Raw genomic sequence first — 112,409 nt, forward strand, 5'->3', positions numbered from 1 at the left:
CGATTGACAGGTGATATTCCTATGGCATACCGTCTGAATGCCATGGGGAAATGACCTATAGGGGATGCGAATGAAACTGAATCTCAAGCGTGCGTTTGTGCCGCTCTTGACCGTTGCAATGCTGGGCGCCACCAGCCTCTCGTCCATGGCGCAGGAGCTGCAAAAGATCAGCGTCCGCCTCGCCTGGATCGCCGGTGGCGTTGACGTGCCGATGTTCGTCGCAGCCTCCAAGGGCTACTTTAGGGACGCTGGCCTCGACGTCGAGATCGTCGACGGGAATGGCTCGACCGGCACCATCCAGGCCATCGGCTCGGGCGATTTCCAGATCGGGATTGCCGGTCTTGGGGCCCTTGCCCAGGCCCAGCAAGCCGCCGGCGCCGACACCATTATCGCGGTTGCCGGGCTCCTGCAGAAAGATCCGACCTCGATCATCGCGCTCGAGACCTCCGGCATCAAGGAGCCCAAAGATATCGAAGGCAAGCGCCTCGGCATTGACGCGGGCGGCTTTGAAGATTCCATGATGACCGCCTTTGCCGAAGCGGCTGGCGTGGATCTTGACAAGGTCGAGATCATCATGATCGGCGGCGGCGGCGATCGCGTCGCTTTGCTCAAGGGCGACGTCGACTTCGTCAGTGGTTGGGCCAATCCTGACGGGGACAAAATTGCCCTGCAGGCGCCGATCAACCCGCCGATCGTGTTTGCCGACTACGGCGTGAACGTTTTGGGTTCGAGCGTTATCGTGCGCAAGGACTGGCTAGCCGAGCATGGCGACGCAGTAAAGGGGTTCCTTGCTGCACTGCAGAAGGGCAAGGAAGAAACTGTTGCCCATCCCGACGAAGCCTTGGCGATCTTCATGGAAGCCCGCCCGGATTCGAGCGAAGAAGGCATCAAGTCGGAAATGACGGTGATGCCCAAGTACGAGCACACCGCCAATTCTGAGGGCAAGGCCTATGGCTGGGTCGCCGAGGAAGACGTCGCGACCACCATCTCGCTGCTCGAAAAGTACAGCGCCATGAAGCCCGGCCTGACGCCTGTCTCCATCTATGACGGCTCCTACCTGCCCCCGACCGAATAATCGTCTTCGGGCGACGCAGCCGACTGCGTCGCCCACTCTCTGTTCTCTGCGCCTTCAGGAATGCCTTATGGATCTCGGAACACACGACAAGCATGCTCTCGTGCTCGGCGCCAGCCAAGGGCTCGGCCTTGCCACCGCCCAGGCTCTGCTCACCGAGGGCGCGCGCGTCACCTTGAGCGGCCGCTCGCCGGAACGGCTTGAAGCAGTCCGCGCCGCCCTGCCTGCTGTTCAGCGGGCCAGCTGCTTCATCGCCCTAGCCGACCTGGCAGAAGCCGATGCCGCCGCAGTCATCTCAGCACGCGCGCAGGAACGGGGCGGCCCGGTAGATATCCTCGTCAACAATACCTGTGGTCTCCCGCCCGGCAAGCCGAGCGCCATCACCAGCGAGGCGATGGCCAGCTATTTTTCGTCCATGGTCACGCCCGTCATCGCGCTCACGCTCAATCTTATCGCCGGCATGCGTATGCGCGGCTGGGGGCGCGTGCTGACCATCGCCTCTTCGGGCGTTGTCCAGCTTATTACGCACCTGCCCATGTCCAATGCCCTGCGCTCCACCCTGGTCGGCTTCATGAAAAGCCTGTCCGGTGAAGTCGCCGCCGCTGGCGTGACAATCAATCTGGTGCTGCCCGGGCGGATCGCGACGGGTCGCACCCGCTCCATCGACGCCGCTCAGGCGCTAACGAGCGGCAAGAGCGCCGATGAGATCGCCAAGGCCCCGACGGCGATCATCCCGGCCGGCCGTTATGGCACGCCCGAAGAATTCGCCGCCGCCGTTACTTTCCTCGCCAGCAGTCAGGCCAGCTACATGGCCGGTGGCTTGGTCCGCATCGATGGTGGCGCCATCCGTTCGGTCTGATGGCGCGACACGCGCGGACGCGTTCTGCCTCCGGGCACCAAGGGAGACGGGCTGAAAAGCCGTCAGCAGCACAATGAATGTCATGCCAGCACCACAGACCATGCAGAGCGCGGCTCCGCCCCACATCGCCATTTCCCGTGTGTCGAAGAGCTTTGCTAGCCGCAATGGCACGGTCAATGCCCTCACCGATATCAACCTGAGCATCGAAAAGGGCGAATTCATCTCGATCCTAGGGCCAAGCGGTTGCGGCAAGAGCACGCTGCTAATGCTGCTCTCGGGCCTCCTGCCAGTCACGAAGGGCCGCATCGACGTCGACAAGAAGCATATCGGTGGTCCCAATGCCGACGCTGGCATCGTCTTCCAGCAGGACGTGCTGCTGGAGTGGCGCACGGCGCTGCAGAACATCCTGATCCAGGCCGAAATCCGCGGCTCGGACATGACCGAGGCGCGCGAGCGCGCCCACACCCTGCTCAAGATGGTGTCGCTGGAAGATTTCGAAGGCTCTTTCCCCAAGGAACTCTCCGGCGGCATGCGCCAGCGCGTCTCGATCTGCCGGGCCTTGCTGCACAAACCGCCGCTGCTGCTGATGGATGAGCCCTTCGGCGCGCTCGACGCGATGACGCGCGACCAGCTGCAGATCGACCTGCTGCGGCTCTGCACCGAGAGCGACATGACGGTGTTCTTCATCACCCATTCGATCACCGAGGCCATCTTCCTCAGTGACCGCGTGGTGGTGATGTCGCCGCGCCCCGGCCGCATCGAACGCATCATCGACATCGACCTGCCCCGCCCGCGCCGGCTGGCCATGCGCGAAGACCCCAAATTCCTCCAATACACACGCGAACTGACGGCCATATTCAAGGGCCTTGGCGTCTTCCGTGAGGAGTACTGAGCCATGACAACCGTGATCGCTGACGACACCGATAGCCCCGTCATCCGCAAACCCAACATGGCCTGGCGCGTTGTGAGCGCCGTGCCGCCGGCGCTGTGGACCCTGATCGTCCTAGTCGGCGTATGGGAGCTCTGCGTCCAGCTCGCCCAGGTGCCGGCCTATATCCTGCCGGCTCCGTCGGCCATTGGCGCCGAATTTGCCAGCTACTGGCACCGGCTGCTGCCCAATGCCTTTGTCACCCTGAGCGAAGTCCTTATCGGCTTCCTCTGCGCCGTCGCCGTCGGCGTGCCGCTGGCGGTGATGATCGTTTATTCCCGCGCCATGGAAAAGGCGGTCTACCCGTTGATCGTCGCCAGCCAGACCGTGCCCAAGGTGGCCATCGCGCCGCTGCTGCTGACCTGGTTCGGCTATGGCATGACGCCCAAGATCGTCATCGTCGTGCTGCTCAGCTTCTTCCCCATCGTCATCAACTCGGTAATGGGCCTGAAGTCCTCGTCGCGCGAAATGCTGTATCTGGCGCGCTCGATGGGCGCCTCGGGCTGGCAGACCTTCTGGAAATTCCGCCTGCCGCAGGCCCTGCCGTCGATTTTTGCCGGCCTGAAGCTGGCCACCGTTCTATCGGTGATTGGCGCCATCGTGGCCGAATTCATCGGCGCCGATAAGGGACTGGGCTATCTGATCCTGGTGGCTGGCGCGAACTTCGACATTACACGCCAGTTTGCCGCCATCATCCTGATCACGCTGATCGGTGTCATTTTCTTTGTCACGCTTGAGCAACTGGAGCGCGTATTTATTCCTTGGAAATCCCGCAGCACTGTCGCCGGCGAGGGTTAGGGCCTGAGGCATTTTCTATCGACCAGGCGTCGAGCGGCGTTTCTTCGGGAGCGCCGCTTTTGCTTGGGTCGTGGCCACAAAAAGGCCTGGTGCAGAGGTCCAGGCCAGCAGGCTGCCAGGACACTAGCAGATCAGATATCGAGCACCAGGCGGTCGGACTTGGCGCCGGAGCAGCACAGCATGATCAGCTTGTTGCTGTCCTTCTCGCGCGTCGACAAAACATTGTCCTTGTGGTCGCATTTGCCTTCCAGCACCACTGTCTCGCACGTGCCGCAGACGCCTTCGCCGCAGGAATGGGCGACGTGGACCCCGTTGGCCATCAGCACCTGCATGATGCTTTGGCCGGCGGGAATGAAGAATTCCCGGCCCTGGCGCTTGAGTTCGACGGTGAAGGATTGGGTGGGCTTGGCATTGGTGCCGGCAAAGTGCTCGACATGCACGTTGTCATCGGGCCGCCAGCCGGCCGAGGCCTTGAAGGTCTCGATCATGCGGCGGGGTCCGCAGCAATAGACATGGGCAGCCCTGGGAATGGTCATGGCTAGCTTGAGCAGCGGCATGACCTTGCCCATCTCATCGTCAAAATGGAAATGGACCCGGCCGGGTGACGCAGCTTCGAGCGCTTCGAGCTCGGCCAGAAAGGCGGCGCTGGGGCGGTTCCGGGCAGCGTAAAATAGCTTCCACGGCCTGCCAAGCGACTCGAGGCGCCGGATCATGGCAAGCATGGGGGTGATGCCGATGCCACCGGCGAACAGCGCGCTCAGCTCGGCATCATCTACCAGCGGGAAGGTGTTGTGCGGTGCGTCGGCGGCAAGCACGTCGCCGACCTTGAGGATGTCAGCGATATAGACCGAGCCGCCGCGGCCGGCCGCGTCGCGATTGACTGCAATAGTATAGCGATCGGTGGTTTCCGGGCCATTGGTCAGCGAATAGGAGCGCGACAGGTCGCCCGGCAATTTCAGGTTGATATGCGCGCCGGCAGTGAAGCCCGGCAGCGGTGATCCATCAGCGGAAACAAGCTCAACGGCGCGAATGGTTTGTGCGGCCATGCTGATGGCGGCGACCTTCAGGCTGAGGGTCGGCGAGTCTGCCGGAGTATGGTGCTGTAAAGATGACATCGCCCCCCGCCCCCGTCTGTTCGATTTCGGAAACGGATCCGGCGCACAAGCGCCGGATCCCAGGTTGAGAGTTAGCTCATTCTGCCGCGTCGAGCTTGACCTTGCGCCCCTTGATCTCGGCCATCTTTTCTTCGTAGCCCTCGAGCCAGTCGGTGCCATAGGGAACGACGATGTCGCCGCCGCGGGCATTCTTGGCCAGGTCGCCATTGTAGGCGACGTCGGGCAGCTTGCCGGTTTCGGCATATTCCTTGGCTGCATCGAGCATGACGCGACGGGTCAGGATGACCATGCGATCGGAGGCAGCCAGGTGCTCCATTTCGCGGTCCACGATGCGGCCCATGGATTCCTGGATCATCTGGTCCTGCAGCGGTACGCCGACGACGCCGGTGTAGGAGTCGCCATTGCGCTGCCATTCACGGTCGATGCCGTAGTCGTTCGAGCGATCCTTGACCGGTCGCCAGCGACCTTTCCAGTCGGTGGTGTTAGGCAGGTATTCAAGCGCACGGGCCAACCCGCCGACGGGCGTGCCGTCCTTGTACTTGAGGCCCTTCTTGCCGCCGCCGGTGGCGCGGCGCAGGTCGATATTGAAGATCATGGTCGAGTCGTCGTCGATCGGCACCCAGGCATTGGCTGTGACATTGCCTTCGATATCGCCCGACGGGTAGGTGACCCAGAACGGGAAGATGTAGGAGGCGAACCGGTGATGCTCGGTGCCTTCATAGGCATTGCGCTGCGCCGAATACATGGTGCCGAAGGGCATGACCGACACGTTGATCTTGGGCGCCTTTTCGGTGACCGTGAACACTTCTGGATCGGACATGTCGAGCTTTTCGCCATCGACGCCGCCCACATGCAGGAAGCCGAGATGGGAGGTATCGATATCGCCTTCCAGCGCCTGCATGTAGTTGCAGTCGCGATGGGTCAGGGCGATGTTGCGGTCGTCGGGCTCGCCGTGGATGGCTTCCAGGCTCGGCAATTGTGGCGGGTTTGCCTGCTGCTCGCCCATATAGGCGAAGACGATGCCGCCCGATTCCTGGACGCGATAGGCAATGGCCGGGGTACCGGCAGGGTACTTGGACTTGTCTTCCAGGTTTGGTTGGTCGAGGCACTTGCCGGTAACGTCAAACTTCCAGCCGTGATAGGCGCAGCGGATGCCGCCCAGCTCGTTTCGACCGAAGAACAGCGACGCGCACCGATGCGGGCAACGGTGGTCGAAGACGCCGACGCGGCCTTCGGTGTCGCGGAAGGCGACCAGCTTCTCGCCCAGGATCATCAGGCGGACGGGGTCGTCGTCGGCCTTGACCTCGGAGGACAGGCACACCGGCAGCCAGAACTGGCGGAAGAAGTTGCCCATCAAAGTGCCCTTGCCAACGCGGCTGAGCTGTTGGTTTTCTTCGGCAGTGATCATCTTGCTCTCCTAGTGGGCAGTCGGGGCCACGGGCTCGGAAGCGCCGGGCGGCAAAGGGGTGAGGATTTTGGCGCGTTCCATATTGGCTCGGGCGGTGGCAATCGCGGCCCTGGTCTGACTGGTACTGACCATGGGCGCGTCGAGAAAGGCGTCGGGTGGGTAGAATTTGGCTTCAGTGTAATAGGGCACGTACATTTCGTAACGCGCCCGCAACAGCGGATTGGACAGACCCGTATCGGTGCGACGGTCGCGGCGCAGCGCCTCGACGTCGATCATCGCGGTGACCCCGACGCTTTCGCCATCATCGTCCTGATAGGCCAGCGTATTGCCGTGATGGTCAATGATGTGCGAGCGGCCGCCGGCGATGGAATTGTCCGGCGAAAAACCGATCGGGCCAGCGACATTGGCGCTGACCAGATAGATCATGTTTTCGGCGACGCGGGCCAGCTTGGCGGCTTCCTGCGCGGCGGTGAACTTGGAATTAGTTGGGTGCAGGATGACTTCGGCACCCTGCATCATCATCACCCGCGCGACTTCGGGCACGCTGATTTCGCCGCAGGGGATCAGCGCCAGCTTGCCCAGTTCGGTATCGACCACCGGAAAGACGTCGGCCTGGTGGGTCTGGGCCAGATAGTCGGACATGAAATCATGCACCGATGGGAAGGCAGCGGTGTTGACGCGGCGGTAGTTGAGGATAATCTCGCCGTTGCGGTCGATTAGGAACGAGCTGTTGAAATAGCGGCCTGGCCATTCGGAGGGCGCCTCGAACATATTGCCGGCAATGTAGATGCCTTGTCGCTTGGCCAGTTCCTGGAGCAGCGCGGTAAGCGGGCCGGGAATGCTTGAGCAGGCGCGGGCAATCCAGGACGCCACATCCATGTGCAGTGGCGGACCCTGCATAGCAAATTCGGGAAACACCACGAGATCCGGCTTCTGCTTGGAGGCGCAGGCCTCCTCGATCAGCCGTGCCAACGTCGCCACATTGCGTTGAATCAGTACGGCCGCAGCCACGTCGCTTTCGGCCTGGGAGGCTCGTTCGCTGCGCATTTGAATGCTGGTTGCACGCCATGGTCTAATGGGCATAAAAGCTCTCCACTGGGTAGGCGCACTAACTGCACGCCAATGGTATACCATCGATTTAGCGTGTTGGAACCGAGTTGCCAAGCCCAATCGCGTGGGCTGTTGACACGATTTGCGACAACTCTCTGGCCTGCCCGAATTTACAGCAGCCCGCAGATTGAAAACGAGTGGTGGGCTGGCATACCAAAGTCGACTTGAGCGCTTCCACCGCGCGCTTCGGCACGATATGAGTGCAGGACGACGAGGGAACGTTATGTCCGAAATCATCGAGCCGATGCTGAACACTAGGCTGCTGCAGGCAGACAGGCCTAACCTGACAGAACAGGTTTATGATCAACTCATCGAAATCCTGATCCGCGGCGAATTGCAGCCGGGCGACGTCATTGTCGAACGCCGCATGGCCGAACAACTCAATGCCTCCCGTACCCCGGTGCGCGAAGCCCTGGGCCGGCTCGAGGCCGAGGGCCTGGTCTATAAACAACCCAGCCGCGGCGTTACCGTCAGCCCCTTCTCCACAGAAGCTTTTGTCGAACTGCTCAATGTGCGCCAATTGCTGGAATCGGAGGCGGCGCGGCTCGCCGCCGGTCGCATTCCTCAGGACAAGCTGGATTCGATCCGCGAAGCGCTACTGGAGCTCGGCAAGCATGCCAAACCGAGCCTGAGCGACATCTGGGAGGTCGACGACCTACTGCATGGCGCAGTGGCCGACGCCGCCGGCAATGCCCTGCTTGCCAACATCATCCGCGACCTGCGCCGACGCACCCATGTGTTCAACGCCTATCGCAATCCGGTGACGCCAAAATTCGGCGTCGAGGAGAATACCGAACTGCTAGACGTTATCGCCAGCGGCGATCAGGAAAAGGCCCGCGCGGCCATGGCCGATCATATCGAAAGCGTCAAGGTGGCGATCATCGACCGTCTGTCCGGTTCGCTGCGCTAGGCGTTCAAGCCGTCCGCGGCACATAGTGACCGGATACGGTCGCCACTGACTTACCGTCCCAGGCCTGCTGGCCGCGCACGAAGGTCGCGGCAGGCGTCACGCTGAAGCTCTGGCCGTCATAGGCGCTCCAGCCCGGCCCGCGCGGGTTGCGCTTGGCATCATAGGTCATGGCCTGGGGCGCCAGCACAACGACATCGGCGTCATAGCCGGCTTCTAGCCGACCCTTGGTCGAGAGGCTAAAAAACCGCGCTGGCCTGTCGCTCAGGTAATCTGCGCTGATGCGCGCGGCGCCTTCAACGCCATAGCGCTTGGCAGCAGCTGTGAAGAAGGCCGGGACCATGGCTTCCAGCCCGGGCATGCCGGCGGCGACGTCGAAAATGGAGGCCGTCTGCTTGCGCTCGAGCGGCCAGGCGCTGTGATCAGAAGAGATGAAGGTGGCGTCACCACGCTCCAACACCTCCCACAGTTTTTCCATTTCGCCGGAACGGATCGGTGGATTGACCTTGAGCATACCACCTAGCCTTGCCATGTCTGCATCGGCGTCGAACAGCAGGTAATGCACGCACATTTCGGCCGTGGCATGTACGCCGCGCGCACGATAGGCGGCGACTATGCCAAAACCGTCGACGATGGAAATATGCACGATATGGGCATGCGCCGAGGTGGCAGCGGCCAGTTGCAGAAAGTTGGCGGTGGCGGTCAGTTCGGCGACCGGCGGGCGACTGGCGCTGTGGTCGAGCGGCGTCGTGCGACCCTCGGCGATGAAGCGCTTGGTGGTGCTGGCCACCAGTTCCTGGTCTTCATTGTGCAGGCCCAACGGCAAGCCGGTGCCTTCCAGCGCTTACAGCAACAGCAGGGTGGCGGCATTGCCGATGCGCGGGAACCGATCGGGATGCGCTTCGAAGGACGAGATCTTGAAGGCGCAGACGCCGCCCTCGATCAGCTCCTGCACATGCGCCAGGTCGGGCGTGGTCGGCACGGTGCCATAGAGCGCCACGTCGCAGACCGACAGCGTGTTGATGGCGGCAACCTTTTCGGCCAATACGGCACCCGTCGTGACGGGGACCGGGTGATCATAGGGCATGTCGACGATGGTCGTGACGCCGCCCATCACAGCGGCATGGCTGGTCATGGTCATGCCGGCAAAACCGATTTGGCTGCCGGCATGAGTCTGCCCGTCCACCGCCCCCGGCAGCAACAGGGCTTCACCGTAATTCTTGGTCTCGTATGCCTGGGGCGAAGAACCGGTGCCAACGGCCTCGATGCGACCGGCGGTGATGGCAATCCAGCCGTTTTCCACAATGGAGGTTGGCGTTACGACCCGCCCAATCAGCACCACATCATACATTGTTGGCCCCAAATTTCGTTCGAACTTGTACGCGGCCTTTTTGGCGTGCACGTGGCATTCTTTTGGTGTACCAAAACGATGCGAGTTTGGAAAGCCACGAGAAATCAGGACCAGAAATGCTTTATGACCTAACGTTCCTGGCGCTGCTGCCCAATACTTTGGGTGCGGTGATGCCGCTGCTGCCGGAGACCTACAAGAACTTTTCCAAGACCGGCACGACGCTGGGCGCCTTCACCTGCGAGTTCGGCGTGCTGAACCGTTTCGCATTCCTCACATCCTATGACAGTGCCGAAGCCCTGGCGAAGGAGCGGGCGCGTCTGATGCAGACCGAGGACGCCTATGGCATCGGCAAGTATATTGGCGGCATCAGCAGCACGGCGTTTTCGCCGCTGTCCTTTGCCAAGCCGATCGTGCCGGGCACTTATGGCCCGTTCTACGAGTTCCGCACCTATACGATCGCGCCAGGCGGCCTGCCGGAAACCGAAGAGGCTTGGGGCAAGATCATCGGTCGTCGCAACGCCATCTCGCCGCTGTTGACCAATATGGTCTCGATCGAGGGCGCGCCGACCAAGATGGTGCATATCTGGCCCTACAACAGCCTTGAAGACCGCGTGAAGGCCCGCAGCCAAGCGAGCAAGGAAGGCATCTGGCCACCCCCCGGCGGTTCGGGCTACCTGACGAGTCTCCAGTCCGAACTGTTCGTCGCCACATCCTTCTCGGGCGTGAAGTAACAGATATGTCGAAAACCGGTGCCCGCCTGGCCGCTCTCGGCATCGTCCTGCCCCCGGCCCCCCAGCCAATCGGCCTGTTCATTCCGGCCGTTCGCACGGGCAACCTGCTGTTTCTGTCGGGCCTCGCCCCCGTGGCAGAGGGCAGTGCACCGACCGTGGGCAAGGTCGGCGCGGATTTTTCGGCTGAAGAGGCTCAAGGCTATGCCCGCATGGTCGGGCTCAACCTGCTCGCCGTGATGCTGGCCGAGCTGGGCGATCTTGACCGGGTCAAGCGCGTGGTCAAGGTGCTTGGCCTGGTCAATGCCACGCCCGACTTCACCCGCCACCCCTTTGTCATTGACGGCTGTTCCATCCTGTTCGCGGAGGTGTTCCCGGATCTCGGGCCGCATGCCCGCACGTCGATGGGTGCAGGCTCGCTGCCTAACAATATTCCGGTCGAAATCGAAGCGGTTATTGAATTGCGCGACGTTTGATCGTTATGCTCCGGAAGCCGGCTTTGCATATAAGGGCTATCGCTCGGTGAGACTTGCAAGGGCACAAACGTCGTATCGATCTACTTCAAAGTAATGTCTGAGCCGAAAGCCGAGCAATTCGAGTTTGTCCATCGAAGGTCCCCTATTGATGCACTGCCCTTACCGAGAGCTTGTCGGCAAGAGGCGAAGATCAATTGGGATCAGCTTGGAACTCAATTTCGCGGTGCAAAAAACACCAGACCGGCGCGACCGCTTTATCTAGTGGTGAATCGCGCAGGAGTGCCTCAGTCTTGCAGCGCATCCAAGCCTCTCGCCCCAAGTGGCTGGTCTGAGGCATCGAACAGCAAAGCAGCAGTCGGTTGCTACCCATGCGCTACTTGGCTGGGTAAACGCGGCAATCGCCGATTCACCAATAACGAATTAACGTTCTGATTTTATTATAAAATTTGTGGTGCCCGGGACCGGAATCGAACCAGTGACACGCGGATTTTCAATCCGCTGCTCTACCAACTGAGCTACCCGGGCGCAGGGTGGAAAAGACCAGCCTTGCGAAATGCTTGCGCCTTATAGGAGATCGGTTTTGCCGGTGCAAGGGTGAAAGCGGGTTGTGGAACAGGACTTTGCGGGGGTCAGATATTGTCATCTTCGGGGTCATGGGACGGGATGGCGGACGGGTCATCCGCACTATCGTCCTGGTTGATGTCCCCGGGGATAACATAGCTGCCGGTCAGCCAGCGATTGAGGTCGACATCGGCACAGCGGGCCGAGCAGAAGGGGCGGAACTTGTCCTGCGCCGGCTTGCCGCAGATCGGACAGGGCTTGATGATGACGGGCGCGGCCATCAAACGCCCGACAGTGCGGATTGATTGAGCCAGTTGAAATGCACGGGATAGCCCTCGCCTACAAGCAGGGCCGCGGTTTCGGTCAGGGGGAGGCCGACGACGGCCGAATAGGAGCCGGACAGCTTGACCACGAAGGCACCGGCAATGCCCTGGATGGCATAGCCACCGGCCTTGTCGCGCCATTCGGCGCTGGCCAGATAGGCTTCCATTTCGCGGGTGGCAAGGCGCTTGAAGCGGATGCGGGTTTCGACCAGGCGCTGGCGCTTGGCGCCGGACGGGGTCAATAGCGTCATGGCGGTGAAGACACGGTGGGAGCGCCCCGACAGGAGGCGCAGGCAGGCGGAGGCCTCTTCCATGGTTTCCGCCTTGGGCAGGATGCGGCGGCCGACAGCCACCACGGTATCGGCGGCCAAGACCAGGGCGGTGGCGCCATAGCCGGCCGAGCGCGCCTTGTGCTGGGCGGTCATCGCCTTGAGATCGGCCAGGCGCTGGGCCAGCTTGCGCGGCAGTTCGGCCTTTTCGGGAGTTTCATCGACATGGGCGGGCACCAGGTGTTCGGGCTCGATGCCGATCTGGTTGAGCAGCGCCAAGCGGCGCGGCGAGGCCGAGGCGAGGATGAGGTCGGGACGGCTGGCCATCAATGATGCCTTGGGTGCGGCGCGAAAGCTGGAGCGCCTTGGCTAGACCAATTCATGGGGTTTGTGAACCACCCGAGACCAGGGCGTCCAGCCGGGTGCGCACGCGCTGGCGCAAGGTGTCGCGCAGGTCGCGATAGGCGCCCAGGACGATGTCGCGCGGCCCCTCGACCAGCGACGGATCGGGAACCTGCCAATGCTCGACCGCGCCGGTTTCGAGGCCCTTGCGGGCCAGGGCGCCCGGGGCATCGGGGGACAGGGTCACGACCAGATCGAAGTGGGAGGCGGCCAGTTCATCCATGGTATGGGGGGTGTGGACCGACATGTCGATGCCGGTTTCCTCCATGACTTCATGCACGAAGCTATCGGCCTTGCCGCCATTGACGCCGACGGAACGGGCGATCAGGCGGCCGGGAAATTGCTGGCGCGCCAGTGCCGCGGCGATAGGCGAGCGCACCGAATTCATCGAGCAGACGAACAGCACCGTGGGCAGTTGGCTTTTGCTTTCATCGATGCGGCTGGCATAGGGCTGCACCGCGCAGACCAGGGTGAACAGGCGGCGGGCAGTGTTGAGATCGATCTCCAATTTGTTGACGAGCCGGGTGCGCAGCAGTTCGGCGGCGTCATTGTGCAGGCCGCGCCGGGCCATGTCGACGGTTTCGATCTGGAATGGCTGGGCGGAGCGGATGGCTTCATAATAGGCGTCGCGAATGCGGAAATAGTCGCGGATCAGACGACGAAACGGGGTGAGCGACAGGTAGTGGGCGGCGATCGGCTGGAAGGTTTCGGGGTGGCGCACGTCGAGCACGATGGAGTTACCGACGATGGAGACGTGGAGCGCGAACGGGCCGGTGGCGGTGACGCGGGCGGGGCGGAACCGGTTGTCCTCGAGCAGATCGTAGATGGCGATGCGCCATTCATGCACCACGTCGGGATCGATCGAGGTGATGGTATTGGGGTCAAGCGTGACGGTGACCAGGCGATCGGTATTGGCGGCCCGGATATCGGTCCCCATCGCAATGCTCAACGGTTGAGCCGGATGGAAACGGAGCGGCCGTGGCCGTCGAGCGCCTCGACTTCGGCCAAGGCCACGGCGGCATCGGCCAATGCGGCGAGCGCGCCCGGATCGCAGCCCAGAATGCTGGTGCGCTTCATGAAATCGACCACGCCCAGGCCGGAGGCGAAACGGGCCGAGCGGGCGGTGGGCAGGATGTGATTGGAGCCACCCACATAGTCGCCGATGGCCTCGGGCGTGTGATGGCCGAGAAAAATCGCGCCGGCGTGGCGAATGCGGGCGACCAGGCTTTGCGGATCATCGATCGCCAGTTCGATATGCTCGGAGGCGATGCGGTTGGCGAGGGCGACGGCCTCGTCAAGCGAAGCGACGGTGATGATGGCGCAGAGCGTATCCCAGGCGTCGCGGGCGATTGCCGGGGCCGGTAGCAGCGCAAGCTGGCGCTCGACTTCGGCAGCGACGGCATCGGCCAGAGCCGGTTCGGTGGTGACGAGCAGCGAGCGGGCGCCACCGCCGTGCTCCGCCTGGGCGATGAGATCGGCGGCGACCCATGCCGGATTGGCCGAGCTATCGGCGATGACCAGCACTTCGGAGGGCCCGGCGATCATATCGATGCCGACCTGGCCAAAGACCTGCCGCTTGGCGCTGGCGACATAGGCATTGCCGGGCCCGACGATCTTGTCGACGGGGGCGATGGTGGTGGTGCCATAGGCCAGGGCCGCTACGGCATGAGCGCCGCCGGTGCGATAGATTTCGGTGACGCCGGCGATCTTGGCGGCGGCGAGAACCGAGGCGCTCAACTGGCCATTGCGGGTGGGCACGACCATGGCGATGCGCTCGACGCCGGCCACCTTGGCAGGGACGGCATTCATCAGCACCGATGAGGGATAGGACGCGAGGCCCCCCGGCACGTACATGCCCACGGCATCGATCGGGGTCCAGCGGGTGCCCAGGGTCACACCGAAAGGGTCGGTGTAAAGGTCATCGGCCGGCTTTTGCCGTTGGTGATGGGCACGGATGCGGTCATGGGCGAATTGCAGGGCAGCGGTCACTTCGGGGGTGACGCGGGCGGCGCCGGCGTCGATTTCGTCGGCGGTAAAGCGCAGCGTCTGGGTGGTGACCCCTGCCCGATCAAACCTGTTGGTCAACTCGACCACGGCATCATCGCCGCGCTGGCGAACATCGGCAATGATGGCGGCCACAGCCGTGCCGACGGCGGCAGAGGCCTCCAGCTTGCCGTCCAGCAAGGATTGAAACTGCGGCTCGAAATCGGCGGCCTGCATAGCAAGGCGGATGGGCATGACTATCCCTTAGTCGATGGCGTGGGTGGGTTTGGCCGACGCGCCCCAGGTGGCGCCCAGATCGGCCAGCCGCGCTTCGAGGCATTCAACGCCCAGCCGCACGGTGCCGCCACCGGCAAAGCTGAGCTCGATGATGCCGGCGGGACCATCAATGGGCTGGAACACGATGGCGAGCAGTTCGAGCACGCCTTCGAGCGATTGTGGATCAAAGCCAGCCGTCACTACCGACTGCACGGCATCGAAATGCAGGGCCGCGCGCTTGCGGGTGCCCTTGGCGCGGCGATGCTCGGCCCCGCTTTCCCAATCAAAGCGGTTCATCAGCAGCGCGAAGCGCCGATCGCCGCGGGCATAGCCCATGTCGGGTACGCGCACGACGGCATCCTGGACGTGGGCGGAGATGACTTCGAGATCTTCGGTATCGAGCGCCAGCAGCTTGAGATCGGTCATGGGAGTGGCCCTTTGCGTGAAGACGAGCTTATCTGGTCACGCCCGGATCGATCTACAAGTTTGTGCGCGCGGGAGCAATGCGGGTTGCGCCGGGCATGGGTTCGCGCCGCGCGGTTGTGCCGGGCGGTTGGATGACAGTCAAACGGCATGCGGCGAGACGTGCCTCATGGGTTTGGTTTAGTATGCGAGACAGCGTCTCGCCGCATGCGACGGGATTTTACACGTGCGCATCGAGCAGCCGCCCTTTCGGGTTGGATGCTCCGGCCCGACTGCCTGGGACAGTGTGTCCGATGCAGATCGAGCCGTCATCCGGCTGGTTGTCAGCGAGCCACGCGCAAGCCTGGGCGACCCCATGCTCCCCATCTGCTCCCCACGGACCGTTCGTCGCGGCCCCGCCTGGTGTGGGAGATGTGAGGGGAAGGATAGCGCAGGGCATCGGGGTGGGGGTAAGGGGGATAGAGGGGATAGATCGGGACCAGCCGTCACCCCCTCCCAACCTCCCCCATCATGGGGGAGGTGTCTCTCCGTTTGCGGGGTGAGATTGAGTTCAACTTGCAATTAGCGCTCAATCACTTCACAGCCACCGGCAGACACCTCCCCCTTGATGGGGGAGGTTGGGAGGGGTTGGGGGAGCCACGATGTTGCGTTGTTGCTGCCACCTTGCGGTTGGGCGAGATCTCGGGATGGGTACCGGCCTACGCCGGTATGACACCGTGGGTGGGGTGGTGGTGTGCCCAAGGCGGGCAAGAGGCGAGGGATCGGGGCTAAACAAAGACCCCCACCCGACCTCCCCTGGAAGGGGGAGGAGACGGCGCCACTCCTGCGGCGCTATCCGTGCAATCATTTGGTCAGGGTCTCGATCCAGTCCAACCCACCGGCAGGCTCCTCCCCCTGCCAGGGGGAGGTTGGATGGGGGTAGCGTCAGCCGGCGACGCGTTCGATTTCGGCGCCGCAGCGGCTGAGTTTGTCTTCGAGGCGTTCAAAGCCGCGATCGAGATGGTAGATGCGGTTGACTACGGTTTCGCCGCGCGCGGCGAGGCCGGCAATGACCAGCGAGACCGAGGCGCGCAGGTCGGTGGCCATGACCTGCGCGCCCTTGAGCTCGGACTTGCCGGTAATGGTGGCCATCTGGCCCTCGACGCGGATATCGGCGCCGAAGCGGGCCAGTTCGGCGACGTGCATGTAGCGGTTTTCGAAAATGGTTTCGCGAATGTTGGACACGCCCGAGGACATGGTCATCAGCGCCATGAACTGGGCCTGCAGATCGGTGGGAAAGCCGGGAAACGGCTCGGTTTCCACATCGACCGGCTGAATGCCGTTGCCATTGCGGCGCACGCGCAGGCCCGCATCTTCCTGGCTCAGCTCGACCCCGGTGCGTCCCAGAATATCGAGGGCGGCCCGCAGATGTTCGCGCCTGGCGCCGCGCAGCAGCACGTCGCCGCCGGTCATGGCCGTGGCCATGGCGAAGGTTCCGGTTTCGATGCGATCGGGGATGACGTCGACGGTCGCGCCATGCAGCCTCGACACGCCCTCGATGGTCAACATGCGGGTGCCGATGCCGGAAATCCTCGCGCCCATGGCGACGAGACATTCCGCGACATTGGTGATTTCAGGTTCCATAGCGGCGTTTTTGATGACCGTGACGCCGTGGGCGAGCGTGGCGGCCATCAGCAGCGTATGGGTGGCGCCGACCGAGACCTTGGGCAAGACGATATGGGCGCCGACCAGCCCGCCCTTGGGCGCCTTGGCGACGACATAGCCCTCGTCGATCTCGATCTGGGCTCCCAATTCCCGCAGCCCGAACAGAAACAAATCGACCGGGCGGGTGCCGATGGCGCAGCCGCCGGGCAGCGATACGCGGGCCTCGTGCGCACGTGCCAGCAGCGGGCCGATAACCCAGAAGCTGGCGCGCATCACCGAAACCAGCTCGTAGGGGGCCGTGGTGTCGACGATATCGGCGGCGTGGAAGGTCATGCGCTGGCCGGCGCCATCGTCCTCGCCGCGACGGCGGCCATGCACGGCGATATCGACGCCGTGGTTTTCCAGGATGCGTTCGAGCTGCTTGACATCGGCCAGGCGCGGCACGTTTTGCAGCACCAGCGGCTCATCGGTGAGCAGGGACGCGATCATCAGGGGCAGGGCCGCGTTCTTGGCGCCGGAAATGGGGATTTCGCCCCGCAATTCATTGCCGCCAACCAAACGAATGCGATCCATAAGCAGTTATCCCGGGTCAGAGCCATTGCGGCTCGGGTCATGAACGAGGGCCGGCGGCCCGTGGCGGTGGCACCGGACAGGCCGGTGCAGGTCTCTCATGCTGCCAAGCGGGCAAACGCCGGGCGGGCCTAGGGCAGCAGTTCGCCCGAAAATGGTTTACGATGTGTTGCCTTTATCGGCTTGCTCGGGCAAATCCTGAACTGGCGCCTGCCGGTCGGCATCCGCGCGGGCCCGGGCCTGACCCTTGCGGCGCTTGAGGTTTTCGCGAAGCTTTGCGGCTAATCTTTGCTCGCGCAGCTTGGCCTCGTCGGATTTGGACATGGCGGACGATTCCGATTGGCAGACGGCAGGCTCTACGCGCTTTTTGGCCTTGCGTCGAGATTGGGGCTATGGCAGTAGAGCCCCCGTCGCCGCGCGGGACCAAGCCCCGCCCCAACGCGCCCGCATGCTGCCGTAGCTCAGTGGTAGAGCACCCCCTTGGTAAGGGGGAGGCCGACAGTTCAATCCTGTCCGGCAGCACCAGAAACCCCAACAAAATCAAGACTTTACGAAATTAGTTGGTTCACCGACGAAGCCGCCATATGCTAGCGCAGTGCTAGCACAGCTGTTTTGGCGTCAATGATTTCAATGACTTAGCGAAGCGGGATTTGCCCGGTTAGCACAAAGCTAGCGCAGCAGCACACCACAGTAATTTCTGGGTGGTGACGATTTGAGCAGCGATTCAAAGACGCCCTATGAGCTGTATTTGCGCCAGGGCAGCGCCAACTATTGGATGCGCTTTTCCTTGCCCGGTCAGGGGCAGATTCGGATAGGTCTCAAAACACCCGACAAAGCCGTTGCTGAAGCCAAAGCCGCTGGCGAATATCAGAAGGCCGTTTGGCAGGCGGAGCACAACATTCTGCCCGGCAAAATGTCCTTCGATAAGCTGGCGAAGGCATTCCTCGCGTCGATTGAACCCAACGAAAAAACCACTCCAAAGCAGCGCGATACCTACAAATCCCACAAGGGCGTGATCCAGCGCTATCTCTCTCCGTTCTTCGGCAACAGAACGATTGTCTCGCTGACTGAACCCAAGCTTTACCAGTATCTGGATTGGCGCCGAACCTATTGGACGACTGGGCCAGGCAAGCACGAGAAGGTCGTCACCTATGAGCGTGCTGGCCGAACGTTTTCGCGTCCAGCAATCCATGTTGAACCCACAGCGAACACCATGCGTAGGGAGGTCGTCACGCTGCGCGCGGTGTTCAAATTCGCGGCCCGTCATGGCCATATCTCGCGTGATGCCATTCCCCAGTTAGAGATGGGCAAGGAGACGAAGAACAAGCGCCCGTCGTTCTCAAACGCAGAGATCAATAGGCTCCTGCTTCTGGCTGAGCAGCGCGTGCAGGAAATGGCTCACCTCCCGAAAATCCAATACGAGCGATTGGTGCTATTGTGCTTTATCGACATCGCCGTGCACACGGGCATGCGACCCACCGAACTGCACAACCTGAACTGGGCAAACATTGTGGGTTTTGCCGACGAACGCGTGAAGTCCATTGAGCAGCGCCGCATCCGCATTGAGGCCTATGGCAAAGGGTTTGCGCCGAAGCAACTGGTGCCTAACGTTGAGGCCTTCGGCAGCTTCATCAATCTTTGGGATGCTTACGAGCGTTTGCACGGCAAGGAGCCGACGCCAGAGACGCCCGTGTTCTGCAATTTGGACGGGCAGCGCATGCAGAGCACAAAGAACAGCTTACACGCGCTGCTGAGCGCCGCAGGGTTGAAAGAGGACGCTTTTGGCCGCAAGCGCACCGCTTACAGCTTTCGTCATACTTACGCGTCGAACCAAATCCGCAAGGGCACTGACATCTACACGCTAGCCATCAATATGCGGACCTCAGTGCGCATGATCGAGATGTATTACTCGGACGTGGTGCCCGATGAAATGGCAAGGCAGCTTGAGGGTAGTTATGAGTAGCCGCCAGCCAATTATGCATGGTTCGGTTAGCACCGACATTGGGTGCTTCGACACCATAGTGGCACGCACAATATTGCAAGGTCATGGACCAACGCCGGCCTGCACAACGTGGACGCTCTCCCATTTGTATGAAAGAAAAGCGGGCGGGGACAATCTATGAGACAATTTGGCGGTCCCCACTCGACGTCGCGTCGTGAGCTGAGGCGTATATCGCGCAATAATCGACGGTCGGAGCGCGTCGAAAGTACAGTAGTTTCATCGGTCGTTGACGGGCCGATGGAGAGTTTTGGTCAGGGACAGACTTTGCACAGCGTAAATAATGAGGCCGCCCCTATTTCGGAGGCGCCAGAAAAAAGTGTTGATCCGCAGGATAATTTGGACAGAGCAAATGAAGGCGCTGCGGTTTCCGAGGCGTATCGGACTGACTTTGGCACCATGATCCACGGACGAATAGAGGATGCACTTACAGCGGATCGCCTGACTGCGTTGAAGGGCAAAGTTAACTTGATCGTAACGTCGCCACCTTTCCCCCTAGTTCGAAAAAAAGAATACGGAAACGAGACAGGCGCAGCATACTTGGAATGGCTTAAATCGTTGGCTACGCCGCTGGCGGACCTTCTTACAGATGACGGCTCAATAGTCATTGAAATTGGCAACGCATGGGAGCCGGGCGTTCCCGTGATGTCCACCCTTCCACTTGAAGCTCTACTTGAGTTTAAGAAGGCTGCAAATCTGCATCTTTGCCAACACGTAATCTGTCATAATCCTGCGCGACTACCTAGCCCAGCAGCATGGGTCAACATTAAGCGCGTGCGTCTCAAAGACTCCTTTACTCATGTCTGGTGGTTGTCAAAATCGGAAAACCCGAAAGCGGACAATAGGGCTGTTCTTAACCCCTACAGTACCGACATGAAAAAACTTCTGAAGTCCCAGAAATACAATGCTGGCACTCGGCCATCAGGGCACGTGATCTCCAAGACAGGATTCCTAAAAGATCATGGGGGGGCAATTGGGGCAAACGTGATCGACCTGGAAGACGAGCGCACCACTCCAGAGTCATTGCTGCGATTCACCGGAACCAGGTGGGACGCAAATTATCGGGACTACTGCAAGAGGTTCTCGCTTCCCGCACATCCGGCAAGAATGCAGGCCATGTTGTCCGCATTTTTCGTGCAATTTCTCACTGACCCAGGCGACTTGGTACTCGACCCGTTTGCGGGGTCAAATACGACAGGTGCGATCTCCCAAGCGCTAGGTCGGCACTGGGTAGGTGTTGAAGCTTCAGCCGAATACGCAAAAGGGTCGCGCGGTCGGTTCGCCGAGTTTGAAGACGAGAAACCCGAGTAATCCGTGAGCCGGTGGGGAGAGAGCCATGAGTACGGACTTACCGGCGGCACCACCTTTGAGCGGACCTACTTTATTCCAGGGCGATTTGTCTGCACTTTCCCTAAAGACGGAATACCGTTCGCTAAAAGAGCAGCCAGCACAATCCTTCTATAGACCTTGTCTGCAGCACAGCACGTCATACAAGAGGGCAACTGGGTATTTTCGTTCGTCCGTTTTTCTAGTGACAGGCCCCAGCGTCCTGGAGTTTGCTAGAAGAGGAGGCCGGATTTATCTGATCTGTTCCCCAGAGCTCGATAGCGACGACATCGATTCCATCGCGTTAGGCTACGCCAGCAAGAGTCCTGTAATTGCAGACCGCTTGGCTCAGCAGATTGACGCGATGCTGTCAGATAGTAGCACCTCGTATCAGACGCGAATTCTGGCAACTTTAATATCGGTGGGAGCACTCGACCTAAAACTTGCGATCAGAGCTGACCGAAAAGGCCTTTATCACGAAAAAATTGGAATCTTCGGAGACGAACTTGGCAATCGCGTATCTTTCAAGGGATCTGCCAACGAGACTTGGAGCGCGTGGGATCCGAAAGGGAATTTTGAGTCAATTGAAGCTTTCTGCAGCTGGCGAGGTGGTCTCGAAGCCGTCCGGGTTACCAAACACGAGGAGCACTTCGACGCGCTGTGGTCAGAAACTGACACTGATGTCGAAGTTTTCGCATTCCCTGTAGATGCGATCGAACACTTAAAGAGGGCTGCTTTCAAGGGTTTAGATAACGTGAGTGTTGAAGCTTTCCCGGTGAGACAAAATCTCAGATCCGCAATGCCGCACCAAAATGCGGCAGTTTCCGGCTGGGACAATCAAGGTAGGCGCGGCATTTTCGAGCACGCGACTGGAAGCGGCAAGACGTTCACGGCAATCATAGCGATTAAGCGTCATGTAGATCAGGGCCTACCCGTCATTGTGCTGGTTCCAAGCCGTCTACTTCTCGATCAATGGGCCAAGGAACTACGTGAAGAGGTCCAGGATGCAGCGCTTCTGTTGGCCGGTGGAGGTAATGACAAATGGCGCGCTCCTCGTCGTTTAAAAAGTATGACCGACCCTGATCCCAGCCTCGGAGGCCGTATCGTACTAGCAACAATGCAGACCGCGTCATCTCCGGAGTTCTTGGCCGGAGTGATGTCAGGGCCTCACTTACTTCTGGTCGCCGATGAGGTGCACCAAACCGGAAGCAGCCAAAACGCTAAGGTATATTCTCTGGATGCCGGCGCGAGGTTGGGCCTGAGCGCAACTCCTCAGCGATATGGTGATCCTGATGGCACCGCTCGCATGTTCAAGTATTTTGGTGGGGTCGTACCGCCGCCCATCACCTTAAACGATGCAATAAACGCGGGCCGCTTAGTGCCATATGAATACTTTCCGCACCCAATAAACCTGACCGCGACTGAGGCAGACGAGTGGAAGGAAGTTACGAAAGCTATTCAGCTGGAGATAGCGCGCCAAAAAGCGGACGAAAACGGGAAAAAGCCGGTCAGCGAAAAGGCAAAAATGCTATTGATCCGCCGTGCGCGCATCGCAAAAAAAGCGGAGGCAAAGACTGCGCTAGCGACATCGGTTCTTGGAGACAATTTTGAGGTTGGCCAAAGCTGGCTAGTCTACTGTGAAGATTCAGATCAGCTGGCTGACGTGCTTTTGAGCCTAAGAGACATCGGCCTCGACGCAATGGAATATCACTCTAGTATGGCAGGCGACCGAGAAGCGACGATGTCGCGGTTTCGGCAGTACGGGGGAATATTGGTGTCGATCCGCTGTTTGGATGAAGGTGTAGATATTCCGGCGATTTCTCATGGTCTCATTCTAGCGTCGTCACAAAATCCTCGGCAATTTATTCAGCGTCGTGGCCGGGTCTTGCGTCGCTTTCCGGGGAAGGAAATTGCAGTCATTCACGACGCAATTGTAGTTCCCGTTAGTGCGGAGAATGAGCCGGAACAAATGAGCTTACTGCGCGCCGAGCTCGTTCGCTCAATCGAGTTCTCGACACACGCGCTCAATCGCACCGGTGGTGCTGAACTACGCAGAATCGCGATGGACATGGGTATCGATCCTGACGACCTAATTGGCGACGGAATCGAGAGCGAGGAATAATGACGGAAGAAGATTTGAGCTTGGCGACCTTGCTTACCGTTAGGGAAGTCACTTGTCCGACCTTGGACGAGAACCTCCTTCGGCAGTGCTATTTGATCCAAAAGCGATTTCAGTTCAGCGAAGATAGGTCCATCTCGGCAAGCGCAATGGAGCGGCTCATTGATGAGCAGGTAAAAGCACTAACGGGTGACACTCAGGACAAATCCGAATGAAGTTACTCCGGCTCACTGCATCTAATTTTATGCCTTACAAAGGCCAGATGGTCGTTGATTTTCCGACCGATGACTACCGCAACATAATGATCGTTTTTGGCGATAACATGCGCGGTAAAACCAGCTTGCTAAACGCATTGCGTTGGGGATTTTACGGCAAGGCCCTGGGGAGGCACTCGCGGCCGGTTGCGCTTGCCGACATGGTCAATAAGGAGGCAGCGCTAGAAGACGATTGGTCCCTCCAGGTCTTCGTTGAGTTCGAAGCAAACGGGCACAAGTACGACTTGCGACGCTCTGCGTCCCGTCGACCACACGTGGCCATTCCATCGCGGAACGACGACTTCTTAGTATCATTGCATTTGACCCGAGATGGCGAGGCCATCGCCGGAGACCAAATAGAACTAGAAATCGATCAGATCGCCCCAGAGCAAATTTCGCGATTTTTTCTGTTCGATGGCGAATTGCTGGAAGAGTACGAAAGCCTGCTGATCGAAGGCAGTGAGCAAGGACGGCAGATCAAGGAAGCAATCGAGAAGGTTTTAGGCGTGCCGTCGTTGATTAAAGGCCGCGATGAGCTGGGATCAATCCTAAAGAGCTCGACAAAAAAACAAAGCGCTGAGATTGCCCAGATCAACGGTCTGGAAAAACAAGCCGGCCGTCAGAAAGAATTGACCGCGCGGCAAGACACATTTGAGCGCGATGCTATTGCACTGCAGGAGAAGCTCGACACAACCCGCGCGGAAAGGATTAAACTTGAGGACGAACTCGACGCCGCGATTGTAGTCTTGTCTCAAAAAGCCAAATTGGATGCGCTAAGGGTTCAGAAAAATGAACTTAACACCGCTATTGATCGCAAGACCTTGGAACGTCGCGCCCTGCTTGGCGATGCATGGAAGGACTTGCTTGATGCCAAGTTGAGCATTAAGCGGCGATTTCTCAACGCCAGACAGACCGAACTCGCGCAGGCAATCAAGCAGCAGGGACGGCTGGAAGATCAAATTGAGAATCTTCAGAAACTGCTTTCCACTCAGACCTGTCCCGTGTGTGGGCAAGACATGAATGAGGACCACAGGCACAAGCTAGGTGGAAGCTTGGGCGAACTACAAATAAAGATCGGTAAGGCAGCCGACACAAGTGCTGAGGTTCAATCTATTGCTGCGCAGCTGGCTGCCCTGGACAAGATTCGCGGTGTCCGCGCGAAAGAGCGGCTGACAGAAATTGACCGAGATCTTCGTGTCGCCGAGGTGGGCCTGCAGCGCGCGGAGAACGAAATCGAGACAATCTCGGATGAAATCGCAGGCCAGGACACTGCCGAGCTTGCAAGGAAGCGCGTGTTTAAGGATGAGGCATTTCGGGAAGAAGGGCGGCTTCAGAACGAGATTAATGCAGTCCGCAAGCGCCTTGATGAGACCAAACAAGACCTAGCGATAAGCCAGAAGGCAATTGAAGGCCTTGCACCGGGGCGAGCACGCAAGAGTACCGTCAAGGTGACTATTGCAGCGGATTTGGAACGCACATTCGCGGAAAGCATCGAGCGTCTGCGTGATCGCTTGCGTGAACGCGTTGGTAGCCTAGCGAATGACGCTTTCAAAGAGATGACCACACAGAAGGGGTATCGCGGCCTCGAAATAAATTCGAACTATGGGCTCAGCATCATCGACGGCAACGGTCGGAAGGTGCCCCTGCGGAGCGCCGGAGCCGAGCAAGTGGTTGCATTGTCGCTTATTGATGGCCTCAATCGCACAGGTCGCGCTACTGGACCTGTGGTTATGGATACACCTTTTGGCCGTTTGGACCTCAAACACCGCGACAACATTCTTAACTACCTGCCGACAGTCACCAGTCAGTTTGTCCTACTTGTCCATAGTGGTGAGATACGTCCTGACAGCGACCTTGCTGGCATCCGTTCAAGGATTGGCGCGGCGTATGAGATCAAGGAAGTTTCTCCGACCCATTCGCGCATTGAGAGGACTTCATTGTGACACAGGACGAAATTGTCACGATTGGTGTGTCGGAGGTTGGGAACGACCAGCTTAACGCACTTATTGAGGCTGGTGTGTTTGCCGAAAAGATGGATGGCTTTAGATTTGCTGCGGCGTTGGCGCTGGCACAGGGTGTTGTTCCAGATGAAATCGTGAAGAGAAGTCCATTTCTTAATCGGGGCTCCCTCGATCCTGAACAGACTTTGCGTAAGGCTGTGGAGGCTCTCCTGCCCGAACAACTTGAAAACACAACTCCCTACAGGCTGATCGAGAGGCTCGCAGACTGGGGAGTACGCGATCTATATGCGCAGCTCCAGAACGGCGAGATTGATTTTGCCGGCATACTTTCTCAAGTCGCAGATAAGGCGGCAGAGTAATGCCGACGGCGCTTCGCGCCTTCTTGATGCTGAAGCAACCTTCCGGTTGGTCTGTTACTGTCCACCGGGATTTGGAGGACTTGGTCTCCGCTTGGTTGGGGCGCCAGGATCCAATGTTTACTGTGGGCGTGCTTCATGTTGGATTCGACCGCCCACCGTCTACAGAGTTTGAAGGTATTGTCTCAGAACGGGTAGGTAGATTGCTTGTCACTACCTCCGCCAAACATGCGCTGCCTACAACTTTCGGTGCATCTGAAGGTGAACTGGCACGCGTGGGATCACTCGGCATTCACTTAGGGACGCGCGGATGGGGATACGTCGTTGACGACTCGGAGCTCCCTCCCTTGGAAGCGGTGTCCGCTCCTGTTGCAGTCGGGAAGCTTTCTGGCTGGGTTCTGCTGTTTGTCCGAGACTATCCCGAACTTGGTAATGTTCTACGTGAAGCGGCTATCTTTGATGATGCCGACTATCTTGAGCGAGAGTCTTCCCTCGACAATGACCTCAGAAAGGCTGCGGGTATCTATAGGCTCGACTGCTTAATTGCCGGTGATCGTAGTGACCCATGCGCCGTAGCCCGAGCCGCCCCTCCCTGGCTGTCAGACCGCACGTTCGATTCGATGAACCCAAGCGTTCGCGTCACTAACGTCTTCAGGGTTCTGAAAATTCAGACCGTTGCCGATCTGGCTACTCATTCAATAGGTGGCTTGCTCCAGACTCAAAATTTCGGTCGAAAGTCCGCCAACGATGTGATGGTGGCCCTCGAAGCCGCACTCGATGATGGTCCGCATTTCGAGGATCGCTTCGAATTCGAGGGCGTGACTTCAACACTCATAGAGTCGATCAAGCGCTCGCTATTCAAGTATGAGGACCGCAGCCGCGAAATTATGCTTCGCAGGATGGGCCTTGGGATGGAGCCGGAAACGCTTCAGGAGCTAGGTGAGCGCTACGGCGTTTCTAGAGAGCGGATACGACAGGTCGAAGCCAAAGTCACGCGCCGGCTGATACGCGAAGAAATTTGGGACGACCTACTTTCCCATAAACTTACAACACTCGTAAGCAATCGAAGGATGCCGCTCCCTCTAAGAGGCATCGATGCCGCCGACTCTTGGTTTGATGGAATAGGAGAGGAAGCTCACGCACTCCGGTATCTTTTGTCCATGGTCTCTGAGGGGCCAGCGAAGATAGTTCGCATCGATGAGATCGAGTACATCGGTATGCTTGACCAGGAAACGTGGGAAGGGTCAGTGGGGGAGGCCCGACGTTTCCTTGAGAGTGGGGCCGGCAGTGCTTGGACAGAGGATCACTGTCGCGCAGGGGTCATTGCGATTCTTCCTGAGTCCTGCAGCGAGTTTCGCGACCTTCTGTGGGAACATGCGTCTCGGTATGGTCAATTTGTGGATGTCGAAGGGAACAAGACACTTGTCTCCTACGGCCGAGGAGCCGAAACAATTGTGCATGCAGTGCTAGCTGCATCCGATCGTCCACTGCACTATAGTGAGATAGCATCCCTCGCTTCGCTACGGGCAGGCAGAGAAATTGATGCCAGACGCGCTCACAACGCCGCTGCCTCTGTCGCCTTTTTGATGGACCGTGGCGTGTATGGTCTGGACCGGCACATCACAGTAACACCGGAACATATGGCCCTTGTAGCGGAACAAGCAGCGGAAATTGTTTTCGAAGGCGAACCTGGCCGCCAGTGGCACACCAATGAGTTGGTCACTGAACTTATAGAGAGAGGGTTGGCGATTGAGGGCATGGACAAATACCTGCTTGATATTGCCCTACGGAAATCTGGCCAGCTAGAAAGACTGGGCCGACTTGTGTGGCATGACGTGGAATCGCCAAGTGCTGACGCAAATCGTATCGATATTCGTCAGGCCGTTATTGTCGCCCTTCAAGACGCTGGGGAACCACTTAGTGCAGACCAAATCAGGGAGAGAGTGCGCCATATTCGAGGCGTCAACGGCGCTTTTCAGATTCATCCGATTGACCCTGTTATTAGGATCGCACCTTCTATTTGGGGATTGAATGATCGAGATATCCCCATCAAACGCCGCGAACAACCCAAAATATTGGGTGCCTTAGTCGATATACTAGCAAAACGAGGTTCTGGAATTCACGAGTCAGAACTCGCCCATTCTTCTGTCTTGGCTTCAATGGGACTGACAGTTCCTGCGTTCTTCAGTCTAGCAATAACGGATAGTCGCCTCCGAACTAGTACGGGACGGTTTCTTTACCTTGCTGAATGGGGGAGTCCTAGACGCGTGGGTATTGCCGACGCCGTCCGCAGTTTTATTTCTTCATCCGCTATGCCAGTGACATTCTCAGAGATATCAGAAGCTGTTCGGGGACAGGTCCAACGTGACTTTCCGAGCTCTGCAATTTCGGCCTGTCTCCAGGCATTGGGCGCAGTGTACGACACTGCCAGCGAAACGTGGACGCTTTCGGATGAACAGGCGGAAACAGAGGAAGACACTCCCCAACTTTTGGATGTTGGGTAGCGTTCCACCCGCATGTCGTGGATACTCAGAATGAGCCAATCATGTGATTAAGGGCAATTCCCCGATAGTGCGCAGCCATGGCGGCATCAGCGGGTCGTCATGCGAAAATGTTGCGAAGCGCAACTTTGTTTGCGATCAGATTGCGCATCAGCCACCTGATGTGAATGAGTCAGGCGCCGTTTGACTTGCTAATTTCGCGTCTGAGATGAATTACCGTGACGACTGCCTTTGCTCAAAAAAGCAAGACCGCCCAAACACGGCGATCGAGACCATTCAGGCAGCATCGCACTTCATCTTGTACTGCAGAAGCACGCGATCCAGCTGCTCAAAAAACTCGGACCATTTCTCTTTACCACCAACAGGGATCTCAGCGCGTACAGATCGACCATAGCGATTGTAAACCCAATACACTCGGCACGTCAGACGCCCCCTTTGAAACGTCTCCCTCCCCGGTTGCTCGGCGGGTTTGTAGAACGCGAGACTAAGCGGTCTGTCTTTCCACTGTCGTTCTTGCTCATACAAATGGCCGGGGAAAAACCTTCGGCAATAGCCGAAGTCCTCTTTTCCAAAAGTTCCCAACCACATCTCGAGGGCTGGAAAATTGGAGGGGTTGAAATCCTTGTCTGCAACGCCTCTCTGTACGTGATATAGTGTTTTTTCGGGCATCTTTGGTCCTTTCGACTGTAGCCTCTAAGTTACAGCCGAGCCCGCCAAAGATCATTATTCATGTAGGCGCCAGGGAAGCAAACTCCTTGTTTGGTTGCCTTTCGGTCCCCGGGAAACGCGGTCAAATCGTCTCAACAGCCCGTGCCATCATCTCGTCATTCACATCAATGTACCGCTGTGTTGTGGCTAGGCTGCGGTGTCCTGCTAGGGTCATTACAACCTTCGGGGATACACCTGAGTGCGCTAGCCGTGTGATGAACCAGCGTCGACCACTATGTGAAGTCGCGCCGTCAATGCCGGCCTCTGCGTAAAGTCGTCCAAATAGCTGACACAGGCTGTTTGCCGAGAACGCGCCACGTGTCTGCGAAGGGATCAGCGGATCGACCAGACCAAATTGTTGCGCTACGCAACTTTTGTACGTGACCAATTCCCGCTGCAGCCGCTTACTGACGTGTACGGGCCTTGCTTCATTGGATTTGGTGTTTTCCGCCTTGAGGTAAAACTGCTGCTTTATCTCGCCATCGGTCCCCAGCACGTCAGACCATCGCAACGTAGCGATCTCGCCTACCCTGAGCCCCGCATAATGAGACAGCAATAGGGCCATTCGATTTCGCGCTGCGTGCTTGCCCTGAGCTGCAACAGCCAGCGCACGCTTCAACTCAGCGTCGTCCAGCACCTTTGCCTGCTTCATGAATGTCACCTTTCCCGAGGTTTCCTGCGGGAAAGTTATGTTACCGTTTGGCGGTCAGAGCGACTGAAGAGTGATCCTCAGCAGGATCAACGGGTTATGCGGGAATGTAAACTACTGCTAATTTTCTTATGTTCTTGCATGCCGTGTTTAGGGCTGGCAGAAAATGCATATGCAGCAAGCTGATCGACTATACCCAGAAGGCGCGACCGAGAAATTCTTGGAACTAGAGCATGACCTGCATTGCCAATTTCCTGACGCCAAGTCTGATGCGGCAAAACTTGCAAGCGAAGTTCTAGACCCAAAAGTTGCAACGGCTGACGCGCTTTGGCCGATAATCTGGAACAAGCCTATTCACGCCGGCAATAACGAAACGGGCGCCAACAACACAGTTGCCAGGCTCAGGCAACATTTCGACGGCCACTGGAGGGAGATTTTCCGGGAAGAAGGTGACTATTCGATCACCCACCAAGGCTCAAAGAACGCGAACATTTCCTTCACAGCAAATGGCCGGATCGCTCGGGATCTTCTAAATGCCGACGACAACGGTCAGGTTGTTAAGGACGTCCGGGGTCAAATTGGGCGGTCACGGTACTATGCCATTGTGAGCGCTGCGGAATGGCTTCGACGTCGGGAGCTTCTGGACGAATATCCCGTCCGGGATTTTGCAGATGCAGACCTGAGGGTTTTGGTGCCGAAGCTGGAAGATGAGCTAGGCATCAGGTGGAGGCACATTACAGTCCTTCATCTCTTGACCGACCTGGGCATTGCATGCAAACCCGACATACATCTGACAACCACAGCTAGGGTGCTAGGCTTCACCAATATCACAGCACGCGAACCAAAACGGGACGAGGCCCTTCAGATTGTCGAGATGACAAAGGCCCTGACCAATCGTCTGGGCGACGGCTATACGCTGCGATATGTAGACAAAACGATGTTTCAGATATCCAAACTGCTATTTCGAACACCAGAGCCCGTTAGAGAGCGCAAGACTCGCGCCAACAAGCTGAACGAGGTTGCCAAATGAGGCGCCGCTACACCGGGGCAGCAATCTCTGCGTAGTCGCCGCCAAGAGATACGACCAGCGGCACAGTTATGGTTGCGCCAGTAAACTCCACTTGTAAGCCGGCCAGTTTCTCATTGCCGTCCAGAAAGCTGCAGGTCATGGGCCGCCCGTAGTCCTCATTTATCGAGGTGATCTGAAGGAGATCGTCTCTAAGCAGCCACCTGCTGGAAAAGGCCGAAGAGTATTTGGCATCGGCTTTGACCAGTGACAGTCGCCGCGCCAGAGCTGCATCACTGTTACCTGCTGGAAACAGCGTCAGTTCAGATTTTTCAACTCTGACCCCGATGAGGCCGGGCAATGATGAGCCAGTGACTTCCTTGAAATTAGCGTTCCAAGTCCGCATGGATCGGAATGTATCAGCATCCACACCGAAGCTGGCACCGAATGCCGTCAGTTTGCCCAACTGGTTCCAAGCGAGTTTCGGATCAAATTCATCCAAGACAATTTCAGTTTCCCCGGCAATATCGGCACCGCCTGATACTTGCTTGCGAACTCTCAACGTCCACTCAGCGCTACGAATAAATCCATCAGCAATCCTCTCCGCCTGCTGCCTGGAAATGGCATAGATTTTTGCTGGGTCGAGATGATCTAGCTGGCTATCCAACTTGTACCGGACGGCTGGGAAGGTTGGCCTTGTGCTGACCATCTCGGCAATCCAGCCCCCGGCCTCGTGCGTTATCCGCAAGCTTGTGCTGGGAGGGCTTTTGCTTTTTTTGGCCTTGCCTTTGGCTTCGACGGACTTTTGCCAAATCTCGTAGTCAGGTGTTCCTTTCTTCGGGACAGCGTAACCTGACAGGTCGGACGCGTCAGCACCACGTGCAAAGCGAGACATCAAATCACATGCGCAAAATACATCATAATAGGCTTTTGCGGTGAGCTTGCGCCTCCCCAACAGGGGGTCTTTGGGAACAGTACCAACAATCTCACTTTCAAGCTCCGCTGCACTTGATTGCAGGACTTTCACGATCTCCAACTTGCCACCAACGATACGCACCAGCGCCTTGCGGAAATCGGAAATCGCGGCGTTGGGCGTGTCGCCTGATATTGGGGGGATTGCATTCGCCAAAACGGCTTGTGCCTTCCCGACGGGCGCTGACAGCAAAGACAAAGCGCGAGTTAGTCTTTCTTCCGGCGTTTCGTCATAGGTGTCGAAAGCTGAGGAGGACCGCGCTTGTGCAAGACGCTCCTCAATGCCCTCGGCAAGCCAATCTTTGATCTTGTCTGGCGCAATACCGCTCTCGTGCGCGTATGCCAGCACCGTAGAGTACTTACTCGCTGAAGCTGGGCTGGCAGAACCTTCGAAAGCAAGCTTGGCAACTGGCTGGAAATGGTTATCACGCGCCACCTTTCCCCATGTGAAGCCATCATGGCTCAGAACAAAGGCCTCGATCAGCTTGGATTCTGTCAGTTCAAGCGTGAACCCGTAAATGTCGACCAATGCTTCCGTCAGTCGTTCTTGATAGCCCATGTAGTGCTTGTCTGATTGAGCAACGATCTTGCGGATCGATTGGAGGCGCTTGGCTTCATTTTCGAGCGCGGCATCGACGTCATTTGCTGGCTTTTTTGGCATTATCTTTACTCCAACATGAAGACGTCGAGCGCACTAGCAGACTCATCAACGTATTCTAGCGCCTTGGCCCAATCGCCAGTAGATGTCGGCTTTAGAATGGCGTCCAGCATCAATTCGAAATGCCGCAATGGCGCAATACGATGGATCGTGCTCTTCGCCTCCAGTATTTTGTAAACCGCCCGGAACCCCTCAATATACGCCTGAGTATTGTGGTGCATCAGAAGGACAGATTGATCACGGCTTTGCGTTGGCAGCTTTCCAGGTCGTGCCTTTATGAGGTCTTTGAACGGAATATTGGCGCCAAGATAAGTGTGTGCAGTATGTCGGTCCGGTCCCTCTTTCCGCCATCCACGCGCCAAATCCTGAATGGTCAGCGCTGACCCCACATGCTCTTCCAGGGCTATGTGCTTGGGTCGAAACGCCCAATTGTCAGGTGAAATCTCATAACCGACAATCGCCTGATATCCCTTCACGGCAGCTTGTGTTGGGCTGGATGAATCGAACGATAATTGAAGGTCGCGATGTCCCAACCCTGCGCGCTTCAACGCCCTCTGCAAATACGTGAGGGCAACTCCTGCCTTCATCGTTGAAATGCCGAGGAAGTGGATCCATTTCGTTTTTGCTAGGTGACCGTCTCGCTGCATCTCGATCAATCGTCGCAACGTTAGGGACAGCTGAGTATGGTGATTTCCGGCGAATGCCCAACCTTCGAAGTCATACTGTTTGACACGATCATACCAAAACTGGCTCTCACGATCGTTTCGGCCCTGGATTACGTTTAGAAGTTGAGTAGCGCCTGGGCTCCGAAGGCGGTGAAACTCTGCGAGATTGATTTCGCTCTGGACTAGACAGGCCATGAAGCCAGTCGAGAAGCCGTAAGTTTTTGCATCCGCGGTGATGCTGTACCCTTCTGCTTCCAAACGCTGGATATGAGGTCCCATTGATCCCAGCGATATGCCGCCTGTTGGGAAATCCAGGGTCATTGAATGCGTTGCTATCCGCTCCATCCAACGCAGCATGCGCTCAGTGGTTTCTGGCTTGAATTCGATCGTGCCCTGCTGAATCTGAAATCCACCACTATCACCAAGCACAACAACGCGGGGATCGGCTCTTGCTCTGGTTAGCCAGTTGTCTTTCTTCGACAACGAGGCGGTTTTTGCCGCTTGGCCAGCGCTATACAGACACCATGGATAGTAGAAAAGTTTGCTGCTGGGGCTCAAGAACTGGAGGTCGAGATTGGTAAGGCTGCCCCAGATGGTCCGCACTCCGCCGTCGAGGGGCTGTACAAATGCTGGACTTACGGCGGGGAGGTACAATGCGACATTCTGCAGTGATGGGCTCTGCGTGTAGTCCTGAAGTGTGCCCTCAACGTCAAAAAGCGGGCCGTGCTCACTTGGTCCAGGTGCCAGTGATTTTGCGAGGCTATTTGCGACTTGCTCAGGGACTATGCCAACCGGTGTGACATCGCGACGAGACGAACTGACCGACAGAAAGTCGGTCCAGGCTTTTTCCGTTGCCTGCTCCCGCGCATGCCAATCGATTGGACCTTCGTTTGAGGCGCCGTATAGTGTCACCAGTTGCGCTGACGCGTCCCGCATGGTGGACGTATGCACCCCTTGATCAGCGAAATTCTTCCACCAACCTCGCTCTAGCAAACACAGGGTTGGCAATCCTACGATAAGAGTCTCCATCGCGCAGAAGCCGTAACTTTCCGATCGGGAGGTGTGAAATGCGATCTTGGCGGACGCAATGAAGTCCGCTTTTGCCTGTCCAGTCAGTTCAAACTGGATGTCAAAATGCTGCACGCCAGCATCTTGAAGTGTCTTCTTAAATTTCGCGGCACCTTGCTTATTAGTCAGAATTTTTGCCGATAGCCCGGCCTTTGCAACTTTCTCGGCAAATACCTTCGGCGCTTTGCGAGGTTCGTGTCTGCCAATGAAGAGCACTCCCTCCTTCGAAGGTGGGTTAGTTGGGCGAAGCAGTTCTTGGTCAGGAATTGGCATGGGCAGAACGACGGGCACATTGGAGAATTTCAGCCCGTCAAGGCGCTGCATGTTGAATGCGGTCTGAGTTGCGACGATAACGTTGGGCCGCTCACCAATCTGGTACAGAAACTGGTTGTAGCTGTCGGAGAAGACATCGTTTGATCGATGTCTTCGGTCAAAGAGGTTTTCGTGGTGAGTGTAGAACACAACCCTCGAATGATCTGGTACAGCCGTACTCTCAACGGCATCAACCGCATCAGGTGTGTTGATCAGGATCAAGTCTGGCGCGTTGTTCACCAAAGCCGACTCAAGCGCTTGCCGGAAATTTTCGATCTTTGCGCCGTTGATCTCTTCCTTTACGCCGAAACGCGGGCTGCCAGGTGCCTTGGCGTAGGACTGCGGGTTCGTGGGCCACACATATCTTGCTGTGGTGACAAGTTTCATTAACGCCGCGTATTGGCCTTTTGGCTCCTCGTCCAACACGCAAGTTAGTTCCCACCCGAGCCTATCGGCCATGTGCGCGAAGCCTCGGTAAAACGACCCGATGCCACCTGTTCTGATGAAATGCTGCTTTGAAATCAGAAAGAGAATTCTGGCCACTTGTCGAAGCTCTTCTTCTTGGAATCACTGGCCTGTTTGGGCTTCGTACCTTTCGTCGTCGGTATATTTTGGTCAAGGTTTATGGAGCATGCACGCTACGCTGGCATGCATCCAAAGCTAGCAGTTCATCTGACTTCGCAAGCTGCGTCAGCTTCACTGCGCTTTCTGGTGCTTCGCTTTCATCGATTTAGGACGACGAATGCTGATCCTTATGCGGAAGAGCAGTTATTCCCCCCCGTACCAGGCGATGAACTCTGGTACAGGGCAAGGTAAAGCTCTTATGCGGTGAGGCAGTTATTCAGTGGGGATGTTAAGGTATCGGCGGCGTTCCTAGAACCGATGTTCCCCGGCCTTCTGGGCTTTCACCCAAACGCGGTTAGTGCAATTGCACAACACTCCAAGATCGCACTGAATATCCACGACTGCGGAGTTCACGTCTGGCCACCTGTCAGAAGCCAATAACGTGATCTTTTCTCCCCAGCATCATTGGGGGCGACCCTTTCGATCCGTCAAATGCGAATCCGGCTGAGCACTACGGCGCGCTTGCTCATTTTTGGTCCAGCGTATTGGGGGTGTTCCTGCTAGGAGCCCAATGCGCATTTCGTTCCGTTCGGCTGCGGGTGCCTCAGTGCTGGTCTTCGTCCCAGCAAAGGTCGTCCACTCAATTCCCGCTATGTTCGCGCGTTGCGTTTCATACGTTTTATTTATCCCAGGCGCTGCTCTCAGTGCTGCGAATTAAGGAAATACGTCAGTTTTCGGTCAGAACGCGCTGTCCTCATAAATACGCTGAGCAGCACTGCTGCCCATCACATGAGGAACATATGACCCGCTCCAACCTTCACCAAATCGACCACACTTGCCAACTGATGATTGCTGCAGGCCTTGTTAAGTCACAGGCCGAATTCTCAACTGATTGGCTAGGGCAATCTGCTAGCTACCTAAGCTCATCAAAAGCAAAAAAGCGGAACGTCCCTGACGCACTGATCGTGCTCTTATGCGACCGACTTGAAATGCGGGTTCAACAGCTGAGGTGGAGCGCAGTCATGCCTGTAGATGGAATGGACCGGCAATCTGCACTGGATCGGACGCAGGCCGCACTAATCGAAGTGAAGAGCTTTCGTGCATGGCAAATAGCCGCGCAAACCACTTTACCAACGTCGCCAATCCGCATTGCCAGCTTTGTGCAGCGGATAGGTCAGGCAATCACGAGGCGGTAAAAGCTTCTAGACTTGCTTCACTGCGTGGAGGCAATGCTGGAATTTAAGGCGCTTAAAAAATTTGCGGCGACAAATCGGTCGTGCTGGCCACCAGAAGGCTTTAATTGAGAAGACCTCATTCAACGAGGTCCAATATGTCCCTGCTTGCCAAACTGACCCTCTCCGACGCATCGCCGCGTGAAAAGCTTTCGCCAGTGGCGCGCAAGCGCATGAAGCTGCTGGAACAGCTGGATATCCAGATCACCGCTGCTGAGTGCGAGCTGGATGGTTCCGACTACCTGCATAGCGTTCGTAAATGGGTGCGGGTCGAGGGCAGCACCGAGAAGCAGCTGATCACCAAGCCCGTCCACGTAAAGCGTTGGTGGTGGGCCAATGAGCAGGGCAAGCTGATGGTTTCGTTGCGCCAAGGCAACCGCGTTATGGAAGTGGTACCGGGCAAGGTCAGCATTGAAGTTGGTGGCATCGAGCAGCTGCCCGAGACGCTGAAGACGCTGCGTGAAGCCATTGTCGCCGGCGAACTCGATGAACAGCTCAAGGTCTCGCCGTTTGTACGGCCGATCCCCAAGGCAAAGCCAGCAAAGGCCTGACCGTTGGACGCGCCGACCATAACCTACCTCATCGCCACGAGTCTCAGGCCGGTGCTTCGACAAACTGCCCATCAGCTCACGCTGCTGGGCCTTGTCGTGGACACTGATGACTATTCGCAGAAATGGCTTGGCAATCACGATGCCTACCAGCGGCTCAGTGCATTCACGCTTCTCGAATTGGCCAGCGTGGTTCACTCGTTGGAATTCGGTCTGGGCCTGCAGGAATGCATCTACCAGGACGAATGGGAAGTAGCGAAAACCGACACTGCACGTTGGCAATCCCGTGTTCGGCTCAGCGCCTTACGTGTGCAGCTAGTCCGTCTCCGAAAATGGAAACGTGAAAGCGGCTGGCAGGCTTTGATGTTCGACTAGGTTGTAAGTGCCGCGGCTAAGGCGATGGTACTGCAAGCGTTGCGCACCGTGCCCTGCATTGGAATGATCCATTGGTGCCGCGACACATCCTGCGCAACCAACCCATCACGAAGACGTTTACGTCCGGGCCTCAGGTAAATTGTGATACTTAGCTCTGCTGCATATGGCTTTCGCTTTGCGAGCCTCCAGCACCGGAGGCCCAGTTATGGTTGCCCCAATCACGTTGCATCCCGAAGCCGCACTGAGCCTGACTTTGGCTGTGATTACGTCGTCCAGCACGCCGCTTCTGCTCCTCAACGAGAAGCTGAAGGTTGTGGCCGCAAGCGCATCCTTCTGCAAAGCCTTTGGGATCGATCCTGCCAATATTTCAGGTCATGACCTTGCCAAATTGGGTGCCGGAGAATGGGCTGCGCCGCAACTCACATCACTGCTTGAAGCTACCGCCTCTGGAGCTGCAGACATTGAGGCCTATGAAATGGACCTCGTTCGCAAAGGCAATCCTGTCTGTCACTTAGTGCTTCGCGCTCACAAGCTCGATTATTCGGACAAAGATCAGGTGCTTTTGTTGATGGCGGTTGCGGACATGACCCAAGCTCGCGCTGACGAGAAATACAAAGATGACCTAGTCAGGCAAAAGGACATCTTACTGCGTGAGGTCCAGCATCGTGTCGCCAACAGTCTGCAAATAATTGCCAGCGTGCTTATGCAAAGCGCCCGTAAGGTACAGTCAGAGGAATCTCGGGGCCATCTACGTGATGCCCACCACAGGGTGATGTCTATTGCAGCCGTACAGAAACAGCTTGCGGCTTCGACACTTGGCGATGTCGAACTAGCACCTTACCTGGCTCAGCTTTGCAAGAGCCTAAGTGCCTCAATGGTGCACGACCATAACCAGCTTTCAATTGAGGTCGATGTTGATGGAAGTTCCATCGAAGCAGACGTTTCCGTGAGCCTGGGTCTTATTGTGACCGAGCTTGTCATTAACGCGCTGAAGCACGCGTTTCCCGCACATCGGCACGGCATAATCAAGGTTGCCTACGACGCAGATGGAGCAAATTGGACGCTGACTGTGAGCGATGATGGCATCGGAATGCCAGAGAACAAAGAGCTGTCCAAGCCTGGACTTGGGACGAACATAGTCGAGGCCCTATCAAAGAGTCTTGAAGCCAAAGTGACGATTTCGAACCAAAGGCCAGGCACCAAAGTTTCAATAGCTCACCGTGAGGCCGCTATTGTTGACGATGTGGTTTTCGCAGATGCCTAGGGTTGAGCGGTTCTTGTCTACAACTCATTGCTACCATTCGAGAAACAGATGTCCTCTAGTCCAGTCCCGTTGAATAGACACGTTGTCCTAGTCGTTGAAGATCACGCCCTTATTCGTCAGGCCGCCTTGGATTTGGTCATCAGTGCCGGTTTTGAGGCTTTGGAAGCGCAAGATGCAGATGAGGCAATCAAGATACTCGAATCCCGTGACGACATCCGTCTGGTGTTCACTGACATTGAAATGCCAGGCACAATGGATGGGTTAAAGCTGGTGCACTACATTCGCGACCGCTGGCCTCCGATCCAATTGATTGTTGCCTCAGGCAGGGCCATTTTCGAGGAAAGCCAGCTTCCATCAGGAGCAAGGTTCTTTTCCAAGCCCTATGATGATACCAGCATCACTCAGATGATGAGTGAAATGCTCGCCAACGACCACAGGAACTAGCAGGGCGACGTAGTGGGCATGGCTCAAGGGTTCCTTGCAGTTCTAAGATTGATCAATCAGCGCCAACAAAGATTCCGCAGTTACCCCAAGCGCCTTTGCAAGCTTTTCGACCACATCCAAGCTGACATTACGCTGACCGTTCTCAACCTCACTGAGATAGGCGCGCTTTACACCCGCTTCGAAGGCAAGCTGCTCCTGCGTCCAACCACGTTCGTGGCGAACCTCCCGCACTCTTCTCCCAAAAACCTCTGCAAGCCGCATGCGCGCAAAGTCGTTTGCGGCGCCTTGTGTCTCTATCCCCTATAGGGGACATTCGCCTTTACCCTATGCAGCGGTGGCACTAGTGTCCCTTAAAAGGGACAGGGGGTTGGTTTGATTTACGAATTTGACGGGCAGCGCAAGCATGCGGGGCACATGAATAAGACGATTGGCGTCGTGGCGGCGCTTTTCCTCTTTGGCCATATAGCAGGCGCAATTGCTGACGACGAAATTCCCACCGGGTTCTATGCGGCGACCCAAAATGCCTGCTTTGGTGCCACCGGCCAGCTATTCAGTTGTCGAGATGGGCGATGCTCGTTCCAGGAATATCAGGGCACGGTGGCAACCGGTGATCCCGTCGAGGCCGATGTAACCCTGAACATGCATCCGAGAACTGATCGCAATGGTTTCGAGTACGAGGCAGGCGATACGATCCTGAAATACAAGCAGTTCGGTGCTGACGTGGTGCGGGTTGTTCGCCCCGAAGGACGCACCATCACGACCACGTACCTTGCCCGCACAGACCGCAATGGTGCGGTGACATTCGCGTTCCTGGAGAACGGCATAAGCAAAGACCCTTCGGTCAAACCACAACTGCTGTCGCGATGCGAAGCGTATGACATCGGCGAACTGGAGCAAATTCTGGCTGATGGCGCACCAAGGGTCTTTCCCAAGATTGAAACAATGGTTCCGCCGGGCCTGCCCCTGACCTTCACGTATACCGATCAGGACAACGCCGAAAATTCCGGCGTGCTCGCCAACATCCCCATTCTGGCTACGGCACCACGCGAGGATGCCTATATCGTTGAGGCGGTCCCGGTCCCAGGTCGCAATCCTGACTATCCTGACATCATGGTTCTTTGGACGGTCTCGCCTGGAACCCCTACCCCAATCCAGTTTCTCAGCTACGACCCTGTCTTCCACTCATATATAGACAGGACCACGGCCCTGTTGGCTTCTGGCAGCGCCCCATTGGTCGACAATCCCGGAGCAGTACCGGTTGGCACATTCGTGGACGGCCGCCCCAGCGTCTTCATCGCCAATGGCGGTATTGATGCAAAGCCCTGGACCGGATCACTAGACACGCTGCTCGTGCTGAACGCCGACTTTCAGTGGGAAGATCGCAGCGCGTTGCTTCCGAGACGGGAAGGCTGGTCCCACGATGCTGCCTTGGGTCGGATCACCACTGATGGCAGCGAAGCCATCTACGTTGCCAAGATCGACAGCACACCCGGTGCGGGTTCGCAGATACTTCGGTTTGGGCCAAACGAGGTGAGCGAAGTTTCGGAAACCGCCGCACCCTCCGGGCTGGCCTACACGAAGGCGTTCTTCACCGCGACTTTTGCCGATGTGAATGGCGACGGTGCAGATGACCTGGTGATGGGTAACGAGCGGGCAATGCTGTTCCTAAATTCTGGTGACGGCGAATTCGGCGACACAGAGGGCGTGAAACTCCCGAAGTCGCCCTTGCCGAACGTCTACAGTCCAATCACCAAATCCGAGAATGGACCACGATATCTTAGTATCGAACCGATCGTAGGCACCGAAGGCGGTCCAGTCGATCTCCTGGCCATGTCGTCGCCGTTCTATAAGGGCTACGCCATCCAGTACCTAAAGAACGACGGCGAAGGGAATTTCACGGACGAGACCGAAACGTATGTCCATGGCGCGAACATGGAATACGTCAGCACATCGGATGCGGGCTATGTTTGGATGAGGCGGGTTTTCGCCTATGAGCACGATGGGGTTCAGGACATCATAGCTAGGTCGGGAAGCGGTGACGAAGTGGCGTCGCAGGTGTTCTTGAACGAGGGTGGCAAATTCCAACTGGCCCTGAGTGTCAACGGCTACACCATCGAGAACGCCCTGCAGATCGAGGGCAAGCCGGTTCTGCTCATCTCAAACACCCAAAATCTGGCGTTGATGGCTTACCCCGAGTAATCCTAAATTTGGGCGGCACACAAACTTGCAGCCCGTTTCGATGCCTATTCTCACCATTCTGTCTCCATGAAACGATCCTTCACTCGACAAGAACTGCATCGCCTTGTTTGGTCCAAGCCGGGCCAAGCATTATCGACAGAGCTCGGTGTGTCCGACGTCTGGTTGTCCAAGGTCTGCAGAGAGTACGACGTTCCGCGGCCACCGCGTGGACATTGGGCCAAACTGGCAGCCGGGAAGGCGGTTTCAAATCTGCCTTTGCCAGAGCGCCGTCTGGGCATGAGCGACAGGGTCACTTTCGGTGATGATGGACGCTGGTCGTATCAAGGCCAGACCGATCTTATCACTGCTGTGATCGGCCCAGCTCCTACCTTCCATGAGCCCATAGAGGCTGTCGTTGAACGTGTCAGGAAGCTGGTTGGCAAAGTGACCATTCCACGTGACTTCTCAAAAGCGCACGGCCTCATTGCCAAGCTTCTGGAGGTCGATGCGCAGCGCAGAGATGCGTACCTGGCCAAGCCATACCGCTACAGCTGGGATGCACCCTACTTCGAGGCGCCTTTCGAAAAGCGCCGGCTTCGCTTGATGAATGCCCTTATGGTCTGCATTCACCGCCAAGGATATCACCCCACGATGCGCGAGAAGAATCCTGGCGGGTTCTCCTATCGCGTTGGACAGCAAGACCTCAGCGTTTCTGTGGACCACCCGAAGCAGGATCGGTATTCCCACCGGTCGAGCTCCGACGCGATGCGACCGGCCTCCGACCCTCTGGTCGTGACGATCTACGGCGTGAATGACCAGACGTTTCGCACCAAATGGGAAGATACTGCCAAGGACAAAGTTGAGGCACATATCGAAGACATTGCGGTGGCAATGATCGTCGCTGGTGAAGTCAAATATCGCACTCAGATCGTTTTACAGCACACGAACCTGATTGAACGTCAGGCCAAAGCAATTGAGGAACGGCGCCAGCAGCTGGAACGCGAAGAGCGGGGACGGCTTGAGCAACTTGCCGCCGAACAGAAAGCGCGGATCGACAGTCTTCTGCGTGATGCTGCAGCCCACCGCCAAGCCAACGATATTCGCGATTATGTTGCGGCAGTGCGCAACTCGACGACTGACGACAACTCGATCCAGGAACTCGAAAACTGGACACACTGGGCTTTGGTGCAAGCGAAGGTTCTTGACCCAATTTCATCCAACAGGTGGCTGGACCAGTCACAGAATCTGCCCAACGACCCAGGCAAGGACCAAAGCGCACCGAGGCTCGCGGCTATCGTCGATGCAGTGCTGGGTGCGATCGAGCAACGCGAAGATGCTAAGGAAATCGATGACGGAACGGCGTTGAACTCTGTGGCGAAGGCCGAGGCTAGAGCGAAAGCGGTACGACGCATCTTCTTCGGATACTAGCGAAAGTGTGCTAGCACAGTTTTAGCACACTTTGCACAAGACACCTGCATATGCTGGCGTATGAACTATAAGTCGCAGATTTGGTAAGGGGGAGGCCGACAGTTCAATCCTGTCCGGCAGCACCAGTTTCCCGATGTAATCGATAATGCCCGCCTGGGCGACCGCTTCGGGCGGAGCGGTTCGTTGTGGCTCTGGTTGTGCCTTTCAACGCAGAGACAAGAGCAAAAAAGTATCAGTGAAGCGGGCGCCATGTAGTGGCGCGGCGGGGCGGACGGGATTAGCTTCAAAGCCATGCAGAGAACCGGATAGCCGGCCTGCAGGAGGAGACGGGATCGCTAGCGGTCTGGTCAAAAAGGGAGAGGGTTCATGGAGCCGGACCTCGAGGTCGTTCAAATCCGTCGCGGGGAGTCCTTCAAGGCCTGGTCGCATGGCTATCCGTTTCATACCGTGCGCTGGCATTTTCATCCCGAATACGAGTTGCACCACGTGGTGGCGACGCGCGGGCGCTATTTCGTGGGCGATTTCATCGGTGAGTTCGAGCCCGGCAATCTGGTGCTCACCGGACCGAACCTGCCACACAATTGGGTGAGCGAGTTGCCGGAAGGCGCGGTGGTGCCGCTGCGCTGCCGGATCGTGCAGTTTTCCCAGGATTTCATCGGCAATGCCATGAAGGTGCTGCCCGAACTGGGCGCGTTCGAGCGGGTGCTCGAGCAGAGCCGGCATGGGGCCTTGTTTTCGGCCGCCACGGGCGCCGAAGTGGCGCCGGCGCTGGAAGAGCTGATCGCGGCGCAGGGCGTGCGCCGGATCGAATTGTTCATGCATGTCATGGGCAGCCTGTGCCGGGCCAGCGGGGTGCGAACGCTTGCCAGTTCGACCTATTTGCCAGACCCCTCGGGCTATATGTCGGTCAGCATCAACAAGGCGCTGGCCCATATCAGCGGGCATTTGACCGAACCATTCAACGAAGCGGACCTGGCACAGATCGCGGGGCAGAGCCCCAGCGCGTTTTCGCGCAGCTTTCGCAAGCATACCGGCATGGCGCTGGTGCAATATGTCAACCGGCTCCGGGTGAACCTGGCCTGCCAGTTGCTGATGGGCGACGAGGCCATGCCGATCACCGAAATCTGCTACGCGGTGGGCTTCAACAACCTGTCCAATTTCAATCGCCAGTTCCTGACGCAGAAGGGCATGCCGCCCAGCCGCTTCAGGACGCTGCTGGAGCAGAACGCAAGAGCGGCCGAAGCCGCCTGAACAGTGAAGGAGTAGGAGGAGCAACACATCGCCGCAGAGACGAGCGCGGGCGCGCCGATGGCGGCCCGCGATCGAGACGTCACGTCCAGAATTCCGCATCTGGGAGGAGCCGAACCGCATGGGCGCGTCAACGCCGCTGCCCGGACCCTCTCGATATCTGTAGCGCAGCGCCAAGCTGCAATCCACATCAATGGGAGACAATCGCATGACACAATTCTTGAGCGCCCGTATCGGCATGGCCGGCCTCGGCCTGGTGCTGCTCAGCGGCACGGCCGCCATGGCGCAGGCGGACATTACCAATTCGACCGTCGCCTTCCTGATGCCCGACCAGGCATCGACCCGCTACGAAGAGCACGACTTTCCCGGCTTCGAAGCCGAGATGAAGAAGCTGTGCGAGAGCTGCAAGGTGCTGTACCTCAACGCCGATGCCGATGCGACCAAGCAGAGCCAACAGTTCAACTCGGCGATCACCCAGGGCGCCAAGATCATCGTGCTCGACCCGGTGGATTCCTCGGCGGCCGCAGGCATGGTGCAAGCCGCGCAAAGCCAGGGCGTCAAGGTGATCGCCTATGATCGTCCGATTCCCGGCGCCAAGGCGGACTTCTACGTGTCGTTCGACAACCAGGGCATCGGGCGCGCCATCGCCGAATCGCTGGTCGGCCACCTGACCGCCGAAGGGGTCGCGACCGACAATGTGGGAATCCTGCAGATCAACGGGTCGCCCACGGACGCGGCGGCCGGCTTGATCAAGGACGGCATCCATGAAGGCATCGCCAGCGCCGGCTACAAGACGCTGGCCGAGTACGATACGCCCGAATGGGCGCCACCCAAGGCGCAGGAATGGGCCAGCGGGCAGATCGCGCGGTTCGGGGCGCAGATCGTGGGCGTGGTCGCGGCCAATGACGGGACCGGCGGTGGCGCCATCGCGGCATTCAAGGCGGCGGGCGTCAATCCGGTCCCCCCGGTTTCGGGCAATGACGCAACGATCGCGGCGCTGCAGCTGATCATCGCGGGCGATCAGTACAACACCATCTCCAAGCCCAGCGAGATCGTGGCCGCCGCTGCCGCCAATGTGGCGGTGACGCTGCTGAAGGGGGAAACGCCGGTGGCTGAAACCACGCTCTACGACACCCCCAGCCAGCTGTTCGTGCCGGCAGTGGTGACGGCGGAGAACCTCAAGGCCGAAATCATCGACAAGGGCATTGTGGGCGCCGACGTGCTGTGCGTCGATCGCTATGTCGATGGCTGCAAGGCCCTTGGCATCACCCCATGATCCATGCCGCCTGGCCCCCGGGCCAGGCGGACCCCTCTTTTGAAAGGCTCGCCCAGGATGACCGATACATCGCGCGACAGCGCCACGACGGGCGAGCTGCTTCTCAGCCTGCGTGGCATATCCAAGAATTTCGGCGCGGTTTCCGCGCTCACCAATATCGACCTCGACGTGCATGCCGGCGAAGTGGTGGCCCTGGTGGGCGATAATGGCGCGGGCAAATCGACGCTGGTCAAGATCCTCAGCGGCGTGCACCGGCCGACCTCGGGCACCATCCACGTGCGGGGCCAGACGGTGACGCTGCCCAATCCCGCAGCGTCCCTGGCCATCGGCATCGCCACCGTGTTCCAGGACCTGGCGCTGTGCGAAAACCTCGACGTGGTCGCCAATATCTTTCTGGGCAAGGAGCTCAACCCGCTGCAACTCGATGAAGTGGGCATGGAAATCCGCTCCTGGACGCTGCTCAACGAATTGTCCGCCCGCATTCCCAGCGTGCGCGAAGCGGTCGCCTCGCTGTCGGGCGGCCAGCGGCAGACCGTGGCGATCGCGCGCTCGCTGCTGCTCGATCCCAAGATCATCCTGCTCGATGAGCCGACCGCGGCGCTTGGTGTCGCCCAGACCGCCGAAGTGCTCAACCTGATCGAACGGGTCCGCGATCGCGGGCTGGGCGTGGTGATGATCAGCCACAACATGGAAGACGTGCGTGCCGTCGCCGATCGCATCGTGGTGCTGCGCCTGGGCAAGAACAACGGGGTCTTCGACCCCGATTCTTCCAATGCCGAACTGGTCGGCGCCATCACCGGCGCTTCGGACAATTCGGTATCGCGCCGTGCCGGCCGCAAGGCGCAAGACACTCTCAACGCAGGACCGCAGCCATGAGCAACAATGTGGACAAGCAGCAGCAATTGCTCGACCGCGCCGATATCCGGGTCAAGCACGAGGACGGTATCGGCGGCGCGATCAGCGCGTTCCTCGACCGGGTCCGGTCAGGCGATCTGGGCGCGCTTCCGGTGGTGGTCGGTCTCGTCTTGATCTGGACGGTGTTCGCCACGCTCAACCCGATATTTCTGTCGAGCACCAACCTGGTCAACCTGCTGTTCGACAGCTCGACCGTTGGCGTCATTGCCCTGGGCGTCGTGCTGATGCTGATGGTGGGCGAGATCGACCTGTCGATCGGCTCGGTCAGCGGGTTTGCCTCGGCGCTGCTGGGTGTGCTGTGGGTCAATCACGGCTGGCCGGTGCCGCTGGCGATCCTGGGGGCGCTCGCCGTCGGCGGGCTGATCGGCTATGTTTATGCCCAGCTCTACAACCGCTTCGGCATGCCCAGCTTCGTGGCGACGCTGGCGGGCCTGCTGGCTGTGCTGGGGCTGCAGCTTTACATTCTTGGCGGCACCGGCTCGATCAACCTGCCCTATGGCTCGCCGCTGGTGGATTTCGGCCAGTTGCTGACCATGCCGCAGCCGATTGCCCATGGGTTGGCCGCCATCCCGGGCATTGCCATGCTGGTGACCGGATATCGTACCGCCGCGCGGCGCCGGGCGGCGGGATTGTCCGCCAAATCGCTGGGCGGCGTGCTGTTTTTTGCCGTGGTGGTAACGCTGGGGCTGGAACTGGGCGTTGCCTATCTCAACACCTCGCGCGGCGTGCCGTGGATGTTTGCGCTGTTCGTGCTGCTGGTCGTCGGCATGAATTATGCGCTGACGCGCACGCAATGGGGCCGCTCGATGACGGCGGTCGGCGGCAATCGCGAAGCGGCGCGCCGGGCCGGCATCAACGTCAAGGCGATCTATACCAGCGCCTTCGTGTGCTGCTCCATGTTTGCAGCGCTGGGGGGCATGCTGGCAGCATCGCGCCTGGCTTCGGCCAGCCAGCAGGCGGGAACCGGCGACGTCAACCTCAACGCCATTGCGGCGGCGGTGATTGGCGGCACCAGCCTATTCGGCGGGCGCGGCAGTGCCTATTCGGCGCTGCTGGGCATCATCGTCATCCAGTCCATCGCCAATGGATTGACCCTGCTCGATCTGAGTTCGTCGCTGCGCTACATGATCACCGGCGGCGTTCTGGCCATCGCGGTCATCGTCGACTCACTGGCGCGGCGGTCGCGAGTGATGCACGGCCGGGCCTGAGCCATATCTTGGCAGGCGCCGCTGGCGCCCGCCGCATCGTGCCGCCGCGCGGCCTCTATCGAGCTCATTGAAAGACAGGTTTCATGGATCAGGATCTAACAGGCCGGGTTGCCGCAATTACCGGCGCGGCATCGGGCATTGGCCTCGAATGCGCCAAGGCGCTGTTGGCGGCCGGCGCCCGCGTGGCCCTGGTCGATCGCGACGAAGCCAGATTGCGCGTGATCTGTACCGAACTGGGGGAGCAGGCCTTGCCGGTGGTGGTCGATCTGACCAATGCGGGGAGCGTTGCGACCATGCTGCCACAGATTCTGAGCCAGACCGGGCAGCTCGACATCTTTCATGCCAATGCCGGCTCCTATGTCGGCGGGCCGATTGCGGAAGGCGATCCCGACCAGTGGGACCGCATGCTCAACCTCAACATCAATGCCGCGTTTCGTTCGGTGCATGCGGTGTTGCCGCATATGATCGAGCGCAAGAGCGGCGACATCATCATGACCAGCTCGATCGCCGGGCTGGTGCCGGTGGCGTGGGAGCCGATCTATACCGCCTCCAAACACGCCATCCAGGCGTTCGTGCACACGGTGCGGCGGCAGGTGGCGCCGCATGGCATCCGCGTGGGGGCGATTGCGCCCGGCCCGGTGGTGACGGCCTTGATCAGCGACTGGCCCAAGGAAAAACTGGATGCGGCGATGGCGGCCGGGGATCTGATGGAGCCCTCCGAGGTAGCTGCCGCAGTCAAGTTCATGCTGACCCGGCCGCGCAATGTCACCATCCGCGACCTGGTGATCCTGCCGCAAAGCAATGATCTCTGAGATGAGCGCAACCTATTTCATCGGCGTCGATGTCGGCACCGGTAGTGCCCGTGCCGGGGTGTTCGATGCCACCGGAGCGATGCTGGGATCGGGCAAGCACGATATCGATCTGTTTCGCGACAGCGGCGATATTGCCGAGCAATCGAGCGAGGACATCTGGCAGGCCGTGGCGCGCAGCGTTCGCGAGGCCGTTCGTTCGAGCGGCGTCGATCCGGCCTGGATCAAGGGCATCGGCTTTGATGCCACCTGCTCGCTGGTCGTGGTGGGCGAAGGAGGCCAGCCGTTGCCGGTTGGCGCGCCGGACGCACCGCAGCGCAACATCATCGTGTGGATGGACCATCGCGCCAGCGCACAGGCGGCGCGCATCAATGCGACCAAGCATCAGGTTCTTGACTATGTCGGCGGCACGATTTCGCCCGAGATGCAAACGCCCAAGCTGTTGTGGCTCAGGGAGAACAGGGCGCAGACTTATGTAGCCGCCTGGCAGTTCTTCGATCTCGCTGACTATCTGACCTGGCGCGCCACGGGGAGCCTGGTGCGTTCGGTCTGCACATTGACCTGCAAGTGGACCTATCTGGCCCATGAACAGCGCTGGGACCCCAGCTATTTCGCTGCCGTCGGCCTGGACGATCTCGCCGCGGACGGCTTTGCCCGCGTCGGGACCGAAGTGGTTCCCGGCGGTACGCGCTTGGGTGACGGTTTGACGGCGGCGGCGGCGGCGGACTTCGGTGTTCCCCTCGGCACCGCGGTGGGGGCCGGGCTGATCGATGCGCATGCGGGCGGGCTGGGTACGGTGGGGGCACGCGGCGGGCAAGGGAGCGTCCAGTCGCGGATGGCCTATGTGTTCGGCACGTCCGCCTGCACGATGACGACGACCGATGGCCCGGCTTTCGTGCCTGGCGTTTGGGGACCCTATTATTCGGCGATGGTGCCTGGCTTGTGGCTGAACGAAGGTGGACAGTCGGCGGCGGGTGCAGCGATCGAGCAGTTGGTCCAGTACCATCCGGCCAGCCCCGGCGCGCGCGAGCATGCCGAGGCGGAGGGCCTGTCGCTGGTGGCCTGGCTCGCGCGCGAGGCCGAACGGGCCGGTGGCGCGGCGCAGGCGCCCGAGCTTATCGGCACCATTCATGTGGTTCCCGAATTTTTGGGCAATCGCTCGCCCCATGCGGACCCCGATGCCAGGGCGCTGATCGCCGGCCTCGATATGAATGGTGGTCTCAAGACCCTGATCGGGCTCTACCTGGCCGGACTTGCGGGACTGGGCTATGGCGTGCGCCAGATTATCGCCGCGCAGGCCGAACAGAATATCGAGATCGATACGATCGTGGTCAGTGGCGGCGCCGCGCAGAGCCCGCTCGTGCGCCAGATATTGGCGGATGCGACGGGGGTGACGGTCGCTGCAACCGATGCTGAGGAGCCGGTCTTGTTGGGTGCAGCCATGTTGGGGGCGCTGGCGCACGGTCATTTTCCGGACGCGCTTGCAGCCATGCCAGCGATGAGTGCCCTGGGCGATCAGTATCGGCCCAATCCGGCATGGCGCGCCTGGCACACAAGGCGCGGCGAGGCGTTCGGGAGATTGCAGGACGCAGCGAGAGCCATACGCAGCTAGGCCTGTTCCCGAGGTTTACACTCAAAGCGGTTTACCCGGCCGGTGCAGTGCGGGTCATGAGGCGGGCCTGGATGACGACGACGACCAATAGGAACGCGCCGCGGATCACCGATTGCCAGTAGGCCGAGAGGGAAATCCAGCCCATGCCGTTTTCGAAATTGAGCACGTTGAACAGGATGCCGAGCAGGAGCACGCCCGCCAGCGTCGTGCCCACGGAGCCGACCCCGCCGGTCAGCAGCGTTCCACCCACTACCACCGAGGCGATGGCGAAGAGCTCCCAGCCCACGCCCTCGATGGGCTGGCCGGCCCCGAACTGGGAGGCGAGGATGACACCGGCCAGGCCGGCAAAGCCGCCGCTGGCAGCATAGGTCAGGAACTTGATCGCGTCGGTGCGCAGGCCCATGAGGCGGGAGGCTTCCTCATTGCCGCCGATGGCCAGCACGGTGCGGCCAGTGCTGGTGAAGTTGAGCAGAACCGAGCCCAGGGCGTAGGCGACGGCGGCGATCACGGCAGGCACCGGCAGGATCCAGAGATTGCCCTGTCCGATAGTGGTGAAGCCGCTGTCATAGGACACCGAGACCGACTGGTTATTGGCCAGCAGGAGGGCGGTGCCGCTGGCGGCCAGCATGGTGGCGAGCGTGGCGATGAACGGCATGATGGCGAGCCGGGTGACCAGAAGGCCATTGATGAGGCCCACCAGAAGGCCGACGCCAGTGCCGGCCACTGCGCCGGGAATGATGCCATAGGGACTGGCCAGGGCCGCCGCGACGCTGCCCAGGGCGGCCGTAGAGCCGACCGACAGGTCGATGCCGCCGGTCATGATGACGAAGCACATGCCCAGCGCCACCAGCGCGAACATGGAATTGTAGCGCAGCACGCTCATGACGTTGAACAGGCCGAGGAAGTTCTCGTAGCGCCACCAGCCAAAGGCGACGAGCGCGATGAGAGCCAGCACCACGCCATAGGTGCCGAGCAAGCTCCCGGCGTCGAGTTTGCGCTTCACCGCGCCCTCCCCTGCTGCTGCAGCCAGACCGCAATGACGATGATGACTGCCTTGACCACGAGGGCAGCCGCATCGGGCACGCCATTGGCGAGCAGCGTGTAGCGCACGAGCTGAATGGTCAGCGCCCCGATCAGCGTGCCGATGATGGTCGCCTTGCCGCCGGTCAGCAGGGTTCCGCCCACGGCGACCGCGGCGATGGCGTCCAGTTCCATGCCCATGCCGACGAGGTTGGCATCGCTGGCGGAATTGATGGCGATGACGATGAGGCCAGCGACGCCGGCGCAGAAGCCGCTGACGGCGTAGACGGTCAGCTTGACGGCGGTAACGGGCACGCCGGCCAGTTCCGCGGCTCTCTCATTGCCGCCAGTCGCCAGGATGCGGCGACCCAGGATGGTGCGGCGCAGGATCCAGGCCGCGATGACCACCATGACAGCCATGATGATGACCTGAGCCGGAATGCCGAAGGGGCGGCCGAGACCGATCCATTGGAACTGGGGAACCTTGAAGACCTGCAGATTGCCATTGGTCAGGACCTGGGCAATGCCGCGCCCGGCAATGAACAGCACCAGCGTCGCCACGATCGGCTGGATGCGGAAATGTGCCACGAGCCAGCCGTTGAACAGCCCGAGCACCGTGGCTGCGGCCAGAGCCACCAGGATGGCCAGGGTGACCGCGAGGTTGATATCGCCGATCGGCATGATGGTGCCGAGGAAGATCATGGGCGCGAGGGCGCCGGATATGGCCATGATCGAGCCGACGGACAGATCGATGCCGCCCGTGCCGATCACCATGGTCATGCCGACCGCGACGATGACGATGGTGCAGACCTGCGTGAGGTTGACGTTGAGCGTCTGCACGGTGGTGAAATTGCGGGTGAAGATGACGTTGAAAACGAGCAGCAGCGCCAGCGCAATCAGGGTGCCGTAGCGCGACAGGAATTCGAAGGGATCGAGCCTGCGGGGCTGGGCTGCGCCGGGGGCCGGCAGGGTCTGGGTCATGTCCGCACCTGCTCGGTCTGGCTCGAATGGCCATCGGCCATGGCGCCGAGGACCCGATCCTCGCTGATGGCGTCGCCCTCCAGTTCGGCCACGGTACGGCCTTCGCGCAGCACAAAGACGCGGTCGGCGCCTTCGACCACTTCTTCAAGTTCGGAGGAAATCATCAGCACGGCAAGACCCTGGTCGGCCAAGGCGCGGATCAGGGCCTGGATTTCGCCCTTGGCGCCGACGTCGATGCCGCGCGTCGGCTCATCGAGAATGAGGAATTTGGGGTCGGTCGCGAGCCAGCGTGCCAGCAGCACTTTTTGCTGATTGCCGCCCGAGAGTTCGCGGATTTTCTGGTTGGGGCCCGAGCATTTGATGGCGAGCTGCCGGATGAAGCCCTCCACCAGTTCGCGCTGGCGGGTCTGCGAGACGACCCCGTTGCGGCTGATGCGGGGCAGCAGCGCCAGGGTCATGTTCTCGGCGACGCTGAGTTCGGGCACGATGCCTTCGAGCTTGCGGTCTTCGGTGACAAAACCCATGCCGGCGGCGATGGCGTCCCTGGGGCGTTGCGGGTCATGGGGCCGTGTCTCGACTTGCATGGAGCCGGCGCGGGATCGATCCACGCCGAAAATCAGCCGGGCCGTTTCGGTGCGCCCTGCCCCCAGCAGGCCGGCAAAGCCGACGATCTCGCCACGGCGGACATCGAAGCTGACGTCCTGCACGGCCTGGCGCGCCGCCAGATTGCGCGCCGAAAAGACGGTTTCGCCTTTCTCGCGCCTGCCTTTGGTAAAAGCGGTGGCGTGCCCTTGCGCCTGGCTGACGTCACGACCCAGCATGGACGAGACCAGTTCCAGCTTGCCGATGGTGGCCATGTCGGCGGTGAGCACGGTCTTGCCGTCGCGCATGATGGTGACGCGGTCACACACCCGATAGAGCTCGTCGAGCTTGTGGCTGACGAACACCACCGATACGCCATCCGCCTTGAGTTGGCGGATAACCTTGAACAGCATGGCGACCTCGCCTTCGTCCAGCGAGGAGGTCGGCTCGTCCATGATCACGAGGCGGGCGGAAAACCCGATGGCGCGGGCGATAGCCACCATCTGCTGGGTGGCGGTGTTGAAATCGAGCAGCGGGCGGCGCACGTCGATCGCGATGCCGAAAGTGGTGAGGAGCCGCTCGGCTTCCCCGTGCATGGCGTTCCAGTCCAAAAGGCCGAAGCGGCGCGCCTCGCGGCCAAGACAGATGTTCTCGGTCACCGAACGCAGCGGGACCAGGTTGATTTCCTGATAGATGGTGCTGATGCCGCTCGCCTGGGCCTGGTTGGGCGAGGCGACCTCGAATGGCTGGCCTGCGAACAGCACCTCGCCAGCATCACGGCGGTGGTAGCCGGTCAGCACCTTGATCATGGTGGACTTGCCGGCGCCATTCTGGCCGATCAGCGCATGGATTTCGCCGGGCGCGATGTCCAGCGACGCTCCGGAGAGCGCCGGAATTCCGGCAAACCGTTTTTCGATGCCGGTCATCGACAACAGGCTAGCATCGGCCATGCGCGCGTCTCCAGAAAATCGGGCACCTGCCCAAAGGTGCGATGGGCAGGTGCGGACTTTGAGGTCAGTAGGCCGTGGCAAGCAGCTCGGCGGCGTTTTCGGGCGTGTACATCTGGTCGGGATTGATGATCACCGGCGCGATGGCCTCGCCGCCCGAATAGGCAATTGCCGTATCGAAAGCCTTGGGGCCGAAGCGCGGATTGCACTCGACCACGGCCTCGATCTTGCCATCGACAACCAGTTGCACGGCTTCTTTGCCGCCGTCGATGGAAAAGACCAGGCAATCGCCACGACCCGCGGTGCGGCCGGCAGCTTCGAGAGCCGCGATGGCGCCGATCGCCATTTCATCGTTGTGGGCATAGATGACATTGGCATCGGGATGCGCCTGGAGCAGCGTCTCGGCGACCTGGCGGCCCTTGTCGCGGGCGAAGTCGCCGGACTGGGAGGCAACGATCTGATACTCTGCGTTGTTGGCGATGACGTCGTCAAAGCCCTTCTTGCGGTCGTTGGCAGGCGATGAGCCGGTGGTGCCTTCGAGCTCGATGATGATCTTCTTGTCGCCACCCAGGCCGACGAGATATTCGCCGACGCGCTGGCCTTCCTCGATGAAATTGGAGCCGATGAAGGTGACGTAATCCTCGCCCGGCTTGGCCAGGCTCTGGTCGACATTGCGATCGAGCAGGATGATGGGAATGCCGGCGCCTTTTGCCGCCATGATCGCAGGGATGAGCGGCTTTTCTTCGCGCGGGGCGAGGAATATCAGATCGACGCCCTGGGCGATCATGGAGTTGACGTCGGCAACCTGCTTGGCGGCGGAACCGGCTGCATCGGTATAGACCAATTGCCAGCCGCGTGCGGTGGCTTCGTCCTGCATGGACTTGGTCTGGGCCAAGCGCCAGGGATTGTTGCTTTCGGTCTGGGCGAAGCCGACCTTGTAGGTGTCCTTTTTTTCCAGCGGGGGCGCCGCGGCAAAGGCACGGGCCGCCAGGAGCGATGCGGCGGCGCTGGCCGCCGATGCGATGAGCAGACTACGGCGTGTAATGGACATGACTGTTTCCTCCCATTGATCTCGCTATTGCGCGAGCATGTGGCTTTGACCACGAGCAGTTATAGTTCGTCATAGTATTCATCGTGTCAAGACACTATATAATCAGATATTTGTACTTCTATCCACATAGCAAATTACTATCCTGAATTGCATTTCAGGAAACACATGCATAAATCTGCTTTGTCGCTGCCATTCGCTGCATCAATTCACGGCGAACCCCGCGTCGATTGGCATAGAGATGCCGTTGATCATGGCGGCTTGGTCGCTCAGCAGGAACAGGATGACCGCAGCCACCTCCTCGGGTTCGACGAACCGCCCGAGCGGCATGCGGGCCAGCATGGGGGCAGCTTTTGCCGGATCGCTCCAGGCCTTGACCGCCATCGGCGTCAGGGTGATCGCGGGATTGACGCAGTTGACGCGAATGGCGTGGCGGCCCAGTTCGTTGGCCATCACCCGGCTCATGGCGTCCAGCGCGCCCTTGCTGGCGCAATAGGCGGCATGATCGGCCCAGCCCATCCACGCCGCATTGCTGGAGACGTTGACGATGGCGCCACCAAGGCCCCTGGCGATATGGTCCCTGGCATATTCCTGCGCCAGGATCATCGGCGCTCGCAGATTGACGGCCATTACCGCTTCGAGACTTTCCACACGGGTCTCGAGAAACGGCTCCAAGGTGGTAGTTCCGGCATTGTTGACCAGGAAATCGACCGGCATGGCGGCTCGTGCCGCAGCGCGGGTCGCCTCGGCGTCGCCGAGATCGAGGACGATCGGCGTGCAGTCGATCTGGGCGGCGAGGCTATCGAGATCGGCTTTCGTGCGGCTCATGGCCACCACATGGGCGCCCGAGCGCGCCAGCAGCAAGGCCGTGGCACGGCCAATGCCCTTGCCGGCGCCGGTGACCAAAACCGTCTTGCCCTCAAGCGACATGGCTGACCTGCGTGGTCACGGCGCTGGCCGACGCGCCCAGGATAAAGCTGGAGCAGCGGCTGCCCAGCATCATCGCGGGAGCCGCCGTATTGCCGGAATTGATGGTTGGGCAGACCGACATATCGGCCACGCGCAGGTTGTCGATGCCGCGCACCTTCATCTGCGCGTCGAGGACGGCCAGGCTATCGCCGTCGGGTCCCATGCGGCAGGTGCCGGCGGGGTGGTAATTGGTCTTGACCATGTGCTTGCAGTGCATTGCCAGCGCCTCGTCGCCGAGGTCGGCCGGATCGGGGCGCAGGATCGTGTCCACCCGCGCGCCGAGCGGACCGTTCTGGAAGGCACGGAGAAAAAAGCGCTGGCCGGCGATCATGGTCGCCATGTCGTCGGGATGCTTGAGCAGGTGCGGCGAGACGATCGGCATGTCGGCCGGATCGGCGGACCGCAATGCGACAAAGCCACGCGATTTTGGCTTGGTGACCACCGTCGTCACGGTCACGCCATGGGTCGGATCGATCAGCTTGAGCAGGTCCCGGTCCAGATAGACGAAGGGGACGCAGAAAGCCTGGATGGTCGGTTCGGCGTCGGGGTCGATCGGGTTGACGAAGGCTCCGGCCTCGACGCCGGCCGAGGTGACCATGCCGGTGCCAAAGGCCTTGAACTGCAGGCCGTGCATCAGCATGCGCCAGCCATCGGTGTGGCCGAAATAGCCGTAGGGCCCGTTGAAATGCGCCAGGATCGGCACTTCGGGGTGATCGATCAGGTTCTGGCCAACGCCGGGCGCATCCAGCACGACGTCGATGCCGTGCGCGCGCAGTTGCTCGGCCGGCCCGATGCCCGACAGCATCAGCACCTTCGGCGTCACGAGGGCGCCCGAGCAGATTATGACTTCCCCCGCCGAGCCCACCGTGTGTTCGCCGCCGGCATCGGCATAGACGACGCCGGTCGCACGCTCGTTCTCGATGGTGATGCGCTGCACGGCAGCGTTGAGCTTGACGGTCAGGAGCGGGTTTTTCATCAGCGGTTCGATGAAGGCGTAGGCTGCGCTCGAGCGTTTGCCGCGCCGGTTCATGAACTGGTAGAAGCCGACCCCGGTCTGCGCCGGGCCGTTGAAATCGGGCGTGAACGGCACGCCGAGCCCCTGCATGGATTGCACGAACCAGCGCGATACATCATCGATATGGCCGGGGTCCGAGACGAGCAGCGGCCCGCTGTCATTATGTCGCTCGTCAAAGAACCGGTTATTGCCTTCCATGGCGCGGAAGTGCGGCAGCACCTGCTCCCAATCCCAGCGGATACCGGCATTGTTGCCGCGCAGCAGTTCGTCCCAGGACGCATAGTCCGACGGGCGGCCGCGCATATAGACCTGGGCGTTGACCGAGGTGCCGCCGCCCAGGACATTGCCCTGGCTGATCTCGTGCACGCGCCCGTCCAGATGCTCCTGGGGCGTGGTCGCGTGATAGCGCATGAACTTGCTGCCATTGATCATCTTGAAGATGCCCGGCGGCATGTCGAGCAGGGGATGGTGATGGGAGTGGCCGGCTTCCAGCAGCAGGACGCGCCGCCCCGCTTCCACGAGGCGCGCCGCAACCACGCAGCCTGAAGCGCCGCCACCTACCACGATATGATCGAATTCCTGCGTCACGCCCAGTGATCCTCCCATCCACCTGCCTCTGTTGAAGTCAGGTGGTCTCGAACGTGCCCCGCACATATTCCCAGGCCGCGCCCAGATGGCCGCGCAGCGCCTGTTCGGCCGCATCCGGGTCGCGCTCCACGATGGCCTGGCAAATGGTGCGATGGCTGAGGTAATTGACCCGGTTGCGCTCCGGCGCCCGCGGCATGCGCTCCCAATGGGGGCGAAGCCAGGCGGTAAAAGCGCGGTGGATCGCGGGCATGACCGGGTTGTTGGGCAACTCGTACAGCGCCGCGTGAAACGCCATATCGGTCAGATAGAACGCCGCGGAATTGCCGATGGCGGCTTCGTTGGCAGCGAGAGCCAGGCGAAGCTTGTCGATGTCGTGCTTGCGCGCATACAGCGCCGCATGGCGCACCAGTGCCGCTTCGAGGAAAACGCGGGTGTCGTAGAGGTTCTTGACCCCGCCGGCCTGGCCCAGCAATTGGGCAACCACCCCGCCCAGCGCAGACAGCGCAGCATCATAATCGGGCCGGCGCACGACCGGGCGAAAGCGTGGTCGCGTCTCGATCAGGCCCCTGCCCGCCAGTCGCGCAACGGCTTCGCGCGCCACGGTGCGGCTCACCCCGAATTCGGCCATCAGATCGCGCTCGGCCGGAAGGAAGCTGCCATCGGGCAATTGTCCCGAGCCGATCCTGGCTTCAAGCTGGCTCACCACGGCATCGGCCGCCCGGCTGCCCGGTTCAAACCCGTGTTCGTCCAGATCATCGACTTTGCCCAGCACGCTTGTCTCCTCTCGGCCAGTTCAACCAAATTTGCGCCAAAGCGCAATCCCTAAAGTTTTTGGTCGTACCAAATATGGAGATAACGTGGCGATGAGCACATCTGGCTTGACTTGGCGACAAAGCTGACAAACTTTGGTCCGATTAAATCTGGGTGGGTATTGCAACATGCTGCAGCACATTCTTTCGGAGCTGACCGGGACCGGAGCGTTTCGCGGGCAGATGTTTATCGATGGCCGCTGGACAGATGGCAGTGCGCGCGACGTGTTCGAGGTCGAAAATCCGGCGAACGAGCGCATTATCGGCACCATTCCCCAAGGCACCGCGGAGGACGCCGCCGAGGCGCTAGCGGCCGCCCGCAAGGCGCAACCGGCCTGGGCGGCCTTGCCGCCCTATGAACGCGCCAAGTTCCTCGTCGCGCTCGCCGATGCCGTGCGAGCCAATGACGGCGTCCTGGCGCGCATCGTCGTTGCCGAACAGGGCAAGCCGCTGAATCAGGCCATGGGCGAGATCGGCGCGACGGAAACCTTCTTGCGCTACGCGGCGGAAAGCGCCCGGCGGATCGAGGGCGATATCTTTCCTTCCGACGTACCCAATGAGGAAGTGTGGATCCGCCGGGTGCCGCATGGCGTAGTCGTGGGCTTGACGGCATGGAATTTTCCGGCGGCGCTGGCCGCCCGCAAGCTGGGTCCGGCGCTGGTAGCGGGCAATACCTTCGTGCTCAAGGCGCACGAGTTCACCCCGTTTTCCGGCATTGCGCTGGCAGCGCTGGCCCAGGCCGTGGGGTTTCCCCCCGGCGTGTTCAACGTGGTGACCGGGGCCGGCCGGACCGCGGGCGAAGCGCTGGTTACCGATCCGCGGTCGGACCTGATCACCATGACCGGCAGCACGCGAGCGGGGAAGGAAATCTATCGCGCCGGCGCCGACCAGATCAAGGTGCTGCGCCTTGAGCTGGGCGGCAAGGCGCCGTTCATCGTCATGGAAGACGCCGACATCGACGCAGCCGCGGACAGCGCGGTGGCCGCCCGGTTCGGCAATTGCGGGCAGATCTGCACCTGCAACGAGCGCATGTACCTGCACGAGAAAATCGCCGAGGAATTTCTCGACAAGCTGGTGGCGCGGACCCAGCGCCTGCGCGTCGGCGATCCCCTGTCCAACGCCGATATCGGGCCGAAAATCAGCGCGCCCGAACGCGACAAGGTCGATGCGATCGTGCGCGAAAGCATTGCCGCCGGCGCTGAAATCCGGCTGCAGGGCGGCGCGCTGCGTGATGGCCATTACGCCAAGGGGCATTGGTATGCGCCCACCATCCTCAAGGTGCGCGACAACAGCGTACCGGCGATGCGCCAGGAAATCTTCGGGCCCGTTATCCCGGCCATGACGGTCGGCAGTTTCGAGGAGGCGCTGGCGCTGGCCAATGACAGCGAATACGGGCTGTCGGCCTATGTCTATTCACAAAACTTCAAGCGGCTGATGCGCTCGGCCGAGGCGCTGGCCTTCGGCGAGATCTATGTGAACCGCAGCAGCGGGGAACTGGTGCAGGGCTTTCATACCGGCTGGGGCCAGTCAGGGCTGGGCGGGGAAGACGGCAAGTATGGTCTCGACGGCTATTTCCGCAAGAAAACCATGTATGTGAACTGGTCTTGAGGCGGCAATGACCCGGATCGAAAGCGTCGAACCGCAATTGTTTCGTGTGCCGCTGCCGAAGGTGATGACCGATGCCAAGCACGGGGCGCACACCCATTTCGAGCTGATCACCGTGACCGTTCGCACTGAGGATGGCATCGAGGGTACGGGCTATACCTATACCGGCGGCCGGGGTGGAAGGGCCATCCTCGCGCTGATCGAGCAGGACCTCATCCCCTTGCTCATCGGGCGGGATGCCGCCGGGATCGAGGCTATCCATGATGCCATGTGGTGGCACATCCACTATGTCGGGCGGGGTGGCGTCACCAGCTTTGCCATGTCGGCCGTCGACATCGCGCTGTGGGATCTGAAGGGCAAGCGCGAAAATCTGCCGCTCTGGAAACTGGCCGGTGGTGCCGGGTCGACGGCAAAGGCCTATCGGGGCGGCATCGATCTCAACGACACGCTCGAGGAGCTATTGGCGAGCATCGAGGGTTATCGGTCGGCGGGCTTTACCGCGGTCAAGATCAAGGTGGGCAAGGATGACCTGGATGAAGACGTCGAGCGGGTGCGTGCCGTCCGGCAATTGATCGGGGCCGGCATGCCGTTCATGGTCGACGCCAATTATGCGCTCGACGTGCCCCGCGCCATCGCAGCTGCCACGGCGTTCAAACCGTTCGACCTGCTATGGTTCGAGGAGCCGATCGTTGCTGACGACTATGCGGGCTATGCCCAGATTGCCGAAGTTACCGGCATGCCACTGGCGATGGGCGAGAACCTGCACACCATTCACGAATTCGAATATGCCTTTGCCCAGTCAAAGCTGGCCTATGTCCAGCCCGATGCCTCAAATTGCGGCGGTATAACGGGTTTCCTGCGGGTGGCGCTACTGTCCCGCCAAGCGGGCATTCCCGTGTGCAGCCACGGCATGCAGGAGCTGCATGTGAGCCTGGTGGCGGCCCAGCCCAATGCCGGCTGGGTCGAAGCGCACAGCTTCGACATCGACACCTATACCACAAGGCCCCTGCGCCTGCAGGACGGACTGGCAGTGGCGCCCGACACGCCTGGCATCGGGGTGGAATTTGATTGGGCCAAGCTGCGCAAAGCGATCTGACGCAAGGGCCCTGTGGCCAGTCCATCGGGTTGGAGGCGGCGATCGTGGAAAGAATTGATTTTGTTATCGTCACGCCGCAAGCGCGAACGGTATATGGTCGGGATCCTGCGTGCCACAGAAGCGGCACGGGCTCGTGGCGCCTTGGAGCGACGAGCAATTCCGTTTTTCGACAATGAGGTTCCTTGCATGGCTTTGAACGTTCTTTTCATTGGTGGCACCGGCCAGATTTCCTATCCCTGCGTCGAGCTTGCGGTTCGCCAAGGTCATGCAGTGAGCGTCTACAATCGCGGAAAAAGGGCGGACGCACTGCCAGCGGGCGTCACCTCGATCGTCGGCGATCTTGCGGCGCCGGACTATGCCGACCTGGCCAAGGCGAACTACGACGTCGTGTGCCAGTTCATTGCCTTCACGCCCGACCAGATCGCGCGCGACATCGAGGTGTTTTCAGGCCATTGCGGGCAGTACATCTTCATCTCGTCGGCTTCGGTTTATGAAAAGCCGGCGCGCCACTACGTGATCACCGAGAAGACTCCGGCGATCAATCCCTATTGGGCCTATAGCCAGGCCAAAATCGCCTGCGAAGACCTGCTCATGACGGCAGACGCGCTGGCCTGGACGATCGTCCGCCCAAGCCATACCGTGCGGACGGGCTTGCCGATCATGATGGGCGACAGCGATATCATGGCGCGACGGATGCTGGATGGCGAGCCGACGATCGTGGCCGGAGACGGCAGTACGCCCTGGACGCTGACGCGTTCGGTGGATTTCGCGGTGCCGTTTGTCGGGCTGTTCGGCAAGGCGGCGGCACTCAAGGACATCTTTCACATCACCAACGACCGGGCCCATACCTGGAACGATATCCAGAAAGCAATCGCGGCCCTGCTCGGCGTCGAAGCCAGGATCGTGCATGTTCCCACCGATACCCTGATCCGCTACAATCCGGACTGGATCGGGCCCCTGGTGGGGGACAAGGCCTGGACGGCGATCTTTGACAATTCCAAGGTCAAGGGAGTGGCCGGGGACTTTACCTGCGCCGAAAGCCTCGAGGACATTCTAGCCGAGCCAATAGTGCACCTCAAACAGCGCTTGGCCGCGAACCGTCCGCCAAAGGGCGATTTCGACGCCTTGGTCGATCGCATCTGCCAGGCGCAATCCGCCCTCGGATAGGCCAGCACATTCGCGGTCGCATTGCCGGGGAAAGCCCGTCCGACCAGCTCAAACGATCGGCAGCGCCTTGGTTTTGCCGCTCAGGCGCGCGCCGATCGACAACGCGGCGGGGAAGAACCGGACCGTGTTGCGCATCATCGCCGCGCTATGCGGAAAGATTGCCAGCCGCGCGAGGATTGCCGCAGCGTGAATACGGGTGGCGAACTGGCGGTGCCAGAGCCTGGTGTAGGCGGCACCGGCTGCCGCTCGGCCATCGGCATCCCAGACGGGCACCTGTCGCAACTGCTCGGCCAGGAGCCAGCCCGATTGCAGCGCCATGGAAATGCCCTCGGCGATGATGGGATGCGACTCGCCGGCAATATTGCCGACCCGGAAGATGCCGTCCTGATATTGTTGGCGGATGCCGGGGCGGATCGGCCCGGCCGCCAGCCATTCGCCATGCAGCGCGGCACGACCGATTGCCGCTTTGGCGGCGGGACAGGACGACAGGATGTGCCGGTGTACCACCTCGGCGGCCGACAGGCCGGGATGGTCGGCGCGCAGGCGCGCCAGCCGATCGCGCCGCATGCAGCACGACAGCGACAGCCGCCCCCCGTCAGCCCACACCATGCCGCCATAGCCCCCGGGAAATACCAGCAGCGGCATCAGTTCGGCGGGCAACGTCGCCCCGATGAAATGCGCCTTGAAGCCCAGAAAATCATGCGGCTGGTGGCGTTTTTGCAGGTTGGTGGCAAGTCGACCTGGCTCCCACGACCCGTGGGCGGCGATTATGACCGGGGCGCTCAGCACCTGTTGCTGAGCTCCATTTTCGATACGCACCATGGACAGGTCGTCAGCCTGGACGATCTCGACCGCCCGCCACGGCTGCAACACGGCAACGCCGGCACTCCGGGCCGCATGCAGCAGCAGACCATCGAGCACATCGCGCCCCAGCGCCCGGCCAAAGCCATTGCCATTGGCCTTGGGCATCGGTGCGTCCAATCCGGGACCCGCGGCGAACAGCGCCAATCGGGTGACTTCCGGCCCGGCCAGGTCACGAAACGCGGGACCGACGCCGAGCGTGTCGAGCAATGCCAGATTGACCGCCGAGATGAACTCGCCGCAGACCTTGCGCCGCGGAAAGCCCGCCCGTTCGATGAGGGCGACCGCGCGTCCCTGCCGCGCCAGGGCCAGCGCGGCCGAGGCTCCGCCGGGGCCGCCGCCGATGATGATGGCATCGTAGGTCATCGGTGCGCTCCCGCATGCACGGCTGCAAACACATGCGTAAAGGGCCCTGCCCGATGCTCGTCCAGGCGCCGCCCGGCGCAATCGGGCCAGGCCAGCGACAATTCGCGACCGGCAAATCCGGCGCGCACACTGGCCGCAGCATCGTGCAGGGTGACATCGTTGACCCCGAAGAGGCGCAGGAAATGGGTACCCCACAATGCCAGCGCGTTGCGGCGCGGCTCGGTGGCCAGAAAGACCGGGGCCAGGGCCGGCATCGCTGCCAGCAACCGGGTCAGCATGCCACCTTCAAAATGATGCAGGAACAGGTTCGCCGATACGGCATTGAAGACTCCGGCCTCCGCGCGGCCGATCCAGTCGAACACATCGGCGGTAATGGTTTTGACGCGCCAACCCAAGGCGGAAAACTGCGCAATGCGGCGCTGCGTGATCAGATTGGCCTGATCGAGCAAGACCAGATCGACATCGCCATAGCGGCGCCCCAGCCGCCGCGCGACTGCAAGCATGAACGAGCCGTCGCCGGCGCCGATCTCGAGCAGGCGCAGCCTGCCGGGTTGAAGATGTTTGCGGAACTGCGCAGCCATGATGGCACTTTGAAACATCAATGCATTGACCAGCACCAGATCGCGCCGCGAGCCGACGGCGCGCGGATCGTCTGCGGGCAGGCTGTCGAGCTGTTCGGGCGTCAGTTGCCGCACTGCCAAGCTGGGCGTCATCAATGCGCTGCGTCCGCTGTATGGAACAGCATGGTTTCGGCGGTGAGGCCCGGGCCAAAGGCCATGGCACAGCCACGCTGGTCGGCCTGGCGATCGGCCAGCATGGCGCTCAGCACGAACATGACCGTGGCCGAGCTCATATTGCCATTGGCGCGCAGCACTTCGCGCGAGGGTGCCAGCGCCTCCTCGGGCAGGCTCAGCGCCCGCTCCACCGCATCGAGCACCGAACGTCCGCCCGGATGGACTGCCCACAGATCAATTTCGGCGACCGGTTGGTCACGCAGGATTTCCCTTGCCTTGGCGCCCAGCACGTCATGGATGGCGGACGGCACCTGGCCGGACAGCACCATGTCGAAGCCATCGTCGCGCACGCTCCAGGTCATCAGATCGCGGCTGTCCGGGGCGACGATGGCGTGGAAACTATCGAGGGCCATGCCGCTCGGTTCGGCACTGACGATCGAGGCCGCGCAGCCGTCGCCCCAAAGGCAAAACGACAGCAGCTTTTCCAGATCGGTGGTTTCCTTGAGGTGCAGCGTGCACAGCTCGATATTGACCACGAGGACGCGGGCCGCGGGCTCCGAGCGAATGATATGGCGGGCCTGCTTGAGCGCGTTGATCGCCGCATAGCACCCCATGAAACCGATGATGGTGCGCTCGATGCCGCTCGAGAGGCCGCAGCGAGCGATGATTTCCAGGTCCATGCCCGGCGCCGAGAACCCGGTGCAGGTGGTGACGATCAGATGGGTGATCGCGCTCTTGTCCTGCCCGAGCAAAACTTCGCTGACGGCGCGCTCGGCCAGGATTGGCGCGGTGGCCGCGAACATGTCCATGCGCTTGGCGGTTCCCGGGAACGCGCCCCGGGTGAACACGCCTTCGGCGTCGGCACTGCCGACCTCGGCGTCGGCGGCGGGGACGAAGCAGGAAAAGCGGTGCTCGATGCCACCCTTGTCGGCCATGCGGTTGAAAATGGCGCGGCGGCGCGGATCTTGGGCCAGCAGCGTTCCGGCAAAGTCGATAAAGAAGCGATGCACGTCATTGTCCGGCACGGCGGTGGCGACGCGATTGAGGTAAGCTTTTACGGGCATGTTCGGTAACGGCTTTCCAGAGCGGCCAAGAACTGGCCTGGTATCGGTGCGGCGCAAGGACAGCCTTTACCACGCACCAGTGCTCAACCAAGCCGATACCACTAAGTTCCGTGCCGGCTGGCTCGAGCCAATGCTTGTGTGCCGCTGCGAAGAGACGTCCGAGCTGCCAGAAATCGGCCCGGTTGCATAGGCCAGGGTGGTTCGTCCCGTCAGGGCCCATGGACCCGCCTGGCTGAAACGGCTGTACGCCACGGAGGAACTGCCGCTCCGCAGCGCCGTTAGGCTGCCGGTAGAGGATATGTCGTGAGCAGCATGCAGCGAAATTATCGACGGGCCGGCCTGGAAACGCCGGTTTGCAATGCCGTGACCGTAGGCATCGAGACCGAAGACGGTCAGGTCCGGGCGGCAGTTTGGTGGGATGCCAAGGCCGGCGTCGAGGCGGGCGAGCAACAGCATCTCCTAGTGAGCGACGCCCTGGCTGCGGCAGAGGCGGCACGAGCTTTGCACGGGTTCGACGAGATCGTCGTCGTCTTGCAAAGCGACGACCTGTGGGATCCCGCCTGGGGCACCCTCGACGATGCCAGCCGGGAGCCGATGGGCGACATCGCTTCAAGCGATCTGTCGGACGAGGAGGCGTTCGCGCTTGCTGCCGGGATCGAAGCCGAGCGGGACGCCTGAATGATAACGCCGCCGCTTTGTTCATTTCTGACCATGAGCGCGAAAAAAAAGGTCTTGGTAACGCGCGGCTGCCAGCATAGTGCGCAGGGTCGCAGCAAAACCTTGGACATACGACAATGACGATAGCGCAATCGTGCGACGGATGCCGGAGCGGCGAACCGTTTCCCATCGATTTCACCATGGCGTTCCAGCCGATCATCGATAGTGCGAGCAACAGCATTTGGGGCTATGAAGCGCTGGTCCGCGGCCGCAATGGCGAGGGTGCGGGCACGGTGCTGGCGGCGGTCAACGACGAGAACCGCTATCGGTTCGACCAGGCTTGCCGGGTCAAGGCGATCGAACTGGCCGGCGCCCGCATGCCGGCGGGATCGAGGGCAAAGCTGTCGATCAATTTCATGCCCAATGCGGTTTATGAGCCGGCCGCCTGCATCCGGGCATCACTGGCCGCGGCGGCGCGGAGCAATTTCGATCCCAAGCGACTCATGTTCGAATTTACCGAGAACGAGCGCATGGGCGACACCGAGCACGTCAAGACGATCGTCGATAGTTACAAAAAGATGGGTTTCACGACGGCGCTGGACGATTTCGGCGCGGGATATGCAGGCCTTGGGCTGCTGGCTAAGTTCCGGCCCGACGTGCTCAAGATCGACATGGAGCTCATTCGCGGCATCGTTGCATCGCCCGCCCGGCAAGCCATCGTCAAGGCCATCGTCGGCATCGGCCGCGATCTGGAAATAACGGTTCTGGCAGAAGGGGTTGAGGAGGCATCCGAACTGGCGATCCTGCAACGCGCCGGCGTACATCTGTTCCAGGGATACCTGTTCGCCCGGCCGCAACTGGAGACATTCGTCGCCGCGGCGCAGATTCCGAGATTCGGGGCGCCGGCCTGAGCTTTTAGCAGCAAATGCTGGTACAATAGGTCTGCAGTCGTACAGTGCGCTGAAAGCGTCGTCCTGGGGTGTTACCGTCATGCGTGGCGGGAGATTTTCACATGGCACAGCACCATGCCTTCGAGTTCAGCCTTCAGCTTTTCGAACGCGAGCGATCCGGCAGCCTGTCGTTGCGGCCCGAAGTGCAGCGCACCATTGCCCCGACGCCGGAAGATGCGGCGCAGAAGTTGTTGCACGAACATCTGCGGCCCCTGGGCAATCCCCACAGCGTGCGTGCCAAGACCTGGCGGGTCGCACCGGACGGCAAGGTGCTGGTGACGATGCTGTATCGTTGAGTTTGGAAGTATCATGAGTAAGCAGTTTCGCGTGGTGGACTGCCGGACCACCGTGGTCGGACCGGCCGAGATCATCGTCAATGCCGATACCGCCGAGCACGCGGCGCGGCTGGCGCTTGGGGAAGATCTGGTGCGCGGCAGCCAGCAATCGCGCACCTTGAGGGCCCGGGTATATTCCCAAGGCGTCGGGGCGCTGACCATGGTCAGGCTCTATAAGCGGGGCGGTGCAGCCGCCGAGGAGCCGAGTTCCACACACTGAAATTGCATTGCATTTGATGCGCATTGGCGACGTTAACGCTAACATCGCGCTGCGCTGGCCTCCGGTTAAAAATGCTTTAACACAGACCATGAGCTCGACGGGATGCCGTCGAGAACGCCCACATAGCGAGGGAGCAACGCTTCCAGCCGCAACTGGCGTTGCTTCCTCGGCCACCTTCCAAAATACGATGCAATGCAACCATCCGGATCGGGACGCTGTTCAGCACTCGCGTCGTGACGGGACGCTCGCCTATCGGCAATAATTTCAGGCCCTGCAGTCCGGTTCGATCGAACTGCGCCTTTTCATGTTCAAAATCAACAATTTGACTGGATTTTAGCCACAGGCTAATTCCGGAACCACAACCCATGCTCCGCATTGTTGTCCACTCGGCGTCACGGCGCCTTCAGCGGTCCCACAGGAGTTACCATGGCTAGCCAGGATCCCAACGACACCAGCGGCATGACACCGGGCGGCACTGCTGCCCAGGGGGTCGCGCCGGCCGAATTGCAACAGACAGCTCAAGCCGACATGAGCAATGCGGCGCACGCAATGGCCGATAATCTGGAAACCGTGCGCCAACATGCGGGCGAGGATATCGAGAGCCTCAAAGACGAAGCGCAAAGCCAGATCGGCGCCGCAACCGAGAAGGCCAAGGGCTTTGCCAGCGAGCAAAAGGACATGGCCGCAGGCCAATTGAGCGGCATCGCCGCGGCGATCACGAAAGTAGCCGACGAGCTGTCGCAGTCCGATCAGGCGGCGGTTGCAGGTTACGCCCGCGACCTGGCCGGCGGCGTGGGCAAGTTTGCCGACACGATGCAAAACAGCGACGTGGACCAGTTGATGAGCATGGCGCAGACGTTTGGCCGCCGCCAGCCCATGGCATTTCTGGGCGCGGCAGCCTTGGCCGGGTTCGTCGCCAGCCGCTTCGCCATGGCTTCGGCGCAGCGCCACGACAGTGCCGGCCCAACTGGCACGACGCGTGGAGGCGACAATGTCCAGCAGTAACGAAACACGCTCGCTGCCCGAACTCATCGGCGGGCTGGCCAGCGATATCTCCGGCCTGTTCCGCAAGGAGATCCAGCTGGCCAAGACCGAAGCGTCCGAGAAATTCTCCCAGACGATGAACGGCGTGGGCGTGCTGTTGGCGGGCGCGATCCTGGCCCTAGGCGCGCTGGGGGTCATCCTGACCGCTATCGTTGCCGGTGTCGGCGCCTTGCTCATCGCCCAAGGCATGGACGAGGCGACCGCCAATGCGCTGGCGGCGCTGATCGTGGCCGTCGTGGTCGGATTGATTGCCTGGATCCTGATATCGCGGGGCCTCGGCGCGCTCAAGGGCAGCAATATGAGCCTCAACCGCACCGCCAACTCGCTGAGTCGCGACGCTGATGTCGTCAAGGAGAGACTGTAATGGCCTACGAAACCGAGCATAAAAGCGCGGCGGAGCTCGAGCACGAAATCGAGCAGCAGCGCAACCGCGTCGAAAGCACGATCGACCAAATCCAGGACAAGCTGTCGCCCGGCCAGATGGTGGACGAACTGCTGTCCTACGGCAAGGAGCATGGCGGCGGCGAGTTCGTCAGCAATCTCAGCCGGTCGGTGACCAGCAATCCGCTGCCCATAGCCCTGGTCGGCATTGGCCTGGCATGGTTGATGGCAAAGCCGGGTACCAGCAGTTCAGGCCAGGCCGACCGCGACACAGACCGCTCCTGGGACGACAGCATCAACGCCCGCCGCGGCTATGACGGCGCGAGCGAAAGCGACTACGAAGAACACTACCCGGTCACCACGATCAGCGGGGCCAGCCTGCAACGGCTGGGCCAGGTCGATGACCAGGGTGGCCAGCGCTACAGCGAGTTCGCCGACGATGCCGGCAAGAAGTTCCGAGCACGATCGGACGAGCGCGGCATGCGGGCCGGCCACTTCATGGACGAGGCCGGCAACAGCTTTAGCGGTTTTACCGACGGCGCCGGCGAGCAGATCAAGCATTTTCGCGACGAAGCGGGAAATTTGCTGGACGAAGCAAGCGGTTGGGCGTCGCATAGCTGGCAGAAGGTGCGCGAAAAAATGCACGACGCACGCGATGCCATGGGCGCGGGGAGTGGCCAGGTTGGCAGCCGGCTGGGCCATGCCGGAGCCGGCATGCAACATCAGGCTGACCGGCTGAACCAGACCATCATGACCCAGTTCCGTGACCAGCCTTTGGTTGGCGGCGCCCTGGCTTTTGCCATCGGTGCGGCCCTGGGGTCCAGCCTGCCCCATACTGCGCAGGAAGATGCCGTGATGGGCGAAGCTGCAGACGCCGCCAAGGCCCAGGCCGGCGCGCAGGCGGCCGACCTCTACAGCCAGGGCAAGGAACACGTGGCGGACCTTTATGGCAAGGCCAGTGAAAAGGCCGCCGGCATCTACGACGAGGCCAAGCAGGGTGTCAGCGCTGCCGCAGACAACACACAGGGCGGACCGTCCCACGGCTTCACAGCCAATTCGGACCGCTAACGCTGCCGAATACGTGGGGGAGCGGTGACCCGTTACCCCACATTTTAACAGACGTGATAGTCATCGTGTCCGATTTGTACTCGCCACCAGACCCAAGCGCCACCTATCAGTGGCCGCGCAGCCGATCGAGCAATTGGGAGAGCATGAGCGTTCCCTCCGGCGTGAAAGCGATCTTGTCGCCTTCCTGCCGGGCAAGCTGGCGCTGCTCGAGTTCGGTGATCGCCTCGGGATCGGCGCGATGGCCGGCTCCATCCACAGCGGCGACTGCCGAGACCACATCGCCGCTTTCCAACTGGTGATAGAGGGCGAAGGCAAAGACCGCCAAAGCCCGGTCGCTCAGCTGACCGGGGCTCGTCAATTGACCACACCCGGATTGAGCACGACCTTGGTCCATTCGTTCTGGTTGTCGTGGAAGTTCTTGTAGCCGCGCGGTGCGTCCTCGAGCGGCAGATGGTGGCTGATCAGGAACGTGGTGTCGATCTCCCCCTCGCCGATGCGGCGCAACAGCTCGTGGCTGTATTTTTGCACATGGGTCTGGCCGGTCTTGATCTGCAGGCCCTTTTCCATCATGGCGCCGAGCGGCCATTTGTCGAGCATGCCGCCGTAAACACCCGGCACGGAAACCCGGCCACCCTTGCGGCAAGCCAGGAGCGCCTGACGCAGCGCATGGCCGCGATCGGCGCCGGGGGCGATCTTTTGCTTGATGACATCGAGCACGTTGTCGATGACGAAGCCGTGGGCCTCCATGCCGACAGCATCGATCACCGCATCGGGGCCGATGCCCCCGGTCATTTCCATCAGCGCCTCGCGCACATGGGTTTGCTCGAAGTTGATGACCTTGGCGCCGAATTTTTGTGCCAGCTCAAGCCGGTGGGGGTGATGATCGATGCAGATGATCTGCTCGGCACCCATCAGCGCGGCGCTCTGGACCGCGAACAGGCCGACGGGGCCTGCGCCCCATACGGCCACCGTATCGCCGGGCTCGATCTGGGCGTTTTCGGCCGCCATCCAGCCGGTGGGCAGGATGTCGCTCAAGAACAGCACCTTGTCGTCATCCATCCCGTCGGGAATGACGATGGGTCCGACATCGGAAAACGGGACGCGCACATATTCGGCCTGGCCGCCGGCATAGCCGCCGGTCAGGTGCGAATAGCCAAAGGCGCCGCCCATGGCGTGCCCATAGAGCAGTTCGGACGCATCCTGCTTTTCAACCGGGTTGCTGTTGTCGCAGGCGGAGAACTGCTGGTGCTGGCAGAAAAAGCATTGCCCGCAGGAAATGGTGAAAGGCACCACGACGCGCTGGCCTTTCCGCAACGTGCTTTTGGGGCCGATCTCGACCACCTCGCCCATGAACTCGTGGCCCAGGATATCGCCGGACTTCATGCCGGGGATCACCCCATCGTAAAGATGCAGGTCGGAGCCGCAGATCGCGGTCGAAGTGACCTTGAGAATGACGTCGCGCGGGTTGAGAATTTCAGGATCGGGGTGCGTATCGACGCGGACGTCGTTGTTGCCGTGCCAGGTCAAAGCGCGCATCAATGGTCTCCATCATTGGTTTTATGGTTCGCCCCGGTGGCGATCTCGCCGGTTTCCATCAGCATCTTGAAGCGTTTCAGTTCGTGCCGCGCCTGGATATTGGGTTCGGCCGCGAACAGCTTGGCGGCCAGACGGCCGAGGTCCCCGCCGGGCGGCTCATACCCGATATCGGCCGAAACAAGGGTGCCGCGGTCGGCGGGGGCATCGGCGAAGTTGACCGAGCCTTGCGTCTTGATCTGCGACCCCTCGACCGATTTCCAGGCGATAGACTGGTTCTCGATCGTTTCGGTAACCTCGGTTTCCAGGGTGACGGTTTGCCCGGCCGGCGCCTTGACCCGCCACAGCGAGCGTTTCGGCCCGGTCATCTGGATGCTCTCGATGGCATGCATGAAACTGGGCAGATTGGTGAAGTCGCTCCAAAAGGCAAAGAGTTCAGGTCGTGGCCGGTTGATCAGCACAGTGCGGCCGACAATGGCCAGTTCGCCATCCTTGTCGTCGCGGCTGGCGCGCTTGGGGGCATCGTCGGGGTCGTGCTTGCTTGCCATTGCGGCCTCCTAATTGTGTTTGGCGGTACCGGGCTCGGCCATGCCCTTGTGCATCTCCGCCAATTGCCCGTCGGGGAGAAACCGGGTCATCATGGCCTGCAGCTTGTTGGCCCAGCCGGCGACTTCGTGAGCATCGCCGCGCATCATGGCGTCGAAGCCGGCCCGGGCCACTTCGGCCGGATCGGCTTTCTTGCCGGCGCCCACCTTGGTGTCGAGCAGGTCGGCGGTTTCAAAGAAATCGGTGTCGGTGGGGCCCGGCATCAGCACGGAAACGGTGATGTTGGTGTCCTGCAATTCGTTGCGCAGGGCATAGGCGAAGGAATCCACATAGGCCTTGGTGGCATTATAGACGGCCTGGTAGCTGCCCGGCATCAGGCCGGCGATAGAGCCGGTCAGCAAGACCCGGCCCGAGTTGAGCTGACGCATGTCGTTGACGAAGCGGTGCAACAGGTAGGTGGTGCCGGTGACATTGGTATCGATGACCTTGCGAATGTCGGCGACGTCCTGATCGAGAAAGCCCTTGCCGAGCCCCCGACCGGCATTGGCAAACAGCGCGTCCACAGCGCGTCCGCTCTGGCGGGCCCGCTCGTAAAGGGCGTCGACACCCTGGGTGGTTGCAAGGTCTGCCTGGATGAAATCGACCTCGACCCCGATCGCGCGCAGTTCGGCCGCAGCGGTTTCGATATCGGGGCCGTCGGCGGCGATCAGCAGGTCGGAGCCTTTTTGCGCGGCGATACGGGCAAGCTCGAGGCCTATCCCGGACGACGCCCCGGTCACGACGGAAAAAGACAATTCGGTATCCGTGCTCATCGGACGTTCCTTGTGCATTGGCCAGGTGGGTCAAACAGCACGTGCCGGAGAAAGTTCCTCCCTTGGGGCCGGACAAAGATAGGTTGTTCGCAGCCAATGGCGTGGATCGAAGCAGGGATTTCAGGTCGCGATCGAGCGCGCGTCCGCGCCGGCGCGGACGACAGGGACCTGTCAGCAGGCCGCCTGCAAAACGCTCATTCCGGTCGCGCGCGCGAAGGCGATTTCCAGGTCGTCCTGGGAAAACGGCTTGGCCAGAATGGGCGCGCCGCCGCATTCGGTGGGGATGTCGCGCACCATGTAGCCGGTGGTGAACACGATGGGAATACCGCGTGCGCGGCAGGCCTCGGCCACCTTGAGACTGGTGGTCGAGCCCAGGTTGATATCCAGCAGCGCAAGCGTCGGCGCACAGGCCTTGAGCAGGGTCAGTGCCTCGCTCTCGGTATAGGCGCAGCCCTCGGTGTGCCAGCCCAGGTCGGTGGCAATTTCCTCAATCATCAGGGAGATCAGCGGCTCGTCCTCGACGATGACCAGACGACGCATGTTTTGCATGGCAACACTCTGGTTAGTGGCAATCCAAGTCTTAACATTCCGTTAACAAATGAAAACCCAGTGTCAGCGACCGTACGTGCCAAGGCCATGGCGTCGCACTGGCAGGGGTCTTGCGCCGGACGCATCAAATTTAGTGTCGAAGGGGCCGGTGCGCAATCATTAAACGGGCCCGCCGCCACGGATTGGCGCCGGAGGTGCCGCAAGGCGTGCCAGCGGTCCCGCCATCATGCAGTGCAGGCCAGAAGGGGCATAGTCCATCACCGGGGGCGTGCCGAACAAGGTGGTCAGTGCCGAGCGGATGTAGCGGCTACCATAGCCGACCCTTGAGGGTGGCGATACGGGTGGGCCGCCGCTTTCCAGCCACTCGATGGCCAGGACCGGTCCAGGGTCGGTGCTGATGGTCCAGCGCAGTTCGAGCCGGCCTTCGGGCCGCGACAAGGCACCATATTTTATGGCATTGGTGGTGAGTTCGTGCAGGCACAGCGCGAGCGTGGTTCCGGCCTCCCGGGTGATGGTGACGTCCGGTCCGTCAACGGCGATCCGCGTGGCATCATCGCCGCGGTATGGCAACAAGGTCAGATCGACCACGTCGGCCAGCGGGACGGCTCCGCCGCCGGCCTCGAAGACTGCGGCATGGACATTGGCCAAGGCTGTGAGCCGGCCCTCGAAATCGCTCGCCAGATGCTCGGCGGAGGACGCAGCCCGGCGAGTCATCTGGAATATGGAGGTGACGGTAGCGAGCAGGTTCTTGACCCGATGGTTGAGCTCCAGTCGAAACTCGATCTCGTTGTCGATGTAGTCGCGCACTTCGCGCTGGCGCCGGCGAAGGGCCAGGGCCGACTGGATGCCGCTGACCAGCTCGAGCGCCGCTACCGGACGCTGATAGTAGGTCTGACGGGCGCCCGGCCAAGCCTTGCTCAACTGGGCGCGGATGCGCGCATGGGACACGGCGCGATCCAGCAGGATGACGATGGGCAATTCTGACCAGTTCGGCTGGGCCACGAGGTGCATTGCGATGGCTTCGATCACGGCGGGGTTCAGACCCTCATGGGTGGCGACGATGACCCCGGGCGATTGAACCAGGCATTGCCCGAGCTGTTCGGCACCAGCGCATTGCTCGACGCGCATGCCGTGTTCGACGAGCAAGGCCTGCAGGTAGGCGCCGTCGCGCCGATATGGCGCCAGCACCAGCACCCAGTCGAGGTCGCCGGTTCCTGCCGGGGCCGGCGCTGTCACGTTTCGGGCAGCGGATTATAGGCGATGACGGAAATGCCGCCGCTCTGGATCAGCAGTTCGCGCACATCCAGGTCATGAGGGCCATGGCGCTTCTTGACGACGGCGATGTTGCGCCGCAGACGGCCCTCATGTTCGGCGATGCGCAGCAGCAGCACCGTATCGCCCAGGAAGCTGACATCGACATCGATGCCGATATTCTGCCCCAGCAGGCCATGCTGGGCGACAATGAGCATGGTCAGGACGCCCGAGCGCGCCAGATATTTCAGCAAGGACTGGATATCGCGCACCGCCTTGTCGCGATGGGGGAGGGAATTGAGATAGCCGGTGAAGCTGTCGATCACCACGACGCGGCTCTTTTGGCGGGTGACGACCTGTTGGACGATCTGGGCGAACTCGCCGGGCGAGATCTCGTTGGGGCTGAAGTCGCTGATGACCAATTGGCCATCCTTGTGGAACTGGCGCAAGGTCATGCCCAGCCCTTCGGAGCGGCGAAAGAAGGTTTCCAGGCGCTCCTCGAACAGGAACAGGGCGACGCTCTCGCCACGCTGGAGCGCCGCGGTGGCGTAAAGCGAGGCCATGGTGGACTTGCCGGTGCCGGACTGGCCAATGACCAGGGTGACGGTTCCCGCCTCCTGGCCGCCGCCAAACATTTCGTCCAGCTCCGCCACGCCCGATTTGATCAGATGCGGCTTGGCGGTTTCGGTCGCGGCGCCGGGTACGATCCGGGGGAAGACCACCACCCCCTGCCCTTCGCGGATGGCCATGTCGTGATAGCCGTCGGCGACCGGAACGCCGCGCATCTTGCTGACTTCGATGCGCCGGCGCACGGCGCCGTATTCTTCGAGCGACTTGTCGAAGCGGATGACGCCATGGGCAATACCCTCGACCTCCTCGCCGCTCCGCTCGGCGGCGAAGGTTTGCGTATCGAGCAGCAGCGCCACGACATTGCGCTTGGCCAGGAAAGTCTTGAAGCCGAGCAGTTCGCGGCGAAAGCGCGGGCTGTCGCCGGTGATCAGGCGAATTTCGAGCAGCGAGTCGTAAACCAGCCGGCGCGGCTTGTGCTCCTCGATAGCGCTTTCGATGGCCTTGCGCGTTTCGTCCAGCCGCCACTCGGCGGTTTGGAAAATGGTCTGGTCGGCGGCGCCGTTGATGGCGTCGGAGGCCGAAAGCTCCTCTACGCGAATGCCCTCAAGGCTCCAGCCATGCGAGGTGGCGATGGCCTCCAATTCGGCGGCAGTCTGGGACAGGCTGACATAGATGCAGGCTTCGCCCGCTTCGACGCCGGCGCGCAGGAACTGGAGAGCCGCCGTGGTTTTGCCCGAACCGGGTGCGCCTTGCAGGATATAGAGGTTGGACGCCGGCAGGCCGCCGCGCAGCACTTCATCGAGGCCGGCAATTCCAGTGCCGGCAACAGCTTGCTTGCGTTTGGCCATATCGAGTCGGGTTCCTGTTCATGGGTCTTGTCCACCTCTAATAGAGATTGATTTGCAGTTCCAGTCGAGGAACCGCACGGGCGTGAACGCGCTTTTGATTGTGAGTAAGGAGAGAGCCATGGTTGGCGAAAACAGTTTTGGCGGGCGCCGCATCATGGTGGTCGAGGACGATTACCTGATTGTCGCGGACCTGGTGGAGCGATTGCAGGCGATGGGGGCCGACGTGGTGGGCCCGATCGGCAACCTGGACAAGGCAATGGAGCGGCTGGACAAGGTTCCGGGGATCGTGGGGGCCATCCTGGATGTGGACGTGCAGGGGGAGATGGTGTTTCCGCTGGCAGACGAGCTGTCGCGGCGCAATCTGCCCTATATCTTTGCGACCGGCTATGACCAGAGCGCGGTGCCGGAACGCTATGCCCATGTGCCGCGCTTTACCAAGCCGACCGATATCACCGCGCTCGCCAGCGCGTTGCTGGAGGCGGTGCACCTGAATAGCGCAACGCACCAGCGCAGGAGCACGCCATGAACACCGCCAATCTGCAACTCCAAGGCTTGTTGATGGCGATTGCCGCAGTCAATGCCATGCTGGTGGCCAAAGGGCTGGTGAGCACCGACGACATCGCCGCATCGCTGGACCTGGCGGAGCAGACGGTGCTCGGCGATTACCGGGTGGATGAACTGGACCCCGCGCAGCGCGATGCCATAGCCTTTCCGATCCGGCTGCTGCGGCTGGCCAGCAATGGCTCGTCGGCAAACGAGATCATGGCGTTTTCGGAGTTGGCCAAGCTGGTGGGTCAGACCAAGAAGACGCACAACGATTAAGAATAACCGATCAACGTCTGGCCCTGCGCCCGCGCACCTGGCACAGCTTAGTCGATCATCTCATAGATGGCATCGACGACGCGCGTCGTGTTGTAAGGCTTGGGCATGAAACGCCCGCCCTCGGGCAGGTCCGGGCGGCCGACCAGGGTCTTGCCGGAGGTCACGAGGATAGTGATCGGTGGCCAGCGGTCGCGGACGGCGGCGGATAGCTTGAGGCCGTCCATGGAGCCCGGCATGTCCACGTCGGTAAACAGGATGCGAATCTCGTGGTGGGTTTCCAGCAGAGCTATGGCTTGGTCAGCATTGGCGGCCTCGAAGACGGTGAAGCCCGCATCGCGCAAATCGTCAGCGGTCGCCAGAAGGATGAGCGGTTCGTCCTCGACTACGAGGACAACTGGCGACTGCTTTACGGCCGACAGTTGACTCACCTGGTCCTCATCCTTGATCAGCGGCCTTGTATGCCCATTACGCCAGACCAGCATACACGCAACCCTTAAAGGTTCGTATTCTATCCATGCGACGGGCATGAAAACCGCGGCCATGCGATCATTCGACAACAAGGCCGGCGGTTCTTATGAAACCGCCGGCCGTTGCCTGGTTATCGCCAGAGTGATCAGATCCAGTAGGGAGCGACGCCGTAATAGTCGTAGACGCGCTGGCCGTTTTCGCTGGTCCAGTAATCGTCGTCCTCGCGGTCGTATTTGGGCGCACCCTCGAGCTGCTGCTTGGACACATCGACTCGGTAGCCGCCGAGCTCCTCGTCATAGTTGAGCTTGGACCATGGCAGCGGGTAATGCTCGTGTCCCATGCCCAAAAAGCCGCCAAAACTCAGCACTGCGTAGGACACCTTGCCGCTGCGCTTTTCGACCAGGATGCGCTCGATGGAGCCGATATGCTCGCCTGAAGCGTCGTAGACCTTGGTGCCTTCAACCTTGTCGGAGGCGATTAGGTCATGGGTTTCTTTGACGTCGGCACGGGTGCCGCTGGTTTCATCATAAGTCATGAAAAACTCCTTCGGTTGGTGTTGCTGGGACAACGCAACGGGCAATACCCCAGTTCCAATGAACCGAATGTGATCGAGCCTTTGGTGCCGTGTTAAGGCCATGTGCGTTACCGGTTCACGCAACATGGACGGCGCTTTTTTCCGTCCGGTTTTTTCCTTCCAATCGCGCAGTCAGTGCTCTCATGATGGTTTCCGCCTCCTTGCTTACTCCCCTGTCCCGCCGTGGCTTTCTGGCCGGCGCTGCGAGCCTTGGCGCCCTGGCGCTCGCGGGTTGCGCTACCACGAGCGAACAGGTGCCGCCCGAGCCCAGTTTCGATCCTGCCTATGTGCAGATGTATGCCGCCTTGCCGCTGGAGAAGTTCCCGGTGCCGGCAGTGGACCTGCGCCGCCTCAAGCCGACCCATTTCCGCCAATATGTCGCCGATCCCACCGGGGAGCGGCCCGGCACGATCGTGGTCGATACGGCGTCGCGGTATCTCTATCTCGTGCAGGAAGAGGGGCAGGCCCTGCGCTATGGCGTGGGGATCGGACGCGAAGGCTTTGCCTGGTCGGGCCGTGCCGATATCGCGCGCAAGGCAATGTGGCCGACCTGGACGCCGCCTGCGGAAATGGTGCTCCGCGACCCGGCCGCCGCGCCATGGGCCAATGGCATGCCCGGCGGGCTGGACAATCCGCTGGGAGCCCGCGCCCTCTATATCTTCCAGGATGGCCGCGACACGATCTTTCGGCTGCATGGCACCCCGGATCCCTCGAGCATCGGCGAGGCCGTTTCGAGCGGCTGCGTGCGCTTGATCAATCAGGACATCATAGATCTCTACCAGCGGGTGCCGGTCGGCACGCCCATCCTCGTCGTCTAGGGGAACCGATCGCCATGGCCTGGCATTGACGCCATGACGGGAAGCCAGGCTTCCCGCAGGTGTCATGGAGGCCGAAATGGCATTCGACAATTTAAAGCAGCGCATGGGAGGGCAGGACACTGTCATGCCCATGGAGATCGCGCACAACACGCTGTTCACCGCCAAAGAGAAGCTCGAGCTCCTCAACCAGCTCAAGGCCGATGCGACCGTGGCAGCGCAGGAAGGCCGCCCCATCCCGGTGGATAGCGAGGACATCGATGCGGCTATTGCCGAGGTGCGCCAGGGCGTGCAGGACGGCGTTGGTGCGGACACAGTATTGCGAGGAGATTTCTGATGGCCACGGTATCTAAGTTTCCGCGCCAGCCGACGGTGGCGGCAGTGGATGTGTTGGTGGACGAAAACGGCAACCAAATCGATGTGCCCGATGGGTCCGAACTCAAGGTCACCGGAGAACACGACGAGGTCGTCGCTTCCACCAGCCCGACCAATTGGTGGCTCTATGGGTTGATCGCGCTGGCCATCGTCATCGCCATCGTTCTGGCATTGCAAATGTTCAACGGCGCGCCGGGCAGCGATGTGCAATCGGGCACGCCAACGGCAGCGCCCGTGGTCGAACCCATCGCACCCGCCACGCCCTAGCCGCGCCGCCAGACATCAGCCGTTGATCGGGGAAATCTGGATTTCCACGCGACGGTTCTGCGCGCGGCCGGGTTCGGAGGCGTTGGAGGCAATCGGGCTGGTTTCGCCCTTGCCATCGATAAAGAAGCGGCGCTGGTCGATGCCCTGATTGGCCAGAATAGTGGCGACCGACACGGCGCGCTTTTGCGACAGGATGAGATTGTAGGCGTCGTCGCCCTGCGAATCGGTGTGGCCATAGACGTCGACGATGGTCTTGTCGAACTTCTTGAGCACCAGGGCGACCGAAACCAGGGTCTGGTTGAACTGGGGCTGTACCGCGGCCTGGTCGGTTTCAAAGGTAATGTTGGAGGGCATGTTGAGGATGATCTGCTGGCCAACGCGGGTCACCGAGACGCCCGTGCCCTGCAATTGCGCGCGCAGCTCGGCCTCCTGGTCATCCATGTAATCGCCGATCGCAGCACCGGTCAGCCCGCCAACGCCGGCGCCGATCAGAGCGCCGACGCGCGGATCGCCACCGACCGCGGCGCCGATCAGCGCGCCTGCCACGGCCCCGCCGCCGGTGCCGATCAAGGCGCCGCCAGCGGTATTGGAGAGCTGCTCGTCCCCGGTATAGGGGTTGATGGTGGTGCAGGCGCTGAGCGACAGCGCGGCAAGCGCGGCAATCAAGATCTTGGACATCATGGCAGGTCCCCTGATAAACGGTTTGGCCGGTCGTTAGGCATTGAATACGGCAGGACGGTGGTCAGGCAAAGGCCGGATCGAGGTCAGGCATGGGCCCAGCCGCCATCGACCACGAATTGCTGTGCCGAGATCATGGCACTGTCGCTAGCCGCCAGAAACAGGGCCATGCGCGCGACATCGTCGGGATAAACGAGGCCCGACAGCGCCTGATTGGCCTCGATGCCCGCCAGAGCTTTGTCGTCGAGCCAGAGCGTCATCTGGCGCTCGGTGATGATGGCGCCGGGCACCAGCGAGTTGACGCGGATACCGGATTTACCCAGCTCGCGCGCCATGGCGCGGGTCAGGCCATGGATGGCGGCCTTGGCGGCCTCATAGACCGGAATGCCCGGCGTCATGACCATCCAGCTGATCGAGCCGGTATTGATGATGGAGCCGCGCCCGGCGGCGATCATGGCCGGCGCCACGGCCTGAATGGCAAAAAAGGCGTGCTTGAGATTAACCGCCATGCGCTCGTCCCAATAGGCGGGGGTTACGTCGGACCAATCGTGCCGCTGGTCGTGGCCGGCATTGTTGACCAGCACCAGGGCGTCGCCATGGGCCGCAGCGAAGCTGGCTATGGCCGTCTGGTAAGCGGCGATGTCGGTCACGTCGCAGGCGATAAAGCCGACCGTGTGCCCCGCACCGGTCAGCTCGGCCGCAAGGTGGTGTCCGGCGTCAACCGCGATATCGACGAAGCCCACCTTGGCGCCCTGCGCAGCAAAATTGCGCACCAGGGCCGCCCCGATGCCCGAGGCACCGCCGGAGATGATGACCGGGGTGCCGGCCAGGCTGGGATAGATGGCAAAATCGGCCATTGCGGCTCCAGAATTGATCGGGCCGGTGGTAGCGCAAGGACAGGGGAGCGGCAAGGCGGGCTGTCGCGTGATACCCACGAGTTCCCCCAACACGTTCTTGGCAGGCAATGTCACACACTTTATAAGCGTTCCAGACTATGCGGGCCCGAGGCAACGGCATCGACGCGCGGCGAATTGACCTATGTCCATGCCGGCAGCGGAAAATTAGGGTTGCCCGGTTGTTGGGCCAAAGCGGTTGAACGGGGCTGGCGGCCGGGTGTTGAGGACTAAGCTGATGGATTATCGCGGCATTTTCGAAGATGCGGTGGATGCGCTACGCCAGGAAAAACGCTATCGCGTGTTTGCCGATCTGGAGCGGATCGCCGGCCGCTTCCCCCGGGCGGTCTATCGCGACGAGGCCGACAATGCCCGCGAGATCACCATCTGGTGTTCCAACGACTATCTGGGCATGGGACAGCACGACAAGGTGATTGCCGCTATGCAGGAAACCGCTGGGCGGCTGGGCGTGGGTGCGGGCGGTACGCGCAATATCTCGGGAACCAACCGGCCGCTGGTGGAACTGGAGCGCTCGCTGGCCGACCTGCACCGCAAGGAAGGCGCGCTGGTGTTTACCTCGGGCTTTGTATCCAACGAGGCCGCCATCTCGACCATCGCGCGGCTGCTGCCCGAATGCATCATCTATTCGGACCAGCTCAATCATGCCTCGATGATCCAGGGCGTGCGCCAATCGGGCATGACGAAGACGATTTTCCGCCACAACGATGTGGCGCACCTGCGCGAATTGCTGGCGGCGGCGGACCGCAAGCGGCCCAAGCTGATCTGCTTTGAATCGGTCTATTCGATGGATGGCGACATCGCGCCCATCAAGGAAATCTGCGACCTGGCCGAGGAGTTCGGCGCGCTGACCTATATCGACGAGGTTCACGCCGTCGGGCTGTATGGCCCGCGCGGTGGCGGCATTGCCGAGCGCGACGGGCTGATGGAGCGGATCGACGTGATCGAGGGCACGCTGGCCAAGGGGTTTGGCGTCATGGGCGGCTATATCGCCGCCAACAAGGCCATCATCGATGCCGTGCGCTCCTATGCGCCCGAGTTCATCTTCACCACTGCCCTGCCCCCGGCCCTGTGCGCGGCGGCGCGCGCCTCGATCGAGCACCTCAAGGCGTCGCCGGCAGAGCGCGCGACCCACCAGCGCCAGGCCAGGCTGACCAAGGCGATCCTGGCCGATGCGGGGCTGCCGGTGCTGCACAACGATACCCATATCGTGCCGCTGATCGTGGGCGACGCGCGCCAGTGCAAGGCCGCCAGCGACATGCTGCTGGACAAGCACAACATCTATATCCAGCCCATCAACTACCCCACCGTGCCCAAGGGCACCGAGCGCCTGCGCATCACCCCAACGCCGCTGCACAGCGACGAAATGGTGTTCGAACTGCGCCACGCGCTGGTCAGCGTCTGGGCAAGTCTCGAACTGCCGCGCGAACAGGCCGATGCGGCGCTGACGGCGAGCAAGCTGACATCGGGGGATTTGACGCTGCCGACAATGGGTGGCTAGGGAACCCTCGCGGATACCAGTTCGCATTTGGGTGGTACCGCCCGTGTACAGGCAACCACAAGGTATTCCGACCTTAGGCCGATAGTGTCGCGTGACACAGGCCATCATGCCAATGCGCAATTAGTGACATAAATCATAATCTGTCACTTGTTATTTGTAACTCGCCCGCATAGATCAGGCCGATCGATGGATCCGGAGTTTGACAAAAATGACTTTCACGATGCGTAGCCTGGGTGGCGGTGGCCCCGATGTATCAGCGATCGGCTTGGGCTGCATGGCCATGTCGGAATTCTATGGCACCCCCGATCGTGGCGCTGCGCTCGCCACGATCGCTGCAGCGCTGGACGCCGGCATCACCCTGTTCGACACCGGCGACTTCTACGGCATGGGCGACAATGAAATGTTGCTGGCCGAGGGGCTTATAGGAAAACGCGACCAGGCCTTCATTCAGGTCAAGACGGGTGCGCAACGCAGTCCCGACGGCGCCTTTATCGGGATGGACGCCCGCCCCGCGGCCCTCAAGACCGCTTTGGCCTATTCCCTGAAACGGCTCAAGACCGATCATGTCGACCTCTACATGACGAGCCTTGATCCTGCCGTCCCGATCGAAGAGACCATTGGCGCGCTGGGCGACCTGGTTCGACAAGGGTTCGTGCGTTACGTCGGCATCACCAATGTCGATGCCGGCACGATCCGCCGCGCCCACGAAACCCACAAGCTGACAGCGCTGCAGGCCGAGTACAGCCTGATGTCCCGTGACATTGAACAAGATATTCTGCCGCTGTGCCGCGAGCTTGGCATCGGGGTCACCGCCTATGGGGTCCTGAGCCGAGGATTGTTGACGGGCAGCACGGGAAGTGGCGCGGGCGATCTGCGCAGCGCCTTTTACCCGCGCTTTCAGGGTGAAAACCTGTCCCACAACGAGAGGTTGGCCAATGCCCTGGCCAAAGCGGCCCACAGCGAAGGCATCACCGCCGCGCAGGCAGCCATCGGCTGGGTGGCCAGTCAAGGCCAGGATATTGTTCCCCTGGTCGGCGCCCGCACCCCTGGCCGATTGGATGAAGCGCTCAAGTCCCCTCTGCACCTTTCAGCCGACGCCCTGACGGCAATCAGGGATGCAGTGCCGCAAGACGCAGTCCGTGGGGGCCGTGACATGGCCGCCCATGGATGAGGGCACTCGACAACGCGCCCGCCAGCATTTCATAAGACGCCATGGAACGCCAAAATGATGCGGGGGACATGCTCACCCGCATCCTCGACACCGCCGAGCTTTTGCTTCGTCGTCATGGGTCCGAAAAGCTCACGGTGATCGATGTGGCGCGCGCCATGAAGATGAGCCATGGGAACGTCTACCGGCATGTCTCCAGCAAGGCCGCCCTGCGCGCCGCTGTGATCGAGCGCTGGCTTGACCGCATCGTGGAGCAGACCGACGCCATAGCACGCCAGGATGCTGCTGCCGACATCCGTCTGGGAAATTGGCTGACCGGGCTGGCCCTGATCAAGCAACGCAAGGTCATTGATGACGCCGAACTGCTCTTGGCATCGGCGCAGGTTGTCGGGGAAACCCCGGCAGTGGAGCATAACCATTCCGCGCGGTTGACCGGGCAGGTCGTCAAGATACTCGAAGACGGGTTGAGGGACGGCACATTGCCCGGCGTGGGCGACCCAGTGTCGACCGCCACCGCAATCCTGAATGCCGTGTTTCGGTTCCACCATCCGGACCTGGTCGCGACGGGCGGCCCCCCTCAGGTGCAAATGGCGGCGCTCAACGGGGTCGTGTCACTGATGATGAGTGGTTTAAAACGCAGTTCATAATGCAGGGCGCACCCCGGAATGTGCCTTCGAGATTGCTGCCGCTTCTGGCAATGTCGCATGATCTCGTCCCATACACACTCAGCTCGTCAAGACGATCCGCATCAGGTCGGCGGTGTTGCGGGCGCCGAGTTTTTCCATGACGCGGGCGCGGTGCACCTCGATGGTGCGGGGAGAAATGCCCAGTTCGCGGCCGGCTTCCTTGTTGGATTGGCCATTGGTGATCAATTGCAGCACTTCGCGTTCGCGTGGGGTGAGCTGGGAAAATCCGCGCACCTCCACGGCACGACCGCCGCCATGCATAGCGCCAAGATGCACGTCCCGGCGCAAGGCGTCGCGTACCACGGTCAGCAGGTGCTCGGTATCGATGGGCTTGGTCACCACATCGGCAGCGCCCAGCTTCATGGCGGTGACGGCCGCATCGATCTGCGGCATGTCAGACAGCATGAATACAGTGGTGCCGGTGCGCATGGCCTTGACCCGGCGCAGCAGTGCCAGGCCGTTGTCGTCGCCCACCTGCAGGTTGACGACGACGACATCGGGCCGACGCCGGTTCAGGCTGGCGATGAAATGGCCGGCCTCGGTGGAAAACACCGTTTGAAAGCCTTCGAGCCTGAACAGCACGCTCAAGGCCTCGCAGGTCGCCGGATCGGCATCGACGATATGGATCAAACGGTCCCGATTCAGAAATGAATGCTAAAAAATTTCTTCGCTCATCGTGCCCTCTGCCCAAAGCAAGTTTCGCTATTGCGATCAAATCCCGTCCCGACCATCGGATAGAGCTTCGCCGGCTGAGGCAGCTTGGGCTGCACCAGTGAACCGGCAAGCTTCGGTGAATCGCCAAGGTAGTTTGCGCTAAGTGTTCGTGCCGTCCGAGACAGTGATTGCGTAGGATAGACTACCTACAAACGGTGGTATATATGCCCATCTTAGCCAAGTCAACGGTTTATATTCCTATTGCCGCTCACATTAGACAAACTGCAGTGCCAGGCAGGTGCGTCACGGCGTGCGCACGCGCAGGGCATCGCGGATTTCGGTCAGCAGTACTTCCTCGCGCGTGGGCGCCGGCGAACTTGCCGTCGGCTCCTCGGCGGCCTTGCGCTTGAGCGAATTGATGGCCTTGACCACGAGGAACAGCACGAAGGCGATGATGGTGAACTTGACCACGGCGTTGATGAACAGCCCGGCATTGAGGGTCGCGACACCTGCCGCCTTGGCCGCGGCGATGGATGGCACCGGGACGTTGTCGGGATTGGACAACACGACGAACAGGTTGGAAAAATCGATCCCTCCGATGACGAGGCCAATGATCGGCATGAAGATGTCGTCGACGATCGAGGAGACGATGGCGCCGAAGGCCGCGCCGATAATGACGCCGATCGCCAGATCGATCATGTTGCCCTTGATGGCGAAATCCCGGAATTCCTTGAACATGGCTGTCCCTCCTGCCAATTGACCCGTCCCTGCGGGCGATGGTGCCAGACTTTCGTAGAATGGCGCACTTGGCAATGGCTTGCGGCCAGCGGCCCGGGGGCGGATAACGGGCAGGCAATTGCAAAAGTGATGCAGCTCTGGACATGGCGCACAGCACCGATACCGAGGCAGGCCTGCGGCAAGCCATCGAGCACATTCCCCATGGCATCGCCATGTTCGATGCGGCATTGCGGCTGGTCACGTCCAACCGGCGCTACGACCGCCTTCTGACACTGCCCGAGGCCTTGGTGCGCCCCGGAACGCCACTGTTCGACATTGCACTGTTCTTGGGCAATCGCGGCGATCTGGGGCCGGGAGACCCGGTGCGCCTGGCCATCGAGCGGGTCAATACGCTGACCGCGATGCCGGTCACGGTCACCCAGCGCCTGGGCGCTGCCGGCCAGGCGCTGGAATTTCATTGCAGCCGCCTGCCCGATGGCGGGCTGGTGATCAGTTTTGCCGACGTAACCGATCGCGTCCAAGCCGAGCGGGCTTTGGAGCGAATGAACCAGTCGCTGGAAGCCCGGGTGGACGAGCGAACGGCGGCGCTGACGCGGGTCAATGCGGAGCTGGAAGCGGCCCGGGCCAAGGCCGATGCCGCCAATCACGACAAGACGCGGTTTCTGGCTGCGGCCAGCCATGATCTGTTGCAGCCGCTCAACGCCGCCCGCCTTTACACCGCGACGCTGATCGAGCGCGCCAAATCCACCAGCCTTGGGGAACTGGCCAATTCGATCGAGGCATCGCTGACGGCGGTCGAGGACATCATGGGGGCGTTGCTCGATATTTCGCGCATCGATAGCGGCGCGCTCAAGCCGGTGATGGGGCCGGTCAACGCCAAGGACCTGCTGCGCAAGATCGACGTCGAATTCGGACCCCTGGCACGCGAGCGCTCGATCGCGTTGCGCATCGTGGCATCGGATGCAACGCTGCTGGTGGATCGGGCGCTGATCGGGCGGATCGTGCAAAACCTGGTGTCCAACGCCATCAAATATACCGCGCCGGGCGGCAAGGTTCTGGTGGGTCTGCGCCGGCGCGGCAATCGCATGCGGCTCGATGTGCTGGATACCGGGATCGGGTTCAACCGCGACCAGCACAAGCTGCTGTTTGCCGAATTCTCGCGGCTGGAACGCGGTGCGCGCATGGCGCAGGGGTTGGGGCTGGGACTGTCGATCGTGCAGCGGCTGGTGACGGCACTGGGGCTGACGCTGGAGCTGGACAGCATCGAGGGACGCGGCTCGCGCTTTTCGCTGTTCCTGCCGGTCACGCGGGCGATCCGCCCGGCGCTTGAGATCGAGCCGGCGCCAGGGGAAACCGATTTCGGCAAGCTGAGCCTCAAGGTCTTGTGCGTCGACAATGAACGGGCGATCCTGGAGGCGATGCAGGGCCTGTTGAGCCATTGGGGGTGCGATGTGCGCACGGCCCTGTCGCTCAAGCAGATCGATCGCGAGCGCCTTTTGGAGGGCTGGTATCCCGACCTGGTGCTGATGGATTACCATCTCGACCAGACCTCGGGGCTCGATGCCATCGAATGGCTGCGGCACAATGTGGGCGGGCATTTGCCGGCGGCGCTGGTCACGGCCGATCGCAGCGCCGCAGTGCGAACACTGGCCGAAGATCGCGGCATCGCGGTGGTGACCAAGCCGGTCAAGCCCGGAGCCCTGCGGGCAGCGATCAGCGGTCTGGCGGGGCAACGCGTGCCGGTGGGCCGGAAACTGGCGTGAAGGATGGGGAGCCTCCAAGACGACAGACGACGTGCGAAAGCACCGCCTGTGATGCGGTTGTCGAACGAACGGACGGACGGACCCCGAGACGGCTTTCGCCCCTGGTAAAATAAAATAGTGAGACGATCGCCGCCTCGGGGCGCCGGTTTTTGGAGCAGTTCCGGTTGCTCGCGCGCCGTGATCGCTCGCCACGGTGCGGCCGGTCCTCGAACCTGCGCGGCGGCGAAGCCACACCCGGCGTCCATCCACCACTGTTCGCCTGCAGGCCGCCCATGTGAAGGGATGGCGTGAAGTATGCGCGGGGTTCGGCGTTTGGGGATAAGTTTTTTGCGGAGGCTTTATGGTCGTGACCTCAGGGGGCTGCTGCCGACCCCATTTTGGTCATTCTCCTCGTCCGATAAAGTTCCGAAAACCTGCCGCTGCGCTGACCGTCCAAGCGACTCTGTCCGCTATCAGCTGCGTTTATTGCGGCGGAGCTCTAAATCTCCGCCGGAACATTTTTAGTGGCGGTTAGCGTTCTGCCGTCAAATTATCTCTTTACTCTAGCGAAATGCTTACGCAACAGAGCGATCAGAGCTTCTGGCTGCTCTTCGGCAACAAAATGCCCCGCACCGGGAATGACGCCGACGTACGGATCCGAAGCAATTTCCGTCGCTGTCATCGTCGCCAATGCTCAGAGCGAGGCCTCGCCTCCCGCGACCAGTACGGGCATCCTCAACATGCCCTCCACACCGAGCCAAGTCTGATTCTGCTTGGCATCTTGAGCGAAGGCGGCATAGGTCTTCAGCGATGCGGCCAGCGCACCAGGAACACGCAAAGCAGTAATGTAGAAGGCGCGCTGGTCCGACGTTATCGCGGTTTTCACGACTGTAAAATTATCAAAGATGCGATCGACGTATAAGTCTTCGCGCCCAGTAAGGAGTTTGGTCGCAAAATCCACCTCGGTACTGAACCCGAAATGCCACGCATTTCCAGATGCGACAACGGCTTGGTAAGCGGCAGTTCCGGGAACGATGCCGTCGAGCAACGACAACGTCGTGGTCTCCCCCGGATACTGGCGCGCATAGGCGTAGGCGATCGGCATGCCGATATCGTGACCGACGACGTGCGCGGTCGCTACGCCCTCCGCGACCATAACCCCATGAATATCGCGTGCCATCGTCGCTTTGTCGTAGCCGGTTTCCGGCTTGGATGAGCCATAGGCTCCGCGATAATCTGGCACGACTACACGGTTGGTCTTAACAAGCTCGCCGGCAATTCCGCGCCATTCATAACCGCTCTCGGGAAACCCGTGGATCAGCACGACAACGGGGCCGTCTCCAGCGACCCGGTAACCTATGCTCACCCCGTCGGCGGTGACCGTCTTGAGTTGGAAGTCAGCAAAGCCCTTTCTGAGTATTTCGGCGACTTCGCCGGAGGCCGGCATGGCCGTCTGGGCCGACGCCGCTGTGAGTGGCACCAGTGACATCGTCACCGCTAGCAATGCAGCCGAAAGGAGCCTCGATGGAGCATCAAGTTGAACAATCATTGCAGTGTCTTTCAAGGATTGATGGGTCAGGCGAAGGGTAGGGGCGACCCGAGCGCATCACGCAAGACAGGCGGTTGCTTGCCGTTGATGTCGGTGAATTGGTACTCAAGCGCGGCTTCCGCGCCGATGACGACTGTGCCTGACTTGGTCCGGCGATCTGGATCGTTGTATAGAGAAGCTACCACGCGACCGCTGAATTCTGGCGTTTCAAAGCTCTCCATCATCGTAGCGCTGTCTGGAATCTGTGACAGAAGCGATACCGCCATTTCTGTCAGCGTTGGCCCCGGCCAGACCGACATCACGGACACCCCGAACGGTTCGAAGTCCTTCGCCATATCCGACGTCATCTTGTCCAGGCCGCCCTTCGTCGCGCCATAAGCCGGATCCAGATGGTAGGAAACTGCGCCGTAGTAGGAAATGTTGATGACTAACGCATTGGACGCGGCGATGAGAAGCGGGGCCGCGTAGTAAGTCGATACGTAGGCCGATCGCAGGCCGACGGTGATCTGATCCGCCAGTTTTACGGGCTTTGTCCAAAAGGGCGGAGGATTCAGGCATTCAACCGGAATATACGCGGCGTTGTTGACCAAGAGATCGATCCGGCCGTGTTCCTCTCCGATCCTTGCAAACAATGCGGCGACTTGCGCATCGTCGCCATGATCGCACGCCACAGCGATCCCGACGCCCCCAGCGGCTGTAATTGCCTCGGCGGTCGCGTGAATTGTGCCGGGAAGACTATGGTCACCCTCCGCTTGGGAGCGGCCCGTCACATAAACGATCGCGCCCTGTGCACCGAGCGTCAAAGCAATACCCCGTCCTATGCCCCGGCTTGAACCCGTGACGACGGCAATTTTACCCCCGAGACTATTTTTCGTTTCCATTGTGTCCATTCTGGTCAAAGTTGTCCAAATAAGTATGCGAAATTGTCTTAGCTGTCTCTGGTGGGCTAGTAGGTCAACCGGTCGACCGTAAACTCTGCAATCGAGCGTAGTTGGTCGGTAGCCATGCCTCCCTTGGCGGCGGCAATGAGACCTGCGCGAGTACAAATAAAAGCGCGTGCAGCTTGGTATTCATCGACCGCCGACGGAACATCACCCTTTGCCTTTGCCTCGGCCAAAAGCCCGACAACACCACGCTCGAGCATCAGTTGTGCCGGTGCTAGCGCGGCTGTCACATCTGCATCCAAACTTCCGAACTCGGACAGTGCATTCATAGCCAAACAGCCCTTCGTGCGCCGTTTCTCATCCCAAGACGCTGGTATCAGCAGAAGATTGCGCAGGCCAACCAGCGGCGCGCCGGCTCCCCGCAGAGTCGAGATGTAACTACTGACCTCCTGAACGACATAGGCGCGCAAAGCATCCAAATAACACCGCCGCTTGTCGCCGAAGGTGTCGTAAAAACTCTGCCGGCCGATGCCCATTTCGAGACGTAGATCATCGGTGGTAGTTGCGCTAAAGCCTTTGCGCCAAAAAACGTCCATCCCGATAAGGAGCGCTTCTTCTCGGTTAAATTCTTTTGTACGAGCCATAGGTAGATAGTACCTATAATTGACAGACATGTCCATAATAATTCTAGCAGGTGGATTCATCATAGGCGGGTGCCCAAGTGCACGAAGACGGCGACTGGACCACAGCAGCGGATTAGCTGAACACGGCATATGGAGATGAAGGGCGCTGCCACGGCCCTCTCAATGATTGAACGTCGGCGTCCACTTTCACGCAGTCCTGCCCAAAAGCTGCCAGTCCGATATCCACCCCATCTCCGCCATCCCCATGATCCGCCCCGCCCTGTGCGGCATGCCCGGGTCAGCGACAAGCGCCCTCGTGGTTCGAGGCTCGCAAGGGTTCGCACCTCACCATGAGGGCTCCTGTGGGTTCCTGCTTTCGGAAGAACTTGCTTCCGGTCGTCCTCATGGTGAGGTGGGAGCGCAGCGACCCTCGAACCACGAGGACGTGGCAGGATCGTGTGCCCATCATAACGACCTCGAATCACTCAAGGGGAGTGAAGGCGGAGTGGAAAGATCGAGGCCGGCCCAACCCCACCCGGCCTCTATCGCGCGCGCCATAATTTTGATGGGCGGCCGTCCTGCACCAGGCAGAGAAGGGAAAACTGATGGATGGGGGCCAAACGGCACCCCCTCCCAACCTCCCCCATGATGGGGGAGGTGGCCGCTCCACTCTTGGGGCTGGACCCAGCTCAGTTCATGCTAGCGTGAACTCTATGCGACCCCATCCACCGCCAGACACCTCCCCCACGAGGGGAAGGCCAGGAGGGGTGTTTGGAGCCACGATATTGGTACCGGGCCTCAGGCCTTTTCCGAGCCGATCGAAAACAGCGCCTCGAACTGGCCCTGCTCGATGCGGGCGGCGGCGATGACGGCCTGGGTGCGGCTGTCGACGTCGAGCTTTTGCAGGATTGCCGAGACATGGGCCTTGACCGTGGCTTCGGAAATGGTCAGCTCATAGGCGATCTGCTTGTTCATCAGCCCATCGCTCAGCATCATCAGCACGCGCACCTGCTGGGGCGTCAGGGTGGACAGGCGCCGCATCAGGGCGGTGTGCTCGTCCTGCCCGCCCAAGCTCATGCCCTCGGGCACGAAGACCTCGCCGGACAGAACGGTCTCGATGGAGCGGCGGATTTCGGTGGGGCCGACCGATTTGTGCAGATAACCCGCCGCGCCCAGCTCGAAGGCCCGGCGCACCACGGTGCCGTCCTCGACGGCCGAAATGATCATCACCGGAATATCGGGATATTGCGCGCGCAGCAGCAGCAGGCCGGAAAAACCGCGGACGCCGGGCATATTGAGATCGAGCAGCACCAGGTCGCAATCGCGATCGGCGTCCAAGGCGGCGGTGAGCCCGGCAAGATCGCCGGCTTCCTCGACGCTGACCGTGGCATCGCCGCCCACCAGCGTCTGGCGCAGGGCGGCGCGGAACAGGGGGTGGTCATCCACGATGATAATGCGGCGGCGCGTCATGCGAAGGCTTCTCCGTTGGTCATCGTCATAGGCTGTAGCGCCAAATGCTGACAATCGGTCACCCAATCGGTCGCGTTTGAGCATATTGCAGGGATGCTTAACGGGTTCTTTACCATGTTTTCCCAAGAGTGAAGCCTAGACCTTCGTGGGCGATTGCGAGGGGTAACTGATTCACACGAATGGGACTGACCATGGCCCGCGCCTTCCCCATCCCGGACGATGCCGAAGCTCCCCACGATCCCAATCCGGGGGAATGGCAGGCGCTGCGCGGCGAACTGGTGGCCCTTCTGGACCAGGTGGAGGGGCGCTATGCCCGTCCCGAGCCGGTGGATCCGGCGTTCGATGGGCTGGCGCAGCGGGTGCGCAATCTGCGCGACCAGGTGGGCGGCACCGAGCCATCGGTGCGCCGGCGCGAGGCGCTGCGCACCGTCAAGCGCGCAGTGGACCGGTTCAGCGATCGGGACGAGACCGACGACATGACCGATGGTAATCCACTGGCATCGGCCATCGCCGAAATCCGCAGCCGGCAGTTTTCCGCCCCCGCCGCGGCACTGGGACGCCGGCCTGCCGAGATGCCGGAATGGCGCGAGCTGACCGCGCTGGTGGGTGGCCTGAGCGGACGGCTGGAACAGCTCGAAGCCGACCTGAGGTCGCAGCGGGCCAATAATGGCAGCGTGCGCGACGTGGCCAGCCAGGTCGAGCAATTGAGCCATGTGGTGGAATTGCTGGCCGGCGCCGTCGGCGAAACCGGCCAGGTCAAGCGGCTCGAAGCACAGATCGCGAGCCTGGCCCGCATGGTCGGCGAGGCGCCGCAGGTGGACCTGTCCAGCATCAACAAGCGGTTGGACGACGTATCGGCCACGGTCGGCAAGCTTGCCGAATTGCAGGCCGAGCAGATGGAACGCGAGATCATCCGGGAAGATCGGATCGAGGCCCAGCCCGGGACCGGCGAAACGCTGGCGCCGGCCATGGCGACGATCGAAAAAAGCGTGCGCAACGTTTACGACCGCATCGATTCGATCGAAAAGAACGTGGCTCTGTCCTCGGGCGATTTCGAGCGGCTGACCTCGGAAATGGCTTCGTTCACCCAGGCGATGCGCGATCGCGAAGTCATCCCGAGCAAGCTGATGGCCAAGGTCGACGCCCTGGCCTCGCGGATCGGCGGCTTCGAAACTGCCCATGGCGACATCGATGGCCTGAAACAGGACATCTCAGCGCTGCGCGATGCAGTTACGAGCGGGATGGAGCCACGCTTCAGCAAGATCGAAAGCCAGATCGACGCCTTGTCGGAAAAAATGTCGGCCCCGCCCGTCGATAACGGCGCCGCGCAAATCGAGAACCAGCTCAAGCTGTTGATGGCGCGCATGGACGAAACCGGCGCGCAGCTGGACGGATTGGCCAAGCTTTATTCGGACAAGGACAAGGCGGACGCCAAGACCGATTATAGCGAACTGGCGGCGATGGTGGCCGAAAAAACCTCGCTGGCGGTGGCCAAGTCGGCCGCTGCGGCGCCGGCGCCGGTGATGACCGATGCGACGATCGACGTCTTCGAAAAGCGCATGTCGGCGCTGCTCAACACCGCCGGACGCGACACGGCGGCGCGATTGGCGCGGCTCGAAACCGCGTTGACGCAGCGGCAAGAGCGGCCACCGGCCCGCCCGGAGCAGATCGTGTCGCCGCCGGAGCCGGTTCGCTCCACCAAGCTTGCGGGCAATGCGGCCCTGGAGGACATGCTGCAGGCGCTGGATCGCCGCAGCTCCGATTCGTCACCGCGAAACGATGCCATGCCGGCCAATCCGGCCGACGAGGCGCCGTTGACCGATCCGGGCTTTAAGGACAGCGACCCCTTGCGCAGCGCGCTCGACGCCAAAACTGGACCGCGCCGGGCACATCCGGGCATGGTTGGCGAACCGGCAGTCGCCGTTCCCAATAGCAAGCCGGCTTTCGATCCCAGCGCGGTCGAGCGGCCGCCGCGGCCGCAATCGAGCTTTTCGGCGGGCGGGCGCGATCCGTTTGCGCCCGAGCCGGAGCGCGACAGCACCGAGGTTCAGGTGGAAGCGCCGGTGGCGCAAACCAGCACCAGCACATTCGTGGCCGCCGCCCGCCGGGCGCAGCGCGCCAAGCAGGACAGCCAGGCCGATGTCACGGCAAACAATTCGCTGATCAGCAAGGCGCTGGCGCGGGTGATGCCCGGCAAGCCTGATGCCGACACGCTGCTGGTGCCAACGCCGGCGCCGGCCAAAACCGTGGCGAAAAAGCCGGCCAAGCCAGCAAAACCACCCAAGGCTCCCAAACAAGCCAAAGCGGTGCCGGAACCAGTGGTGAGCGAGACCAATGAGCTGGCCGAACAGCCGGGATTTCTGACGCGCTATCGTCGGCCGCTGCTGCTGGCGGCAACGCTGGTGGCCGTGTCGATGCTGGCGCTGAACCTGGTCATGCAGCGGTCGGTCACGGCGCGCAATGTCAATCCGCCGGTCGCCGACACGGTTGTCGAGGCGCCGCAGACGCCCGCTTCGACGCCGATGGACGCGACGCCGGCAAGCGACAGCGATGGCGGCGATCTTAGCGCGGCGGAACCACAGCCCACCGATCTGGTGGATGGCATGGCCGTCGGCTCGATCAATCCGCTGGCGCCAATGACCTTTACTACCCCGGTCGAAGCCACGCCGATGCCTACGGCATTGATGGCCAAGTCGGCCGCCGACGCGATTGCGCCGATCGAAGCTCCGGTCGTGCCGGTGCCCGAACTGACCGGCAGCATTCCTGATGTTGCCGCGACACCGGCAGCGTTCGCACTGCCGCCCGAGGCCGTGGGCCCGATCGAAATGCGGCAAGCGGCCGCCGACGGCAATGCCAAGGCGCAATTTGAAATCGGCGCAATCTTCACCGAAGGCCGTGCCCTGCCCCAGGACTACAAGGAAGCGGCAAGCTGGTATGAACGCTCGGCCGCGCAGGGGTTCGTGCCGGCACAGTACCGGCTCGGCAACCTTTATGAAGCCGGCAACGGCGTCGACAAGGACCTCGAAGTCGCCCGGCTCTGGTACCAGCGCGGGGCCGAAGCCGGCAACCGCATGGCGATGCACAACCTGGCGGCGCTTTATGCCAGCGGGCAATTGGGCGAACAGCAGTTCGAAACTGCCGCCGAATGGTTCGAGCGGGCGGCCAACCTGGGCATGACCGACAGCCAGTTCAACCTTGGCATGCTCTATGCACGGGGGCTGGGCGTCGATCAGAACCTTGAGCAATCGTATAAGTGGTTTTCGCTGGCGGCGCGCAGCGGCGATGTCGACGCCGGCAAGGCCCGCGACGACATGGCCCGCTCGCTGACGCCCGATGTGGTCAAGCGGATCAATGGCGAGGTGGAGGCCTGGAAAGCACAGCCGATCGATCTGGCGGCCAATTTTGCCCCGATCGGTACCTGGTCGCCCAGCTTTGATCCGGGACAGACCATCAAGACCCGGGACGTGGTCTCCAAGGTGCAGTTGGCGCTGGGCAAGCTGGGCTATGACGTGGGCACGCCGGACGGCCTGGCGGGGCCGAAAACGGCCGAGGCGATCAAGGCCTTCGAGCGCTCGACCGGCATGAGCGAGAGTGGCGCGATCAATCCGCGGCTGCTCGCGGTGCTGGGCAGCCAGCCGGTTTGAGCGTGAATAACGGCGCGGCAGCGCGCGCCGTTTGACACTGGCCGGAACCGGACGTAAGCCCTTAAATCACTTGGTCTCGGGCCCGTCTTGGTGATGACGCATTGGCGGTGTCGGATCGTCACCACGACGCATTGAACGGACAGCGCCTTGCAGATTTATCTGCCGATCGCCGAGATTTCCGTGAACCTCTTCTTTCTCGTGGGGATCGGAGCGGCAGTCGGTTTCCTATCGGGCCTGTTCGGGGTCGGCGGCGGGTTCCTGCTGACGCCGTTGCTGATCTTTTCGGGCGTGCCGGCGCCGGTTGCGGTGGCCTCGGTGACCGGGCAGGTGGTGGCTGCCTCGACCTCGGGCGCGCTCAGCCATTACCGACGGGGTGGGATCGACCTGCACCTGGCGCTGTACCTGATCCTGTCGGGCATTATCGGGGCCTTTGGCGGGGTGGCGACGTTTTCGCTGCTGCGCGATACCGGCCAGCTCGACCTGGTGATTTCAGCCGGCTTTCTGGTGCTGCTGGGCTCGATCGGCACGCTGATGCTGTTTGAATCGGTGCGTGCCTTGTTGAAACGTCGCTCCGGCATCGTCGTGCGCGAACGCCTGCCCAACCAGCACAACTGGATCCACGGGCTGCCGATGCGGGTGCGGTTCAAGAAGTCCAAGCTTTATATCAGCGTATTGCCGGTGCTGTGCATCGGGCTGTTCATCGGCTTTGTCGGCTCGCTGCTGGGTGTCGGGGGCGGCTTCATCATGGTGCCGGCCCTGGTTTATCTGTTGCGCGTTCCGGGCAATGTGGTGATTGGCACCTCGTTGCTGCAGGTGGTGGCGCTGATGTCGGCGACGACGATCCTGCATGCGGTGGAAAGCCAGAGCATCGATATCCTGCTGGCGTTCAGCCTGATGGTGGGCGGTGTGGCCGGGGCGCAGTTCGGGGCTTCGGCGGGCAAGCAATTGCGCGGCGACCAGTTGCGGGGCTTGCTTGCCCTGTTGGTGCTTGCGGTGGCGATCCGCTTTGGCGTGTCGCTGGTGCTGGCGCCCGACGATGTGTTCAGCATGATGGTCACGAGCGTCGGCAGGGGCGCGCCATGAGGCTGGCGCGATGGCTGGGCGCGCTGGTGCTGATTGGCTTGCTGGTCACACCTGTCCTGGCCGATCGCCTGCTTTCGACAATCTCGAACGACGCCATCGAGATCACGTCGAGCTTTGACGGGGAGCGGATGACGTTCTTCGGCTCGATCGCGCCCGAGGCCGGCTCGGACCAGAAGTTCGTCGAGGGGCCATTCCATGTGGTGATCGTGGTGCTGGGTCCGACAGCCGATCGCGTGACGCGGCAGATGACGCATAATTTCGGCATCTGGCTGAATACCGACCAGGTCATCTTTCCCAAGTTTCCGAGCTATTTCCATGTGCTGTCCAGCGGCAAGCTGACCGGCATCACCGATGTGGCGACGCTGACGACGCAGTTCATCCTGCCCGAGTCGCACACGCTGGTGCCCAATGCCGCAGGCTGGTGGAAAACGGCGGTGTTCGGGCACGAGCTGATCCGGCTGATGACGCGGCAGGGGCTGTTCGGGGTCAATGAGAACGCCGTCAATTTCCTGTCGGACACGACCTATTCGGCGCGGTTGACGCTGCCGAGCAATGCGCCGCCCGGCTCCTATCTCGCTTCGACCTATGTGTTCAAGGACGGCGTGATCATTGCGCGCAAATCGGAAGGGTTTGCCGTGCGCAAGATCGGCTTCGAGCGGTTCCTGGCACTGGCGGCCGTGCAGCAGCCGCTGCTTTATGGGGTCATCTGCGTGATCCTGGCGCTGTTTACCGGCTGGCTGGGCGGCGTGCTGTTCAAGCGGTAGCGGTGTGCCCGCCCTCGTGGTTCGAAGCTCGCAAGGGCTCGCACCTCACCATGAGGGCTGCGAAAAGGCAGTGTTTGCAGTAGCCCTCATGGTGAGGTGGGAGCGAAGCGAGCCTCGAACCACGAGGGCGTGCCAGGATCACCCCCGCACCAGCCGCCTGGGGCTCACCGGATAGAGCCGATCACGCCCCAGCATGGTGACTTCGATGCTGGCCCAGTGAAACAGGTCGACAAAGGCGGGCGAGAGGATGTTGATGGAGCCGGTGGACGAGCCATAGGCGGGCAGGATCAGCAGACGATTGTCGTGCACGAAACAGGGCCGGCGGCTGGCGCGGCCTTGCAGGTAGATGTGGGCGGCGGGATGCAGGTGGCCGGCGACGAGGTTGGCGGCGCCACGGCGAGGCTCATGGGTCAGCGTCAGGCCGCCGAGCTCCAGATGGGGCAGGCATCGGCCGCCCAGGGCATGCGGCTTGGGATCATGATTGCCGGACAGCCAGAGCCACTCGGCCATGTCGGTCATGCCGTCAAGCTGGGCCCGGTCGGTATCGGTCAAGGTGGTGGTGCCCTCGTCGCGATGGAAGCTATCGCCAAGGGCAACCAGGCGTTGAGCGCCGGTGGCGCGCAGATCGGCGTCGAGACGCTTGAGCGTAAGGCCGGTGTCGTATGGCGGCAGCATGTGGCCGCGCCGGGCGAACGAGCTCATCTTTTCCAGGTGCAGATCGGCGACCAGCAAGGTTTTTTGCGCGTGCCAATAAAGCGCGCCCGAGGGCAGCGGCTGAAACACATGTCCGGCAAAGCGCAAGATCGGGGTCTCCGTGATCTGCGCTTGATATAGAGGTTGGCTCAAGTTTGGCTATGGGCTCGCGTATCAACTGATCGGCAGATTCCGCAATAGCTGATTCGAGGCGGGACGCGAATCCCTTGGCCCTGATTGTTTCGGGGCCTGTCCCCTCACCCTAGCCCTCTCCCCGGAGGGGCGAAGGGATACGCCCGGTGGCCTTGGCAGCATGGTTGCACGCACTCGATCTGATCCCCTCGCCCTCCGGGGAGAGGGTTAGGGTGAGGGGCTCTTCGTTGCGGTTTAGCGGCCGGACAACGCCTCGCGCAGCAGTTCGTCGGCGGCGTCGGCCATGGCGCTTTCGCGGCCTTCGCCGAAGATGGGTTCGCGGCCGATATCGAGCAGGATGGGGACGGCGAGCGGGGAGACCCGGTCGAGCGGCTTGTGGATGATGTGGGTGCGGATGCGGCGCAGCATCTGGCCGAGGCGCTCGATATCGAGGAGACCGCGGGCGGCATCGCGGCGGGTGGCCTGGATCAGGATGTGGTCGGGCTCGTGCTGGTAGAGCACGTCGTAGATCAGGTCGCTACTCATGGTGATCTGGCGGCCGGTCTTTTCCTTGCCGGGATGGCGGCGCTCGATCAGGCCGGAGATGATGGCGCAATTGCGGAAGGTGCGCTTCATCAGGGCGGATTCGTCCAGCCAATCCTCGAGGTCATCGCCCAGCATGTCCTCGGAAAACAGCTCGTCGAGCGACAGGCGATCGGTGCGGATGAGGCCGGAAAGATCGCCCAGGCCCCAGATGGCCAGGGCATATTCGGAGGCGACGAAGGCGAGCGGGCGGGCGCGGGCGCGCTCGAGCCGGCGGGTGAGCAGCATGCCCAGGGTCTGGTGCGCCAGGCGACCCTCGAAGGGATAGCAAACCATGTAGTTCTGCGTGCCGCGCGGGAAGGTCTCGACGAGAAGGCTATCGCGGCTGGGCACGACGGAGGCGAATTGCTGCAGGCGCAGCCAGTCGCTGACTTGGTCGGGCAGTTTGTGCCAGTCCCCGGGCGTGTCCATGATGCGGCGGACACGTTCGGCCAAATAGGTCGAGAGCGGGAAGCGGCCGCCCATGTAGGAGGGGATCTTGGGATTGGCGGACTGGGCGCGGCTGACATAGGCCTCGTTGTCCTGCAGGCCCTGGAAGGCGACGATCTCGCCACCGAACATGAAGGTATCGCCGAGCACGAGGGTGCCGAAAAAGTATTCCTCCATTTCACCCAGCACCCGGCCGCCGCGGCCGATGGGGCCGGTGGTGCGGCCGTTCTTGAAGCCGCGGCCCCGCACCAGGCGGACCTTGACCATGGGTTCTTCAACGATGGTGCCGACATTGAGGCGGTATTGCTGGGCGACCTGGGGATTGGCGATGCGCCATCGGCCCTCTTCGGTCTTCCTCAAACGGGCGTAGCGTTCATAGGCGCGCAGGGCATAGCCGCCGGTGGCGACGAAATCGAGGATGCGATCGAACTGGGTGCGCGGCAGGTCCCGGTAGGGCCAGGCATGCCGGATTTCGGCATAGAGGTCGTCGGCGTAGAAGGGGGCGGCGCAGGCCATGCCCAGAATATGCTGAGCGAGGACGTCATAGCCGCCGTCGATGGGATCTTCGCTGTCCTGGTGGTTTTCGGCGACGGCTTCGAGCGCGGCCTCGCATTCGAGCACTTCGAACCGGTTGGAGGGGACCAGCAGGGCCTTGGACGGCTCGTCGAGGCGGTGATTGGCCCGCCCGATGCGCTGCAGCATGCGGGACGAGCCCTTGGGCGCGCCGACCTGGACAACGAGATCGACATCGCCCCAGTCGATGCCCAGATCGAGGGTGGAGGTGCAGACCACCGCCTTCAGCGTGCCGGCGACCATGGCGGCCTCGACCTTGCGGCGCTGCTCGACCGAGAGCGAGCCGTGGTGCAGTGCGATGGGCAGCAGGTCGTCATTGATCGCCCAGAGGCCCTGAAACAGCATTTCGGCCTGGGAGCGGGTGTTGACGAACAGCAGCGTGGTCTTGTGGTCCCTGATGGTTTCGTAAAGCGCGCGATGGGAATAATTGGCGGAATGACCGGCCCAGGGCAGGCGCTCGTCGGATGCCAGGATCGACAATGTCGGTGGGGCGCCGCCCTGCGCGTTCAGCAGGTGGGTTGGCGCCTGGGGGGCGGGTTGGCCGATCCAGTCGCGCAGCAGGTCCGGCCGGGCCACGGTGGCGCTGAGCGCGGTGATGCGCATGGACGGCGCCAGCAGCGACAGTCGGGCAATGGCGAGCGAGAGCAGGTCGCCGCGCTTGGAGGTGACCAGGGCATGGAGTTCATCGAGCACGATGCGCCGAAGCGAGTCGAACATGCGGGCGGCGTCAGGATGGCTGAGCAGCAGGGCCATCTGCTCGGGGGTGGTCAGAAGAATTTGCGGGGGCGTGATGCGTTGGCGCGCCCGGCGGCTGGCGGGGGTATCGCCGGTGCGGGTCTCGACCTTGATGGAGAGGCCCATCTCGGCGATGGGCGTGGTCAGGTTGCGCGCCACATCGACGGCAAGGGCCTTGAGGGGGGAGATGTAGAGGGTGTGCAAGCCCTCATGGCCCGGATTGTCGATCAGGTCGGTCAAGCTGGGCAGGAAGCCGGCCAGGGTCTTGCCGGCGCCGGTGGGGGCGATCAAGAGCGCCGAGGCACCGGCGTGCCAGGAGGCGAGCACGTCCAGCTGATGCGCGCGGGGCGACCAGCCCTTGCGGGCAAACCAGTCCGCGATGACGGGGGGGAGGCTCACGCTGGACGCCGGGGGCTTCTGCAAATCATCAAAGAGCCTATATGATTGGTTCAACCAGACAAAGCGCCATGGAGCTTTACCGATGAGCGAGCAGATAACGGACCGCGAGCCGAATTCGAAACTGGAGCGCGTCCTGGGCGGCAGTCCGGGCGGTGTGATCGTGCGATTGCTGCTGGTTTCGCTGGTCGTGGGGTTTTTGATGTCAATCTTCGGGTTGAACGTCGAGGGCGTGGTCCGCGGAACGATACGGCTGGTCGAGGATACGCTGCGCGACAGCACCGGGATGCTGCGCAGCCTGGGCGGCTATATCGTGACCGGGGCGGCGCTGGTGGTGCCGATCTGGCTGGTGCTGCGCCTGACGTCGCGGCGGCGCTGATGCCCCAGCATCTGGTGCTGACGCCGCAATCGGCGCTGTCGCGGCTGGTCAGCCACATCCTGCAGCTGGAGAGCACGGCAGGGCGGCGCATCGCCATTGGCATTGCCGGCGGGCCGGGCGCGGGCAAATCAACTTTGGCGGCAGAGCTGGTGACGATGCTCAACGCCGCCAAGCCGGGCAGCGCGGGGTTGGTGCCGATGGATGGATTCCATATGCGCCATGCCAAGCTGGAAGCATTGGGGACGGTGGATTTCAAGGGCGCGCCGCACACCTTCGAGGGGGCACAGTTCGTCAGTTTTTTGCACCGGCTCAAGAGCGCCGATACGGCGGTGATGGGGCCGGGCTATTCGCGCCAGATCGAGGATGTGGTAGACGATGCCTTTACGGTAGGACCCGATGTGCGGGTGCTGATCGTCGAGGGCAATTACCTGCTGCTGACCGAGGGACCATGGGCCGGGGTCAGGCCGCTGCTGGATTACGCGGTATTCATCGAGGTGCCGCGCGATACGGTCAAGGCCCGGCTGCTCAAGCGTCATGCCGAGGCGGGGCTATTCACCCAAGAGCGCAACATTGCCCATATCGAGCGGACGGACATGCCCAACCATGACCTGGTGCATACATCGCAGGACCGGGCCGATGTCGTGATCTCGCTGGCGGTGGAGGGCTGAATGGGCAATTGGCCGATTGTTTTGGCGCTCATCGCCGGATCGATCATCATCGCCGGCGCGGTGATCGCACGACCGTCCGATTTCAGGCAATGCATCGAGGTGATTTCGAGCGATATCGAGCGCGCCAATGCCACGGCGACGCTCGATCCGCGGGACGTCGAAGCGCAAGCCGCCAAAATCTGCGCCGGTCATGAAGGGAATTAGGGCGTGATCCGGGGGATGAGTTCCCGCTTGCGCGAGAATTACGCGGTGCGGCCATGACCATCCAGGACCTCGCGCGCCCGCAATATCCGTTCCAGGTTCGCCACAGCGATGTGTGGAAGATTGCCCTGCCCGCTTCGGTGGCGTTCATCACCGAGCCGATGGTGGGGCTGGTGGACATCACGGTGATCGGCCGGCTCGGCGAGGCGAGCCTTTTGGGCGGGCTGGTGCTGGGCGCCCTGGTGTTCGACGTAATTTTTTCGCTGGCCTATTTTTTGCGCATCGGCACGGCGGGGCTGACGGCCCAGGCGATCGGCAGCCGCGATCCGCGCGACGGCTTGCTGCATTTTGCGCGGGCGCTGGTGTTGGCCGTGGGCATTGGCATCGCCATGATCGCGCTGAGCGGGCCGATCCTTTGGGCGTCAAATAGCCTGTTGGCGCCGGAGCCGGACGTGGCGGCGGCGCTTGGAGACTATTTCAACTATCGCATCTGGTCGGCGCCGTTTGCGCTGATCAACTATGCGCTGCTCGGCTGGTTTTATGGCCGTGCCGCAGCGACGACCGGCATGCTGTTGCAGATGATGCTGCATGGGATCGACATAGCGGCCAGCATCTGGTTCGTGCACGGGCTGGGCTGGGGCGTGCCGGGTGCGGCGCTCGGGACGGTAGCGGGGCAGGCTATCGCCGCCGTGGTCGGGTTGGCGTTGGTGGCGCGCCATTGCGGCGGGCCGGGGGCGGCCCTAAGGCTGATCCGGCCGGGAGAACTGCTGGATGCCGCAGCACTGCGGCGCATGTTCGGGCTCAGCCGCGATCTGATGATCCGCTCGCTGGCGCTGATGGGCGCCTATGCGTGGTTTGCGGCGCAGGGCTCGCGCATGGGCGAAGTGGCCCTGGCGGCCAATGCGCTGCTGCTGAATTTGCTGATGGTCATCGCCTATTTCCTGGACGGCATTGCGCAGGCGGCCGAGCAATTGACCGGCAAGGCGGTCGGCGCCAATTGGCGGCCGGCGTTCAACCGGGCCTATGGCTTGAGCATGCTGTGGGGCCTGGTGCTATCGGGCGGGCTGGCGTTGGCCTGGTATTTCGGCGGACCGTTCGTGCTGGGGTTCATGACCACCAATGCCGCGGTGCAGCAGGAGGCGATGAATTATCTCTGGATCGCGTCGCTCTGCGCCCTGATCTTCATGCCGGCTTTCGTGTTTGACGGCATCTTGGTGGGCACGACGCTCAATGCGGTGATGCGCGACGGCATGTTGATATCGCTGGGTGTATTCCTTGTCGCTGCGCTGGCGCTGCAACCATTGTTCGGCAATGTGGGGCTGTGGGCGTCACTGCATGTTTGGTTCATCGCGCGCGGGCTGATCTATTGGTGGGGGCTGGAGCGGAAAAAGGCGGGGTTGTTTACGAGCTAGAGCCGCAAGCTCAGCACCCCCACCCTAACCCTCCCCCTGAAGGGGGAGGAGACAGATCGGTGGCTTGCGAACTGCTGTGACAGTCGCGACGTCAGTCGATTTAGAGCTGGGCCTTACCTGCCGCCCAGTCGGCGGTGCGGTTGCCGACAAGTTGGGCGATATTGGTTTTGCCCTCGGCGCGGACGGCGGCGGTCAGGCCGCGCTTGATGCGATCGAGCAGGTCGAGGCCGCCGAACACCAGCGCCGAATATAGCTGGATGGCGTTGGCGCCGGCCTGGAGCTTGGCCAAGGCGCTCTGAGGGGAGTGAATGCCGCCGACGCCGATGATGGGGCGGTCGCCGACACGCAAGCGGGTCTGGGCCAGGCGCCGGGTGGAGAGATTAAACAGGGGACGGCCGGACAGCCCGCCCGCCTCGCTGGCGTTGGGCAGGCCGGCGACGGTATCGCGCGCAATGGTGGTGTTGGAGACAATGAGGCCATCGAGGTCCGTGGCGAGGATCACGGCAGCGATGGCGTCGAGCGCCGTTTCATCCAGGTCGGGCGCGATCTTGAGAAATACCGGCACGCGGGTTTTTGCCCTGGCGCGGGCCGATAGCACTTCGCCGAGCAGGCGCCGCAGCGCCTCGTCGCCCTGCAGGTTGCGCAGGCCGGGGGTGTTGGGCGAGGAAACATTGACAGTCAGGTAATCGGCCAGTTCGGCAAAGCGGCGGACACCCAGGACATAATCGGCGACGAAGTCGTCACTGTCCTTGTTGGCGCCGATATTGACGCCGAGCGCGGCGGGCACGCGCAAGTCCTTGAGGCGCGCGAAAACGGCGTCATGGCCCTGATTGTTGAAGCCCATGCGGTTGACGACGCCGTGGGCACCCATGATGCGGAACAGGCGCGGCTTGGGGTTGCCCGATTGCGGGCGCGGCGTCACAGTGCCGATTTCGACCATGCCAAAGCCCATTTGCGCCAGGGGACGCGGCACTTCGGCGTTCTTGTCGAAGCCGGCAGCCATGCCCACGGGATTGGCCAGATCCAGCCCGCATAAGGCAGTGCGCAATTCGGGCGCATCGGGATGACTTTGTTGCGGCGCCAGGCCCAGCCGCAGAGCGGTGATGGTGGCGCCGTGGGCGGTTTCGGCATCCATCTGCAGCAAGGCCTGCTGGCTGACGCCCTGCAGCAACGGCAGGCGCAGCAGGGGGGAAAGCGGGGCCAGGATCATCGAACGGCGTCCGGCAGCGTGCAACGGCCATCGGCGGTAACGCTGAGCGGGGCTTCCCAGGCAATCGCGCTGGTGGGCAGCCCGCCGTAGTAGTGGGGAAATAACTGACCGCCCCGCGATGGCTCCCAGACCAGCTTGTCGCCCAAGTCCGCCGCGCGCACGGCCAGCAGGACGAGGTCTGACTGGCCGGCGAAATGCAGGCGCAGGGTATCGGGCAATTGGGTTGCCGTGGACAGGTGCAGATAGCCGTCGGCGGCATCGATCGGCATGCCGGCAAAAACGGTGCCGTCGCGTGCGGGAGCATAGAGGGCCAGGGTGGCGATCTTGTAGATCAGGTTGGGATCGGGCATGGCGCGGACCCTAACGGCGCGCCGACGGGCACGCAAGACGAAGCCCGAGCGTGGCTTTACAAGAAGAAACTATATTGATAATTAGGATAGTATTCCGTATGTAAGACTTCTTTCCTGTTCAGATCGACCAATCATGCTGTCACACAGAGCCATCTGGGAGGGTATCGATGCGCTGGCGCGGCGGCAGGGCCATTCCGTTTCGGCCCTGGCCAAGCTGGCGGGACTGGACGCGACGGCGTTCAACGTGTCCAAGCGGGTCAGCAAGGATGGGCGGGAGCGCTGGCCATCGACCGAAAGCATTGCCAAAGTTCTCGAGGCGACAGGCGAAAGCTTTGACAGTTTTCTCAACGGTACGGGCGCCTTCCTGCAATTGTCCGATAGTTCCATCATAGGAACCGTGCCGCTACTGGGGCTGGCGCAGGCCGGATCGGGCGGTTTTTTCGATGGGGCCGGTTTTCCCGTCGGGCAAGGCTGGGATGAGATCGCCTTGCCGACAGCGGGCGATGCAGGGATTTACGCGCTGGAAATTCACGGCGATTCGATGGAGCCGCTGTATCGGGAGGGCGACAGGGTGGTGGTCTCCCCGACCCAGCAGGTGCGACGGGGCGATCGGGTGGTGGTCAAGACGCGCGACGGCGAGGTGATGGCCAAAATCCTGGCGCGCCAAAGCATCAAGCAGATCGAGTTGCACTCGCTCAATCCGGCGTATGAACCGCGGATTCTGGATATGAGCGAGGTGGACTGGATGGCCCGGATTATCTGGGCGAGCCAATAGGATGGGGAGGATACTCATAGAGACCGCCGGTCGGCACGATGTGCCCGACTGGGCTATTATGCGTGAGGAACTGTGGCCCGGTACAGACTCCGCCGATCACCAGATCGAAGTCAACCAACTGCTCGAAGCATACTCGGACACCCTCAACCTGATCGCGCGCAACTCGAACGGTGACGCTTTGGGCTTCGCCGAAGCCGCCATTCGCCGCGATTACGTGAACGGGTGCGACACCTCTCCGGTGGGATTTCTGGAAGGAATCTACGTCAGGGCAGAGTTCCGGCGGCAGGGAATCGCCCGGCAGCTTTTGCAGCATATCGCCGAATGGACGCGGTCGCAGGGATGCACAGAATTGGCTTCCGACGCCCCCATCGGAAATATCGACAGCCAGCTCATGCATCAGGGCCTCGGCTTTGAAGAGACTCAGCGGGTGGTCTATTTTCGCAAGCTGGTCGGCTGAATCCATGCGGGGCTTGCGTTACCGGGCTCGGACCGCCAATTTCATCAGCCGCTCTTCTTCAAACAGTTCTGCGCCCAAACGTTTGTAGAAATCCTGAGCACCCAGATTCTCGCGCCAAACAGTCCAAAACATGTGAACAGCGCCGGAGGCGCGGGCAATCTCCGTTGCACGGTTCATCAACGCGCGACCGATGCCGTGGCGATGCGCATCGGGGTGGACGAAGAGGTCGGCAATGTGCAGGCACGGAGCCATATCGTCCATCCAGACGCCCCAATAGTGAACGAGATAGCCGATGGCCCGGCCATCGAGCTCAGCGAGAAGAACGGAACAAGCAGGGCTCTCTGCGAAAGCCATGGCCTCAAAACGTCCGAACTTGGCCTGGTCCACTGGTTAGGGCTCAACCTCAAGCGCGTTGAGCCAGGTCTCGAATGCGAACCAGAGTTCGGCGAGCGCCGGCAGATCGGCCCGGACAGCAGTCCTGACTAGGATGCCTGTCGGTTCGGGCCGGTCCGGTAGCACTATTCGGCCTTCAGCAGGTTTCCGGCCAGCGCGGTATCGATCAGCTTGCGGGTTTCGGCGACGCCGTAGAGCGCGATGAAGGAGCCAAAGCGGGGGCCTTGGGTTTGGCCAAGCAGGACTTCGTAGACGGCGGCAAACCAGGCACGGAGGGGATCGAAGTGGTGGGCCTTGCCCACTTCGAACACCAGGTTCTGCAGCATTTCGGCGTCGGTGGAGCCTTCGTGGGGAGCAAGCTGAGCGGCAAGGTCGGCCAAGGCGGCGCGTTCCTGGTCGGTGGGGGCGCGGTAGGTCTTGGTGGGCTTTACCTTGTCGTTGAAATAGCGCACGGCGTAGCCAGCCAGGCGGTCGATCTCGGGGTGGGTTGCGGCGGTGGCACCCTTGAGGTAGCGCGAGATGAAGCCCCATAGGACGCCGGTATCGTCGGCATTGGCGGTGGCAACGAGGTTCAGCAGCAGGGCAAAGCTCAGCGGCACGTCGGGATTCGGCACAGCGCCGAAATGGACGTGGAAGGCGGGGTTTTCGAGCTGCTCGGCGGCGGTCTGGGCGTGAAAGCTGCGAACGAAGCTGTAGTAATCGTCGACGGCGCGGGGAATGACGTCGAAATGCAGCCGCTTGGCGGTGCGCGGCTTGCTGAACATGTAAAGCCCCAGGCTCTCATTGCCGGCATAGGTCAGCCATTCGTCGATGGTCAGGCCATTGCCCCTGGACTTGGAAATCTTCTGGCCCTCGGCATCGAGGAACAGCTCGAACACATAGTGCTCGGGCGCCTTGCCGCCGAGGATTTCGCAAATCTTGTCATAGATGTGGGCATTGGTCTGGTGATCCTTGCCGAACATCTCGAAATCGACCTGGAGCGCCGCCCAGCGCATGCCGAAATCGGGCTTCCACTGCATCTTGACGTGACCGCCGGTGACGGGAACCGTCGTGTCGCGGCCATTTTCGTCGGCGAAGGTGACGGTGCCATCGAGGGCGTTGACCTCCTTCATCGGCACGTAGAGCACGCGGCCGCTGATGGGTGAGATCGGCAGGAAGGGGCTGTAGGTCGCCTGGCGCTCGGCGCCGAGCGAGGGCAGCATGACCTTCATGATGTCGTCATAGCGTTCGGCGGCGCGCAGCAGCACGGCGTCGAACTTGCCCGAGCGATAATAATCGGTGGCACTGGCGAACTCGTAGTCGAAACCGAACGTGTCGAGAAATCGGCGCAGCATGGCGTTGTTGTGATCGCCGAAGCTGGCGAACTCATTGGTCCACGGATCGGGCACGGCGCTCAGCGGCTTTTGCAGATGCGGCTCCATCGCCGTCTTGGAGGGCACGTTGTCCGGAATCTTGCGCATGCCGTCCAGATCATCGGAGAAGCACAGCAGCCGTGTCGGCACCTGATCGCGGGTCAGCAGGCGGAAGGCGGTGCGCACCATGGTGGTGCGCGCCACCTCGCCGAAGGTGCCGATATGGGGCAGGCCCGAGGGGCCGTAGCCGGTTTCGAACAGCACTTCGCGCTTGCCGGTTTTCTCGATCCGCGCCACCAGTTTCCTTGCTTCCTCAAACGGCCAGGCGCGGGCGGTTTGGGCAGCGTCGAAAAACGCAGGATCGAGCGGGGGGAGCGGAGCAGACACGGGGACAGGCCTTTCGCGGAACAGATGGGCTGGTGTTGCATTCCGGGACGCGGGCGTCAATGTTGGCGCGGCCAGGGACAGGCGCTTGCCGTTTGGGCAGATGTGCCTATGTATCGGCCGTCATTGCTAGAGGAACCGCCTGATGTCCACTGCCGCCCAAGATGCGCTGATCCAGTTGATGGTCGTTGCCGCCTCGTCCGACGACGCCATGAGCGAGCGGGAACTGCGCCGGATCGAAACGCTGGTGGGCCGGTTGCCCGCCTTCGAGGGCTTCGACAAGGGGCGGATCACCGCGGTTGCCAATGCCTGCATCGACACGCTCAACGGCTCGCACGGGCTGGACCAATTGGTGGACGACGCCATCGCCGCCCTGCCCGTCAAGATGCAGGACACCGCCTATGCCCTGGTGGTGGAGATCACCGCGGTCGACCTGCAACTGACGCAGGAGGAATTGCGGTTTTTGGAACTGGTACGCGACAAGATGGAGCTGGACCGGCTGGTGACGGCGGCCATCGAGACTGCCGCCCGGGCCCGGCACCGGCGGATGCCGCGCTAGAGATTCACCGGCTCAATAAAACCCGACGGGAAACCAGCGCAGATAGAGCTCATCGAGCGAGCCTTCGGCATTGAGCTTGACCAGGGCCCAATCGATCGCCTGGCGGACGGCATCGTGGCCAGCGGGGACCGCGATCGACAGTCCTTCGCCAAACAGATCGGGCCGAAAATAGGGCTCGCTGGCAAAGCCGCAGCAGCTGAGATTTTCATTCAGCCAGAACGAGGCCCGCATGGCATCGCCGAAAAATGCGGCGGCGGCGCTGGCCTGCACGGCGGCGAGCGCTTCGGCCTCGCTGGGAAAACCGGCAATGGTCACCTGCGGCAGGTAGCGCTTGAGAAAATCCTCGTGCCGGGAGCCGGCGCGGACCGCAACGATCTTGCCGTCGAGGGTCGCGGGGGAAAAGCCGGCAATGTCGCCGGCACGGGTGACGAAGCGTCCCGGCAGCGCCAGGTAGATGGCCGAAAAATCGAACTTGGCAGCAGTGGCGGGCGACATTTCGAGCCCCGCGATCATGGCATCGCCCTGGTTATCGACCAAGGCATTGGACACCTGGTCCCAGGGCCAGGCCTGGACGGTACAGGCGACATTGACCTCGGCGCAGACGCGGCGCGCCAGATCGATATTGAAGCCGATCAACTCGCCTCCCGCATCACGAAAGTTGAACGGCGGAAAATCGACCGTGGTGAGAAAACGGATGGCCGGCACGGGAGCCAGGTTGGGCAAGATCTCGCGCGCGCTCGGATCGACATGATTGGGCATGGGCTGGGCGAAGGCAGGCAAGGCGCCGGCGATAAACACGATCAGCACGATGATCAAACGCATGGGCCGCACGCCATTGCCGCAAGTGAAAACAGAGGTGTTATGGCCCAGTTCGCTGGTCATGGCGAGGGGCGAGCTATAGCCAAGCCCCGAACCACGCGGTCGCGGTACCGGGCTAGATTTGATCCAGCCCGTACAACAAATCCGCGATCAGATCATCGGCATCCTCCAGCCCGATCGAGAGGCGCAGCAGGCCGGGGGTGACGCCGGTTTGCAGCCGGACCTCCTCGCTCAGGCGCTGATGGGTAGTGGTGCGCGGATGAGTGATGATGGATTTGGCATCGCCCAGATTATTGGAAATCAGGATCACCGCCAGAGCGTCCGACAGCTTGAAGGCGGCGTCCTGGCCACCCTTGACGTCAATGGCCAACAGGGTCGAGCCCGCCGTCATCTGGCGCCGGGCCAGATCATATTGCGGATGCGAGTGGTGATGGGGATAGATGACGCGGTTGATCTTGGGATGATCGGCCAGGACCTCGGCAATTTTCGCCGCGCTCTCGGTCATTTGCCGTACGCGCAGCGGCAAGGTTTCGAGCCCCTTGAGCAGCACCCAGGCATTAAAGGCGCTCAACGTCGCGCCGGTGTGGCGCAACAGCGTATGCACGTCGCCGGTGATCAGTTCCTTGCTGCCCAGCACGACGCCGCCGAGCACCCTGCCCTGCCCGTCGATATGCTTGGTGGCCGAATAGGTGACGAGATCGGCACCCAGCTGCAGCGGCTTTTGGTAGAGCGGGGTCGCAAAGACGTTGTCGACGATCAGCTTGGCGCCATGGGCGTGCGCGATATCCGCCACGGCGGCGATATCGACCAGTTCCAGGGTCGGATTGGTCGGGGTTTCGATGAACACGATCTTGGTGTTTGGCTGCATGGCGCGGGCAAAATTTTGCGGGTCGCGGCCATCGACCAGGGTCGAGGCGACGCCCCAGCGCGGCATGAAATCCTCGACCACGAAACGGCAACCGCCAAACAGGGCTTGGGCGGCCACGATGTGATCGCCGGCGCGCACCTGGCTCATCACGGCATTGGTGACGGCGGCCATGCCGCTGGCGAAAGCGCGGGCGGCTTCGGCCCCTTCGAGCAGCGCCATGCGCTCCTGGAAAATATCCACGGTAGGATTGGCGAAGCGCGAATAATTGTGCGCCCCGGGCAGCTCGTTGTTGAACAGCCGTTCGGCGTGGTTGGAGCTGGGATAGCTATAGCCGGAGGTCAGAAACAACGCCTCGGACGTCTCGTTAAACTGCGTCCGCTTGTCGCCACCATGGACGAGAAGGGTTGCGGGCGCGCGCCGGGCTGGGTCGTTGAGGGGATTGTCGGCCTTGGACATGGACTGCCTTCAAACAAAAAACCGGCCCGCAAAGATGCGGCCGGTTACAACGGTCTCTTAGCAAGTTATTTTTTCGAAACCGCGGCTGCGGTTTCTGAGTGGCTGCAACCAGACCGGCCAAATCACCACTGGTGGAGATGTAATTCCATTTGCCGCTTGGCGTCAATTGCACGGATTGATAGGGGAAAGCATCGGCATGCGAGACAGATCGCCATGAATACGCAACAGGCCTGGCCGCAGGGCATTTTCCCGGCTCGGCTGATCGAGCAATTGCACCGGCAAGGGGCTATCGCAACGACGCGCGCGTTCGAGCCGGACCAGGTGCAGCCGGCGAGCCTGGACTTGCGACTCGGCGATACGGCATTTCGGGTGCGTTCCAGCTTTTTGCCCGGCCCCGGCCATTCGGTGGCGGAGCGCATCGATGCGCTCAAGCTGCATCAGATTGACCTCACGGGCGGGGCCGTGCTGGAGCGCGGCTGCGTGTACCTGGTGCCGTTGCAGGAGAGCCTGGCCCTGCCCGACCTGGTCAGCGCCTCGGCCAATCCCAAGAGCTCGACCGGGCGGCTGGACGTCTTCACCCGCGTCATCGGCGACCGGGCGCGCGGGTTCGACCAGATGCCGGCCGGCTATCACGGGCCGCTTTACCTCGAGGTCAGCCCGCGCACCTTCCCCATTCTGGTGCGCACCGGATCGCGGCTGAGCCAGATGCGGTTCCGCTCGGGCGATACCAGATTGAGCGTGGTCGAACACCAGGCGCTGCATGCTTCGGACACGCTGGTATTCGGCAACAATCGGCCGGTTGAGGACGGGGTGGCGCTGTCGATCGACCTCAAGGGGGCCGAGCGCAACGGGCTGATCGGGTTCCGGTCCAAGCGGCATTCATCGGTTGTGGATGTCGACAAGAAGGCGGCGCTCGACGTGCTCGACTTCTGGGAGCCGCTGACCAATCGGGGCAGCGACGAGCTGATCCTTGACCCCGACGAATTCTACATCCTGGTCAGCGACGAGGCGGTGCATGTACCGCCCACCCACGCCGCCGAAATGGTGCCGTTCGATCCGCTGGTGGGGGAATTTCGCGTGCATTATGCCGGGTTTTTCGATCCGGGGTTCGGGCACTCGCCGGCCGGCGGCACCGGCAGCCGCGCCGTGCTGGAAGTGCGCAGCCGCGAAGTGCCGTTCCTGCTCGGCCATGGCCAGACCATCGGCCGGCTGATCTACGAAAAACTGGCCGAACCGCCGGACCGGCTTTACGGGTCGGCGCTGGGCTCGAACTACCAGGCGCAAACGCTCAAGCTGTCCAAGCACTTCCGGCCCTACGCGCCGTAATGGGTGGCAGAGGCGATGCTTGACGCATCGGCGCTTTTAACGCATCAAGGGCCGGTCGCGGGTGTAGCTCAATGGCAGAGCAGAAGCTTCCCAAGCTTACGACGACGGTTCGATCCCGTTCACCCGCTCCAAAAAAATCACGTAAATGATTGATTTTACACATCATTTTGTCGGTAACGCCGGCGAAGGTGTTGCCGGCCTCGACTAGGTCGGCTGCCGCAGTCAGCTCGTCGAGGCTGAGCTGGTGCCGGCCATCTCGAATAACCGTATCCGCTAGGCTAACGTCGTCTTGCCCATGAGGAAAGGCACTCGATCAGAATTCGTCAGATTCGCCGCGTTAAATCTACTCGTCGCCCTCAAAATAACGACGGCAGCGTCAGCGTTCATCGTCATCAGTCGTCGCGATCAAGGTCGCGTACCGGCAGTTTGCTGCAGAGGGGCATCGGCGAGTGCTGACAGGTTTGAGGATCCCGTGCAGAAGCATGCTACGCGCAATTGGGCGGCGGTGATCGAGAGGGCGTTGACCACCGCCTCGGGAGAACGCGTCGCCGCTTCCAGGATGCCGGCCGCCTGGCCGACGATGTCGGAGCCAAGCCGGATAGCCTTGGCCACGTCCAGGCCGTCGCGAATGCCGCCGGAGCCGATGATGAACGCTTCCGGACAGGCCGCGCGTACGGTTCGGATTGCCTCCGCCGTCGGAATGCCCCAGTCAACAAAGGCGCGGGCGATAGCTGCCTGTTCCGGAGAGCGAGCACGCTCGGCCTCGACCGCCGCCCAACTGGTGCCCCCTGCCCCGGCGACGTCGATCGCGGACACGCCGACATCGAGCAGGCGCCGGGCAATGCGGCAGGAAATTCCGGTGCCGACTTCCTTGATCACCACTGGCGCTCCCAGATTGAGAGTTAAATTCTCGATCTTGGCCAATAGCCCGGCCCAGTTGCGATCTCCCTCGGGCTGGACTGCTTCCTGTAGTGGATTGAGGTGAATGATAAGTGCATCGGCGCCGATCATCTCCACGGCGCGTCGCGCCTCGTCAACACCGAAGCCCAAGTTGAGCTGGGCGGCACCAAAATTGCCGAGCAGAGGGATGTCGGGCGCGTAGCGGCGCAACTCGGCACCCAGCCCGGACAGTTCCTGGGACTCGATGGCGATGCGCTGCGAGCCGACTGCGAGGGCAACGCCCAGTTCCTGGCAGGCGATAGCGAGATTGCGATTGATGTCTGCAGCACGGGCCGGACCGCCCGTCATGGAACTGACCAGCAGCGGCGCGTTAATCCGTTTGCCAAGAAACACCGTACTGAGGTCGATATCGTCCATATCGAGCTCGGGGAGGGCTACATGTTCGAAAG

Annotated in this window: 110 protein-coding genes and 3 tRNA genes (1 of these 113 running past the window's edge); 59 read left to right on the top strand and 54 right to left on the bottom strand. The window is 61.4% G+C overall.

Annotated features, from left to right (window positions below):
- The first annotated feature begins 70 nt into the window (after nucleotides 1–70).
- From ACFE8X_RS02740 to ACFE8X_RS02755, 4 genes are all read left to right on the top strand, one after another.
- Complete coding sequence (locus tag ACFE8X_RS02740; protein ID WP_375449920.1) at nucleotides 71–1,075, top strand: ABC transporter substrate-binding protein; 1,005 nt, start codon at nucleotides 71–73, stop codon at nucleotides 1,073–1,075.
- Nucleotides 1,076–1,142: 67 nt separating this feature from the next.
- Nucleotides 1,143–1,931, top strand: coding sequence for an SDR family oxidoreductase (locus tag ACFE8X_RS02745; RefSeq protein ID WP_375449921.1), 789 nt, complete (start codon nucleotides 1,143–1,145; stop codon nucleotides 1,929–1,931).
- 82 nt (nucleotides 1,932–2,013) lie between these two features.
- Nucleotides 2,014–2,823: an ABC transporter ATP-binding protein gene (locus ACFE8X_RS02750; protein WP_375449922.1), complete on the top strand. Its 810-nt coding sequence runs from the start codon at nucleotides 2,014–2,016 to the stop codon at nucleotides 2,821–2,823.
- Nucleotides 2,824–2,826: 3 nt separating this feature from the next.
- Nucleotides 2,827–3,657: an ABC transporter permease gene (locus tag ACFE8X_RS02755; protein ID WP_375449923.1), complete on the top strand. Its 831-nt coding sequence runs from the start codon at nucleotides 2,827–2,829 to the stop codon at nucleotides 3,655–3,657.
- Between the two features lie 131 nt (nucleotides 3,658–3,788).
- Here ACFE8X_RS02755 and ACFE8X_RS02760 read toward each other — a convergent pair whose 3' ends face one another.
- From ACFE8X_RS02760 to ACFE8X_RS02770, 3 genes are all read right to left on the bottom strand, one after another.
- A complete protein-coding gene (locus ACFE8X_RS02760; RefSeq protein WP_375449924.1) occupies nucleotides 3,789–4,772 on the bottom strand; it encodes a PDR/VanB family oxidoreductase in 984 nt (327 codons plus the stop codon).
- Between the two features lie 76 nt (nucleotides 4,773–4,848).
- Complete coding sequence (locus ACFE8X_RS02765; RefSeq protein WP_375449925.1) at nucleotides 4,849–6,180, bottom strand: Rieske 2Fe-2S domain-containing protein; 1,332 nt, start codon at nucleotides 6,178–6,180, stop codon at nucleotides 4,849–4,851.
- 9 nt (nucleotides 6,181–6,189) lie between these two features.
- Nucleotides 6,190–7,227: a nitrilase-related carbon-nitrogen hydrolase gene (locus tag ACFE8X_RS02770; protein ID WP_375449926.1), complete on the bottom strand. Its 1,038-nt coding sequence runs from the start codon at nucleotides 7,225–7,227 to the stop codon at nucleotides 6,190–6,192.
- A 286-nt stretch (nucleotides 7,228–7,513) separates the two neighbouring features.
- Here ACFE8X_RS02770 and ACFE8X_RS02775 point away from each other — a divergent pair, with 286 nt between their 5' ends.
- Complete coding sequence (locus ACFE8X_RS02775; protein WP_375449927.1) at nucleotides 7,514–8,200, top strand: GntR family transcriptional regulator; 687 nt, start codon at nucleotides 7,514–7,516, stop codon at nucleotides 8,198–8,200.
- Nucleotides 8,201–8,204: 4 nt separating this feature from the next.
- Here the strand turns inward: ACFE8X_RS02775 and ACFE8X_RS02780 are convergent, their stop codons facing one another.
- On the bottom strand, nucleotides 8,205–9,023 hold the full coding sequence (locus tag ACFE8X_RS02780) for a dihydroorotase family protein (RefSeq protein WP_375449928.1): 819 nt from the start codon (nucleotides 9,021–9,023) through the stop codon (nucleotides 8,205–8,207).
- Between the two features lie 18 nt (nucleotides 9,024–9,041).
- The gene (locus ACFE8X_RS02785) at nucleotides 9,042–9,548 is read right to left on the bottom strand and encodes a hypothetical protein (protein WP_375449929.1); all 507 of its coding nucleotides are present in this window, start codon (nucleotides 9,546–9,548) and stop codon (nucleotides 9,042–9,044) included.
- A gap of 116 nt (nucleotides 9,549–9,664) precedes the next feature.
- On the opposite strand from ACFE8X_RS02785, the gene ACFE8X_RS02790 reads away from it, so the two are divergent.
- Together ACFE8X_RS02790 and ACFE8X_RS02795 are read left to right on the top strand one after the other, a co-directional pair.
- Nucleotides 9,665–10,279, top strand: coding sequence for an NIPSNAP family protein (locus ACFE8X_RS02790; RefSeq protein ID WP_375449930.1), 615 nt, complete (start codon nucleotides 9,665–9,667; stop codon nucleotides 10,277–10,279).
- 5 nt (nucleotides 10,280–10,284) lie between these two features.
- Complete coding sequence (locus ACFE8X_RS02795) at nucleotides 10,285–10,752, top strand: RidA family protein (RefSeq protein WP_375449931.1); 468 nt, start codon at nucleotides 10,285–10,287, stop codon at nucleotides 10,750–10,752.
- Nucleotides 10,753–11,201: 449 nt separating this feature from the next.
- Here ACFE8X_RS02795 and ACFE8X_RS02800 read toward each other — a convergent pair.
- The 8 genes from ACFE8X_RS02800 to ACFE8X_RS02835 all read right to left on the bottom strand — a co-directional run bounded on the left by ACFE8X_RS02800 (nucleotide 11,202) and on the right by ACFE8X_RS02835 (nucleotide 17,527).
- Nucleotides 11,202–11,277 (bottom strand) — tRNA-Phe (locus ACFE8X_RS02800).
- Between the two features lie 104 nt (nucleotides 11,278–11,381).
- On the bottom strand, nucleotides 11,382–11,594 hold the full coding sequence (yacG, locus tag ACFE8X_RS02805; RefSeq protein ID WP_375449932.1) for a DNA gyrase inhibitor YacG: 213 nt from the start codon (nucleotides 11,592–11,594) through the stop codon (nucleotides 11,382–11,384).
- Nucleotides 11,594–12,232 carry a Maf-like protein gene (locus ACFE8X_RS02810; protein WP_375449933.1) on the bottom strand — a complete coding sequence of 213 codons (639 nt, stop codon included), beginning with the start codon at nucleotides 12,230–12,232 and terminating at the stop codon, nucleotides 11,594–11,596. The genes yacG and ACFE8X_RS02810 overlap by 1 nt, the downstream gene beginning before the upstream one ends.
- Before the next feature lie 52 nt (nucleotides 12,233–12,284).
- Nucleotides 12,285–13,256: a UPF0262 family protein gene (locus ACFE8X_RS02815; RefSeq protein ID WP_375449934.1), complete on the bottom strand. Its 972-nt coding sequence runs from the start codon at nucleotides 13,254–13,256 to the stop codon at nucleotides 12,285–12,287.
- Nucleotides 13,253–14,545 carry a histidinol dehydrogenase gene (hisD, locus tag ACFE8X_RS02820; RefSeq protein ID WP_375449935.1) on the bottom strand — a complete coding sequence of 431 codons (1,293 nt, stop codon included), beginning with the start codon at nucleotides 14,543–14,545 and terminating at the stop codon, nucleotides 13,253–13,255. The genes ACFE8X_RS02815 and hisD overlap by 4 nt, the downstream gene beginning before the upstream one ends.
- 9 nt (nucleotides 14,546–14,554) lie before the next feature.
- A complete protein-coding gene (locus ACFE8X_RS02825) occupies nucleotides 14,555–14,992 on the bottom strand; it encodes a DUF2948 family protein (RefSeq protein WP_375449936.1) in 438 nt (145 codons plus the stop codon).
- 921 nt (nucleotides 14,993–15,913) lie between these two features.
- A complete protein-coding gene (murA, locus tag ACFE8X_RS02830) occupies nucleotides 15,914–17,206 on the bottom strand; it encodes a UDP-N-acetylglucosamine 1-carboxyvinyltransferase (protein ID WP_375449937.1) in 1,293 nt (430 codons plus the stop codon).
- A 156-nt stretch (nucleotides 17,207–17,362) separates the two neighbouring features.
- Entirely contained in the window at nucleotides 17,363–17,527 is a 165-nt protein-coding gene (locus ACFE8X_RS02835) for a hypothetical protein (RefSeq protein ID WP_375449938.1), read from the bottom strand.
- A 126-nt stretch (nucleotides 17,528–17,653) separates the two neighbouring features.
- On the opposite strand from ACFE8X_RS02835, the gene ACFE8X_RS02840 reads away from it, so the two are divergent.
- From ACFE8X_RS02840 to ACFE8X_RS02870, 7 genes are all read left to right on the top strand, one after another.
- Nucleotides 17,654–17,728, top strand: a tRNA-Thr gene (locus tag ACFE8X_RS02840).
- A gap of 187 nt (nucleotides 17,729–17,915) precedes the next feature.
- On the top strand, nucleotides 17,916–19,166 hold the full coding sequence (locus ACFE8X_RS02845) for a tyrosine-type recombinase/integrase (protein WP_375449939.1): 1,251 nt from the start codon (nucleotides 17,916–17,918) through the stop codon (nucleotides 19,164–19,166).
- 303 nt (nucleotides 19,167–19,469) lie between these two features.
- Complete coding sequence (locus ACFE8X_RS02850; RefSeq protein WP_375449940.1) at nucleotides 19,470–20,513, top strand: DNA-methyltransferase; 1,044 nt, start codon at nucleotides 19,470–19,472, stop codon at nucleotides 20,511–20,513.
- A 25-nt stretch (nucleotides 20,514–20,538) separates the two neighbouring features.
- Nucleotides 20,539–22,650, top strand: coding sequence for a DEAD/DEAH box helicase family protein (locus tag ACFE8X_RS02855; RefSeq protein ID WP_375449941.1), 2,112 nt, complete (start codon nucleotides 20,539–20,541; stop codon nucleotides 22,648–22,650).
- 208 nt (nucleotides 22,651–22,858) lie between these two features.
- Entirely contained in the window at nucleotides 22,859–24,844 is a 1,986-nt protein-coding gene (locus ACFE8X_RS02860) for an AAA family ATPase (protein WP_375449942.1), read from the top strand.
- Nucleotides 24,841–25,221: a hypothetical protein gene (locus ACFE8X_RS02865; RefSeq protein WP_375449943.1), complete on the top strand. Its 381-nt coding sequence runs from the start codon at nucleotides 24,841–24,843 to the stop codon at nucleotides 25,219–25,221. The genes ACFE8X_RS02860 and ACFE8X_RS02865 overlap by 4 nt, the downstream gene beginning before the upstream one ends.
- A 113-nt stretch (nucleotides 25,222–25,334) precedes the next feature.
- The gene (locus ACFE8X_RS02870) at nucleotides 25,335–27,722 is read left to right on the top strand and encodes a DNA-directed RNA polymerase subunit alpha C-terminal domain-containing protein (RefSeq protein ID WP_375449944.1); all 2,388 of its coding nucleotides are present in this window, start codon (nucleotides 25,335–25,337) and stop codon (nucleotides 27,720–27,722) included.
- A gap of 273 nt (nucleotides 27,723–27,995) precedes the next feature.
- Here the strand turns inward: ACFE8X_RS02870 and ACFE8X_RS02875 are convergent, their stop codons facing one another.
- Nucleotides 27,996–28,388: a hypothetical protein gene (locus tag ACFE8X_RS02875; protein WP_375449945.1), complete on the bottom strand. Its 393-nt coding sequence runs from the start codon at nucleotides 28,386–28,388 to the stop codon at nucleotides 27,996–27,998.
- A gap of 121 nt (nucleotides 28,389–28,509) precedes the next feature.
- A complete protein-coding gene (locus ACFE8X_RS02880) occupies nucleotides 28,510–29,079 on the bottom strand; it encodes a tyrosine-type recombinase/integrase (RefSeq protein WP_375449946.1) in 570 nt (189 codons plus the stop codon).
- A gap of 169 nt (nucleotides 29,080–29,248) precedes the next feature.
- Here ACFE8X_RS02880 and ACFE8X_RS02885 point away from each other — a divergent pair, with 169 nt between their 5' ends.
- Nucleotides 29,249–30,106 (top strand): hypothetical protein, encoded by an 858-nt coding sequence (locus ACFE8X_RS02885; RefSeq protein ID WP_375449947.1) that lies wholly within the window; start codon nucleotides 29,249–29,251, stop codon nucleotides 30,104–30,106.
- 7 nt (nucleotides 30,107–30,113) lie between these two features.
- Here the strand turns inward: ACFE8X_RS02885 and ACFE8X_RS02890 are convergent, their stop codons facing one another.
- Both ACFE8X_RS02890 and ACFE8X_RS02895 read right to left on the bottom strand, forming a co-directional pair.
- Nucleotides 30,114–31,715 carry a hypothetical protein gene (locus ACFE8X_RS02890; protein WP_375449948.1) on the bottom strand — a complete coding sequence of 534 codons (1,602 nt, stop codon included), beginning with the start codon at nucleotides 31,713–31,715 and terminating at the stop codon, nucleotides 30,114–30,116.
- 5 nt (nucleotides 31,716–31,720) lie between these two features.
- Nucleotides 31,721–34,300, bottom strand: a complete 2,580-nt coding sequence (locus ACFE8X_RS02895) for a hypothetical protein (RefSeq protein WP_375449949.1) — start codon at nucleotides 34,298–34,300, stop codon at nucleotides 31,721–31,723.
- Between the two features lie 821 nt (nucleotides 34,301–35,121).
- Between ACFE8X_RS02895 and ACFE8X_RS02900 the strand changes: the two genes are divergently transcribed.
- From ACFE8X_RS02900 to ACFE8X_RS02920, 5 genes are all read left to right on the top strand, one after another.
- On the top strand, nucleotides 35,122–35,517 hold the full coding sequence (locus ACFE8X_RS02900) for a DUF6626 family protein (protein ID WP_375449950.1): 396 nt from the start codon (nucleotides 35,122–35,124) through the stop codon (nucleotides 35,515–35,517).
- 134 nt (nucleotides 35,518–35,651) lie between these two features.
- On the top strand, nucleotides 35,652–36,104 hold the full coding sequence (locus tag ACFE8X_RS02905; RefSeq protein WP_375449951.1) for a DUF6641 family protein: 453 nt from the start codon (nucleotides 35,652–35,654) through the stop codon (nucleotides 36,102–36,104).
- Nucleotides 36,105–36,107: 3 nt separating this feature from the next.
- The gene (locus tag ACFE8X_RS02910; RefSeq protein WP_375449952.1) at nucleotides 36,108–36,476 is read left to right on the top strand and encodes a hypothetical protein; all 369 of its coding nucleotides are present in this window, start codon (nucleotides 36,108–36,110) and stop codon (nucleotides 36,474–36,476) included.
- A gap of 205 nt (nucleotides 36,477–36,681) precedes the next feature.
- Complete coding sequence (locus ACFE8X_RS02915) at nucleotides 36,682–37,740, top strand: sensor histidine kinase (protein WP_375449953.1); 1,059 nt, start codon at nucleotides 36,682–36,684, stop codon at nucleotides 37,738–37,740.
- Between the two features lie 48 nt (nucleotides 37,741–37,788).
- Nucleotides 37,789–38,184 (top strand): response regulator, encoded by a 396-nt coding sequence (locus ACFE8X_RS02920; RefSeq protein WP_375449954.1) that lies wholly within the window; start codon nucleotides 37,789–37,791, stop codon nucleotides 38,182–38,184.
- Between the two features lie 42 nt (nucleotides 38,185–38,226).
- Here the strand turns inward: ACFE8X_RS02920 and ACFE8X_RS02925 are convergent, their stop codons facing one another.
- A complete protein-coding gene (locus ACFE8X_RS02925; RefSeq protein ID WP_375449955.1) occupies nucleotides 38,227–38,445 on the bottom strand; it encodes a helix-turn-helix domain-containing protein in 219 nt (72 codons plus the stop codon).
- Between the two features lie 111 nt (nucleotides 38,446–38,556).
- Between ACFE8X_RS02925 and ACFE8X_RS02930 the strand changes: the two genes are divergently transcribed.
- The 8 genes from ACFE8X_RS02930 to ACFE8X_RS02965 all read left to right on the top strand — a co-directional run bounded on the left by ACFE8X_RS02930 (nucleotide 38,557) and on the right by ACFE8X_RS02965 (nucleotide 48,858).
- Nucleotides 38,557–40,383 carry an FG-GAP repeat domain-containing protein gene (locus ACFE8X_RS02930; protein WP_375449956.1) on the top strand — a complete coding sequence of 609 codons (1,827 nt, stop codon included), beginning with the start codon at nucleotides 38,557–38,559 and terminating at the stop codon, nucleotides 40,381–40,383.
- Between the two features lie 276 nt (nucleotides 40,384–40,659).
- The gene (locus ACFE8X_RS02935; protein ID WP_375449957.1) at nucleotides 40,660–41,790 is read left to right on the top strand and encodes a hypothetical protein; all 1,131 of its coding nucleotides are present in this window, start codon (nucleotides 40,660–40,662) and stop codon (nucleotides 41,788–41,790) included.
- Nucleotides 41,791–42,156: 366 nt separating this feature from the next.
- Nucleotides 42,157–43,041, top strand: a complete 885-nt coding sequence (locus ACFE8X_RS02940) for a helix-turn-helix domain-containing protein (protein WP_375449958.1) — start codon at nucleotides 42,157–42,159, stop codon at nucleotides 43,039–43,041.
- Between the two features lie 205 nt (nucleotides 43,042–43,246).
- Complete coding sequence (locus tag ACFE8X_RS02945) at nucleotides 43,247–44,314, top strand: sugar ABC transporter substrate-binding protein (RefSeq protein WP_375449959.1); 1,068 nt, start codon at nucleotides 43,247–43,249, stop codon at nucleotides 44,312–44,314.
- Nucleotides 44,315–44,371: 57 nt separating this feature from the next.
- Nucleotides 44,372–45,190, top strand: a complete 819-nt coding sequence (locus tag ACFE8X_RS02950) for an ATP-binding cassette domain-containing protein (protein WP_375449960.1) — start codon at nucleotides 44,372–44,374, stop codon at nucleotides 45,188–45,190.
- On the top strand, nucleotides 45,187–46,437 hold the full coding sequence (locus ACFE8X_RS02955) for a sugar ABC transporter permease (protein WP_375449961.1): 1,251 nt from the start codon (nucleotides 45,187–45,189) through the stop codon (nucleotides 46,435–46,437). The genes ACFE8X_RS02950 and ACFE8X_RS02955 overlap by 4 nt, the downstream gene beginning before the upstream one ends.
- An 83-nt stretch (nucleotides 46,438–46,520) precedes the next feature.
- Nucleotides 46,521–47,249 carry an SDR family oxidoreductase gene (locus tag ACFE8X_RS02960; RefSeq protein WP_375449962.1) on the top strand — a complete coding sequence of 243 codons (729 nt, stop codon included), beginning with the start codon at nucleotides 46,521–46,523 and terminating at the stop codon, nucleotides 47,247–47,249.
- Nucleotide 47,250: 1 nt separating this feature from the next.
- On the top strand, nucleotides 47,251–48,858 hold the full coding sequence (locus ACFE8X_RS02965; protein ID WP_375449963.1) for an FGGY-family carbohydrate kinase: 1,608 nt from the start codon (nucleotides 47,251–47,253) through the stop codon (nucleotides 48,856–48,858).
- Nucleotides 48,859–48,889: 31 nt separating this feature from the next.
- Here ACFE8X_RS02965 and ACFE8X_RS02970 read toward each other — a convergent pair whose 3' ends face one another.
- From ACFE8X_RS02970 to ACFE8X_RS03000, 7 genes are all read right to left on the bottom strand, one after another.
- Nucleotides 48,890–49,861, bottom strand: a complete 972-nt coding sequence (locus ACFE8X_RS02970) for an ABC transporter permease (RefSeq protein WP_375449964.1) — start codon at nucleotides 49,859–49,861, stop codon at nucleotides 48,890–48,892.
- Nucleotides 49,858–50,859 (bottom strand): ABC transporter permease, encoded by a 1,002-nt coding sequence (locus ACFE8X_RS02975; protein WP_375449965.1) that lies wholly within the window; start codon nucleotides 50,857–50,859, stop codon nucleotides 49,858–49,860. Before ACFE8X_RS02975 ends, ACFE8X_RS02970 begins: the two co-directional genes overlap by 4 nt.
- Nucleotides 50,856–52,391: a sugar ABC transporter ATP-binding protein gene (locus ACFE8X_RS02980; protein ID WP_375449966.1), complete on the bottom strand. Its 1,536-nt coding sequence runs from the start codon at nucleotides 52,389–52,391 to the stop codon at nucleotides 50,856–50,858. The genes ACFE8X_RS02975 and ACFE8X_RS02980 overlap by 4 nt, the downstream gene beginning before the upstream one ends.
- Before the next feature lie 64 nt (nucleotides 52,392–52,455).
- Nucleotides 52,456–53,439: an ABC transporter substrate-binding protein gene (locus tag ACFE8X_RS02985; protein WP_375449967.1), complete on the bottom strand. Its 984-nt coding sequence runs from the start codon at nucleotides 53,437–53,439 to the stop codon at nucleotides 52,456–52,458.
- Between the two features lie 201 nt (nucleotides 53,440–53,640).
- The gene (locus ACFE8X_RS02990; RefSeq protein WP_375449968.1) at nucleotides 53,641–54,366 is read right to left on the bottom strand and encodes an SDR family oxidoreductase; all 726 of its coding nucleotides are present in this window, start codon (nucleotides 54,364–54,366) and stop codon (nucleotides 53,641–53,643) included.
- Nucleotides 54,356–56,008 carry a GMC family oxidoreductase gene (locus tag ACFE8X_RS02995; protein ID WP_375449969.1) on the bottom strand — a complete coding sequence of 551 codons (1,653 nt, stop codon included), beginning with the start codon at nucleotides 56,006–56,008 and terminating at the stop codon, nucleotides 54,356–54,358. Before ACFE8X_RS02995 ends, ACFE8X_RS02990 begins: the two co-directional genes overlap by 11 nt.
- A gap of 37 nt (nucleotides 56,009–56,045) precedes the next feature.
- Nucleotides 56,046–56,780, bottom strand: coding sequence for an FCD domain-containing protein (locus ACFE8X_RS03000; RefSeq protein ID WP_375449970.1), 735 nt, complete (start codon nucleotides 56,778–56,780; stop codon nucleotides 56,046–56,048).
- A gap of 166 nt (nucleotides 56,781–56,946) precedes the next feature.
- Between ACFE8X_RS03000 and ACFE8X_RS03005 the strand changes: the two genes are divergently transcribed.
- The 3 genes from ACFE8X_RS03005 (at nucleotide 56,947) to ACFE8X_RS03015 (ending at nucleotide 60,685) form a co-directional block, all read left to right on the top strand.
- On the top strand, nucleotides 56,947–58,425 hold the full coding sequence (locus ACFE8X_RS03005) for an aldehyde dehydrogenase family protein (protein ID WP_375449971.1): 1,479 nt from the start codon (nucleotides 56,947–56,949) through the stop codon (nucleotides 58,423–58,425).
- Between the two features lie 7 nt (nucleotides 58,426–58,432).
- On the top strand, nucleotides 58,433–59,518 hold the full coding sequence (locus ACFE8X_RS03010; protein ID WP_375449972.1) for a mandelate racemase/muconate lactonizing enzyme family protein: 1,086 nt from the start codon (nucleotides 58,433–58,435) through the stop codon (nucleotides 59,516–59,518).
- A gap of 186 nt (nucleotides 59,519–59,704) precedes the next feature.
- Entirely contained in the window at nucleotides 59,705–60,685 is a 981-nt protein-coding gene (locus ACFE8X_RS03015; RefSeq protein WP_375449973.1) for an SDR family oxidoreductase, read from the top strand.
- Between the two features lie 48 nt (nucleotides 60,686–60,733).
- Here ACFE8X_RS03015 and ACFE8X_RS03020 read toward each other — a convergent pair whose 3' ends face one another.
- From ACFE8X_RS03020 to ACFE8X_RS03030, 3 genes are read right to left on the bottom strand one after another with little or no spacing between them, the layout of a single operon-like run.
- Nucleotides 60,734–61,912 (bottom strand): NAD(P)/FAD-dependent oxidoreductase, encoded by a 1,179-nt coding sequence (locus ACFE8X_RS03020; protein WP_375449974.1) that lies wholly within the window; start codon nucleotides 61,910–61,912, stop codon nucleotides 60,734–60,736.
- The gene (locus tag ACFE8X_RS03025; protein WP_375449975.1) at nucleotides 61,909–62,625 is read right to left on the bottom strand and encodes a hypothetical protein; all 717 of its coding nucleotides are present in this window, start codon (nucleotides 62,623–62,625) and stop codon (nucleotides 61,909–61,911) included. Before ACFE8X_RS03025 ends, ACFE8X_RS03020 begins: the two co-directional genes overlap by 4 nt.
- On the bottom strand, nucleotides 62,625–63,710 hold the full coding sequence (locus tag ACFE8X_RS03030) for a type III polyketide synthase (RefSeq protein WP_375449976.1): 1,086 nt from the start codon (nucleotides 63,708–63,710) through the stop codon (nucleotides 62,625–62,627). Before ACFE8X_RS03030 ends, ACFE8X_RS03025 begins: the two co-directional genes overlap by 1 nt.
- A gap of 303 nt (nucleotides 63,711–64,013) precedes the next feature.
- Between ACFE8X_RS03030 and ACFE8X_RS03035 the strand changes: the two genes are divergently transcribed.
- The 7 genes from ACFE8X_RS03035 to ACFE8X_RS03065 all read left to right on the top strand — a co-directional run bounded on the left by ACFE8X_RS03035 (nucleotide 64,014) and on the right by ACFE8X_RS03065 (nucleotide 68,365).
- The gene (locus ACFE8X_RS03035) at nucleotides 64,014–64,388 is read left to right on the top strand and encodes a hypothetical protein (protein ID WP_375449977.1); all 375 of its coding nucleotides are present in this window, start codon (nucleotides 64,014–64,016) and stop codon (nucleotides 64,386–64,388) included.
- Nucleotides 64,389–64,504: 116 nt separating this feature from the next.
- The gene (locus tag ACFE8X_RS03040) at nucleotides 64,505–65,278 is read left to right on the top strand and encodes an EAL domain-containing protein (RefSeq protein WP_375449978.1); all 774 of its coding nucleotides are present in this window, start codon (nucleotides 64,505–64,507) and stop codon (nucleotides 65,276–65,278) included.
- A gap of 101 nt (nucleotides 65,279–65,379) precedes the next feature.
- Nucleotides 65,380–65,613: a hypothetical protein gene (locus tag ACFE8X_RS03045; RefSeq protein WP_375449979.1), complete on the top strand. Its 234-nt coding sequence runs from the start codon at nucleotides 65,380–65,382 to the stop codon at nucleotides 65,611–65,613.
- A 13-nt stretch (nucleotides 65,614–65,626) separates the two neighbouring features.
- Nucleotides 65,627–65,872, top strand: coding sequence for a hypothetical protein (locus ACFE8X_RS03050; RefSeq protein WP_375449980.1), 246 nt, complete (start codon nucleotides 65,627–65,629; stop codon nucleotides 65,870–65,872).
- 426 nt (nucleotides 65,873–66,298) lie between these two features.
- The gene (locus ACFE8X_RS03055) at nucleotides 66,299–66,877 is read left to right on the top strand and encodes a nutrient deprivation-induced protein (RefSeq protein ID WP_375449981.1); all 579 of its coding nucleotides are present in this window, start codon (nucleotides 66,299–66,301) and stop codon (nucleotides 66,875–66,877) included.
- Nucleotides 66,864–67,280: a phage holin family protein gene (locus ACFE8X_RS03060; RefSeq protein ID WP_375449982.1), complete on the top strand. Its 417-nt coding sequence runs from the start codon at nucleotides 66,864–66,866 to the stop codon at nucleotides 67,278–67,280. The genes ACFE8X_RS03055 and ACFE8X_RS03060 overlap by 14 nt, the downstream gene beginning before the upstream one ends.
- Nucleotides 67,280–68,365, top strand: coding sequence for a DUF3618 domain-containing protein (locus ACFE8X_RS03065; RefSeq protein WP_375449983.1), 1,086 nt, complete (start codon nucleotides 67,280–67,282; stop codon nucleotides 68,363–68,365). Before ACFE8X_RS03060 ends, ACFE8X_RS03065 begins: the two co-directional genes overlap by 1 nt.
- A gap of 106 nt (nucleotides 68,366–68,471) precedes the next feature.
- Here ACFE8X_RS03065 and ACFE8X_RS03070 read toward each other — a convergent pair whose 3' ends face one another.
- The 7 genes from ACFE8X_RS03070 to ACFE8X_RS03100 all read right to left on the bottom strand — a co-directional run bounded on the left by ACFE8X_RS03070 (nucleotide 68,472) and on the right by ACFE8X_RS03100 (nucleotide 74,474).
- Complete coding sequence (locus ACFE8X_RS03070) at nucleotides 68,472–68,723, bottom strand: hypothetical protein (protein WP_375449984.1); 252 nt, start codon at nucleotides 68,721–68,723, stop codon at nucleotides 68,472–68,474.
- Nucleotides 68,720–69,901 (bottom strand): zinc-dependent alcohol dehydrogenase, encoded by a 1,182-nt coding sequence (locus tag ACFE8X_RS03075; protein WP_375449985.1) that lies wholly within the window; start codon nucleotides 69,899–69,901, stop codon nucleotides 68,720–68,722. Before ACFE8X_RS03075 ends, ACFE8X_RS03070 begins: the two co-directional genes overlap by 4 nt.
- Nucleotides 69,901–70,446: an SRPBCC family protein gene (locus ACFE8X_RS03080; RefSeq protein ID WP_375449986.1), complete on the bottom strand. Its 546-nt coding sequence runs from the start codon at nucleotides 70,444–70,446 to the stop codon at nucleotides 69,901–69,903. Before ACFE8X_RS03080 ends, ACFE8X_RS03075 begins: the two co-directional genes overlap by 1 nt.
- Nucleotides 70,447–70,455: 9 nt before the next feature.
- A complete protein-coding gene (locus ACFE8X_RS03085; RefSeq protein ID WP_375449987.1) occupies nucleotides 70,456–71,256 on the bottom strand; it encodes an SDR family NAD(P)-dependent oxidoreductase in 801 nt (266 codons plus the stop codon).
- Nucleotides 71,257–71,427: 171 nt separating this feature from the next.
- Nucleotides 71,428–71,805 carry a response regulator gene (locus ACFE8X_RS03090; RefSeq protein ID WP_375449988.1) on the bottom strand — a complete coding sequence of 126 codons (378 nt, stop codon included), beginning with the start codon at nucleotides 71,803–71,805 and terminating at the stop codon, nucleotides 71,428–71,430.
- Between the two features lie 159 nt (nucleotides 71,806–71,964).
- Entirely contained in the window at nucleotides 71,965–73,041 is a 1,077-nt protein-coding gene (locus ACFE8X_RS03095) for a sensor histidine kinase (RefSeq protein ID WP_375449989.1), read from the bottom strand.
- Entirely contained in the window at nucleotides 73,038–74,474 is a 1,437-nt protein-coding gene (locus ACFE8X_RS03100) for an ATPase domain-containing protein (protein WP_375449990.1), read from the bottom strand. The genes ACFE8X_RS03095 and ACFE8X_RS03100 overlap by 4 nt, the downstream gene beginning before the upstream one ends.
- A gap of 118 nt (nucleotides 74,475–74,592) precedes the next feature.
- On the opposite strand from ACFE8X_RS03100, the gene ACFE8X_RS03105 reads away from it, so the two are divergent.
- Both ACFE8X_RS03105 and ACFE8X_RS03110 read left to right on the top strand, forming a co-directional pair.
- A complete protein-coding gene (locus tag ACFE8X_RS03105; protein ID WP_375449991.1) occupies nucleotides 74,593–75,000 on the top strand; it encodes a response regulator in 408 nt (135 codons plus the stop codon).
- Nucleotides 74,997–75,296, top strand: a complete 300-nt coding sequence (locus ACFE8X_RS03110; RefSeq protein WP_375449992.1) for a hypothetical protein — start codon at nucleotides 74,997–74,999, stop codon at nucleotides 75,294–75,296. The genes ACFE8X_RS03105 and ACFE8X_RS03110 overlap by 4 nt, the downstream gene beginning before the upstream one ends.
- Nucleotides 75,297–75,343: 47 nt before the next feature.
- Here the strand turns inward: ACFE8X_RS03110 and ACFE8X_RS03115 are convergent, their stop codons facing one another.
- Together ACFE8X_RS03115 and ACFE8X_RS03120 are read right to left on the bottom strand one after the other, a co-directional pair.
- Nucleotides 75,344–75,724: a response regulator gene (locus tag ACFE8X_RS03115; protein WP_375449993.1), complete on the bottom strand. Its 381-nt coding sequence runs from the start codon at nucleotides 75,722–75,724 to the stop codon at nucleotides 75,344–75,346.
- Between the two features lie 185 nt (nucleotides 75,725–75,909).
- Complete coding sequence (locus ACFE8X_RS03120; protein WP_375449994.1) at nucleotides 75,910–76,299, bottom strand: PRC-barrel domain-containing protein; 390 nt, start codon at nucleotides 76,297–76,299, stop codon at nucleotides 75,910–75,912.
- A 200-nt stretch (nucleotides 76,300–76,499) separates the two neighbouring features.
- Between ACFE8X_RS03120 and ACFE8X_RS03125 the strand changes: the two genes are divergently transcribed.
- The 3 genes from ACFE8X_RS03125 (at nucleotide 76,500) to ACFE8X_RS03135 (ending at nucleotide 77,795) form a co-directional block, all read left to right on the top strand.
- Nucleotides 76,500–77,156: a L,D-transpeptidase gene (locus ACFE8X_RS03125; protein WP_375449995.1), complete on the top strand. Its 657-nt coding sequence runs from the start codon at nucleotides 76,500–76,502 to the stop codon at nucleotides 77,154–77,156.
- A gap of 76 nt (nucleotides 77,157–77,232) precedes the next feature.
- Complete coding sequence (locus tag ACFE8X_RS03130; protein ID WP_375449996.1) at nucleotides 77,233–77,490, top strand: hypothetical protein; 258 nt, start codon at nucleotides 77,233–77,235, stop codon at nucleotides 77,488–77,490.
- Nucleotides 77,490–77,795, top strand: coding sequence for a hypothetical protein (locus tag ACFE8X_RS03135; RefSeq protein ID WP_375449997.1), 306 nt, complete (start codon nucleotides 77,490–77,492; stop codon nucleotides 77,793–77,795). The genes ACFE8X_RS03130 and ACFE8X_RS03135 overlap by 1 nt, the downstream gene beginning before the upstream one ends.
- A 15-nt stretch (nucleotides 77,796–77,810) precedes the next feature.
- On the opposite strand, the gene ACFE8X_RS03140 is transcribed toward ACFE8X_RS03135, so the two are convergent.
- Together ACFE8X_RS03140 and ACFE8X_RS03145 are read right to left on the bottom strand one after the other, a co-directional pair.
- Nucleotides 77,811–78,476 carry an OmpA family protein gene (locus tag ACFE8X_RS03140; RefSeq protein ID WP_375449998.1) on the bottom strand — a complete coding sequence of 222 codons (666 nt, stop codon included), beginning with the start codon at nucleotides 78,474–78,476 and terminating at the stop codon, nucleotides 77,811–77,813.
- Nucleotides 78,477–78,559: 83 nt separating this feature from the next.
- Entirely contained in the window at nucleotides 78,560–79,330 is a 771-nt protein-coding gene (locus tag ACFE8X_RS03145) for an SDR family NAD(P)-dependent oxidoreductase (protein ID WP_375449999.1), read from the bottom strand.
- Nucleotides 79,331–79,604: 274 nt separating this feature from the next.
- On the opposite strand from ACFE8X_RS03145, the gene hemA reads away from it, so the two are divergent.
- The 3 genes from hemA to ACFE8X_RS03160 all read left to right on the top strand — a co-directional run bounded on the left by hemA (nucleotide 79,605) and on the right by ACFE8X_RS03160 (nucleotide 82,700).
- A complete protein-coding gene (hemA, locus tag ACFE8X_RS03150) occupies nucleotides 79,605–80,885 on the top strand; it encodes a 5-aminolevulinate synthase (protein ID WP_375450000.1) in 1,281 nt (426 codons plus the stop codon).
- Between the two features lie 208 nt (nucleotides 80,886–81,093).
- The gene (locus ACFE8X_RS03155) at nucleotides 81,094–82,056 is read left to right on the top strand and encodes an aldo/keto reductase (RefSeq protein ID WP_375450001.1); all 963 of its coding nucleotides are present in this window, start codon (nucleotides 81,094–81,096) and stop codon (nucleotides 82,054–82,056) included.
- Nucleotides 82,057–82,124: 68 nt separating this feature from the next.
- Nucleotides 82,125–82,700, top strand: coding sequence for a TetR/AcrR family transcriptional regulator (locus tag ACFE8X_RS03160; RefSeq protein WP_375450002.1), 576 nt, complete (start codon nucleotides 82,125–82,127; stop codon nucleotides 82,698–82,700).
- Nucleotides 82,701–82,778: 78 nt separating this feature from the next.
- Here ACFE8X_RS03160 and ACFE8X_RS03165 read toward each other — a convergent pair whose 3' ends face one another.
- Both ACFE8X_RS03165 and mscL read right to left on the bottom strand, forming a co-directional pair.
- Complete coding sequence (locus tag ACFE8X_RS03165; protein WP_375450003.1) at nucleotides 82,779–83,369, bottom strand: response regulator transcription factor; 591 nt, start codon at nucleotides 83,367–83,369, stop codon at nucleotides 82,779–82,781.
- A 327-nt stretch (nucleotides 83,370–83,696) separates the two neighbouring features.
- Complete coding sequence (mscL, locus tag ACFE8X_RS03170) at nucleotides 83,697–84,131, bottom strand: large conductance mechanosensitive channel protein MscL (RefSeq protein ID WP_375450004.1); 435 nt, start codon at nucleotides 84,129–84,131, stop codon at nucleotides 83,697–83,699.
- Nucleotides 84,132–84,274: 143 nt separating this feature from the next.
- Here mscL and ACFE8X_RS03175 point away from each other — a divergent pair, with 143 nt between their 5' ends.
- Nucleotides 84,275–85,894, top strand: coding sequence for a hybrid sensor histidine kinase/response regulator (locus ACFE8X_RS03175; RefSeq protein ID WP_375450005.1), 1,620 nt, complete (start codon nucleotides 84,275–84,277; stop codon nucleotides 85,892–85,894).
- 673 nt (nucleotides 85,895–86,567) lie between these two features.
- On the opposite strand, the gene ACFE8X_RS03180 is transcribed toward ACFE8X_RS03175, so the two are convergent.
- The 4 genes from ACFE8X_RS03180 to ACFE8X_RS03195 form a co-directional block, all read right to left on the bottom strand.
- Nucleotides 86,568–87,422 carry an alpha/beta fold hydrolase gene (locus ACFE8X_RS03180; protein ID WP_375450006.1) on the bottom strand — a complete coding sequence of 285 codons (855 nt, stop codon included), beginning with the start codon at nucleotides 87,420–87,422 and terminating at the stop codon, nucleotides 86,568–86,570.
- A gap of 26 nt (nucleotides 87,423–87,448) precedes the next feature.
- Nucleotides 87,449–88,303 (bottom strand): SDR family NAD(P)-dependent oxidoreductase, encoded by an 855-nt coding sequence (locus ACFE8X_RS03185; RefSeq protein WP_375450007.1) that lies wholly within the window; start codon nucleotides 88,301–88,303, stop codon nucleotides 87,449–87,451.
- Between the two features lie 65 nt (nucleotides 88,304–88,368).
- Complete coding sequence (locus tag ACFE8X_RS03190) at nucleotides 88,369–88,950, bottom strand: TetR/AcrR family transcriptional regulator (RefSeq protein ID WP_375450008.1); 582 nt, start codon at nucleotides 88,948–88,950, stop codon at nucleotides 88,369–88,371.
- A 777-nt stretch (nucleotides 88,951–89,727) separates the two neighbouring features.
- Nucleotides 89,728–90,399 (bottom strand): response regulator, encoded by a 672-nt coding sequence (locus ACFE8X_RS03195; RefSeq protein ID WP_375450009.1) that lies wholly within the window; start codon nucleotides 90,397–90,399, stop codon nucleotides 89,728–89,730.
- 179 nt (nucleotides 90,400–90,578) lie between these two features.
- Here ACFE8X_RS03195 and ACFE8X_RS03200 point away from each other — a divergent pair, with 179 nt between their 5' ends.
- From ACFE8X_RS03200 to ACFE8X_RS03210, 3 genes are all read left to right on the top strand, one after another.
- Nucleotides 90,579–94,043: a peptidoglycan-binding protein gene (locus tag ACFE8X_RS03200; protein ID WP_375450010.1), complete on the top strand. Its 3,465-nt coding sequence runs from the start codon at nucleotides 90,579–90,581 to the stop codon at nucleotides 94,041–94,043.
- A 147-nt stretch (nucleotides 94,044–94,190) separates the two neighbouring features.
- Nucleotides 94,191–95,126: a sulfite exporter TauE/SafE family protein gene (locus tag ACFE8X_RS03205; RefSeq protein WP_375450011.1), complete on the top strand. Its 936-nt coding sequence runs from the start codon at nucleotides 94,191–94,193 to the stop codon at nucleotides 95,124–95,126.
- Nucleotides 95,123–95,890 carry a TIGR02186 family protein gene (locus ACFE8X_RS03210; RefSeq protein ID WP_375450012.1) on the top strand — a complete coding sequence of 256 codons (768 nt, stop codon included), beginning with the start codon at nucleotides 95,123–95,125 and terminating at the stop codon, nucleotides 95,888–95,890. Before ACFE8X_RS03205 ends, ACFE8X_RS03210 begins: the two co-directional genes overlap by 4 nt.
- Nucleotides 95,891–96,028: 138 nt before the next feature.
- On the opposite strand, the gene pdeM is transcribed toward ACFE8X_RS03210, so the two are convergent.
- Nucleotides 96,029–96,691, bottom strand: coding sequence for a ligase-associated DNA damage response endonuclease PdeM (pdeM, locus tag ACFE8X_RS03215; protein WP_375450013.1), 663 nt, complete (start codon nucleotides 96,689–96,691; stop codon nucleotides 96,029–96,031).
- Nucleotides 96,692–96,970: 279 nt separating this feature from the next.
- Complete coding sequence (locus ACFE8X_RS03220) at nucleotides 96,971–99,454, bottom strand: ligase-associated DNA damage response DEXH box helicase (RefSeq protein WP_375450014.1); 2,484 nt, start codon at nucleotides 99,452–99,454, stop codon at nucleotides 96,971–96,973.
- A gap of 82 nt (nucleotides 99,455–99,536) precedes the next feature.
- Between ACFE8X_RS03220 and ACFE8X_RS03225 the strand changes: the two genes are divergently transcribed.
- From ACFE8X_RS03225 to ACFE8X_RS03240, 4 genes are read left to right on the top strand one after another with little or no spacing between them, the layout of a single operon-like run.
- Nucleotides 99,537–99,830 carry a DUF6460 domain-containing protein gene (locus tag ACFE8X_RS03225; protein ID WP_375450015.1) on the top strand — a complete coding sequence of 98 codons (294 nt, stop codon included), beginning with the start codon at nucleotides 99,537–99,539 and terminating at the stop codon, nucleotides 99,828–99,830.
- On the top strand, nucleotides 99,830–100,498 hold the full coding sequence (locus tag ACFE8X_RS03230; protein ID WP_375450016.1) for a nucleoside/nucleotide kinase family protein: 669 nt from the start codon (nucleotides 99,830–99,832) through the stop codon (nucleotides 100,496–100,498). The genes ACFE8X_RS03225 and ACFE8X_RS03230 overlap by 1 nt, the downstream gene beginning before the upstream one ends.
- Nucleotides 100,499–100,702 (top strand): hypothetical protein, encoded by a 204-nt coding sequence (locus ACFE8X_RS03235; RefSeq protein WP_375450017.1) that lies wholly within the window; start codon nucleotides 100,499–100,501, stop codon nucleotides 100,700–100,702.
- 53 nt (nucleotides 100,703–100,755) lie between these two features.
- Nucleotides 100,756–102,111, top strand: coding sequence for an MATE family efflux transporter (locus tag ACFE8X_RS03240; protein ID WP_375450018.1), 1,356 nt, complete (start codon nucleotides 100,756–100,758; stop codon nucleotides 102,109–102,111).
- 100 nt (nucleotides 102,112–102,211) lie between these two features.
- Here ACFE8X_RS03240 and ACFE8X_RS03245 read toward each other — a convergent pair whose 3' ends face one another.
- Nucleotides 102,212–103,321 (bottom strand): quinone-dependent dihydroorotate dehydrogenase, encoded by a 1,110-nt coding sequence (locus ACFE8X_RS03245; RefSeq protein WP_375450019.1) that lies wholly within the window; start codon nucleotides 103,319–103,321, stop codon nucleotides 102,212–102,214.
- Nucleotides 103,318–103,671 (bottom strand): DUF952 domain-containing protein, encoded by a 354-nt coding sequence (locus tag ACFE8X_RS03250; protein ID WP_375450020.1) that lies wholly within the window; start codon nucleotides 103,669–103,671, stop codon nucleotides 103,318–103,320. Before ACFE8X_RS03250 ends, ACFE8X_RS03245 begins: the two co-directional genes overlap by 4 nt.
- Nucleotides 103,672–103,804: 133 nt before the next feature.
- Here ACFE8X_RS03250 and ACFE8X_RS03255 point away from each other — a divergent pair, with 133 nt between their 5' ends.
- Nucleotides 103,805–104,446, top strand: a complete 642-nt coding sequence (locus ACFE8X_RS03255; protein WP_375450021.1) for a helix-turn-helix transcriptional regulator — start codon at nucleotides 103,805–103,807, stop codon at nucleotides 104,444–104,446.
- A gap of 1 nt (nucleotide 104,447) precedes the next feature.
- The gene (gene aac(6'), locus ACFE8X_RS03260) at nucleotides 104,448–104,903 is read left to right on the top strand and encodes an aminoglycoside 6'-N-acetyltransferase (protein WP_375450022.1); all 456 of its coding nucleotides are present in this window, start codon (nucleotides 104,448–104,450) and stop codon (nucleotides 104,901–104,903) included.
- Between the two features lie 18 nt (nucleotides 104,904–104,921).
- Here aac(6') and ACFE8X_RS03265 read toward each other — a convergent pair whose 3' ends face one another.
- Nucleotides 104,922–105,290, bottom strand: coding sequence for a GNAT family N-acetyltransferase (locus ACFE8X_RS03265; protein WP_375450023.1), 369 nt, complete (start codon nucleotides 105,288–105,290; stop codon nucleotides 104,922–104,924).
- A 131-nt stretch (nucleotides 105,291–105,421) separates the two neighbouring features.
- Nucleotides 105,422–107,035 carry a lysine--tRNA ligase gene (locus tag ACFE8X_RS03270; protein WP_375450024.1) on the bottom strand — a complete coding sequence of 538 codons (1,614 nt, stop codon included), beginning with the start codon at nucleotides 107,033–107,035 and terminating at the stop codon, nucleotides 105,422–105,424.
- Between the two features lie 142 nt (nucleotides 107,036–107,177).
- Here ACFE8X_RS03270 and ACFE8X_RS03275 point away from each other — a divergent pair, with 142 nt between their 5' ends.
- On the top strand, nucleotides 107,178–107,591 hold the full coding sequence (locus tag ACFE8X_RS03275) for a tellurite resistance TerB family protein (RefSeq protein WP_375450025.1): 414 nt from the start codon (nucleotides 107,178–107,180) through the stop codon (nucleotides 107,589–107,591).
- A 12-nt stretch (nucleotides 107,592–107,603) separates the two neighbouring features.
- Here the strand turns inward: ACFE8X_RS03275 and ACFE8X_RS03280 are convergent, their stop codons facing one another.
- Complete coding sequence (locus ACFE8X_RS03280) at nucleotides 107,604–108,413, bottom strand: transporter substrate-binding domain-containing protein (RefSeq protein ID WP_375450026.1); 810 nt, start codon at nucleotides 108,411–108,413, stop codon at nucleotides 107,604–107,606.
- Between the two features lie 112 nt (nucleotides 108,414–108,525).
- On the bottom strand, nucleotides 108,526–109,734 hold the full coding sequence (metZ, locus tag ACFE8X_RS03285; RefSeq protein ID WP_375450027.1) for an O-succinylhomoserine sulfhydrylase: 1,209 nt from the start codon (nucleotides 109,732–109,734) through the stop codon (nucleotides 108,526–108,528).
- Nucleotides 109,735–109,947: 213 nt separating this feature from the next.
- On the opposite strand from metZ, the gene ACFE8X_RS03290 reads away from it, so the two are divergent.
- Nucleotides 109,948–111,060, top strand: a complete 1,113-nt coding sequence (locus ACFE8X_RS03290) for a 2'-deoxycytidine 5'-triphosphate deaminase (protein WP_375450028.1) — start codon at nucleotides 109,948–109,950, stop codon at nucleotides 111,058–111,060.
- 57 nt (nucleotides 111,061–111,117) lie between these two features.
- Nucleotides 111,118–111,191: transfer RNA gene (locus ACFE8X_RS03295), tRNA-Gly, on the top strand.
- A gap of 274 nt (nucleotides 111,192–111,465) precedes the next feature.
- Here ACFE8X_RS03295 and fni read toward each other — a convergent pair.
- Nucleotides 111,466–112,409: the 3' portion of a type 2 isopentenyl-diphosphate Delta-isomerase gene (fni, locus tag ACFE8X_RS03300; protein ID WP_375450029.1), read on the bottom strand. It continues 88 nt past the right edge of the window; only the last 944 of its 1,032 coding nucleotides appear in the window; its start codon lies beyond the right edge, outside the window — the gene reads right to left on this strand; the stop codon is at nucleotides 111,466–111,468.

The sequence above is a fragment of the uncultured Devosia sp. genome (assembly GCF_964244875.1).
GTDB lineage: Bacteria > Pseudomonadota > Alphaproteobacteria > Rhizobiales > Devosiaceae > Devosia.

Coding starts and splice junctions, on each gene's coding strand:
- ACFE8X_RS02740 (WP_375449920.1), top strand. CDS start 71: ATGAAACTGAATCTCAAGCGTGCGTTTGTGCCGCTCTTGACCGTTGCA.
- ACFE8X_RS02745 (WP_375449921.1), top strand. CDS start 1,143: ATGGATCTCGGAACACACGACAAGCATGCTCTCGTGCTCGGCGCCAGC.
- ACFE8X_RS02750 (WP_375449922.1), top strand. CDS start 2,014: ATGCCAGCACCACAGACCATGCAGAGCGCGGCTCCGCCCCACATCGCC.
- ACFE8X_RS02755 (WP_375449923.1), top strand. CDS start 2,827: ATGACAACCGTGATCGCTGACGACACCGATAGCCCCGTCATCCGCAAA.
- ACFE8X_RS02760 (WP_375449924.1), bottom strand. CDS start 4,772: ATGTCATCTTTACAGCACCATACTCCGGCAGACTCGCCGACCCTCAGC.
- ACFE8X_RS02765 (WP_375449925.1), bottom strand. CDS start 6,180: ATGATCACTGCCGAAGAAAACCAACAGCTCAGCCGCGTTGGCAAGGGC.
- ACFE8X_RS02770 (WP_375449926.1), bottom strand. CDS start 7,227: ATGCGCAGCGAACGAGCCTCCCAGGCCGAAAGCGACGTGGCTGCGGCC.
- ACFE8X_RS02775 (WP_375449927.1), top strand. CDS start 7,514: ATGTCCGAAATCATCGAGCCGATGCTGAACACTAGGCTGCTGCAGGCA.
- ACFE8X_RS02785 (WP_375449929.1), bottom strand. CDS start 9,548: ATGTATGATGTGGTGCTGATTGGGCGGGTCGTAACGCCAACCTCCATT.
- ACFE8X_RS02790 (WP_375449930.1), top strand. CDS start 9,665: ATGCTTTATGACCTAACGTTCCTGGCGCTGCTGCCCAATACTTTGGGT.
- ACFE8X_RS02795 (WP_375449931.1), top strand. CDS start 10,285: ATGTCGAAAACCGGTGCCCGCCTGGCCGCTCTCGGCATCGTCCTGCCC.
- yacG (WP_375449932.1), bottom strand. CDS start 11,594: ATGGCCGCGCCCGTCATCATCAAGCCCTGTCCGATCTGCGGCAAGCCG.
- ACFE8X_RS02810 (WP_375449933.1), bottom strand. CDS start 12,232: ATGGCCAGCCGTCCCGACCTCATCCTCGCCTCGGCCTCGCCGCGCCGC.
- hisD (WP_375449935.1), bottom strand. CDS start 14,545: ATGCCCATCCGCCTTGCTATGCAGGCCGCCGATTTCGAGCCGCAGTTT.
- ACFE8X_RS02825 (WP_375449936.1), bottom strand. CDS start 14,992: ATGACCGATCTCAAGCTGCTGGCGCTCGATACCGAAGATCTCGAAGTC.
- murA (WP_375449937.1), bottom strand. CDS start 17,206: ATGGATCGCATTCGTTTGGTTGGCGGCAATGAATTGCGGGGCGAAATC.
- ACFE8X_RS02835 (WP_375449938.1), bottom strand. CDS start 17,527: ATGTCCAAATCCGACGAGGCCAAGCTGCGCGAGCAAAGATTAGCCGCA.
- ACFE8X_RS02855 (WP_375449941.1), top strand. CDS start 20,539: ATGAGTACGGACTTACCGGCGGCACCACCTTTGAGCGGACCTACTTTA.
- ACFE8X_RS02860 (WP_375449942.1), top strand. CDS start 22,859: ATGAAGTTACTCCGGCTCACTGCATCTAATTTTATGCCTTACAAAGGC.
- ACFE8X_RS02870 (WP_375449944.1), top strand. CDS start 25,335: ATGTTTACTGTGGGCGTGCTTCATGTTGGATTCGACCGCCCACCGTCT.
- ACFE8X_RS02875 (WP_375449945.1), bottom strand. CDS start 28,388: ATGCCCGAAAAAACACTATATCACGTACAGAGAGGCGTTGCAGACAAG.
- ACFE8X_RS02880 (WP_375449946.1), bottom strand. CDS start 29,079: ATGAAGCAGGCAAAGGTGCTGGACGACGCTGAGTTGAAGCGTGCGCTG.
- ACFE8X_RS02885 (WP_375449947.1), top strand. CDS start 29,249: ATGCAGCAAGCTGATCGACTATACCCAGAAGGCGCGACCGAGAAATTC.
- ACFE8X_RS02890 (WP_375449948.1), bottom strand. CDS start 31,715: ATGCCAAAAAAGCCAGCAAATGACGTCGATGCCGCGCTCGAAAATGAA.
- ACFE8X_RS02900 (WP_375449950.1), top strand. CDS start 35,122: ATGACCCGCTCCAACCTTCACCAAATCGACCACACTTGCCAACTGATG.
- ACFE8X_RS02905 (WP_375449951.1), top strand. CDS start 35,652: ATGTCCCTGCTTGCCAAACTGACCCTCTCCGACGCATCGCCGCGTGAA.
- ACFE8X_RS02915 (WP_375449953.1), top strand. CDS start 36,682: ATGGTTGCCCCAATCACGTTGCATCCCGAAGCCGCACTGAGCCTGACT.
- ACFE8X_RS02920 (WP_375449954.1), top strand. CDS start 37,789: ATGTCCTCTAGTCCAGTCCCGTTGAATAGACACGTTGTCCTAGTCGTT.
- ACFE8X_RS02925 (WP_375449955.1), bottom strand. CDS start 38,445: ATGCGGCTTGCAGAGGTTTTTGGGAGAAGAGTGCGGGAGGTTCGCCAC.
- ACFE8X_RS02935 (WP_375449957.1), top strand. CDS start 40,660: ATGAGCGACAGGGTCACTTTCGGTGATGATGGACGCTGGTCGTATCAA.
- ACFE8X_RS02940 (WP_375449958.1), top strand. CDS start 42,157: ATGGAGCCGGACCTCGAGGTCGTTCAAATCCGTCGCGGGGAGTCCTTC.
- ACFE8X_RS02945 (WP_375449959.1), top strand. CDS start 43,247: ATGACACAATTCTTGAGCGCCCGTATCGGCATGGCCGGCCTCGGCCTG.
- ACFE8X_RS02950 (WP_375449960.1), top strand. CDS start 44,372: ATGACCGATACATCGCGCGACAGCGCCACGACGGGCGAGCTGCTTCTC.
- ACFE8X_RS02955 (WP_375449961.1), top strand. CDS start 45,187: ATGAGCAACAATGTGGACAAGCAGCAGCAATTGCTCGACCGCGCCGAT.
- ACFE8X_RS02960 (WP_375449962.1), top strand. CDS start 46,521: ATGGATCAGGATCTAACAGGCCGGGTTGCCGCAATTACCGGCGCGGCA.
- ACFE8X_RS02965 (WP_375449963.1), top strand. CDS start 47,251: ATGAGCGCAACCTATTTCATCGGCGTCGATGTCGGCACCGGTAGTGCC.
- ACFE8X_RS02975 (WP_375449965.1), bottom strand. CDS start 50,859: ATGACCCAGACCCTGCCGGCCCCCGGCGCAGCCCAGCCCCGCAGGCTC.
- ACFE8X_RS02980 (WP_375449966.1), bottom strand. CDS start 52,391: ATGGCCGATGCTAGCCTGTTGTCGATGACCGGCATCGAAAAACGGTTT.
- ACFE8X_RS02985 (WP_375449967.1), bottom strand. CDS start 53,439: ATGTCCATTACACGCCGTAGTCTGCTCATCGCATCGGCGGCCAGCGCC.
- ACFE8X_RS02990 (WP_375449968.1), bottom strand. CDS start 54,366: ATGTCGCTTGAGGGCAAGACGGTTTTGGTCACCGGCGCCGGCAAGGGC.
- ACFE8X_RS03005 (WP_375449971.1), top strand. CDS start 56,947: ATGCTGCAGCACATTCTTTCGGAGCTGACCGGGACCGGAGCGTTTCGC.
- ACFE8X_RS03010 (WP_375449972.1), top strand. CDS start 58,433: ATGACCCGGATCGAAAGCGTCGAACCGCAATTGTTTCGTGTGCCGCTG.
- ACFE8X_RS03015 (WP_375449973.1), top strand. CDS start 59,705: ATGGCTTTGAACGTTCTTTTCATTGGTGGCACCGGCCAGATTTCCTAT.
- ACFE8X_RS03020 (WP_375449974.1), bottom strand. CDS start 61,912: ATGACCTACGATGCCATCATCATCGGCGGCGGCCCCGGCGGAGCCTCG.
- ACFE8X_RS03025 (WP_375449975.1), bottom strand. CDS start 62,625: ATGACGCCCAGCTTGGCAGTGCGGCAACTGACGCCCGAACAGCTCGAC.
- ACFE8X_RS03030 (WP_375449976.1), bottom strand. CDS start 63,710: ATGCCCGTAAAAGCTTACCTCAATCGCGTCGCCACCGCCGTGCCGGAC.
- ACFE8X_RS03040 (WP_375449978.1), top strand. CDS start 64,505: ATGACGATAGCGCAATCGTGCGACGGATGCCGGAGCGGCGAACCGTTT.
- ACFE8X_RS03045 (WP_375449979.1), top strand. CDS start 65,380: ATGGCACAGCACCATGCCTTCGAGTTCAGCCTTCAGCTTTTCGAACGC.
- ACFE8X_RS03050 (WP_375449980.1), top strand. CDS start 65,627: ATGAGTAAGCAGTTTCGCGTGGTGGACTGCCGGACCACCGTGGTCGGA.
- ACFE8X_RS03055 (WP_375449981.1), top strand. CDS start 66,299: ATGGCTAGCCAGGATCCCAACGACACCAGCGGCATGACACCGGGCGGC.
- ACFE8X_RS03060 (WP_375449982.1), top strand. CDS start 66,864: ATGTCCAGCAGTAACGAAACACGCTCGCTGCCCGAACTCATCGGCGGG.
- ACFE8X_RS03065 (WP_375449983.1), top strand. CDS start 67,280: ATGGCCTACGAAACCGAGCATAAAAGCGCGGCGGAGCTCGAGCACGAA.
- ACFE8X_RS03075 (WP_375449985.1), bottom strand. CDS start 69,901: ATGCGCGCTTTGACCTGGCACGGCAACAACGACGTCCGCGTCGATACG.
- ACFE8X_RS03080 (WP_375449986.1), bottom strand. CDS start 70,446: ATGGCAAGCAAGCACGACCCCGACGATGCCCCCAAGCGCGCCAGCCGC.
- ACFE8X_RS03085 (WP_375449987.1), bottom strand. CDS start 71,256: ATGAGCACGGATACCGAATTGTCTTTTTCCGTCGTGACCGGGGCGTCG.
- ACFE8X_RS03090 (WP_375449988.1), bottom strand. CDS start 71,805: ATGCAAAACATGCGTCGTCTGGTCATCGTCGAGGACGAGCCGCTGATC.
- ACFE8X_RS03100 (WP_375449990.1), bottom strand. CDS start 74,474: ATGGCCAAACGCAAGCAAGCTGTTGCCGGCACTGGAATTGCCGGCCTC.
- ACFE8X_RS03105 (WP_375449991.1), top strand. CDS start 74,593: ATGGTTGGCGAAAACAGTTTTGGCGGGCGCCGCATCATGGTGGTCGAG.
- ACFE8X_RS03110 (WP_375449992.1), top strand. CDS start 74,997: ATGAACACCGCCAATCTGCAACTCCAAGGCTTGTTGATGGCGATTGCC.
- ACFE8X_RS03120 (WP_375449994.1), bottom strand. CDS start 76,299: ATGACTTATGATGAAACCAGCGGCACCCGTGCCGACGTCAAAGAAACC.
- ACFE8X_RS03130 (WP_375449996.1), top strand. CDS start 77,233: ATGGCATTCGACAATTTAAAGCAGCGCATGGGAGGGCAGGACACTGTC.
- ACFE8X_RS03135 (WP_375449997.1), top strand. CDS start 77,490: ATGGCCACGGTATCTAAGTTTCCGCGCCAGCCGACGGTGGCGGCAGTG.
- ACFE8X_RS03140 (WP_375449998.1), bottom strand. CDS start 78,476: ATGATGTCCAAGATCTTGATTGCCGCGCTTGCCGCGCTGTCGCTCAGC.
- ACFE8X_RS03145 (WP_375449999.1), bottom strand. CDS start 79,330: ATGGCCGATTTTGCCATCTATCCCAGCCTGGCCGGCACCCCGGTCATC.
- hemA (WP_375450000.1), top strand. CDS start 79,605: ATGGATTATCGCGGCATTTTCGAAGATGCGGTGGATGCGCTACGCCAG.
- ACFE8X_RS03155 (WP_375450001.1), top strand. CDS start 81,094: ATGACTTTCACGATGCGTAGCCTGGGTGGCGGTGGCCCCGATGTATCA.
- ACFE8X_RS03160 (WP_375450002.1), top strand. CDS start 82,125: ATGCTCACCCGCATCCTCGACACCGCCGAGCTTTTGCTTCGTCGTCAT.
- mscL (WP_375450004.1), bottom strand. CDS start 84,131: ATGTTCAAGGAATTCCGGGATTTCGCCATCAAGGGCAACATGATCGAT.
- ACFE8X_RS03175 (WP_375450005.1), top strand. CDS start 84,275: ATGGCGCACAGCACCGATACCGAGGCAGGCCTGCGGCAAGCCATCGAG.
- ACFE8X_RS03180 (WP_375450006.1), bottom strand. CDS start 87,422: ATGATTGTTCAACTTGATGCTCCATCGAGGCTCCTTTCGGCTGCATTG.
- ACFE8X_RS03185 (WP_375450007.1), bottom strand. CDS start 88,303: ATGGAAACGAAAAATAGTCTCGGGGGTAAAATTGCCGTCGTCACGGGT.
- ACFE8X_RS03190 (WP_375450008.1), bottom strand. CDS start 88,950: ATGGCTCGTACAAAAGAATTTAACCGAGAAGAAGCGCTCCTTATCGGG.
- ACFE8X_RS03195 (WP_375450009.1), bottom strand. CDS start 90,399: ATGACGCGCCGCCGCATTATCATCGTGGATGACCACCCCCTGTTCCGC.
- ACFE8X_RS03200 (WP_375450010.1), top strand. CDS start 90,579: ATGGGACTGACCATGGCCCGCGCCTTCCCCATCCCGGACGATGCCGAA.
- ACFE8X_RS03210 (WP_375450012.1), top strand. CDS start 95,123: ATGAGGCTGGCGCGATGGCTGGGCGCGCTGGTGCTGATTGGCTTGCTG.
- ACFE8X_RS03225 (WP_375450015.1), top strand. CDS start 99,537: ATGAGCGAGCAGATAACGGACCGCGAGCCGAATTCGAAACTGGAGCGC.
- ACFE8X_RS03230 (WP_375450016.1), top strand. CDS start 99,830: ATGCCCCAGCATCTGGTGCTGACGCCGCAATCGGCGCTGTCGCGGCTG.
- ACFE8X_RS03235 (WP_375450017.1), top strand. CDS start 100,499: ATGGGCAATTGGCCGATTGTTTTGGCGCTCATCGCCGGATCGATCATC.
- ACFE8X_RS03240 (WP_375450018.1), top strand. CDS start 100,756: ATGACCATCCAGGACCTCGCGCGCCCGCAATATCCGTTCCAGGTTCGC.
- ACFE8X_RS03245 (WP_375450019.1), bottom strand. CDS start 103,321: ATGATCCTGGCCCCGCTTTCCCCCCTGCTGCGCCTGCCGTTGCTGCAG.
- ACFE8X_RS03250 (WP_375450020.1), bottom strand. CDS start 103,671: ATGCCCGATCCCAACCTGATCTACAAGATCGCCACCCTGGCCCTCTAT.
- ACFE8X_RS03255 (WP_375450021.1), top strand. CDS start 103,805: ATGCTGTCACACAGAGCCATCTGGGAGGGTATCGATGCGCTGGCGCGG.
- ACFE8X_RS03275 (WP_375450025.1), top strand. CDS start 107,178: ATGTCCACTGCCGCCCAAGATGCGCTGATCCAGTTGATGGTCGTTGCC.
- ACFE8X_RS03280 (WP_375450026.1), bottom strand. CDS start 108,413: ATGCGTTTGATCATCGTGCTGATCGTGTTTATCGCCGGCGCCTTGCCT.
- metZ (WP_375450027.1), bottom strand. CDS start 109,734: ATGTCCAAGGCCGACAATCCCCTCAACGACCCAGCCCGGCGCGCGCCC.
- ACFE8X_RS03290 (WP_375450028.1), top strand. CDS start 109,948: ATGAATACGCAACAGGCCTGGCCGCAGGGCATTTTCCCGGCTCGGCTG.